104 protein-coding genes, 1 pseudogene and 1 riboswitch (2 of these 106 only partly in view) are annotated in these 115,343 nt (G+C 43.4%); of the genes and pseudogenes, 80 read left to right on the top strand and 25 right to left on the bottom strand.

Annotated features, from left to right (window positions below; genetic code table 11):
* Positions 1-324, top strand: partial view of a hypothetical protein gene (locus tag FIU87_RS19975; protein WP_152446206.1) — the 3' portion only. Its footprint begins 258 nt before the window's first position; the window shows 324 of its 582 coding nt (coding positions 259-582); its start codon lies beyond the left edge, outside the window; the stop codon is at positions 322-324.
* A gap of 457 nt (positions 325-781) precedes the next feature.
* Positions 782-3,520, top strand: coding sequence for a GTP-binding protein (locus FIU87_RS19970; RefSeq protein WP_152446205.1), 2,739 nt, complete (start codon positions 782-784; stop codon positions 3,518-3,520).
* Positions 3,521-3,811: 291 nt separating this feature from the next.
* Here the strand turns inward: FIU87_RS19970 and FIU87_RS19965 are convergent, their stop codons facing one another.
* The gene (locus FIU87_RS19965; RefSeq protein WP_152446204.1) at positions 3,812-5,206 is read right to left on the bottom strand and encodes a tetratricopeptide repeat protein; all 1,395 of its coding nucleotides are present in this window, start codon (positions 5,204-5,206) and stop codon (positions 3,812-3,814) included.
* 140 nt (positions 5,207-5,346) lie between these two features.
* Entirely contained in the window at positions 5,347-5,691 is a 345-nt protein-coding gene (locus FIU87_RS19960) for a YflT domain-containing protein (protein ID WP_152446203.1), read from the bottom strand.
* Positions 5,692-5,755: 64 nt separating this feature from the next.
* On the opposite strand from FIU87_RS19960, the gene FIU87_RS19955 reads away from it, so the two are divergent.
* A complete protein-coding gene (locus FIU87_RS19955; RefSeq protein WP_367643899.1) occupies positions 5,756-6,727 on the top strand; it encodes an NAD(P)/FAD-dependent oxidoreductase in 972 nt (323 codons plus the stop codon).
* Positions 6,728-6,893: 166 nt separating this feature from the next.
* On the top strand, positions 6,894-7,586 hold the full coding sequence (locus FIU87_RS19950; RefSeq protein WP_152446202.1) for a tryptophan 2,3-dioxygenase family protein: 693 nt from the start codon (positions 6,894-6,896) through the stop codon (positions 7,584-7,586).
* A gap of 351 nt (positions 7,587-7,937) precedes the next feature.
* Here the strand turns inward: FIU87_RS19950 and FIU87_RS19945 are convergent, their stop codons facing one another.
* A complete protein-coding gene (locus FIU87_RS19945; protein WP_152446201.1) occupies positions 7,938-9,491 on the bottom strand; it encodes an ABC-F family ATP-binding cassette domain-containing protein in 1,554 nt (517 codons plus the stop codon).
* 157 nt (positions 9,492-9,648) lie between these two features.
* Here FIU87_RS19945 and FIU87_RS19940 point away from each other — a divergent pair, with 157 nt between their 5' ends.
* Together FIU87_RS19940 and FIU87_RS19935 are read left to right on the top strand one after the other, a co-directional pair.
* Positions 9,649-11,844, top strand: a complete 2,196-nt coding sequence (locus tag FIU87_RS19940; protein WP_152446200.1) for a DNA topoisomerase III — start codon at positions 9,649-9,651, stop codon at positions 11,842-11,844.
* 487 nt (positions 11,845-12,331) lie between these two features.
* Entirely contained in the window at positions 12,332-13,447 is a 1,116-nt protein-coding gene (locus FIU87_RS19935) for a PRK06851 family protein (RefSeq protein ID WP_152446199.1), read from the top strand.
* A gap of 83 nt (positions 13,448-13,530) precedes the next feature.
* On the opposite strand, the gene FIU87_RS19930 is transcribed toward FIU87_RS19935, so the two are convergent.
* The gene (locus FIU87_RS19930) at positions 13,531-14,325 is read right to left on the bottom strand and encodes an endonuclease/exonuclease/phosphatase family protein (RefSeq protein WP_152446198.1); all 795 of its coding nucleotides are present in this window, start codon (positions 14,323-14,325) and stop codon (positions 13,531-13,533) included.
* Between the two features lie 3 nt (positions 14,326-14,328).
* On the bottom strand, positions 14,329-15,966 hold the full coding sequence (locus tag FIU87_RS19925) for a PTS transporter subunit IIBC (RefSeq protein WP_152446197.1): 1,638 nt from the start codon (positions 15,964-15,966) through the stop codon (positions 14,329-14,331).
* Between the two features lie 854 nt (positions 15,967-16,820).
* Here FIU87_RS19925 and FIU87_RS19920 point away from each other — a divergent pair.
* The 3 genes from FIU87_RS19920 (at position 16,821) to FIU87_RS19910 (ending at position 20,088) form a co-directional block, all read left to right on the top strand.
* Entirely contained in the window at positions 16,821-17,318 is a 498-nt protein-coding gene (locus FIU87_RS19920) for a hypothetical protein (RefSeq protein ID WP_152446196.1), read from the top strand.
* A 546-nt stretch (positions 17,319-17,864) separates the two neighbouring features.
* Positions 17,865-17,967: riboswitch (SAM riboswitch) on the top strand.
* An 85-nt stretch (positions 17,968-18,052) separates the two neighbouring features.
* A complete protein-coding gene (locus FIU87_RS19915) occupies positions 18,053-19,084 on the top strand; it encodes an LLM class flavin-dependent oxidoreductase (RefSeq protein ID WP_152446195.1) in 1,032 nt (343 codons plus the stop codon).
* A 41-nt stretch (positions 19,085-19,125) separates the two neighbouring features.
* Positions 19,126-20,088 carry an ATP-grasp domain-containing protein gene (locus tag FIU87_RS19910; RefSeq protein WP_152446194.1) on the top strand — a complete coding sequence of 321 codons (963 nt, stop codon included), beginning with the start codon at positions 19,126-19,128 and terminating at the stop codon, positions 20,086-20,088.
* A 47-nt stretch (positions 20,089-20,135) separates the two neighbouring features.
* Here FIU87_RS19910 and FIU87_RS19905 read toward each other — a convergent pair whose 3' ends face one another.
* Together FIU87_RS19905 and FIU87_RS19900 are read right to left on the bottom strand one after the other, a co-directional pair.
* Complete coding sequence (locus FIU87_RS19905) at positions 20,136-21,413, bottom strand: YjiH family protein (RefSeq protein WP_152446677.1); 1,278 nt, start codon at positions 21,411-21,413, stop codon at positions 20,136-20,138.
* 222 nt (positions 21,414-21,635) lie between these two features.
* Complete coding sequence (locus FIU87_RS19900) at positions 21,636-22,667, bottom strand: HD-GYP domain-containing protein (RefSeq protein WP_152446193.1); 1,032 nt, start codon at positions 22,665-22,667, stop codon at positions 21,636-21,638.
* 189 nt (positions 22,668-22,856) lie between these two features.
* Between FIU87_RS19900 and FIU87_RS19895 the strand changes: the two genes are divergently transcribed.
* From FIU87_RS19895 to FIU87_RS19855, 9 genes are all read left to right on the top strand, one after another.
* Complete coding sequence (locus tag FIU87_RS19895) at positions 22,857-23,735, top strand: HAD family hydrolase (protein WP_152446192.1); 879 nt, start codon at positions 22,857-22,859, stop codon at positions 23,733-23,735.
* A 324-nt stretch (positions 23,736-24,059) separates the two neighbouring features.
* A complete protein-coding gene (locus FIU87_RS19890; protein WP_152446191.1) occupies positions 24,060-24,941 on the top strand; it encodes a carbon-nitrogen hydrolase family protein in 882 nt (293 codons plus the stop codon).
* Between the two features lie 164 nt (positions 24,942-25,105).
* The gene (locus FIU87_RS19885) at positions 25,106-25,612 is read left to right on the top strand and encodes a PTS sugar transporter subunit IIA (RefSeq protein ID WP_152446190.1); all 507 of its coding nucleotides are present in this window, start codon (positions 25,106-25,108) and stop codon (positions 25,610-25,612) included.
* A gap of 115 nt (positions 25,613-25,727) precedes the next feature.
* Positions 25,728-26,552, top strand: a complete 825-nt coding sequence (locus FIU87_RS19880; protein WP_152446189.1) for a PRD domain-containing protein — start codon at positions 25,728-25,730, stop codon at positions 26,550-26,552.
* 466 nt (positions 26,553-27,018) lie between these two features.
* Entirely contained in the window at positions 27,019-28,431 is a 1,413-nt protein-coding gene (locus FIU87_RS19875; RefSeq protein ID WP_152446188.1) for a sucrose-specific PTS transporter subunit IIBC, read from the top strand.
* A gap of 21 nt (positions 28,432-28,452) precedes the next feature.
* The gene (locus FIU87_RS19870) at positions 28,453-29,397 is read left to right on the top strand and encodes a carbohydrate kinase family protein (protein ID WP_152446187.1); all 945 of its coding nucleotides are present in this window, start codon (positions 28,453-28,455) and stop codon (positions 29,395-29,397) included.
* A gap of 14 nt (positions 29,398-29,411) precedes the next feature.
* Entirely contained in the window at positions 29,412-30,872 is a 1,461-nt protein-coding gene (locus FIU87_RS19865; protein WP_152446186.1) for a sucrose-6-phosphate hydrolase, read from the top strand.
* Between the two features lie 75 nt (positions 30,873-30,947).
* Positions 30,948-31,421 carry a hypothetical protein gene (locus FIU87_RS19860; RefSeq protein ID WP_152446185.1) on the top strand — a complete coding sequence of 158 codons (474 nt, stop codon included), beginning with the start codon at positions 30,948-30,950 and terminating at the stop codon, positions 31,419-31,421.
* A gap of 118 nt (positions 31,422-31,539) precedes the next feature.
* A complete protein-coding gene (locus tag FIU87_RS19855; protein WP_253905472.1) occupies positions 31,540-31,953 on the top strand; it encodes a hypothetical protein in 414 nt (137 codons plus the stop codon).
* A gap of 189 nt (positions 31,954-32,142) precedes the next feature.
* On the opposite strand, the gene FIU87_RS19850 is transcribed toward FIU87_RS19855, so the two are convergent.
* On the bottom strand, positions 32,143-33,477 hold the full coding sequence (locus FIU87_RS19850) for a short-chain fatty acid transporter (protein ID WP_152446183.1): 1,335 nt from the start codon (positions 33,475-33,477) through the stop codon (positions 32,143-32,145).
* A gap of 365 nt (positions 33,478-33,842) precedes the next feature.
* Positions 33,843-35,345 carry a glycine betaine uptake BCCT transporter gene (locus FIU87_RS19845; protein ID WP_301538644.1) on the bottom strand — a complete coding sequence of 501 codons (1,503 nt, stop codon included), beginning with the start codon at positions 35,343-35,345 and terminating at the stop codon, positions 33,843-33,845.
* Between the two features lie 164 nt (positions 35,346-35,509).
* Here FIU87_RS19845 and ccmA point away from each other — a divergent pair, with 164 nt between their 5' ends.
* From ccmA to FIU87_RS19820, 5 genes are all read left to right on the top strand, one after another.
* Positions 35,510-36,235 (top strand): heme ABC exporter ATP-binding protein CcmA, encoded by a 726-nt coding sequence (gene ccmA / locus FIU87_RS19840; protein ID WP_152446182.1) that lies wholly within the window; start codon positions 35,510-35,512, stop codon positions 36,233-36,235.
* Positions 36,232-37,251, top strand: a complete 1,020-nt coding sequence (locus FIU87_RS19835) for an ABC transporter permease (protein ID WP_152446181.1) — start codon at positions 36,232-36,234, stop codon at positions 37,249-37,251. Before ccmA ends, FIU87_RS19835 begins: the two co-directional genes overlap by 4 nt.
* Positions 37,252-37,276: 25 nt before the next feature.
* The gene (locus FIU87_RS19830) at positions 37,277-37,894 is read left to right on the top strand and encodes a TetR/AcrR family transcriptional regulator (RefSeq protein WP_152446180.1); all 618 of its coding nucleotides are present in this window, start codon (positions 37,277-37,279) and stop codon (positions 37,892-37,894) included.
* A 66-nt stretch (positions 37,895-37,960) separates the two neighbouring features.
* Positions 37,961-38,710: an oxygen-insensitive NADPH nitroreductase gene (gene nfsA, locus FIU87_RS19825; RefSeq protein WP_152446179.1), complete on the top strand. Its 750-nt coding sequence runs from the start codon at positions 37,961-37,963 to the stop codon at positions 38,708-38,710.
* Positions 38,711-39,075: 365 nt separating this feature from the next.
* Complete coding sequence (locus FIU87_RS19820; protein WP_152446178.1) at positions 39,076-41,832, top strand: M14 family metallopeptidase; 2,757 nt, start codon at positions 39,076-39,078, stop codon at positions 41,830-41,832.
* 199 nt (positions 41,833-42,031) lie between these two features.
* Here FIU87_RS19820 and FIU87_RS19815 read toward each other — a convergent pair whose 3' ends face one another.
* Both FIU87_RS19815 and FIU87_RS19810 read right to left on the bottom strand, forming a co-directional pair.
* Positions 42,032-42,610, bottom strand: coding sequence for a VanZ family protein (locus tag FIU87_RS19815; RefSeq protein WP_172971131.1), 579 nt, complete (start codon positions 42,608-42,610; stop codon positions 42,032-42,034).
* Positions 42,611-42,660: 50 nt separating this feature from the next.
* Positions 42,661-43,122, bottom strand: coding sequence for an SRPBCC family protein (locus FIU87_RS19810; protein WP_152446176.1), 462 nt, complete (start codon positions 43,120-43,122; stop codon positions 42,661-42,663).
* A gap of 392 nt (positions 43,123-43,514) precedes the next feature.
* Between FIU87_RS19810 and FIU87_RS19805 the strand changes: the two genes are divergently transcribed.
* Positions 43,515-43,772 (top strand): GlsB/YeaQ/YmgE family stress response membrane protein, encoded by a 258-nt coding sequence (locus tag FIU87_RS19805; protein ID WP_152446175.1) that lies wholly within the window; start codon positions 43,515-43,517, stop codon positions 43,770-43,772.
* Positions 43,773-43,877: 105 nt separating this feature from the next.
* Here FIU87_RS19805 and htpX read toward each other — a convergent pair whose 3' ends face one another.
* Positions 43,878-44,756 carry a protease HtpX gene (gene htpX, locus FIU87_RS19800; RefSeq protein ID WP_152446174.1) on the bottom strand — a complete coding sequence of 293 codons (879 nt, stop codon included), beginning with the start codon at positions 44,754-44,756 and terminating at the stop codon, positions 43,878-43,880.
* A 171-nt stretch (positions 44,757-44,927) separates the two neighbouring features.
* On the opposite strand from htpX, the gene FIU87_RS19795 reads away from it, so the two are divergent.
* Positions 44,928-45,569 (top strand): DUF1836 domain-containing protein, encoded by a 642-nt coding sequence (locus FIU87_RS19795; RefSeq protein WP_152446173.1) that lies wholly within the window; start codon positions 44,928-44,930, stop codon positions 45,567-45,569.
* 128 nt (positions 45,570-45,697) lie between these two features.
* Positions 45,698-47,107 (top strand): NADP-dependent phosphogluconate dehydrogenase, encoded by a 1,410-nt coding sequence (gndA, locus tag FIU87_RS19790; protein WP_152446172.1) that lies wholly within the window; start codon positions 45,698-45,700, stop codon positions 47,105-47,107.
* A gap of 329 nt (positions 47,108-47,436) precedes the next feature.
* On the opposite strand, the gene FIU87_RS19785 is transcribed toward gndA, so the two are convergent.
* Both FIU87_RS19785 and zwf read right to left on the bottom strand, forming a co-directional pair.
* Positions 47,437-48,051, bottom strand: coding sequence for a cyclase family protein (locus FIU87_RS19785; RefSeq protein WP_152446171.1), 615 nt, complete (start codon positions 48,049-48,051; stop codon positions 47,437-47,439).
* Between the two features lie 42 nt (positions 48,052-48,093).
* Positions 48,094-49,572 (bottom strand): glucose-6-phosphate dehydrogenase, encoded by a 1,479-nt coding sequence (gene zwf, locus FIU87_RS19780; protein WP_152446170.1) that lies wholly within the window; start codon positions 49,570-49,572, stop codon positions 48,094-48,096.
* Positions 49,573-49,826: 254 nt separating this feature from the next.
* On the opposite strand from zwf, the gene FIU87_RS19775 reads away from it, so the two are divergent.
* From FIU87_RS19775 to FIU87_RS19740, 7 genes are all read left to right on the top strand, one after another.
* Positions 49,827-50,561, top strand: a complete 735-nt coding sequence (locus FIU87_RS19775) for a uracil-DNA glycosylase (protein WP_152446169.1) — start codon at positions 49,827-49,829, stop codon at positions 50,559-50,561.
* A gap of 27 nt (positions 50,562-50,588) precedes the next feature.
* A complete protein-coding gene (locus FIU87_RS19770; RefSeq protein WP_152446168.1) occupies positions 50,589-51,401 on the top strand; it encodes an ion transporter in 813 nt (270 codons plus the stop codon).
* 159 nt (positions 51,402-51,560) lie between these two features.
* Positions 51,561-53,261, top strand: coding sequence for a methyl-accepting chemotaxis protein (locus FIU87_RS19765; protein ID WP_152446167.1), 1,701 nt, complete (start codon positions 51,561-51,563; stop codon positions 53,259-53,261).
* A 320-nt stretch (positions 53,262-53,581) separates the two neighbouring features.
* On the top strand, positions 53,582-54,103 hold the full coding sequence (locus FIU87_RS19755; protein ID WP_152446165.1) for a DUF420 domain-containing protein: 522 nt from the start codon (positions 53,582-53,584) through the stop codon (positions 54,101-54,103).
* 13 nt (positions 54,104-54,116) lie between these two features.
* Positions 54,117-54,422, top strand: coding sequence for a YwdI family protein (locus tag FIU87_RS19750; protein ID WP_152446164.1), 306 nt, complete (start codon positions 54,117-54,119; stop codon positions 54,420-54,422).
* 75 nt (positions 54,423-54,497) lie between these two features.
* The gene (locus FIU87_RS19745; protein WP_152446163.1) at positions 54,498-54,794 is read left to right on the top strand and encodes a hypothetical protein; all 297 of its coding nucleotides are present in this window, start codon (positions 54,498-54,500) and stop codon (positions 54,792-54,794) included.
* Positions 54,795-54,909: 115 nt separating this feature from the next.
* On the top strand, positions 54,910-55,278 hold the full coding sequence (locus tag FIU87_RS19740) for a DUF423 domain-containing protein (RefSeq protein WP_152446162.1): 369 nt from the start codon (positions 54,910-54,912) through the stop codon (positions 55,276-55,278).
* A gap of 197 nt (positions 55,279-55,475) precedes the next feature.
* On the opposite strand, the gene gerQ is transcribed toward FIU87_RS19740, so the two are convergent.
* A complete protein-coding gene (gene gerQ / locus FIU87_RS19735; RefSeq protein WP_152446161.1) occupies positions 55,476-56,009 on the bottom strand; it encodes a spore coat protein GerQ in 534 nt (177 codons plus the stop codon).
* A 263-nt stretch (positions 56,010-56,272) separates the two neighbouring features.
* A complete protein-coding gene (gene hemQ / locus FIU87_RS19730) occupies positions 56,273-57,016 on the bottom strand; it encodes a hydrogen peroxide-dependent heme synthase (RefSeq protein WP_152446160.1) in 744 nt (247 codons plus the stop codon).
* Positions 57,017-57,260: 244 nt separating this feature from the next.
* Here hemQ and pta point away from each other — a divergent pair, with 244 nt between their 5' ends.
* From pta to FIU87_RS19715, 3 genes are all read left to right on the top strand, one after another.
* Positions 57,261-58,235: a phosphate acetyltransferase gene (gene pta, locus FIU87_RS19725; RefSeq protein WP_152446159.1), complete on the top strand. Its 975-nt coding sequence runs from the start codon at positions 57,261-57,263 to the stop codon at positions 58,233-58,235.
* 127 nt (positions 58,236-58,362) lie between these two features.
* Positions 58,363-59,226, top strand: coding sequence for an octanoyl-[GcvH]:protein N-octanoyltransferase (locus FIU87_RS19720; protein WP_152446158.1), 864 nt, complete (start codon positions 58,363-58,365; stop codon positions 59,224-59,226).
* Positions 59,227-59,693: 467 nt separating this feature from the next.
* Positions 59,694-59,933, top strand: a complete 240-nt coding sequence (locus FIU87_RS19715) for a hypothetical protein (RefSeq protein WP_216647516.1) — start codon at positions 59,694-59,696, stop codon at positions 59,931-59,933.
* 423 nt (positions 59,934-60,356) lie between these two features.
* Here FIU87_RS19715 and FIU87_RS19710 read toward each other — a convergent pair whose 3' ends face one another.
* A complete protein-coding gene (locus FIU87_RS19710; protein ID WP_152446156.1) occupies positions 60,357-61,079 on the bottom strand; it encodes an RsfA family transcriptional regulator in 723 nt (240 codons plus the stop codon).
* Positions 61,080-61,312: 233 nt separating this feature from the next.
* Here FIU87_RS19710 and FIU87_RS19705 point away from each other — a divergent pair, with 233 nt between their 5' ends.
* The 4 genes and pseudogenes from FIU87_RS19705 to FIU87_RS19690 all read left to right on the top strand — a co-directional run.
* Positions 61,313-61,537 carry a YuzB family protein gene (locus tag FIU87_RS19705; protein WP_152446155.1) on the top strand — a complete coding sequence of 75 codons (225 nt, stop codon included), beginning with the start codon at positions 61,313-61,315 and terminating at the stop codon, positions 61,535-61,537.
* 330 nt (positions 61,538-61,867) lie between these two features.
* Positions 61,868-63,178 (top strand): HD domain-containing protein, encoded by a 1,311-nt coding sequence (locus tag FIU87_RS19700; protein ID WP_152446154.1) that lies wholly within the window; start codon positions 61,868-61,870, stop codon positions 63,176-63,178.
* Positions 63,179-63,196: 18 nt separating this feature from the next.
* Entirely contained in the window at positions 63,197-63,703 is a 507-nt protein-coding gene (locus FIU87_RS19695) for a YwgA family protein (protein ID WP_152446153.1), read from the top strand.
* A gap of 120 nt (positions 63,704-63,823) precedes the next feature.
* Positions 63,824-63,982 (top strand): annotated as a pseudogene (locus tag FIU87_RS19690) (IS1595 family transposase); the annotation flags it as partial.
* On the opposite strand, the gene FIU87_RS19685 reads toward FIU87_RS19690, so the two are convergent.
* On the bottom strand, positions 63,962-64,945 hold the full coding sequence (locus FIU87_RS19685; protein ID WP_253905471.1) for an alpha/beta fold hydrolase: 984 nt from the start codon (positions 64,943-64,945) through the stop codon (positions 63,962-63,964). The pseudogene FIU87_RS19690 and the gene FIU87_RS19685 sit on opposite strands and share 21 nt — an antisense overlap.
* Before the next feature lie 367 nt (positions 64,946-65,312).
* Here FIU87_RS19685 and FIU87_RS19680 point away from each other — a divergent pair, with 367 nt between their 5' ends.
* Positions 65,313-66,593 carry a DUF2254 domain-containing protein gene (locus FIU87_RS19680; protein ID WP_152446152.1) on the top strand — a complete coding sequence of 427 codons (1,281 nt, stop codon included), beginning with the start codon at positions 65,313-65,315 and terminating at the stop codon, positions 66,591-66,593.
* A gap of 202 nt (positions 66,594-66,795) precedes the next feature.
* Here FIU87_RS19680 and FIU87_RS19675 read toward each other — a convergent pair whose 3' ends face one another.
* Positions 66,796-66,981, bottom strand: coding sequence for a 2-hydroxymuconate tautomerase (locus FIU87_RS19675; protein WP_152446151.1), 186 nt, complete (start codon positions 66,979-66,981; stop codon positions 66,796-66,798).
* Positions 66,982-67,111: 130 nt separating this feature from the next.
* Here FIU87_RS19675 and FIU87_RS19670 point away from each other — a divergent pair, with 130 nt between their 5' ends.
* Positions 67,112-67,627: a YwhD family protein gene (locus FIU87_RS19670; protein ID WP_152446150.1), complete on the top strand. Its 516-nt coding sequence runs from the start codon at positions 67,112-67,114 to the stop codon at positions 67,625-67,627.
* Between the two features lie 170 nt (positions 67,628-67,797).
* On the opposite strand, the gene FIU87_RS19665 is transcribed toward FIU87_RS19670, so the two are convergent.
* Positions 67,798-69,873, bottom strand: a complete 2,076-nt coding sequence (locus FIU87_RS19665) for a transglycosylase domain-containing protein (RefSeq protein WP_152446674.1) — start codon at positions 69,871-69,873, stop codon at positions 67,798-67,800.
* Positions 69,874-70,301: 428 nt separating this feature from the next.
* Here FIU87_RS19665 and speE point away from each other — a divergent pair, with 428 nt between their 5' ends.
* The 4 genes from speE to argS all read left to right on the top strand — a co-directional run bounded on the left by speE (position 70,302) and on the right by argS (position 75,494).
* Positions 70,302-71,129 carry a spermidine synthase gene (gene speE / locus FIU87_RS19660; protein WP_152446149.1) on the top strand — a complete coding sequence of 276 codons (828 nt, stop codon included), beginning with the start codon at positions 70,302-70,304 and terminating at the stop codon, positions 71,127-71,129.
* 60 nt (positions 71,130-71,189) lie between these two features.
* Positions 71,190-72,062: an agmatinase gene (speB, locus tag FIU87_RS19655; RefSeq protein WP_152446148.1), complete on the top strand. Its 873-nt coding sequence runs from the start codon at positions 71,190-71,192 to the stop codon at positions 72,060-72,062.
* A 1,309-nt stretch (positions 72,063-73,371) separates the two neighbouring features.
* A complete protein-coding gene (locus tag FIU87_RS19650) occupies positions 73,372-73,827 on the top strand; it encodes a YwiB family protein (protein ID WP_152446147.1) in 456 nt (151 codons plus the stop codon).
* Positions 73,824-75,494, top strand: a complete 1,671-nt coding sequence (gene argS, locus FIU87_RS19645) for an arginine--tRNA ligase (protein ID WP_152446146.1) — start codon at positions 73,824-73,826, stop codon at positions 75,492-75,494. Before FIU87_RS19650 ends, argS begins: the two co-directional genes overlap by 4 nt.
* Positions 75,495-75,539: 45 nt before the next feature.
* Here the strand turns inward: argS and FIU87_RS19640 are convergent, their stop codons facing one another.
* Positions 75,540-76,331: a collagen-like protein gene (locus tag FIU87_RS19640; RefSeq protein WP_216647514.1), complete on the bottom strand. Its 792-nt coding sequence runs from the start codon at positions 76,329-76,331 to the stop codon at positions 75,540-75,542.
* A 172-nt stretch (positions 76,332-76,503) separates the two neighbouring features.
* On the opposite strand from FIU87_RS19640, the gene FIU87_RS19635 reads away from it, so the two are divergent.
* Positions 76,504-76,683, top strand: a complete 180-nt coding sequence (locus FIU87_RS19635) for a XapX domain-containing protein (protein ID WP_152446145.1) — start codon at positions 76,504-76,506, stop codon at positions 76,681-76,683.
* 189 nt (positions 76,684-76,872) lie between these two features.
* On the opposite strand, the gene uvsE is transcribed toward FIU87_RS19635, so the two are convergent.
* Together uvsE and cls are read right to left on the bottom strand one after the other, a co-directional pair.
* On the bottom strand, positions 76,873-77,826 hold the full coding sequence (uvsE, locus tag FIU87_RS19630; protein ID WP_152446144.1) for a UV DNA damage repair endonuclease UvsE: 954 nt from the start codon (positions 77,824-77,826) through the stop codon (positions 76,873-76,875).
* 17 nt (positions 77,827-77,843) lie between these two features.
* A complete protein-coding gene (cls, locus tag FIU87_RS19625) occupies positions 77,844-79,049 on the bottom strand; it encodes a cardiolipin synthase (protein WP_172971130.1) in 1,206 nt (401 codons plus the stop codon).
* 430 nt (positions 79,050-79,479) lie between these two features.
* On the opposite strand from cls, the gene FIU87_RS19620 reads away from it, so the two are divergent.
* From FIU87_RS19620 to FIU87_RS19580, 9 genes are all read left to right on the top strand, one after another.
* A complete protein-coding gene (locus tag FIU87_RS19620) occupies positions 79,480-81,594 on the top strand; it encodes a (Fe-S)-binding protein (RefSeq protein ID WP_152446143.1) in 2,115 nt (704 codons plus the stop codon).
* Between the two features lie 325 nt (positions 81,595-81,919).
* The gene (locus FIU87_RS19615) at positions 81,920-83,098 is read left to right on the top strand and encodes an acetyl-CoA C-acetyltransferase (protein WP_152446142.1); all 1,179 of its coding nucleotides are present in this window, start codon (positions 81,920-81,922) and stop codon (positions 83,096-83,098) included.
* Positions 83,099-83,116: 18 nt separating this feature from the next.
* On the top strand, positions 83,117-83,971 hold the full coding sequence (locus tag FIU87_RS19610; RefSeq protein WP_152446141.1) for a 3-hydroxybutyryl-CoA dehydrogenase: 855 nt from the start codon (positions 83,117-83,119) through the stop codon (positions 83,969-83,971).
* Positions 83,972-84,165: 194 nt separating this feature from the next.
* A complete protein-coding gene (locus tag FIU87_RS19605; RefSeq protein ID WP_152446140.1) occupies positions 84,166-85,302 on the top strand; it encodes an acyl-CoA dehydrogenase in 1,137 nt (378 codons plus the stop codon).
* A gap of 55 nt (positions 85,303-85,357) precedes the next feature.
* Entirely contained in the window at positions 85,358-86,497 is a 1,140-nt protein-coding gene (locus tag FIU87_RS19600) for an acyl-CoA dehydrogenase (protein ID WP_152446139.1), read from the top strand.
* A gap of 16 nt (positions 86,498-86,513) precedes the next feature.
* Positions 86,514-87,170 (top strand): TetR/AcrR family transcriptional regulator, encoded by a 657-nt coding sequence (locus tag FIU87_RS19595; protein ID WP_152446138.1) that lies wholly within the window; start codon positions 86,514-86,516, stop codon positions 87,168-87,170.
* On the top strand, positions 87,148-90,399 hold the full coding sequence (icmF, locus tag FIU87_RS19590) for a fused isobutyryl-CoA mutase/GTPase IcmF (RefSeq protein WP_152446137.1): 3,252 nt from the start codon (positions 87,148-87,150) through the stop codon (positions 90,397-90,399). Before FIU87_RS19595 ends, icmF begins: the two co-directional genes overlap by 23 nt.
* A gap of 356 nt (positions 90,400-90,755) precedes the next feature.
* On the top strand, positions 90,756-91,310 hold the full coding sequence (rpoE, locus tag FIU87_RS19585; protein WP_301538643.1) for a DNA-directed RNA polymerase subunit delta: 555 nt from the start codon (positions 90,756-90,758) through the stop codon (positions 91,308-91,310).
* A gap of 361 nt (positions 91,311-91,671) precedes the next feature.
* Positions 91,672-93,285, top strand: a complete 1,614-nt coding sequence (locus FIU87_RS19580; RefSeq protein WP_152446136.1) for a CTP synthase — start codon at positions 91,672-91,674, stop codon at positions 93,283-93,285.
* A 392-nt stretch (positions 93,286-93,677) separates the two neighbouring features.
* On the opposite strand, the gene FIU87_RS19575 is transcribed toward FIU87_RS19580, so the two are convergent.
* Positions 93,678-94,208 (bottom strand): DUF2529 domain-containing protein, encoded by a 531-nt coding sequence (locus FIU87_RS19575; protein ID WP_152446135.1) that lies wholly within the window; start codon positions 94,206-94,208, stop codon positions 93,678-93,680.
* Between the two features lie 194 nt (positions 94,209-94,402).
* Between FIU87_RS19575 and FIU87_RS19570 the strand changes: the two genes are divergently transcribed.
* From FIU87_RS19570 to prmC, 14 genes are all read left to right on the top strand, one after another.
* A complete protein-coding gene (locus FIU87_RS19570) occupies positions 94,403-94,792 on the top strand; it encodes a response regulator (protein WP_152446134.1) in 390 nt (129 codons plus the stop codon).
* A 234-nt stretch (positions 94,793-95,026) separates the two neighbouring features.
* Entirely contained in the window at positions 95,027-95,884 is an 858-nt protein-coding gene (locus FIU87_RS19565) for a class II fructose-bisphosphate aldolase (RefSeq protein WP_152446133.1), read from the top strand.
* A 121-nt stretch (positions 95,885-96,005) separates the two neighbouring features.
* Positions 96,006-96,650 (top strand): fructose-6-phosphate aldolase, encoded by a 645-nt coding sequence (gene fsa, locus FIU87_RS19560; protein ID WP_152446132.1) that lies wholly within the window; start codon positions 96,006-96,008, stop codon positions 96,648-96,650.
* A 391-nt stretch (positions 96,651-97,041) separates the two neighbouring features.
* Positions 97,042-98,334 carry a UDP-N-acetylglucosamine 1-carboxyvinyltransferase gene (locus tag FIU87_RS19555; protein ID WP_152446131.1) on the top strand — a complete coding sequence of 431 codons (1,293 nt, stop codon included), beginning with the start codon at positions 97,042-97,044 and terminating at the stop codon, positions 98,332-98,334.
* 83 nt (positions 98,335-98,417) lie between these two features.
* Entirely contained in the window at positions 98,418-98,954 is a 537-nt protein-coding gene (locus FIU87_RS19550; RefSeq protein ID WP_152446130.1) for a hypothetical protein, read from the top strand.
* Positions 98,955-99,029: 75 nt separating this feature from the next.
* A complete protein-coding gene (locus FIU87_RS19545; protein WP_152446129.1) occupies positions 99,030-99,302 on the top strand; it encodes a hypothetical protein in 273 nt (90 codons plus the stop codon).
* 181 nt (positions 99,303-99,483) lie between these two features.
* Positions 99,484-100,452 (top strand): class II fructose-bisphosphatase, encoded by a 969-nt coding sequence (glpX, locus tag FIU87_RS19540; protein WP_152446128.1) that lies wholly within the window; start codon positions 99,484-99,486, stop codon positions 100,450-100,452.
* 455 nt (positions 100,453-100,907) lie between these two features.
* Complete coding sequence (rho, locus tag FIU87_RS19535) at positions 100,908-102,179, top strand: transcription termination factor Rho (RefSeq protein WP_152446127.1); 1,272 nt, start codon at positions 100,908-100,910, stop codon at positions 102,177-102,179.
* 321 nt (positions 102,180-102,500) lie between these two features.
* Positions 102,501-102,746, top strand: a complete 246-nt coding sequence (locus FIU87_RS19530) for a type B 50S ribosomal protein L31 (RefSeq protein WP_152446670.1) — start codon at positions 102,501-102,503, stop codon at positions 102,744-102,746.
* A 107-nt stretch (positions 102,747-102,853) separates the two neighbouring features.
* Positions 102,854-103,459, top strand: coding sequence for a thymidine kinase (locus FIU87_RS19525; protein ID WP_152446126.1), 606 nt, complete (start codon positions 102,854-102,856; stop codon positions 103,457-103,459).
* Positions 103,460-103,530: 71 nt separating this feature from the next.
* Positions 103,531-103,974: a hypothetical protein gene (locus tag FIU87_RS19520; RefSeq protein WP_152446125.1), complete on the top strand. Its 444-nt coding sequence runs from the start codon at positions 103,531-103,533 to the stop codon at positions 103,972-103,974.
* A gap of 181 nt (positions 103,975-104,155) precedes the next feature.
* Complete coding sequence (locus tag FIU87_RS19515; protein WP_216647513.1) at positions 104,156-104,563, top strand: hypothetical protein; 408 nt, start codon at positions 104,156-104,158, stop codon at positions 104,561-104,563.
* Between the two features lie 117 nt (positions 104,564-104,680).
* Entirely contained in the window at positions 104,681-105,751 is a 1,071-nt protein-coding gene (prfA, locus tag FIU87_RS19510) for a peptide chain release factor 1 (protein WP_172971128.1), read from the top strand.
* A gap of 8 nt (positions 105,752-105,759) precedes the next feature.
* On the top strand, positions 105,760-106,614 hold the full coding sequence (gene prmC / locus FIU87_RS19505; RefSeq protein ID WP_152446669.1) for a peptide chain release factor N(5)-glutamine methyltransferase: 855 nt from the start codon (positions 105,760-105,762) through the stop codon (positions 106,612-106,614).
* Positions 106,615-106,635: 21 nt separating this feature from the next.
* On the opposite strand, the gene FIU87_RS19500 is transcribed toward prmC, so the two are convergent.
* A complete protein-coding gene (locus tag FIU87_RS19500; RefSeq protein WP_152446122.1) occupies positions 106,636-106,947 on the bottom strand; it encodes a hypothetical protein in 312 nt (103 codons plus the stop codon).
* A gap of 161 nt (positions 106,948-107,108) precedes the next feature.
* On the opposite strand from FIU87_RS19500, the gene spoIIR reads away from it, so the two are divergent.
* From spoIIR to upp, 10 genes are all read left to right on the top strand, one after another.
* On the top strand, positions 107,109-107,771 hold the full coding sequence (spoIIR, locus tag FIU87_RS19495; RefSeq protein WP_152446121.1) for a stage II sporulation protein R: 663 nt from the start codon (positions 107,109-107,111) through the stop codon (positions 107,769-107,771).
* Positions 107,772-107,834: 63 nt separating this feature from the next.
* Positions 107,835-108,296, top strand: coding sequence for a GNAT family N-acetyltransferase (locus FIU87_RS19490; protein WP_152446120.1), 462 nt, complete (start codon positions 107,835-107,837; stop codon positions 108,294-108,296).
* 280 nt (positions 108,297-108,576) lie between these two features.
* Positions 108,577-109,677, top strand: coding sequence for an L-threonylcarbamoyladenylate synthase (locus FIU87_RS19485; RefSeq protein ID WP_152446119.1), 1,101 nt, complete (start codon positions 108,577-108,579; stop codon positions 109,675-109,677).
* Positions 109,678-109,818: 141 nt separating this feature from the next.
* Entirely contained in the window at positions 109,819-110,373 is a 555-nt protein-coding gene (locus FIU87_RS19480; protein ID WP_152446668.1) for a manganese efflux pump MntP, read from the top strand.
* A 141-nt stretch (positions 110,374-110,514) separates the two neighbouring features.
* Complete coding sequence (locus FIU87_RS19475) at positions 110,515-110,949, top strand: low molecular weight protein arginine phosphatase (RefSeq protein ID WP_152446118.1); 435 nt, start codon at positions 110,515-110,517, stop codon at positions 110,947-110,949.
* A gap of 41 nt (positions 110,950-110,990) precedes the next feature.
* Positions 110,991-112,277, top strand: a complete 1,287-nt coding sequence (locus FIU87_RS19470; RefSeq protein WP_152446117.1) for a methyl-accepting chemotaxis protein — start codon at positions 110,991-110,993, stop codon at positions 112,275-112,277.
* Positions 112,278-112,416: 139 nt separating this feature from the next.
* On the top strand, positions 112,417-112,854 hold the full coding sequence (gene rpiB, locus FIU87_RS19465) for a ribose 5-phosphate isomerase B (RefSeq protein ID WP_152446116.1): 438 nt from the start codon (positions 112,417-112,419) through the stop codon (positions 112,852-112,854).
* A 105-nt stretch (positions 112,855-112,959) separates the two neighbouring features.
* The gene (locus tag FIU87_RS19460) at positions 112,960-113,499 is read left to right on the top strand and encodes a TIGR01440 family protein (protein ID WP_152446115.1); all 540 of its coding nucleotides are present in this window, start codon (positions 112,960-112,962) and stop codon (positions 113,497-113,499) included.
* Between the two features lie 217 nt (positions 113,500-113,716).
* Complete coding sequence (gene glyA / locus FIU87_RS19455) at positions 113,717-114,958, top strand: serine hydroxymethyltransferase (protein WP_152446114.1); 1,242 nt, start codon at positions 113,717-113,719, stop codon at positions 114,956-114,958.
* A 202-nt stretch (positions 114,959-115,160) separates the two neighbouring features.
* A protein-coding gene (gene upp, locus FIU87_RS19450; RefSeq protein ID WP_152446113.1) for a uracil phosphoribosyltransferase crosses the window boundary here: on the top strand, positions 115,161-115,343 show its 5' end (the start). Its footprint extends 447 nt past the window's final position; 183 of the gene's 630 nt are visible here — the first part of the coding sequence; the start codon lies at positions 115,161-115,163; its stop codon lies off the right edge, out of view.

Here is a 115,343-nt window from a genome sequence, read left to right as displayed (position 1 = left end):
TCAGAGGCCTTGTTAGGCAATATTGTCTACCAGCTTCTTTCAGATCCAGTGCGTGCAACCAGCATCCTAGCAGCAATGAACAGTAACTCAACTGACATCGATCAGGCGCTATATTTGCAAGGCGAATCCATGTATACAGATGATTCATCACCATCAGAGAAACTGGAGGCTAGTTCCCCTATCTCTGAAGTAGAGGATGATTTAGAAGCCATCGATTGGGACGCAGCACTTCAGGAACAAGCTTCCACAGAAGAAAAAGAAGAGCTAGAGGTCGAGGATGTCGACAAACTGCTCGGAGATTTTTTATCACATATGAATAAATAGTACTAAAATGAAGAAACGCGAGAGAAATTATTATCTCGCGTTTTTGTATTCTATTTTTCTTATTTAAAGTAGTTTCTAGCTGGTGATTGGAGCAAATGGCGGAGACTCCGGAGAAAAGAAGCGATTGACTGGAGACCCCACAGGCGCAGCCGAGGACGCTCGCAACTCGCCCCGCTGACGCGGAGCCATTTTGCGGAAATCACCAGCGGACTTACATTTAGTTTTTAAATGAAAAACCATTCGAATTTCCATCTTTTCCCGGGAAATAATTTTTTCAAACGAAAATAGTAAAATGATGAGTATTTGTTTGGGAAAAAGGGTATAAGATAATGGTCCAAAAAACGCAAAGACTTACGAACTATATACAAGATGATAGAAAAAAAATACACATCACTTTGCATTTGAAAGTGCTCATTATTAGCCAGTAAAAAATGGTGAATGATTGGTGGGGGATAATATGACACAGGAAAACAAATTAATCAGTAAAACGTATTTTGAAACGTTACTCTTGGATGTAGAGACAAAGCATCCCGTGCAAGCTCTCGGGGAAGCGTTTTTGGCCGAACAAGAAAATGAAGTGGCCGACCTATCCTTTATCCGCTTTGCTCAAGGTGAGGTTTATTTTCACAGCAAAGATTACGAAAGTGCTATCTTTAAATGGGAAAATGTTCACAATGAGCTAGGGCCATGGGCGAAAAAGAACATCGCCGATTCCTATTTTGAGCTTGGAATGCTCGTGGATGCGGAAGACATATACTCCAAAATTACGACAGACAACTCTACGCTTAAAATTGAAGTTGCTCTCCAACTATTCACTCTCTATATCCAACGAGGGAAGCTTGAACATGCCTATAAAAATATTAAAAAGGCTATAGCCATCAACCCTGACTATCCACATGTTACACAAACAGCCCGTACGTTTTATGAAGAGCAGGATGACCGTCAGCATGCGATCGAGCTTGCGGTGCATGAGTCCATAAGAACGCGTTCAGAGGCTTGGTACGACTGCTTGCTGAGCTATATTGATGCAGGCTATGCAACAGAATTTAGTCCAAGCTATTTCCAAGAAGTTCTTCATGTGCTACTAGAAGAGAATAAGCAAAAGTTTGAAAGCCTAGTAGCAGCCCTATGGCAAAATTACGATAATCACCCTCAATATTTAGAATGGGTGAAAACCGCAAATGGCATTTTTACCTCGCTTGAGAGGGATTCAGAAGTATCATGGACAAAGGTAGAAGGACTGCACCAACGCACGTATTTATCCTTAATTGAAGGCAAATATTTGATTAAGGAATTACAAGGAATTGTACCGGACTTACTAGGCAACTGGCTGAAGGTATCAAACAGATCAAAATCTCTATTTGCATCTGCAGCAGTAATGTCCTGGAACGAGGTTTTTCCAACAGCATTATCGGCTCACGTCTTGGAGGATGCTGAAAACCGCATTTTCCATTACGAGCACGACAGCATCCAGGTTAATTACACGGTGGAGTTATTCAAAACATTGATAGAATGGGCCAAAAATAATCATTTGGTTGTTGCTCATCAGAAAAAATGGTTGTTTTCTCAGCTCAGTAACCTAAACCGAAAACATCTTGTTGTAACAGGGACTGTCCAGAACGGAAAATCATCCTTTATTAATTCCCTCATCGGCGAGAAATTGTTAGGGGAGGAGACTGCCCCAGTGTTTGTTAGCTCGGATGGGGACATTGCAGAAATGAACGAAATTACGCTCGATGAAACCACTGCTCTAGGAGAGATTACCGACCATCGACTAGGGTCCATTATTGACCTGAAATGGCCATCAGCATTCCTAGAAGATCAAGAGTACTCCTTGATCAGCACACCTGAGTTTGAAGGCCAGAATGTGGAAGGAAATGAAACAATGAAATACATTCCACTTTCGGATGGATTGCTGTACATTTTAGATGCTCAAACACCATTTACCGAAGAAGAGCTAAAAGTGCTTGTGAAAATTAAAGAGCGTGCACCGGAAATTCCTGTACACTTTGTGCTAAACAAAATGGACACAGCTTTCCATGAAGCCGAAGCAACGCAAATCGTCGAGGAAGCGAAGCACCGCATCAACGAGTTTTTCCCTGATGCGAGAGTGTTCCCTTATTCTTCCCTACGTTCTGCGAGCAAGCAGCATCAGAATCTTGCTCATTTTATGGAAACAAACTTCAAGCTTCGCAGTAAAGCAGTGGAAGAGCGTCGTACCTCTAAGCTATTGCAGTTGATTCGCTCTACTTTAACAGAGCTTCTCAACAGCAGAATTGCGATGGAGGACAATTTAAAAGGGACAGTAGATTTTCATGAGGACATCTTAAGCCGCCTGAGTGGATTTATCCATCACATGCATGATACAGAAGCGGAAAAAATTCAAAGCATCACAGAAGGGTACCGCGCTGTTACGATTGAAATGAAACGAGAGGCCATGAAGACGATTCCTAAGCTGCTTCGTGAATGCTCAAGCTATGTGAAGGAAGACAGTAATTTCAAAACGCTTCATCTCGAATTAAACGAGCGAATGAACGAAACCATCGCTACGTATATGCATTCAGACCTCTTACCAAGGCTGCGTCAGGAGCTGCAACTATGGTTAGATACCTCTAACCGCGAGCTCAAGGACAGCCAGGAATACTTGCAAGGCATGAGCGACACCTTCAATGCCTTGTACAAAGAGGAAAAAATGAAGCTTGTTTGCGATTTTAAAGTAATGGAAGACTGGCGTAGGGACATCAACCGAATTCTAAGCAGGGTGGAAGTGGAGAAACAAAACATCCTGAATCGTCCAAATACGACTCAATACCTGCTAAAAGGTGCCGGTCGTTTGTTCGGCTCGCTGCAACAAAGCAACCAGCTTCTCTTTACTCAGTATAAAAAATACATTGAAAACGAACGCTTCACTGACGTTGCAGAGGATGTAGTCAATAAATTCTTCCTTGAATTCGATCTGTTTGAAAAAGCGCTTAAAGCAGACATCAACCTGTTCTACGAGGGAGCATTCCTCGATTTAAACCATACAGTCGAGGAAACAGAAGCAACCATTGCCCATGCCAACAAAAAGCTAGAACAAATGCAAGCAAGCCCTGAGCGCTATTACGACCCGCTAAAACTGTTTGAAGTGCGCTTGCTTCAATACGAGTTTATGGTGAAGGCGTGCGAAGATAACGCGTATATTCCAACGCATTAATAGAAAAGGAAAACCCCTAATCCATTTTGGATTTGGGGTTTTTTGTTCATGTGTCATATCAATACATAGTGGCAACAAAATTTACGAAAACAGCTTTTTATTAAGCTCTTTTCTAAAAGATTGTTGCTAAAACTTAAGAAAAAGTTGGCTTTAAGCCTTTTTCCAATCTTCGAGCTAAGAAAAATTGCCACGTGTTTAAAACTCCTCCACGAAAAGAGCACGACAGCAACGTTGATTACGTGTTGCTTAACTACACTCAGTAGCAACAAAGTTTACGAAAACAGCCTTATATTAAGATCCTTCCCTCAACATATACTGATAGGACTTAGATTCCTCCACCATCCCCATTTCAAGATAGAGCTTAGACAGCCACTTGATAGAGCTAGCATTTGATGGATCAAGCTCTAACTCCCAGTTAAAGCATTCTACAGCCTCTGATAGCTGTTTAAATTCATAGTACATTTCTCCAAGTGCATACATTTGGTCTGGATCGTTTTTTAAGGAGGCCATTTTTTTTATTTTCTTTAGGATTGGAATTCCTGGATACTTTGCACAGTAAGGTGAAATCCATTGCTCTGTATAATCCAATCCTTTGATGGTAAGCAGGTTTGGCACGACGATTTGAAAAAGCGCCTGAACTTGAGTAGGTGTGATGTCAGCATCAAAATGGAAGGAAAGCTCTGAAAGCCAGTTGGGGTGTTCCGCCCATTTTACATGTTGCATCGCCTCTTGAATGTATGGCAAATCTTTATCGGAAATAGGAGCTTTATTTTTTGTAAGCAGGATTAAAAGGTCTTCGTAGCGCTCGGATTGTTTCAGTAAACCTAATAAATCGCGGTACAACCCTTCATGATACTCCTCTCTATGTCGCAGTATATAGCTGAGAAACTTCACTTTTTCTTCCGTACTTGTGCTTTTAGAGAAACACGAAATCATTTGCTTATAGGTATCAAAGTCATCAGGTGTACTTTTAGTAAGGGAGTAGGAATATAGGGACAATCGTTCCATTTGCCTGCCTTCTTTTTGCAATTTTTCTTGAAGAAGGGCAAGGTATTCCGCTTGTTCGATATGATTGTAGCAGTATTGCTCCACATACAGTGGATCTTTGGGTAGTAAGGAAGAGGGATTGGAAGTATAAAGGGATTGATAGGACTGATATTGAAGGCTTTTTGACATTTCTTGTGCCCATTTATTGGTCGGATACGTTTCTGTAAGTAGTCGGAGAAGTTGATACGTGAGGAGCAGTTTGCCTTCTCTACGGTATTGTTGGGCAAACTCTTTTATCACGTTGATGATTTTTTCTTTTTTCATAAAGGCGTCGAAAATAGAAAGGATAACGGAAGCTTCAAGTGGTGAGTATTTCTTTTGTATTTTTTCCCAAAGTGGAGTAAATGCAGGGAATGTGTGAAGTCGATTGTTCGTGAGTAAATAGGCTAAAAGTGGATGATCTGGAGAAAAATGAATGCCTTTTTGCAAAATAGAGCTGAGTTTTGATTTTCTCTTCATTTTTGCTGTGCATTTTCCAGTAAGGTAGGATGTTTTATAGAAAAATAAATAGTAGCATTCTGTGTAATTTTCATTAAAGGCTTCGACAACTTGAAATCCCTGATACATATACACGTTACTAGGCTTGAGGAGCAATTGCTTTTTCTCATGCTGAATGGTAATGGTCATATTATTTGTCATATAATTCCCTCCTAATTGGTCGTACACCTATTTAAGAGATTGCTTACTAAGAGTGTACCATGAAAAAGGAAAAAAGAAAAAAGAGGACGACCAAAGGCCATCCTCTCAATCATATATTTTAAGGGGGAGTCGAAATAAATTTATAGGGTGGTACTAGGGGTCATATCTTTGACAACAAGAATAATTTTTCCTTGATCTAGCTTTTCCTCTAGCTGTTCCGCCTCTGGTGCGGAAAAACCTAGCTCTTTAAACTGGGCACGGAGCTCGTCCCCTTTGCTGCGGAAAATATTTTTCACATACGTATCCATACCAACTTCACCGGCGCCGACAGTATTAGCATCAGCATTATCAGCTATCCGATTCGTACGGTCATCATCATGTGTAATGATATAAATGTTATCATCATGGACACCTTGTGCTTTTAGCTCTTGTACTGCTCCTACTACTTGTTCGTCATTTTGAAACTCTTTATAGGTTGGTTTCATTTTTTATCGCCTCCTTGGTTATGTAATTTTGATACCCGGCTGACAGAAAGTGAAACATGTCTTTATGCCTTTTTTTAAAATAATTCTTTCCGAACGTCAAATACTAGCTACAAAGCTTAAAGATTTGGAGGCGGATGGATTGATTTATGATTGCGTGATAATAGGAGGCGGAATCGCAGGGCTTCAAGCAGCCATTCAGCTAGGTAGATATAATTATCAAGTGCTTGTGGTAGATAGCAACAATGGGAGGTCAACCTTATGCAAGTGCTACCATAACCTGCTCGGGTGGCCGAAGGGAGTTAGTGGCGATACGTTAAGAAAGCTTGGTAGGGAGCAAGCAGAAGAACTAAATGTTCACTTTCAGCAAGAGAAGGTGAAGGAAATCATAAAAATGGATGATATTTTTCAAGTCAAATCCACCAATAACAACGAATATCAAACAAAAACGCTTCTCCTTGCCACAGGAGTTAAAGACAATCTTCCTCCTTTTCCAAAGCTACAACCTTGCCTAGGCAAGTCTGTATTTGTTTGCCCGGATTGTGATGGGTATGCCACATCCGATAAGCCAACCATTGTTTTAGGGAAGGGGAAAGCAGGCGTAACTATGGCGCTAGCGCTCACACACTGGACGACAAGGATTACCTACATAAATCTTCAAGAGTCCTTAGAAGTAGCGCTCCAAAATGAACTTTTACAGAAAGACATTAAGCTCATTTCAAGTGAAGTTTCCGAGGCTGTTGTTAAAAACGATGCGTTTCAAGGAGTAATCTTAGCTAGCGGGCAAGTCATCGAAGCTCCAACCGCTTTCCTTGCTATGGGAGGAAATAAGGTGAATTCAGACCTTGCCATGCAGCTTGGAGTGGAGCTTGAAAAAAATAAACACATAAAAGTAGATCCAAGAACAAAAGAGACAAGTGTAAAAAACGTTTGGGCAGCAGGGGATGTGGTGGCACACTCTGAGCAGGTGGCGATTGCGATGGGAGATGGGGTTCAGGCCGCCATCTGGATTCATAAAAGCTTGAAGAAGAAAAAGTAAGGGCCACTAATCTTACAAAGCAGGCTTAGAGGAAATATTAGGTTGACAGGGATTTGTCCAAGTGCGTAACATGAGATGTAAAGGGTTACATAAACTTATGCGAGTGAGTGGAAATAGTAGCTAATAGACGTTAGACCTTCCATTTATCCGGCTAGGAGGAGAAATAATGGAACAGAAGAAACTGACAGATTATGAGAAATACATTCGCACGGACGAGTTACTTGGGCTTCAAAAAAGTGATGCAGAGCTGTGCTGTGACGATGAATTAACCTTCCAAATGATCCATCAAATTGCGGAACTGCATTTCAAGCTAATCATCCAGTACATCCACCTGGCAGACAAAAACATGCAAAAGAATGAGGTTTTGCCAGCCGTACATCAGCTGCAAAGAGTCAACATGCACCTTAAGCAGCTACCACCAGTCTTTGATATGGTGAAAGTAATCAGCCCGCGTGACTACCACACGATTCGTTTAGCATTAGGCCGTGGCAGTGGGCAGGATTCCCCAGGCTTTAACGAAATTCTGCGTCTAGGACCAACCCTGTGGGATCCATTTGAGCACCTGTTACAAGTTAAGCAGCTCACGCCATTTATGCTTCATCAGGCTGCTAAAGACAATTACGAGTTATTCCTGTTAATGCAGGAGCTTATTGCGTTTGATGAAAACTTCCAAACCTTCCGTAAGCAGCATATTCAGCTTGTGCGCCGCATGATCGGACTGAATACAAAGAGTCTCAAGGGTATCCCAGCACAAGCGTTGGAAAAGGGCGCGAAATTTGAATTTTATCCAAAGCTTTGGGAGGCCGTGTGCGAGCTGACGGACTGGACCGGGTCAAGTTATGATCCAAAGCCACTTTAATAGGGAATGATGATAGAGGGAAGTCTGCTGGAGGTTGGCAGGCTTCTTTTTTTTGGAGTTTAGGTAGTAAATTGGAGGGGAACGGCGTTGCGAGCGAATATCCATGTTTGGTAGCGAAAATTAAGATTTGTGAGCGAAAATCTTAATTTAGTAGCGATATTCAGAATTTGCGAGCGAAAATTCCAATTTACGAGCGAAAAACAGGATTTGCGAGCGAATTCAAAATTTCGGAAAAAACCACGTTCAAACTTTTCAGCTCCACTCCAGACCCCCAACCCCAACTTCCAAATAACCCACTCCTCTCCCAAAAAAAAGCGGCCGCCCCTTATGGTGACGACCACTCTCAAATTTCTATTCCGCTTTCTCCGCCCATTCCTCAACATTCCAAACCTTCGTTACCCAATCCTCATAGAAGCTAGGTTCGTGACATACGAGCAGAACGGTACCTTTATATTCCTTGATCGCGCGCTTCAATTCTTCCTTCGCCACCACATCCAAGTGGTTGGTCGGCTCGTCAAACAGCAGCCAGTTGCTTTCGTGCATCATCAGCTTGCACAAACGAACCTTTGCTTGTTCGCCTCCTGATAGCTGACTCAACGGACGAGTAATGTGTTCATTTTTCAATCCGCAACGCGCCAGTACTGCACGCACTTGATGCTGGTCTAGTGCCGGAAACTCATTCCACACATCATCGATCGGCGTAACATCCTTCGCTTTTACCTCTTGTTCAAAATAAGAAGGGAAGAGGAAGTCGCCACGTACGACTGAACCACCAAGTGGATCTATTTTTCCTAAAATCGTTTTTAGCAACGTCGATTTTCCAACCCCGTTACAACCGACAATGGCAATTTTGTCGCCACGCTCGATTTCCATCGAAAGCTTTGGCAGCAATGGGTGAGCATAACCGATTTCAAGGTCCTTCGCTTCCACCACATAACGGCTGCTTGCGCGGGACTCCTTAAAACCAAATGTAGGCTTCGCCGCAGTTTCCGGACGGTCAATTCGCTCCATGCGATCGAGCTGCTTTTGACGACTTTTCGCACGACCAGTCGTGGAGTAACGCGCTTTATTTTTCGCAATAAAATCCTCTTGCTTTTTAATGAATTCCTTTTGCTTTTCATAGGCGTTGATATGTTGATTTTTGTTGATTTCCGCAAGCTCCAAGAACTTTTCATAGGACGCTGTGTAGCGGTTCATTTTCGAAAATTCCAAGTGGAAAATTACGTCCACGACCCCATTCATGAACTCTGTGTCATGGGAAATCAGCAAAAATGCGTGTGGGTATTCCTTCAGGTAACCGCTGAGCCACTTAATGTGCTCCACATCCAAGTAGTTGGTTGGCTCATCTAACAGCAATACTTTCGGTTGCTCTAACAACAGCTTCGCTAGTAGTACTTTCGTTCGCTGTCCACCACTTAGCGCTGCAACATCGCGGTCGAGTCCAATCGCATCAAGCCCAAGTCCGCGAGCAGCCTCTTCTACTTTTATATCAAGATTATAGAATCCACCTGCGTCTAAATGATCTTGGATTTCGCCCATTTGCTCCAGCAGCTCTTCCAATTCTTCTGGTGTGGCAGTTCCCATTTTATCGGTAATGGCATTTAGCTCTTTTTCTTTTTCATAGAGTGGCAAAAATGCATCGCGCAGCACATCGCGCATTGTTTTTCCTGGTGTCAACACCGTATGCTGATCCAAATAGCCGTATTCTACGCCCGGTGTCCACTCCACGCGGCCTGTATCATAAACGATTTCTCCTGTAACGATGTTCATTAGGGTGGATTTCCCAACCCCGTTCGCTCCTACAAGGCCAACATGCTCCCCAGCCAAAAGGCGGAAGGTTACATCCTTAAATAACGTACGATCTCCAAAGCTGTGACTTAACCCATCTACTGTTAGTAAACTCATTTTTCTCTTCCATCCTATCCTAAAAAATATCTATCTCTCATCATACTAAAATTTACAAGGAATGGCTATGAGCGAAACGAAGAAGTTTCTTCCTTTTTGACTACCGACCCTCATTATGTAAAGATTAGAGCAGAGAAAGCTGGAAGGGATTGTTACGATGTCAAAAACCGTTGTACTTGCAGAGAAACCCTCTGTAGGGAGAGATATAGCAAGAGTATTAAAATGCCATAAAAAAGGTAATGGATTTTTAGAAGGCGACAACTATATTGTCACTTGGGCGCTTGGACACCTAGTCACCCTAGCTGACCCAGAGGCTTATGATGTGAAATTTAAAAGCTGGAAACTAGAAGACCTGCCAATGCTGCCAAATGAATCAAAGCTTGTGGTCATCAAGCAAACAGGCAAGCAGTATAGCGCGGTGAAAGCACAGCTTACCCGAAAAGACGTCAAGGACATCGTTATCGCAACCGATGCTGGACGTGAAGGAGAGCTAGTTGCTCGTTGGATTCTCGAAAAAGCGCGTGTCCAAAAGCCTGTTAAACGACTTTGGATTTCCTCTGTCACAGACAAAGCGATTAAGGAAGGCTTTGCCCGCCTGCGTGACGGGAAAGAATACGTCAACCTTTATTACTCGGCAGTAGCCCGTGCGGAAGCGGACTGGGTGGTAGGGATGAACGCCACTCGTGCGCTCACTACCAAGCACAACGCTCAGTTATCCTGTGGTCGCGTGCAAACGCCAACACTTGCGATGATTTTGAAAAGAGAAGAAGAGATGAAGAGCTTCGTTCCAAAAGAATACTTTGGATTAAAAGCCTATACGGAAAACGGCTTCCAGCTTGTTTGGCAGGATGCGAAAACGAAGGAACGAAGAACATTTCATCAAGCAAAAGTGGACGAACTTTTTCAAAAACTGAAAAATAGTGATGCCTCTGTCAACGATATCCAAAAAACGGAGAAAAAGTCGTACGCTCCGGCATTGTATGACCTTACAGAGCTTCAGCGCGATGCCAACCGAATTTTCGGCTATTCTGCAAAAGAAACACTCTCTATTTTGCAGCGCCTGTATGAGCAGTATAAAATTGTCACCTATCCTCGTACCGACTCCAGATTCCTATCCACCGATATGGTCGATACGCTAAAGGAAAGGGTCGAGGCGATACGTGCGCATTCCTATAAAACGATTGCATCAAAGCTACTCACTCAACCAATCAAAGCCAACAAATCGTTTGTGAATAACGAAAAGGTTACCGACCACCATGCGATTATTCCAACGGAGGAAACGGTATTGTTAAGCAAGCTTTCTGACAAGGAATACAAAATTTTCGACTTGATTGTGAAGCGATTCCTTGCTGTATTGCTACCGCCATTCCGCTATGAGCAAACGACCGTTACGGCAATGATGGGCCAAGAGCAGTTTGTGGCAAAAGGTAAAACGGTCATTGCCCAAGGATGGAAAGAGGTTTTCGGTTCCATCGAAGAGCAGGAGGAAGGTGCGGACGGTTATGCAGATCAGCTGTTACCTAGCTTGTCTGTTGGCGATCGTTTATCTATAAAAAAGGTGGAAATCACGACCGGAAAAACAAAGCCACCCGAACCATTTAACGAAGGAACACTCCTGTCAGCAATGGAAAACCCTGCGAAGTATATGGAAAATACCGACCAGAGTCTTGCGAAAACACTCGGAGAAACAGGTGGAATCGGAACGGTGGCTACCAGAGCCGACATCATTGAAAAATTGTTCAATAGCTTCCTGATGGAAAAGCGCGGCAAAGGGCTTCACACAACTTCCAAAGGTCGACAGCTGTTGAATCTCGCTCCAGAGGATTTACGCTCGCCAGCACTAACCGCAGAGTGGGAGCAAAAGCTCGGACTAATTGCAAAGGGCAAGCTGAAAAAGGAAGCGTTCATCAGTGAAATGAAAGCTTACGCCAAGCAAATTGTTCATGAAATTAAAAATTCTGATGAAAAATTCAAGCATGATAATCTGACTGGCAAACGCTGTCCAGATTGCGACAAGCCTATGCTAGAGGTGAACGGCAAAAAAGGCAAAATGCTTGTTTGTCAGGACCGCGAGTGTGGCCATCGCAAAAATGTTTCAAAAGTAACCAATGCTCGTTGTCCTCAATGTCGTAAAAAGTTAGAACTGCGCGGTGAGGGAGAAGGGCAAATGTTTGCATGTGTCTGCGGTCACCGCGAAAAGCTCAGCACCTTCCAAGAGCGTCGCAAGAAAAATGCCAACCAAAAGGCGTCTAAGCGTGACGTGAATCAGTATATGAAAAAGCAACACAAGGATGAGCCAGTGAATACCGCGCTAGCGGATGCGTTGGCGAAGCTGAAGTTGAATAAAGATTAATATTTGTTGCCTCTAGCGCGATGAGAGCCGCACCTGATAAGATTGGGTGCGGTTTTTTTTATGTTGAGTTGGTGGTAGACTTAAGGGACAATCCACCCCCAATTTAACTATCGCCAGATTATGTTGATTTTCGCCAGAATAGTAGAATAATCGCTGAATTATCTCGGTTTTCGCCAGAATAAAAATATAAACGCCAGATTATCTTCATTTTCGCTTAATTCCACAAATTTTCGCTGAATCGCCTTTTTTCAGCCCCTCAAGGTTATCCCGTCCCCTCCATTTCCCCTACATACACAGATTGTTTTGCTCAAAAGAAGAAAAAGTTACCTAAAATCATTTCAAAAACAGCCATTACTGCAGCAGAAGACTTATCATAGCACCCATTTTTCCTCCAACAAGCTAGGCTTTCACCCATCTCCATCCTCCTGCATATCGTAAGAGGGAAGTGTTATGGTGATATAACCTACCAGCAAAGGAGTGTTGGAACTTGGCAGGGAAAATTCTCAATTATTACGCCGGTGGCAATACGGCACGTGGATTTTATAGCTTATATGAGTCGAACATAGAGGGATTGGATCGGGTATTTATTTTAAAAGGTGGCCCTGGAACCGGGAAGTCTTCCTTAATCAAAAAAATAGCAAAAAGTTGGAATGAAAAAGGGTACGATATTGAACTCTTGCATTGTTCTTCGGATACATCATCGGTGGACGGCGTGATCATACGAAAGCTCGGAATAGGGATTGTGGATGGCACGGCGCCGCATGTTATTGAACCAAAGGCGCCAGGAGCGGTCGAGGAGTATGTGAATCTTGGGGAGGCCTGGGACTCTAATTTTCTGAAGAAGCACAAAGAGGAAATCATCCACTTAGCTTCAAAGAAAAAGAATGCTTTCCAAACGGCATATCAAACCTTCGCGAGAGCGTTAAAAATACATGATGATTGGGAAAGATACTATATTCATAACATGAATTTTGCGGAGGCAAATAAGCTGACAGAGGAACTGAAGGAAAAGCTTTTTCAAAATAAGATTCTCCACAAAAAAGCCGATGTCAGACATCGATTTCTCGGTGCGGCAACACCAGCAGGAGCAAAGGATTTTGTTCCAAATTTAACGGAAGGTCTTACACACCGTTATTTTATCAAGGGTCGTCCTGGCTCTGGGAAATCCACTATGCTGAAAAAGCTAGCAAAGACGGCAGAAGAAAAGGGCTTTAATTGTGAGATTTATCATTGTGGCTTTGACCCGTATAGCCTTGATATGATAATTTGCCGTGAGCTTGGGTTCGCGATTTTTGACAGCACAGCGCCACATGAATATTTTCCTGGTCAAGAAGGGGACGCCATTGTGGATATGTATGAGAGAACCATTAGAAGTGGTACGGATGAGCGATATGAGCACGAGCTTGCACTTGTGAAGGGTCGTTATACAGAAACGATGCAAGCGGCGATTGGCAAGCTTACAGAGGCAAAGAGCTGGCATGCAAGCTTAGAAGAAATTTATGTGCAGGCAATGGACTATAGCGTGGTGGATGCGTGGACAGAAAGAATCATGTCCGAAATTCGCGCGATAGAAGGTAGTATACAAACAACGAAAAACGTATAAGTAAACAATCAAAAAAGCGTGGACAGCTGCTATGAGCCTGTCCACGCTTTTACAATTTCCCTGGAAATGCGTCAATATTCGACTTATCCCTCTATTATAACCTCTACACCAAAATGATCCGAGACTACCGGTCTGTTTTTCCCGTTAAATACGACACGAGAAGAGGCAACTGGAACGGGATTACTTGCCAATATTAAATCAATACGCAGGTCCTGTTCATTCTCATCCCAGCCAGCAATCTTCCCTCGAACCGTTACGCCGCTGTCTTTTTCAGCAGCTAAAAGATAGGTATCATGAAGTCCGAATGTCTCGGTCAAATACGTATACCCTTCCCCCTTAATCTCAGCGGTATTATTGAAATCGCCCATTAAGAAAAAGGGTTCAGAGCTCCGAACGTAATCAAGGAGCTGATCCATTTGATGCTTTGCCGGCTCCTCTTCATCCTGCCACCAGCCGAGATGACAGCTGAAAAAGGAGAGATCCTGACCGCTAAACTCTATCGTTGTACCAACAATTTTACGCGTCTTCCAAAAGTCCGTATCGTTACTTTTTGTAATAAAGAAGGAATGGACCGCTTTAATAGGATGTCTCGTCAGAATAGCCAAGCCTTCCTCAAATGTATCGTACCCCATATGGGCAAAGTCCCACACGAGCTCGTAATCGGTAACGCCGATTTTCTCAAGCTCCTGCTGCAGGACTAGTCCATAGTTATCAGCCTTAATATTGTCTGTAACAATGTTCGCATCGATGCTTTGACTAACCTCTTGAAGAGCGATGACATCGTATGCTTCATCCTTTATGGCGTGGGCAAGCTGCTGTATTTTCTCCATCTGGTTCTCTTCCTGCCAAGAATGACAGTTTAAGGTTAGTAGTTTCATGTTTTACGCTCCTAACAAGTCTTGGATGTCAGACTTAATAACGTCCGCTTTTGGTCCGTAAATCGCTTGAACGCCTCGATCCTTTACAATGAGACCAAGTGCGCCTTTGTCCTTCCAAGCAGTCTCGCTAGCAACAAGCTCTCTATCCTTTACCGTTACGCGAAGGCGAGTCATACACGCATCAACATCTTCAATATTTGCTGCTCCACCAAGTAACTCAATGATAGCAGGAGCTAGGGAGTCAGCGGACACATTTGCTGCAGCAGATGTTCCTTCTTCCTGCTCGATATAGTTTCCGTTACGCCCTGGAGTAGGGAAGTTGAATTTCTTGATCATAAAGTTTGCAACCGCAAAGTTTAAGCCGAAGAAAACAAGACACGCAAGCACAAAATTTAAAAGGTCAAGCCACAAACCAGCTTTTACAATCATGGGTGTCCGAGTTAATAACTCAATAAAGCCGAAAGCATGGACACGAATATCAATTATATCAACAATGGCAAACGCAAGTCCTGTCATAATCGCATAGATGACATATAGCACAGGCGCAGCAAACATAAACATAAATTCAATAGGTTCTGTTACCCCTGTTAAAAATACAGCAAGTCCTGCAGAGAAGAACATAGATTTGTATTTTTTGCGCTTATCCTTATCTACATTGCGATACATCGCATAAGCAATTCCGATAAGTGCCGCACAAGAAAGAATCATTTGCCCAACCTTAAATCGAGCAGGAACTACCTCACGTAGCAACGCTTCATATGATTCTGTATCACCAGCTGCAAGGAAATTATTCAAATCAGCAATCCATGCTAACCAAAGTGGGTCTTGTCCAGATACAACGGAGCCAGCGCTTCCGCCAGTTAAAATCGTGTACGTACCGCCAAGGGATGTATAGTTCATAGGCACCGTAAGCATATGGTGCAAGCCGAATGGCAACAAGAGTCGCTCTAAAGCACCAAATATAAAAGGTGCAATGATTGGCGCACTATTTCTTGAAGATGCAATCCACACTCCAAAATCGTTCAATAATCCTTGAATAAATGGCCACACAACTGCCAATACAACTGCCGCGATAACCGATCCCCCAATTACCACAAATGGAACAAATCTTTTTCCGTTAAAGAAGGAAAGGGAATCTGGTAATTTATTATAGTTATAAAACTTATTAAATAGATTCGCACCTAAGAAACCGGCGATAATCCCAACAAACACTCCCATGTTAAGGGCAGGAGCACCAAGGACAGATGTAAAATAATCACCAACCACCAACTCTTGTCCGAAAAGGGAAGTGAAGGTCGCTTCCGGGTCCTGAAGCATGTCATTATTTACTCCAAAAATAGCCCCAGTAATACGGTTAATAAGAATGAATGCAATAAGAGCAGCAAAGGCTCCGCCAGCGCGCTCCTTCGCCCATGATCCACCGATGGCCACAGCGAACAAAATATGCAGGTTGGTGATAATACCCCAACCGATATCCTCCATCACTCTTGCAATCGTTTGCACAATTGTGATGTCGCCACCCGTCATGGCAACAAGCTTACCAAACGAAATCATAATTCCGGCAGCAGGCATTACAGCTACCACTACTAGCAATGCTTTCCCGAATTTCTGCCAAAAATCAAAAGACAAAAGATTCTTCATGTTAACAGCCTTCTTTCATTGTGAAGTTATATTTTCTTAAGCAGCGTCCAGCTCCATGCGCCTGAGACTAGCAAATTTCCCACGTCACCTTAAGATAAGGAAACACGAAAAAGCTATCACTCTTCGTGTTTTCTTTATCTCATACGACTCAGTGCAACGAGCCGCAGCAACTAGACAAAGTTTGTACGTCTCAAAGCGGGCGCATTCCGCTTTTGATGTGAAAACGAATTCATTTTTGTGCAAAGGACGTTACTTGTGGTGCAACCGTTTGCATTCTCCTATTCTATGAAATATCCACTCCAATTGCAAGAGGAAAATAATATTATCTATGAAATTAACATATCGGACCCCAATAGGTAAAATGTTATATTTGGAAAACAAAAGTGAGGAAGGAATTTTTAAAACGCAAACTTTGTTGCTATTGCGTATAGTTAAGCGACACGAGATGAACGCTGCTGTCATGCTCTTTTTGTAGAGGCAGTTTTAAATAAGTGTCCATTTTTTCTTCGCTTACCGATTGGAAAAAGTCTTAAAGCTGCCTTTTACCTTATATTTAGCACCAACCTTTTAGAAAAGAGCTTAATAAAAAAACCTATACATGGCAGCAAATTCCTAGTACACTATTGTCGTACTTTTAACTGAAGGTTGGTTACGTAAACTACTTGCTACTGCTTATAGGTAATGCACGCGAGATCAAAGTCGCTTTCGTTTTCTTATCGTTGACGAAAATTTAAACACGTGGCAATTTTTCTTCTCATAAAGATTGGAAAAGTCTTAAAGCGAACTTTTTCCAGGTTTATAGCACCAACCTTTTAGGAAAGAGACTACCTGAAAAAAAGGAGAATTTAATATATATGAAATGGATTATTAGTGTTATTTTAGGAAGCTTGCTTGTTTTAGTTGCTTGTTCTGATGATACGTTAAAAACAGAATCAGAACCCGCTACCTCCACAAGTGAAAAGGAAAATGGGGAAGATCATATCAATTACTTAATGAACCTGCAGATGGAAATGATCTCAGTCGTGAGAAAGCATGTAAAAACGGTTTCCGCTTATGAGGTATCTCAAGGGGAGACTGGTGACCGAGATGAAGCAGTACAAGCAAGTAATCGCATTGCAAACGAATTAAGGGGAATTGAAGTTCCTGCCGAAATTAATTCTGCACTTCAAACGGATATGAAGGATTCGATTGAGCTTTTGGCGCTTTATTTTGAGGAACGTGCTGCGGCGATTAGCTCAGGTGAAGACAAAGCAGATATGGAAGCTGCATTAGGTGAATTTCATGAAAAAATTGGTGCCACGTTTGAAAGCGTCGGCCTCCTCGCTCCTAATTTTGGAAAAGATCTTTATTAAAAAGACACTTTTCGATAAAAATTATTGGAGGCTGGGACAAAAGTGTTTTAGCCTAAGTAAAAACCGAACTGATTTGAGTATTTGATCAAATCAGTTCGGTTTTTTTTAGTATTAAAATATGCTTTTACTCTTTAGACGACACCAGCGGTTGATTGGAGAGCAAGACGTAGACTCCTGCTTAAAGAAGTGGCCAATGTGAGACCCCGCAGGCGATGCCGAGGAGGCTCACGGGTCACCCGCGGAAAGCGAAGTCTTGCACGGAAATCAATAGCGGTATTTAATGTCGGCATTACTATTGTTCGTCTTTTTGTTTGTGTTTTTAAGTTTTGTCCCAGCCTTTTTTTATGTTAAGGAAATTGTGGATAGGGGGAATATCCGCAGAAATGGGAGTTTATCCTTCAAAACGAAGGACTTATCCGCAAAAAAACAAATTTCAGCAAAGTTGCCCTACCATGAATAGTCCAATGTGTTATTTAGGCACACGAAAGACTTGTCGAAACCCTAGTTTCGTGATAGGATTAATTTAAATTAATTTAATAGTAAGACTTCTTATCGAGAGAGGTGGAGGGACTGGCCCTGTGAAACCCGGCAACCACACGTATGTGTAGGTGCTAAATCCAGCAAGACAAACGTTCTTGAGAGATAAGCAGATGTGACGGTTTTATACTCAAACTTCTTCTTATCGGAGAAGTTTTTTGTTTGTCAAAAAGACAATGCAGAAGGGGCGAAGAGCGATGAGGTTTGGGTTTTGGCTGCCGATATTTGGTGGGTGGCTACGGAATGTGGAGGATGAGCAAATGCCTCCCACGTTTGAGTATGCAAAGAAAGTGATACAGCAAGCGGAAAAGCTTGGCTATGATACGACGCTGATTGCTGAATTGTTTTTAAATGATATTAAAGGACCTGAGGAAGATATGCTGGAGGCTTGGTCGACGGCAGCTGCGCTTGCTGCAGTGACGGAAAAAATGGAAATTATGACTGCGATTCGTCCCGGCTTTCATAACCCTGCCATAGCTGCAAAGGCAGCGGCAAATATCGACCACATTAGTAATGGACGTTTCACCCTCAATGTTGTGTCAGCGTGGTGGGAAGAGGAAGCTCGTCAATATGGGGCGATTTTTACCGAGCATGATGAACGCTATGATCGCACAAAAGAATTTATTGATGTGTTAAAGGGCCTGTGGACGGAGGATTCCTTTAGCTACGAAGGACAATTTTATCAGCTCAAGGACACCAAGCTATTTCCAAAGCCTGTGCAACGGCCAAATCCGATTCTTTATGCTGGTGGAGAAAGTCCAAAGGGCAAGGAGGTTATCACGTCGCATTGTGATGCCTATGTGATGCATGGCGGCACAGCGGAAGAGGTCTCTGTAAAAATCACTGAGATGAAATCTAGAAGAGAACAAGCGAATATGCTCCCTTTTCAATCCTTTGGTATGGCGGCTTATGTGATTTGCCGTGACACGGAGGAAGAAGCGCAAGAGGAGCTAGCCAGAATTACGCATGTAAAAGAATCAGCTGCCTACGCGGGCTTCAAAGATTTCACAAGTAAATCCCAGCTGGAGCAACAAATACAGCTTCAGGATTATTCGGTATCAAACCGTGGACTGCGACCAAATTTAGTCGGTACACCAGAACAAATTGCTGCAAGAATAAAAGAATACGAGACTGTAGGCGTTGATTTGCTCTTGCTTCAATTTTCCCCACAGCTGGAGGAAATGGAGCGCTTTGCGAACCAAGTGATGCCCCTTGTTAACAAAAAATAGAATGATTGAAACAACTTATGCAGAAATTGGAGGCGGACACCGTGAAGAAGATTTATATTATTCATGAAAATAGAGAATGGACCACTCACCTTACCAATCGCTTGGAGGAGCTTGGACTACCCTATGAAGAGTGGCATTTGAATGAGGGGATCGTGCCTTTGACAGAGGCACCACCAGAAGGGATTTTTTATAACCGGATGAGTGCTTCCTCGCACACGAGAAACCATCGTTTTGCTCCGGAACTGACTGGTGCGGTATTAAGCTGGTTGGAATTCCATGATAGAAAAGTTTGGAATGGCAGCAGGGCACTACAATTAGAATTAAGTAAAGTGAATCAATATACTGCACTTGAAAAAGCTGGGGTGAAAACACCGAAAACGATTGCGGCAGTTGGAAAGGAAAACATTCTAGATGCGGCAAAGAGAATTGGCACAACCTCCTTTATCACGAAGCATAATCGCGCAGGAAAAGGGCTTGGGGTGCAATTATTCCATTCCACAGCTGCCTTAGAAGAATACCTTCAAGGTCCGAATTTTGAAGAGCCTGTGGACGGGATTACCCTCATTCAGGAATACATCGAGGCCCCAGAGCCGTATATCACGCGCTGTGAGTTTATTGGTGGGAAATTTGTCTATGCAGTACAGGTGGATACGTCTGAAGGCTTTGAGCTGTGCCCAGCAGATGCTTGCCAAATCGGAGATCTCTTTTGCCCAGTTGGAGAAGAGGTCGAGGAAAAACCAAAGTTCCAAATTATTGATCGCTTTAACGATCCAATCCTTGAAAAATATGAACAGTTTTTGCAAGACAATGACATCCAAGTGGCGGGCATTGAATTTATCCGTAACAAAAACGGTGAGATTTTCACCTATGACGTGAACACCAACACAAACTACAATGCAGATGCAGAAAAAGCTGCCGGAAGATTCGGTATGCTCGAGCTTGCGACACTGTTAGGTCACGAGCTAGTAAAGGTTAGCGAAAAAACGCTACACCCTCAAAAGTAAACAAAAAAGCCTGCGACGTCTTGTGGAACGTCCAGGCTTTTTTATGTTTAAAAGAAGAATAAATGTGCCATTAATGCGATAACTGGCAGCGTGATGAGGGTACGTAAAATAAAGATAACAAAAAGCTCCCATAGTGATACAGGTACTTTCGATCCTAAAATAACCCCACCTACCTCAGAAAGATAAATAAGCTGAGTGACGGACACTGCTGCAATTACAAAGCGTGTCAGTTCACTTGGAATGTCTGTTGCCAGTACAGATGGCAGGAACATATCCGCAAAACCAACAATCATCGATTCAGATGCTAATTGGGCATCTGGTATTTGTAGAAGCTGTAATAGAGGAATAAACGGCATCCCAAGCCATGTGAATAGCGGAGTGAATTCCGCTAAAATTAATGCGATAGTTCCAAATGCCATCACGATTGGCGCTACACCCATCCACATATCAAGGACGTTGCGGAAGCCATCACGGAAGAACGCTCCAACACTTTTATTTTGAGAAGCGCGTTCTACCGCTTGTTTATACCCCCATTTTAGTGGAGAGTAGCCAGATGGAATTAGTTCTTTATCACTCTGTTCTTCCCCGTTGTAGTAAGTATCAGGCTTTCTGGATAAAGGCGGAATTCTAGGCATGATAATGGCTGCGACTAATCCTGCCACTGCGACAGTAATATAGAACGGTACAAACATGTTTCCTAATTTCACTTGAGAAATAACAACAAGACTAAAGGTGATGGAAACAACAGAAAAGGTTGTCCCGATTACGGCAGCTTCCCGTTTCGTATAAAAGCCTTCCTCATATTGCTTACTTGTTAACAAAACTCCAATTGTTCCGTCTCCCAACCAAGATGCAAGTGCATCGATGGAGGAGCGTCCAGGTAGCTTGAAAACTGGTCGCATAAGCTTTGTAAGCAGTGCTCCGAAAAGCTCTAATAGACCAAAGTTTAAGAGCAATGGTAAAAATAATCCTGCAAAAAAGAAAACGGTAAGAAGGATTGGAAGTAGATCAAATAATAAAAGTCCACCAGTATATTCGTTCCATACTGCCTCAGGACCTAATTTAAACAAGGTCATAATCGCAAGTACCATCGCAAGCACTCTTACAACAGTCCAGAAAATAGAAACATTTAGTAGTGAGTTGAAAAAGCTCTCTCGTTTTGCAAAGGATGGCTGTGCCAACTTTGTAATAAGGGTGGCAACTGCAGTGATGGTAATAATGGCGGTCATAATATAGGGAATGCTGTCACCGAGCAAGTTTCCGAGAAATTCAGAAAGAATAGCAATCGGGATAGTAATGTCGCCATTATACTTCACCGGAAACATAAATAATAAAATTCCAATTAAGGAAGGAAAGAAAAATTTAGCTTTGTCTGCTGTTTGATAAGAACCGTTGTTTTTCAATGTCAAAATCTCCTTATGCGTAAATATGCAACGTTTGTTATTTTAATACATTTTGTGATTTTTTCAAAGGTAGTTCTTGGAATTATGTATAAATCCTCACAACTTTACCCTTTTTCATGTTGGTGTAAACCTTTTCAAAAAAATTTAATTAGCAAAATCAAGAATCTCGAGTTCCTTATGCTTTCGTAGATCAATAAAATGGTCGTCCACTTTAATAATTGGAAGGTGTGGTTCATCTGCATGAATAAAAATAATTTCAGCAAGCTGTCCGTTGTTCAAAATGACCACTTCACGCAGGTGATTAGATAGGATATAGCGAACAAACGGGTAGACGATCGCTGGGTTCAAACGATTAAAACTGGCCTCTTGAATCAGGATTTTCGTGGTGACAAATAAATTCTGCTTCGGTCTATAGCTTCTTTCAGAGGATAGAGCATCATACATATCCGCTACAGAAAGGATTTGTACTAAATACGGAATCTTCGTATGCTTAATGCCAGTAGGATACCCGCTTCCGTCTAGCCGCTCATGGTGAAGGAGCGCCCCTTGTAGAATATGTGGATCAATGGACTTATTTTTTCTAAGTAATTCATACCCATAGGTAGTATGCTTTTGAATTTCTTTCCACTCTTTTTCCGTTAAGCGCCCAGGCTTTTGAATAATTTCTTTATCAATAAGCAGCTTTCCAACGTCATGAAACAAGCCCATTTGACTAAGAAGACGAATGTTATTTTTATCTAGTCCTTGCAACTTACCGATTAGGGAAGAATAAATGCCAACATTTAAGCTGTGCGTATACGTGTAATTGTCATAACACTTCACCTGCTCAATGTACCGTATAAACATGGGATCATCCATTAGCTTATCAATGATGGGGGAGAGCATCTCATGAACATCCTCTAAAGGAGGCAAGCTGTTGTTTTCTAGAGTGGTGAAAATAGACTGAAAGGACTCCACACTTGTTTCATACATCGCTTTAACATGGTGAAAATACTCTTTTGATAAGTGATGAGGCTCGTCCAATAAAAAGTCATGGTCAAAATAATAGTCATGATTTTGTAGATTTGCCACATGATTTTTGTTAAGGACGGTCCCCTTTTTTAATAACAAATTCCCTGAAATCGAATAGATATCGTTTTTCAAGATCTTCCCTATATGATTGGAGGAAATTTTCATAGATTTCTACCTCATCCATTTAATAAATACCTGATTCCTTAGCTTTATTATAAAGGAATATGCCAAGTAGCAACAGGATTAATTTTACTGTTAAGAATTTTTAGATAAATATTCTCTTAGTATAATGTTTGAAATAGGAAGAAAAGTTATTTAGGATAGGAATTATTCTAGAGAGGTAGGTGAATCGAATTGGTAAAATGTATTGCAATCGATATGGACGGAACATTATTAAACCATAATCATGTGGTGAGTGAAGAAAATGCAGATGCCATAAAGCTAGCGCAAAAAAATGGTGTAGAGGTAGTTATTGCCACGGGACGCTCCTATTTGGAGGCGAAGGATGTGCTGCATGAAGCAGGCATTCAAACACCAATCATTTGTGTAAATGGTGCAGAAGCAAGGAATGTACAGGGAGATGTAGTTTCTACAAACACTTTAGAAAATCAACAGGTGAAGCAAATTGCGGAGATTTTGGAAAAGCATGATGTTTATTATGAGCTTTACACGGGATCTGGTACGTATTCCAAGGACTATGATAAAGCCATCGCCACGATTGTAGATATTTTCATGTCGGTAAACCAAAACAACAACTATGAGGAAGTCTTAAAAGCAGCAAAGGAACGAATGGACGAAGGAAATTTGAAGCTTGTGGACAGCTTTGATCAAGTTTTAGAGGACAAAAACACAACGGTATATAAGCTGCTTGCCTTCTCCCTTGATAAAGACAATCGTGAAGCAGCCCGAGCAGAGCTAGAAAATCTTAGCTTCGTTGCAGTGAGTTCTTCTGGTAAAGACAACTTGGAAATTACAAGTATCGATGCTCAAAAAGGAATCGCATTAACACACTTCACAGGTGAAAGAGGAATTTCGATGTCCGATACGATGGCCATTGGGGACAACTACAACGATGTTTCCATGTTTGAACGAGTGGGCCGTGCTGTCGCAATGGGCAATGCCCCAGACGGTGTAAAAGCCACAGCCCATCTAGAAACGGAGACCAACATTAATAGCGGCGTTGCCAAAGCGATTATGGAAGTTCTAGCATCAACAGAGTACCAGGCTACCTGAGTGGAGCTGGTGCTTTTTTTGTTTGCATGGAACCGATTTAGGTGAGGTCTCTACATGAGAGAAGAGGTTTTTGAAGTCTAGAGGGATTCTCTACATCAAAAACGGCGAAAAACATGAGAAATTTGATGTCTAAAGATGCCCTCAACATCAACAACAACAAGAGACATAAATTTTTTCAACATCAAGCAATGCTGTTTTTCCATCATATCCCATAAAAATTACCATTGAGCCCCTCTCTTTCTATCCTTTATAATGGACTAGTTGCACCGAAAAGAATTGATGCATACACCATACATATGACGATAGAAAAGGGGGTCCCGCCGTATGAAGTTTCGTGCTTCGGCTGTGCAATATCCATTGCACACTATTTCCAGCTTTGAGGAGTTTGCTAATTCAGTGATTCATTATGTAAAGACGGCTGCTGAATTTGATGCGAATTTTGTGTTGTTTCCTGAATTTTTTACCACTCAACTTATCTCGTTTCCTGTTGAGGGGAGGACGCAGACCATTCATGATTTGCCAAACTACACCGAATCCTATCGCCAGCTTTTTAGTGGCATAGCTATACAAACGGGAATGCACATTATTGGCGGGACCCATATCATTGAAAAAGAAGGAAAGCTGTACAACGCGGCGCACCTGTTTTATCCAGATGGACGAATAGCGACTCAGGTGAAGCTGCACCTGACACCTACGGAGGTTTATGAGTGGGGACTGACTCCTGGTGAGGACCTGCAAATTTTCCACACGGATTACGGGACCATTTCGCTCTTAACTTGCTATGACATCGAGTTTCCGGAGGTTGTTCGAATGGTAAAGGCGATGGGAGCTGATGTGGTATTCTGTCCATCTTGTACCGATGACCGCCACGGGTTCCATCGCGTGCGCTATTCCTGTCATGCGCGCACCATTGAAAACCAAATTTATGTGGTCACAACCGGAACGATTGGCTCCTTGCCAACGGTTGATTTCATGCGTGGAAACTTCGGGCAGGCTGCGATTATTTCTCCAAATGATGTGCCATTTCCACCAGGAGGACTTGTTGCAGAAGGGGAACTCAACACCGACATGATCATCACTGGTGACCTGGACCTAGCGCTACTTCACAAGGTGCGTGAAAGTGGTTCGGTAACCACATGGAGAGATCGACGCTCTGATTTGTATCCCGATTGGGAGAAGCTTGTGAACGGAATCTCCACATATTAATTGACAAATCGGACTATGTGCCGTACCTTATAAACATAAATTAATACCAACAGGATTGTGACTGGTAATGCAGGCAAGACCTAATACGTGCTTTTTTAGTGAGCATTCGTATTGGGTCTTTTTTCGTTTTTGCACAATTCAGAACCCTTATAGGAGGAGAAACGATGTCATTTTTTAAAAAGCTTTTTGGTAAAGAAGAAGTGAAAACAGAGGAAACCTTGGTCGCACCGATTACCGGTAAAATTGTTCCACTAGAAGAGGTGCCAGACCCGGTTTTTGCTCAAAAAATGATGGGCGACGGCATTGCCATTGAGCCAACAGAAGGAACGGTAGTATCGCCTGTAAAGGGTGAAATCATTCAGTTCTTCCCAACAAAACATGCCATTGGTATTAAATCAGAAACAGGTGTTGAGGTGCTTATTCATGTTGGACTAGAAACAGTCAGCATGAAGGGAGAAGGCTTTGAAGGACTTGTGGAAGTAGGCGACAAGGTGGAGGTTGGCACACCGCTATTAACCTTCGACATTGCCCTTATAAAAGAAAAAGCAAAAAGCATTGTGACGCCAGTAATCCTTACGAACGGAGATGTAATGGAAAGCGTGACAAAGCATGCTGGAGAGTCTGCGGTCAAAGGCGAAACCACACTTATCGACTGGAAGGTTAAGGCGTAAGCACTCCTCATTTCCGCTCTATTTTGCATATGGAGACATGCACAGACTTTGTAACACCGCAAAGTCTCCGTTATAATGTAGGAAAATAGAGCGGTAGAGTTGGGGAGCGACAAAAGTGAAGATAAGTAAAATACTGAACAATAACGCGGTAGTGGTAAAAGACGACGCGCAAGAAAAAATTGTGATGGGACTTGGAGTAGGCTTCCAAAAGCGCAAGAATGACCTTGTGGACCGAGGCAAAATTGAAAAAATCTTTGTCATGAAAGAGGAAAGCGACAAATTTCAAGAGCTCTTGTCGACCCTTCCTGTTGAGCATATTGATGTGGCAGAGGACATTATCAGCTACGCTGAGGGAAAGCTGATGGTACCACTTAGCAACCATATTCATATATCGCTAACAGACCATCTTTCTTTTGCCATCGAACGGTTAGAAAAGGGCTACACCATCCAAAATAAGCTGCTAAACGAAATTAAGGTGCTATATAAGCCGGAGTTCGAAATTGGCTTGTGGGCACAGCAACATATTAAAGACAAGCTAGGCGTTATGATTCCTGATGATGAAGTCGGGCATATTGCGTTGCATCTTCATACCGCTAAAATGGGCAGCAAAAGCATGGAAAATACGATGCAGCTCGCGACCATCATTCGTGAGGCCATTGAGATTATGGAAAAAGACTTTGACATGGAAATAGGCGAGAACTCTGTCAATTATCAGCGACTCCTTACGCATCTCCGTTTTGCCATCAACAGAGTCGAAGAGGGAGAGCCCTTTCATTCCATGGACCCCGACATGCTTCAGCTGTTGCGGGAAAAGTTTGCCGTTTCGTTTCAAACAGCCCAGAAAATTGCGGACTATCTTGAAGAGGAATACAAGATCCATTTTCCGCTATCTGAGGTGGGATATATCAGCCTCCACATCCAGCGCTTAACGGAAAAATAGAGCATATAAAGCTTGTATGAGAGAAAATGTAAACGGATACGGAGCATGTAAACTAAATAACGAGTGCGATAGTTGAGGATTGTGACTGGTCATGCAGGCAAGACCTGAAGTCAGCCGGAAAGAAGGGAGATTCTCCCTTTGCTTTCTGGTGGCTTTAGGTCTTTTTTATTGGGCGGTGCTGGAGTGAAGAAAAGGTGTGCGGATTGCAATGGGAGTGGTGGGGGTATACCGCCTTTGAAAGGAGCAACAAATTGGGGTTTCGCTCTTAAAATAAAAGTTTCGCTCGCAAAATCCACTTTTCGCTCGTAAATCTAAATTTTCGCTCGTAAAATCGATTTTTCGCTCTTAAATCTCAAAAATCGCTCTTAAGACGACAGAAATACCTGTAGGGGGTATGATGTGCACCATCCGCCATCCCCCACTTTCCACACCTAATCAAAAATACTGTCTAGAGAGGTGCCTTAACATGAACTATAAACAAATTGCAGAAGACTTACTCCCGCTTTTAGGCGGAAAAGAAAATGTTATAAGTGCCACACACTGTGCAACTCGGCTGCGTCTTGTGCTTAAAGACGATGAAGTAGCATCCGCAAACAGAGAACAGCTGGAAGAGTTAGACGGAGTGAAAGGAGCGTTTGCAAGCTCGGGTCAGTTTCAGGTTATTTTCGGAACTGGGATTGTCAATAAAGTGTATGCAGAATTTGCTCAAGCTTCCGGGCTGAACGACCAAACTTCCGAACAGGTAGATCACCAAGCGGCAGCAAAAAAGAAATTAAATCCGTTTGCCCGCTTTGCCAGAACGTTATCTAATATTTTCGTGCCTATCATTCCTGCCATTGTCGCAAGTGGACTTTTGATGGGACTCCTTGGCATGGTAACGACCTTTGGCTGGGTAGAAAATGATAGTGCACTTGTTGTGATGCTGAATATGTTTAGTAGTGCTGCATTTATCATCCTTCCGATTTTACTCGGGTTTAGTGCAGCGAAGGAATTCGGCGGCAATTCCTATCTTGGTGCAGTAATTGGGGGCATCATGACCCACCCAGAACTTTTAAATCCGTGGGGTCTGGCGGATGCCAAGCCCGAAACGATGGACTTTTATGGGTTAGACGTGGCGCTATTAGGCTATCAGGGGACGGTTGTTCCTGTTTTGCTCGCTGTTTATGTTATGAGCTTGATAGAAAAAACCATACGTAAAATGGTGCCCGCTGCAATTGATTTGCTTGTCACTCCTTTTGTGACGGTGATTTTGACTGGTTTCATTACGTTGCTTGCGATTGGTCCTTTAGGAAATGGGATAGGATCTGGCATTACCGTTGTGCTAAATTTTATTTATGAAAATGGAAGTGTGCTTGCTGGGTTGATTTTTGGAGGCTTGTATTCACTCATTGTGATTACTGGGGTCCATCATAGCTTTCATGCCATTGAAGCAGGGCTGCTTGCCGATTTAGGGATTAATTATTTGCTTCCAATCTGGTCGATGGCTAATGTGGCTCAAGGCGGAGCTGGTCTTGCGGTTTATTTTTTAGCGAAACGTGCGAAGACAAAGGAAATTGCACTTCCGGCTGCCTTGTCAGCCTTCCTTGGAATAACAGAGCCAGTGATTTTCGGTGTAAACTTAAGATATCGTAAGCCATTTATCGGAGCGGCCATCGGCGGAGCGCTTGGCGGGGCATACGTTGTTTTAACAAATGTCGTAGCCAATGCTTACGGGTTAACAGGTATTCCGATGATTGCGATCCTCGTTGAATTTGGAACCATGAATATTGTGAATTATTTAATCGGATTTGCCATTGCGGTTATCTCAGCATTTGTGGCGACGTGGCTGCTAGGTATTAGCGAAGAAAAACCGGCAGAACGCTCGGATGCTAGCAAATAAAAAGCAAGGGGGAGTTTTCACATGAAAAGAGGCATTATTTCATTAGGAGAAGCACTAATCGATTTTATTCCGTTAGATCAAGAGAATGTAACCTATCAAAAAAGTCCTGGAGGCGCACCGGCAAATGTAGCAGTTGGCGTGGCCAGGCTTGACCTACCATCGACCTTTATTGGAAAAGTGGGAGACGATGTGCTTGGTAGGTTTCTTGCTACAACCCTAGAGAGTTATGGTGTGAATACAGATTCTCTCATTCTAACAAAGGATACCCGCACCGGTGTGGTATTTGTCACACTAGAGGATGGAGAGCGTAGCTTTGATTTTTATATAGATCCTAGTGCAGACAGATTCCTAGAGGAAAAAGACATTAGGCCAGAACTTATTGAGCAGCACCGAATTCTTCATTTTGGCTCCATTTCCCTTATAAGCGAGCCAGCTAGAAGTGCAACGAAAAAGGCCGTAGCACTTGCGAAAGAAAAAGGAGTCCTCGTCTCCTATGACCCGAACCTTCGCCTTGGGCTTTGGGAAACGGAAGAGGCTGCCCGTACGCAAATCATCTCCATGCTACCTTACGCAGATGTGCTAAAGCTATCAGAGGAAGAGCTTGCTTTTATTACTGGAGAAGAAGAGATTTCTAGTGGTGTAGAGGCGCTCGCTAAATATGATATTTCTTTAATTTTTGTGACCTTAGGAGCAGAAGGAAGCTATGTGTTTACTAAAGAGGGTAACGAGCATGTTCCTGCCCGCAAAGTAAAGGCTGTGGACACTACAGGTGCAGGGGATGCCTTTGTGTCTGCGATGTTGTATATGGTACATGAATATGAAAAAAACCTTTCGGACATCACGGTGACAGATGCTGTTCAGATGGCTAGATTTGCTAGTGTTTCCGGCTCCCTTGCTGCTTCAGAAAAAGGAGCCATGACGGCATTGCCAACGCTAGAGCAAGTTCAATCCATTCTGGAAAGATAAAGGAGTTTTCCAACATGACAGAAAAAGAACAGGAACTTATACGGCAAGCAGAGGAGCAAGTGAAAAGCCATCAAACAATAGTGGAAAGTGATCCTTACCGATTGCACTTTCACTTAATGCCACCTGTTGGCTTGTTAAATGATCCAAATGGTTTCATTCAGTGGAATGGAAGCTATCATCTGTTTTATCAATGGATGCCGTTTAAGACAGGGCATGGCGCAAAGTTTTGGGGACATTATTCCTCAGAGGATTTGGCAACCTGGAAGCATGAACCGATTGCGCTTGCACCAAGTGAAGCGTATGAGAAAAATGGCTGCTATTCCGGGAGCGCTGTGGAACATAACGGGCAAATGGTTCTTTTTTATACAGGAAATGTGAAGGATGCCAAAGGGAACCGCGAAACGTATCAGTGTATGGCGGTGTCAAACGACGGAAACACCTTTCAGAAGCTTGGACCAGTTGTGGAGCTTCCTCGTGATTATACCGCTCATTTTCGTGATCCAAAGGTGTGGAAGCGTGATGATTATTGGTACATGGTTGTGGGAGCACAAAGCAAGGAGCGAAAAGGACAGGTAGCCTTGCTTGTATCCACTGATTTAACAAAGTGGGAGCATGTAGGGCCAATCGCTGGTTCGAACCTGAATGGTCTTGGTGACTTTGGCTATATGTGGGAGTGTCCGGATATGTTTTCTCTAGGTGGGGTGGATGTTTTGGTGGTATCGCCGCAAGGTCTTTCTAAAGAGGGCTGGAAGTACCAAAATGTCTACCAGGCTGGTTATTTTATCGGAAGCTTAGATTATGAGGATGTTCGTTTTACCCATGGCGAGTTTGTAGAGCTTGATCGGGGCTTTGAATTTTATGCCCCACAAACAACAGTGGATACGAATGGACGCAGATTGATGGTTGGCTGGATGGGGGTGCCGGAGCAACATGAGGACAAGCATCCGACCATAAGGCACCATTGGATTCATGCCTTAACGCTTCCTCGTGAGCTAACCTTTCAAAACGGACGCCTTCTACAAAATCCAGTTGCAGAGTTAGAGCATCTCCGAAAAGGGGAAGCGACGGTGCATAGAAACATTGCTCTATCACCTAACCAACTGGAGCTAAGCGGGGTACATGGCGAAGTGCTAGAGATGGAGCTGGAATTTGCTCCGAGCTTAGACTGGTTTTTGCTAAGCATCTCTGATACGGCAAAAGTTACGTATAGTAAAGAGGAAGAAATGATACATCTTCACAGGCTAAGTTTTGTTGATGGAAGCTGGGAAAAACGAAGCTGTGCCCTTTCGTCCTTATCCTCCATGAGAATTTTTAAGGACACATCCTCTCTCGAACTGTTTATCAATCAAGGGGAAGAAGTATTTACCGCCAGAATCTTTCCTCCTTTAACGTCCAAACAGAGCATTGTTTTTTCAGGCGGTGGAGAAATCGTAAATCTCAAAAAATGGGAGCTTGCATACGCAATAAAAGAATGAATATCGGGCATTGGGGGACGCTAAAAAGAAGCTATCATTGGCTTCTTTTTTTGGTTTTATAAGGAGGATTTTGCTGTGGCGCTGGTCATCTATCTCATTCTTACTTGGTTATTTGGAGCAATTTTTTTGTTTCAACGAAAAAAACTAATTTTCATTGAAAACTTGTTATTATTCCTATTTTTCTTGTTTGTAAATAAGACCGTGTTAACGCTAATCAGCTTGAACCTAGGTCTAATCTTCTATAATAAGGAGCCTGCCTTGTTTCTATGCTTTTGGCTACATAGAAATATTCTAGCTCCAATTCTTCTGATGATCTTTGCAAATGCTGCCTTTCAAAATAAAATAGGGCGCGTGATGGTGTATGGATTGATAACCATGCTTGTAAGACTTTCCTTAGAAGCATTGGGAATACAGCTAAATATCATTCAGTTTCACATGTGGTCATACACCATGACATCAATTGTTTCTATTGTTTATATTTCAGGGACCCTTTTTTTAGTAAGGGCATACCGGCATTTATTAATAAAAGACGAAATGGTGAGGGGATAGTATGGCACCTAACCCAACAATTAATTATGATTTTTACTTTAATTCCAATGAGTTGTTTATTCTGCTATCTCTTATAGGAGGATACGCCCTTATCTATTTTTTACCGAAAAGATTTCCCTTGTCACTAACGTTGTTATTTTTAGTAATTGGCATTAATAGTGGCATCATTTTTGACCATACCATTAGTATTCCACCGTTTGATTTTTATGATGTGAATGATAGCACCTACTTTGAATTGTTTGATTTTATTTCCTATCTTCAATATGGCCCCTATGGCTATCTATTCTTTTATTTTCACAGCCTTCTTAAGGTAAAAGGCTACTATAATTTACTGTATATTATCGTGTGGTCGCTCATTGCGATGCTAACAGAGGGGCTTGCTGCGTATTTTGGGGTATTTCACTATAAAAAGGGCTACATTTTCATGTATTCGTTTCCGTTCTATTTTTATGTGCAAAGCATCACGCTGGCACTTTATATGTTTATTATGAAAAAATCGTTTATTCCAGCAAAATACCCTCCACACCAGTAGGAGGGAGGGGAGTAGACCGCTGTAGATTTCCGCAAAATGGCTCCGCGTTCGCGGAGCGATTTGTAAGCCTCCTCGGCTCAAAAAGCCTGCGGGGTCTCCAGTCAATCGCTTCTTTCCCGCTGGAATCTACATCTACGGCTGGATGTTACTTTATCATCAACAAGCCTATTTAAATCCAAATACAAAAAATTATAAAAGCAAGAATGCGAGCGAAATGATGGCACCGCTCACAAAGAGAACAATAACACAAAAGCCCATGATGTCTTTGGCTTTTAGGCCGGCAATCGCCAACGCTGGTAATGCCCAGAATGGCTGAATCATGTTCGTCCACGCATCACCCCAAGATACAGCGAGGGCTGTTTTGGCAAAAGAAACATCCATCGTCTGAGCGGCATCTAGCATAACTGGTGCCTGTACTGCCCATTGCCCGCCACCAGAAGGCACGAAGAAGTTTACCACTCCAGCACTTAAAAAGGCAAAGAAATGGAAGGTATGCTCATTGGAAATGCTAACGAACGCTTTAGACATCACCGCTGCCAGCCCAGCATCTCCAGACCCCGTCATCATTCCCATAATTCCAGCATAAAACGGAAATTGAATAATAATTCCACTTGATCCCTTCACAGCGTTCACCACAGCGTCAAGGAAGTTTTTCGGACGCCAGTGGAACAAGATACCTAGGAACAAGAATAAAAAATTGACGATATTTAAGTTCAGCTTAAAACCGTTACTTGTAAAGTAATAGAATAAGAAAATTAGACCCATACCAGACACAATAACAGAAAGCACCCAGCTATTCTCTAATCGTTCTGCCGGTGTCATCTCGGCACGATCCAAGGCTGCTGCCTGCATGGTGGAAGAATCCTCAAGTAGTGCAGGATCGACCGTAAAAGTCTCGTCCTTTGCAGGCATTAAAAAACGATTTAGGACAGGTAAGGTAATAAAAAGCGCACCGAGAATAATTAGGTTAAAAGAGGAAAAAATGGTTTGATCCGTCGAGATTACACCAATAACCCCTTCAGAAAAGTGACCCTCTGTTGCAATGGTTAGCGGGATGGATCCTGAGAAACCACCATGCCATACGAGGAAGCCACTGTATGCGCTTGCAATTAATAGCCGATAATCTACATTATCTACACGTTTTGCTAATTCTTTTGCAAAAAGCGCGCCGATAACAAGGCCAAAGCCCCAGTTAATCCAGCTTGCAATAATGGACACTACGGTAACAATGATGATCGCAGAGCCAGGTGATTTAGCGGTAGACGCTAACGAGCCTAGAAACCTTTTAAAAATCGGGCTGCTTGCTAGTACATGCCCTGTGACTAGAACGAGCACCATTTGCATCGAGAATTCCAGCAATCCCCAAAAGCCACCACCCCAAAACTGAACCATCTCTTTTGGTCCGCTTTCGGTAAAAATAAGGCCAAGCCCAAACACCACAAGCGTTAAAATGATGACAAAAAGAAACGGATCAGGCAAATAACGCTGCATGATGCGATTAAAAAATGAAATAATAGCTTTCACATAAACGCCCCCCTAAGTCAGAATTTTGTCGAAATAACCCCATCCCCTTATAGACTTCGATACTACCATGTTTTTTCCTGCTATTCAGAGAAGCGTTCATCGGTGGCAAAAATGGAATTATATGTTCATAGAAGGCTGTTTTCGCATACTTTGTTGCTACTGCGGATTGTTAAGACACCCGTAATCAACGTTGCTGTCGTGCTCTTTTCGTGGAGGTAGTTTTAAACATGTCGCAATTTATCTTCGCAGAAAGATTGGAAAAAGTCTTAAAAGCCAACTTTTTCTTAGGTTTTAGCAACAATCTTTAAGAAAAGAGCGTCATAAAAAAACCGACCGGATTCCTAACTCCCGGTCGGTTTAAGCTGTTACATTTTCTTTTTTCGTTGTAGCCCTGGCTCTCGCCGCACAGAGCGAATCATGGAATAGCAAATAAGGAGTAAGATCAACGTAAATGGCAGGGCGGACACAAGGGAAGCGGTTTGTAACCCCTCCAACCCACTAGCCATTAGAAGGACCGCGGCAATCGCAGCCATTAATGTACCCCAGATAATACGTAAGCCAAGTGGTGGAGTAAGTCTGCCGCCAGATGTCATCGTTCCTAGAATGTAGGTGGCCGAATCGGCTGAAGTAATCAAAAAGGTGAAAATTAATAGGATCGACACAATCGATAATAAAAAGCTAAATGGAAGCTCGGCAAAGGTAGCAAATAGGGCAGAGGTGATATCATCATTTACTGCCTGTGCAATCTCCGTTCCGCCAAACAAATCAAAATGAATGGCTGTGCCACCAAACACAGCAATCCAGAGCAGAGCAATCACGGGAGGAACAATGAGTACGCCAAACACAAACTCCCGAATTGTCCGGCCTCTTGAAACTCTCGCAATGAACGCACCAACAAACGGCGACCAGGCAATGGCCCATGCCCAATAGAAAATTGTCCAATCTCGCACCCACGTCCCTCCTTGATAGGGAGTGAGGCGCAAGCTAGTATTAATAAAATTGGAAATATAGTCTCCAATTCCAAGTGTAAAAGTATTTAAAATAAAGACCGTTGGACCAGCAAAAAACACAAATACCATCAGCAACAGTGCCAGTGCTAAATTCAAATTACTTAAATACTTGATTCCACGCTCGATTCCTGTTGTGGTTGATGCCAAATACAAAACAAGTAAAACAGCAATGATAATCAGCTGAACGACCGCGTTATTCGGTATATCAAAAACCACATGGAGCCCACCATTTATCTGGAGAATTCCAAGCCCAAGGGAGGTTGCTACCCCCATCACCGTGGCGATAACAGCAAGAATATCAATAGGCTTACGTATGTACGCGTGCTTTTTTTCTCCAAGTATTGGCTTTAGCGTAGTGGAAATTAAGCCATCCTCATTTTTTCGGAACTGAAAATAGCCAATTGCCAGTCCAACGATCGTAAAGACCGACCACTGACTAACTCCCCAATGAAAAAAGGAATATTGCATCGATAATCTTGCAGCGCTCTCTCCCAAAGCGTCTACAGTTTCACTTGGCGGAGTATAAAAATGACTCATTGGCTCTGCAATTCCCCAAAACACAAGCCCCACACCAAACCCGGCGCTAAAGAGCATCCCTATCCATGTGAAGAAAGGAAATTCCGGACGATCGTCATCCCTTCCTAAACGAATCTTTCCGTACTTCGTCAAAGCGATCCCAATACAAAAAATCACAAAAAGCAGGACGGATAATAAATAAAACCAACCAAAAGCGTATGTAGTAAAATCAAATAACTTTGTTGCCGTTGCACCGAAAGCTTTAGGAGCAACCGCCCCAATGACCACTAACATTGCCACAACAATGGCTGAAAACCAAAATACAATATCAAGTTTCCTCAACGTCTTTTCTCCCCTATCTCTCTATGAATTCAGCTGTTGTTATATCATTCCCTATCTCTAAACATTTACACTTTTACAAAAATGCCATTGACAAAGAGCCTGCTCTACCATTACGATAAGAAAAAAGTGAGTAATCACTCACTAAATGAAAAAGGAGGCTTCACATGACAGATTCCATCATTTCGGTTCAAAACCTCAGCATCTCTTTTGGTAAAACCAACGTGCTCCAAGATATTGATTTAACGGTTAAGAAAGGGGAGGTTTTTGGTCTATTAGGACCATCAGGGGCCGGTAAAACAACACTAGTAAAAGCAATAGCAGGACTTCAATCCATAAACAGTGGGGATGTGAAGGTAAATGACGTGAAGATGCCCAGCCTAAAGCTTACCGAAAATATTGGCTACATGGCTCAATCAGATGCACTTTACCTGGACTTGACCGCACATGAAAATCTAGCATTTTTTGCAACCTTGTACAACGTAACCGGAAAACGGCAAAAAGAGAGAATCGAGGAAGTAATGAACCTTGTAAATCTCTCAGAGCATCTCGAGAAACCAGTCCAAAAATACTCCGGTGGCATGAAGAGAAGACTGTCGCTCGCCATTGCTCTCTTGCATCAGCCGGAAATCCTCATTTTAGATGAGCCAACTGTCGGCATAGATCCTCTCCTCAGGCAGTCGATTTGGAAAGAGTTGAAGAGTTTGAGTGAACGAGGAACGACCGTAATAATTACCACACATGTCATGGATGAAGCCCAAAAATGTGACCGACTTGCTATGCTGCGAGACGGCAGGATTCTTGCAGTTGGCAGAGAGCAGGAGCTTATGAATAAAACGGGGGCATCCTCTATGGAAGAAGCCTTCTTAGTTTATGGAGGTGCTACCATATGAGAATACTAGCAGTAATGAAACGAATCCTACGGCAATTTTTTAGAGATAAACGAACATTAGGACTAATGATTGTCGCACCAATGTTAATACTAACTCTGTTACATGTCGTGTTGGGGGAAAGTGAACTAGAGCTGCATATAGGACTTACGGAGGAAAGTAAATTTTTGCAGGATAAGCTGGAGGCACAAGAGATTCAAACGACTATCCTTAAAGACGAGAAAGAAGGAAAGGAATTGGTGGAGGAAGGAACACTTGATGCTTACTATCAACCTGACAAGCTAGTGTTAGAAGGAAGCGACCCTGCCATTAACCGAGCAGTACTGCAGTTGCTAGAGCGAATCCAATCGATGCCTGCTCAAGAAAAAGAAGTGATGGCCAATATGGAAGTGGAATACGCATATGGATCGGATTCTATGGAAATGTTTGATAATACAGGTCCGTTTTTGATCGCCTTCTTTGTGTTCTTTTTTGTCTTTTTAATTGCAGGCGTTTCCTTTCTTCGAGAGCGAACAACAGGTACATTGGAGCGATTAATGGCCACCCCAATCAAGCGCTGGGAGCTAGTCCTAGGTTATATTGGAGGCTTTGGGATCTTCACCCTATTACAGTCAAGCATCATTGTCCTTTATGCGATTTACATCTTGGATATTCAAATGGCTGGCACCTTTGGGGCGGTCCTTGTTGTGACATTTACGGTCGCCATTACAGCTTTGTCCCTTGGGACGTTACTTTCTGCTTTTGCGCGGAATGAGCTGCAAATGATTCAATTTATCCCGCTTATTGTTGTTCCACAAGTGTTCTTTTCGGGATTGTTTTCCATGGATGGCATGCCACAATGGCTTCAAAAGCTTAGCCTCGGAATGCCTTTGACCTATGCAGGTGCAGCAATGAAGGATATTATGATAAGAGGAAAAGGAATACAGGATGTCTATGGCAGCTTACTATTGCTTGCAGCCTTTTCCCTATTATTTATCCTATTAAATATTAGAGCGTTAAAAAAATATCGCCCAACTTAAGTCATGAAACAGGAAAGGAGTTTGTATGACAGAGAAAGTGGAAAAGAAATTAAGCGAAAAACACCAAAAAATTCTAGAAGCAGCCATTGAAATGTTTGCTGAGAAAGGCTACGCTAACACCTCGACAAATGAAATCGCCAAAAGAGCAGGGGTGGCAGAAGGAACCATTTTTCGCCATTACAAAACGAAAAAAGATCTCCTTCTATCGATCGTGACGCCAACCATCGTGAAGTTTATTGCTCCTCATTTTGCAAAAGCTTTTTCAAAAGAGGTATTCGAGAGAGAGTATCAGAGCTATGAGGACTTTCTACGGAAATTTGCCTATAACCGCTATGAATTTTTAAAGCAACATTACTCGATTTTAAAAATTTTCATTCAGGAAGTGGCTTTTCATGAAGAGTTTCAGAAGCCCTTTATGGAGTTATTCCAAAAAGAAATACTTCCTCATTTTATCAGGGTCATCACGCATTTCCAGAAAAAAGGGGAACTAAAAGAATTACCGCCAGAAACGATCATCCGTTTTACTGTCACCACGATCGCTGGAACGATTCTCACCAAGCGCTTTCTTTCAAAGGACCTCGACTTTGATAGGGAACTAAACGAGGCGATCACCTTCCTAATGGCTGGATTGAAACCAGCCTAAGCTTTAAAGTGGCATAGTAGCCTCCTTGATGTGTAAAATGAAGAAAAACTAAAGGGAGGGCAACAAATGAACACAACGATTGAGACGCTTCTATCCCACCGTTCTATCCGAAAATTTCAGGATAAGGCGCTAACAGAAGAACAAATCAAAACAATCGTGGAATGTGCCCAAGCGGCTTCGACCTCCAGCTTTATTCAGGCATACTCCATCATTGGTATAAAAAATATCGAAACAAAAAAGAAGCTGGCAGAGCTTGCCGGTAACCAGCCCTATGTTGCTGAAAATGGTCATTTCTTCGTGTTTTGTGCTGACCTGCACCGTCACACCCTAATTGGTGATCTGGAAAACAAAGATGTGACAGAATCGGTGGAAAGTACAGAAAAGTTTATGGTGGCCGTCATTGATGCAGCCCTTGCGGCTCAAAATGCGACAGTTGCCGCAGAGTCCCTTGGGTTAGGCATCTGCTATATAGGCGGCCTGCGTACGAATATTAAAGAGGTCACAGAATTGCTGCATCTTCCTGCAAACACCATTCCGCTTTTTGGTCTTGCAGTAGGTTATCCCGCCCAGGATACTGCGATAAAACCACGACTTCCTTATCAGCACATTTATCATGAAGAGAGCTATCAAGCTGACGAAACCACCTATAAAAAGCAACTAGAGGAATACAACCAAACAATCTCTGCCTATTACCATGAACGCACACAAGGAAAACGAGCAGACACATGGTCAAGCCAAATGGCCCACATGCTAAGTCAGCCGAAAAGAATGAACATGAAAGATTTCATCCACCGCCAAGGGTTTGCAAAGAAGTAGACCCCTGGAAGAAATCTAGGCAAAAAGAAGGACAGTCCATCACGGGCTGTCCTTTTTCATGCTTTTGTAGGAGAGTCAATTGTTTCCTTTGTCCCTTTAAAGCACTACGAATGACTAGTATTGTTCAAGGTATGGAGTTTTTTTAATATTTTTATTATTTGGCTATCTTCTATAAGGTTGTTGCTGTTATCCAGGAAAAAGGCTGGTTTTAGACTTTTTCCTAGGAACATGTTTAAATCTCCCTTCACGAATAGAGCACGACAACAACGTTGCTTACGGGTTTTTTAAATATACGCTACAGCAACAAGGTTTGTAATAATAGCCAGAAATTAAAAACTCTGAACAAAAGATGAGGAGTTGGAGAGATGAACTGGAGAAAGCCTTTTATCGCCTTCTTAGCGATCTGGATGATGTTTGCTCTGGCATTACCAGCACAAGCGGTTAGTCCGCAAGCAATCGTACAGACGAAAGAAGCCGAACTATCAACAAGTATCTCAACTGTTTCCATGACAGAAACAAGACAAATGGAGGTCAGGTTCGACCTTAGCGAGCGAGTCCCCCTCGAAAACCTTGAGTGGACCTTTGGAGACAAACCGTTTGAGGATTGGAAAACATACAGCACAAAGGATAAAGACTATACAGGAGATCCCTTTATCACCTTTGCAGAAGCTCCGACCTATGAAGGAGATTCCACAACGGTGCGTGCTGTCCTCGAATTTGGCCTTTTATTCGGAACAGATAATCTTGCCCCAAGAAACATTAGGGTACTATACCCAGAATTTATCGGAACCTATGATTTAGCAGTGGAGAACACGGAATCTGACGAGGTTCTCAAGAAAGAAATTACATACAATGTTTATGATGAATATTTAACCTATGAACAGCTAAAACCTGAGCTGGATGAAATCACAGAGGCTGCGAATGCTGAAAATGATAGATTCATAGAATACAAGTCACTAGGACAATCGTATGAGGGGAGGGACATCCATTTTGTCACGCTTGCAAAGAATAGGGAAGCCGTCGACAAATACTTAAACGAAATCCTCCCTACCGCCCTTGAAAACCCTGCAGAGCTCCTGAAAAAAATCGAAGACGGAACAATGGGGGATTACCAGGTTCCAATTTGGTTTAACAATATTCATCCAGATGAAGTCGAAGGGGTGGACGCGCAGGTGGAGCTTTTCCGAAAGCTTGCTCATGAGAAAGAAATCACCTTTAAAACAGTAAATGCAGAAGGAGAAGAAGAGGAAATTACGTTGAACGTGGAAGAGGCATTGGATCACGTCATTTTCCTATTTAACTTCACCCACAATCCAGATGGACGTGCTCACAACACGCGTGCAAATTTAAACGGCTTTGACTTGAACAGGGATAACGCCTTTCAAACCCAACAAGAGTCTGTCTATGTCACCGAAGAAATTGCTAAATGGTCACCTTTATCCTTTTTAGACATGCATGGCTATGTGAGTGACTTTTTAATCGAGCCATGCACGCCGCCACATAACCCGAATTTTGAATATGACCTGCTTATAGATAATATGCTTGAACAGGCTCATGCGATGGGAGACGCTGGTGTCGCAAACTCTGATTATGAAACGTATGCCATCCCTTATGAGGACTATGAAAACGGCTGGGATGATATGACACCAGCGTACACAGCCATCTACTCCATGCTACATGGCTCTTTAGGACACACAATTGAAGTTCCTGGACTTAATCAGCAATCCCTGTATGCGATGGTTCATACTGGCCTTGGTGCCACCAACTTTGTTCTGGAGAATAAAGATGATTTGTTTAAGCAACAGCTTGAGCTATTCAAACGTGGCGTAGAAGGGGAAGACAACCGTGCAGTCGATGAACACCTTGTAAACCAAAACGGAGAATCCATCGGCCGTGACCGTGGCGACAACGAAAACTTCTTCCCAGACTATTACGTGCTACCGATGAATGATGAGCAAAAAAACAAATGGGAAGCTGCGGAAATGGTAGACTACCTTCTTCGCAATGGGGTAAAGGTGGAAAAAACTACTGCATCCGTTGAAGTAAATGGAGTGACCTACCCAGAGGGAACCTATATCGTCCCAATGAAGCAAGCAAAACGTGGATTTGCCAATGCTGTCCTCTATGAAGGTGATGACATATCTGACTGGAATGCGATGTATGATACCATTGCGATTAACTTCCCAGACCTTCGCGGTTTTACAGTAGAAGAAATTCGTTCCGCTGAAGATGCCTTTGCGAATGCTACCTCTGAAGTAGAGGATGCAGAATACCCAACCACTAGCATGGATGGCAAACGCGGACATTACGTGTTAAAAAATAGTAACAATGAAACAATCAAAGCGGTCAACGAGCTTCTTCGTGCAGGAAAGAAAGTGGGAGTAACAACCTCTGACGGGAAAGGCTACAGCAAAGGAGATTACGTGGTTCACCGCAAAGACTTACAACGAATAAAAGATACCTATTATCTTGAAGTTGGTCCATTAAAAAAGAAAGCAAAAATAGACAAGCTATCAGGAATGTCGAAAGTCGCCGTTGTTGGTAGCGGAGCAAGCCGTTTTGTCATCGAGCAGCTAGGCTTTGAGATTACGAGCGTGGAAGAGGCTGACGTCATTGTCGATGATTCCGGCCGAGTGGACAAAGAAAAGATTACTGAGGGGACCTCCTATATCGGAATAGGCGGCCGCGCACTTCAGGCCGTAAAACAAAGCGAGCTATTAGAAGGCTTTGATTTTGAGCGGACAAACTTCAGCCATGAAGGTCTGTTAAAAACAACCGTTAAAAATGATTCATTCGTGACCGCGGGTTATGGTGCAGAGGAAATCTTTTATGGAACAACCGGCTCCTGGATCACCGGTGTACCAGAGGGAGCGGATACATTAATTGAGGTTTCAGATGCGGAAGATTACTTCGTTGCCGGCTGGTGGCCAGGAAAAGAAAAGGTGAAAGGACAGGTCTGGGCCATCACATCACCCCTAGATCACGACGCAAACATCACTCTTTTTGCCAATGACCTTCTGTTCCGTGCCCACACCGAGCACAGCTACCGCCTATTAGCGAATGCTATATTGCTTGAGGATGTGAAAGAGAAGAAAAGGAAGAAAGACAAGTCCGATAGATAAAAAAAGAGGAAGAAGCTTCCAGAACGACTGGGAGCTTCTTTTTTTGCCGATAAGGGAGGGGGGTTTTACCGATAAAATGCATGCTTTTTGCTGATAAGCAGGTGATTTCTGCCGATGAACAGCCACATTCGCCGATATTGGTTGCATGCTCGCCGATAAGCACCCCGATCTCGCCGAAACCTGAGTGGCATCCTCCCATCTATCTCACGAGAAAAACCCTCCGAAACAACGGATACAGAAGATAACCAATATAAAAACCAATCACATTCAATAAAAGGTCATCCACATCCAGGCTCCCTCTATTTGTTACATATTGGCCTACCTCAACCAACGAGATCACTAAAAAAGGCAGCAGGATCAAATTCATGAGGGTAAAGCCTTTAAACCGTAGCAACACACCAAATGGAATAAACAATACAATATTGGCAGCAAGATTGTAAAAGGCAACAAACCAATGAACCCGACCAGAAAAATAGAAAAAAATCGTATCCAAAGGCATGATATTATAAGACCCATAAAATTGCTCGTTCGGACGCAAAAATAAAAGGACGATTAAACCAAGAGTATACAAGACAAAGAATCCGTAATAGCTCCAGCTCGGAATAGAAATTGTTTGCCCTCTAACAACTAAATAGATGGTAAGCGTGACAACAAAAATATAGAGAAACAACACCGGAAGTACAATCGGATGGAGATTCGATATGAGAGTAGGAAAGGCGGGAATCATAATTGCAAAAATAATACAGGAAAGTAAAAAAGCGATTGTTATCTTTTTCATAGACATTCTCCTTGATAATATAGGCAAAACCGGGCCAACATTGCGCCCGGTTACTTTATTTCAGAAGGTTCAGCGGTTCCCTCAAGCAGTCGTTTCAACTGTGGAAGGTGATCAGCGTCTTCTTTCTTTAAAATTCTGCGGATAATTGGCTTTGTCAGCTTCATCATAAAGCCGCTCGTGTGGATATCACCATGAAAGTTGATTTTCGTTCCGCCTTCTACTGTTGGCTTAAAATCATAGTGATACACAACCGTTAAGCCATTTGATTCACTTTTTACGGAATATCGTTTGTTAGACTCAAACTCAGTAAATTCCATCACATAAGACGCTTTTCTTCCTCTTATTTCACGGGTTTCCTTGAATTGAGATCCAACTTGGATTGGCCCTTCCGTTAATTTTTCAATAGCCACCACATTTTCCATCACTTTCGTGGCATTTTCGAGATTCGATGCAAAGGAGAAAACCTCTTCGACCGGCCTTGCAATGACGATAGAATCCTGTAAATCTGCCATATTCTAGCCCCTTTCCATGCTTTGTGTACTTGCTTTCTTTTAATATAACAAAAACCGAATGGGGGCAGATAGAAATATTTTGAAAGTGGGGGGCTTTTTGTGAGGGGGGAGGTGGTGAGCGGTGATAATTTGTCCAACTTTTGTTTTTTCTGTCTAACTTTTCAATTATTGATCCACTTTCCAAATAATTAAGCCACTTTGGCATTTATTTGTCCATCTGGGCACAGATAAATGCCATTCGACATTCATAGACAAATTTCGCCCGCCCGTCCGCCCCCCTGAGTTGGAGCCCGAGCAGCCCCCAAAAATCCCCAAAAGTTTAAAAACCCATCAGAGCGGAAATATACTCTGTAAGCAATCGTACAATTACAAAAAATTGAGGAGGAATCACCATGTTAGGACTGTTAATTACTATTATAATAGCAATTGTAATCGGAATGATTGGAAGTGCCATTGCTCCTGGAGGCATGCCTGGTGGAATCCTTGGCGCAATGATTGCGGGACTTGTCGGAGCCTGGATTGGACACGGATTATTTGGTTCATGGGGACCAGTTATTGCTGATTTCGCCATTGTACCAGCCATCATTGGAGCAGCAATCTTTGTATTCCTATTAACATTGATTTCAAAAGGATTAAGAAGTGCGACATAAGCTCAAACGCCCCCTGCACCCGTTTTGCTAGTCTCAGGCGCATGGAGCTGGAGCTGGACAAAAAGAAAAAGGTAGCCATCCGTTGAAGCGGAGGCTACCTCTTTTTTACTTTGCTTCCAGTCGTGCAATACGGTCCCCTAAGTCAGGGTGCGTAGAGAACAGGGAGCTTTTGCGTTTTCCGTTAATTTTTAATGAAGCAATGGCCGTGTCTTGCTCGTCTGTCACACGATTTGTGTATGCTTGAAGAGAACGTAAGGCATGAACCATCTTATCTTTTCCAGCCAGGTCTGCACCGCCGCGGTCAGCGTGGAATTCACGATAACGGGAGAAGGCGAAGACAACAAGGCTTCCAAGGATAGAGAAGGCAATTTGGAACACGATAATTGCGATAAAGTGAACAATCGGTGCCATATCTTCTCTTACAAAACGAGAAACAACAAATGCTGCAATACGTGCAAGGAACACAACGAATGTATTGACCACACCTTGAAGCAACGTCATTGTTACCATGTCGCCATTCGCGATATGGGCTACCTCATGGGCGATAACACCTTCAACAGCTGCCTCGTCCATTTCATCTAATAAACCAGAAGATACTGCAACTAAGGAACGATTTTTAGAAGGTCCTGTTGCAAATGCGTTTACCTCTGGGGAATAGTAAATACCAACCTCAGGCATTTTTGTAATGCCAGCAGCACGGGACATACGGTGAACCATTTCTACGATTTGGCGTTCTTGAGTGTTCATTGGACCATCTGGATCGATGACTTTTACATTCATCATTTTTTTCGCCATCCAGCGGGACATTAATAAGGAAATAAATGACCCTGTGAAACCGATGATCGCACTGAAAATAAGCAGCTGGACAAAGTTAATGCCGCCATCTTCAATGTAGTTTCCGGCACCTGTTACCATAAAAATGATGGATATTGTAGTTAAAACAAGGACGTTCGTTAAAATAAAAAAGAATATACGCTTTGCCATGTTTCTCCTCCTGATTGTTTTGAGGTCTTGTGAACCTCTATCTTGCTATCTTTTATTATAGATGCAATGTCCTAAATTTTCAATAAAAGTGTCTGACATAATTTGACGAAATGATATTCCCACATTACTATTAATGCATGAAATGATGGATGAAGAAGGTGTTTAGGAGCCATGATAAAAGATTGCAGCAGAATGGAAATGGCATCGTTATTACGCAATATGATACTTGGAAAAGTTCCAGTGGAAGTAAGGGAAACGATGCCGAAAAGCTTCCAGGGTCTTTTTTCAAAAGGGAAAAAGGAAGAAATCGGATTAACCATGTCCAATATTGTTTGGCTTGGAAATCAAATGGATAGTGCCAATTACACAGAACCGGCCTTGAAAAATTGGGTGAAACGAGAAATTAAAGAGTATATTGGTCCACCCCAGGTTGGAAGAAAATATTCCATTCAACAGGTTGCCATTCTTTTTATCGTGAAGGATTTAAAGGTACTACTTGATTTTGATGCTATACGCAATGTGCTCGGATCTGTATTTAACAATCCAGTCAATCGTGAGGATGACATTATCAGCCCTGTACAATTCTATGCTGCCTATGCCACTGCGTATGACAAGCTAATTTCCAAAGGGCTTTTGTCAGAGGAACCTATCAAAGAGGAAATTACGAAGTTCTTAGCAACGAAAACGGAATTTATGGAGGAAGAGAAAATCAAAATTTCTCGTGCGATGATGGTTTCCATTCTTGCTGTTCGGACAAATTACCTAAAAGCATGGGCCAATCGGTATGTGATGGGCGAAAGAGGAAAAGAATAAGATAGATGTTTGGAAACGCTTACCCTTGAAAAAAGGGTGAAAAGCTTGATTCTACTAGGGTTTGTATGGTATTTTCAATGCGGACTATTCTCTAACAAATATCCTTTTAGAAAGGAAGTTATTATAATATGGCAAAGCAGCAAATCGGAGTAATCGGCCTTGCGGTTATGGGGAAAAACCTAGCAATGAACATTGAAAGCAGAGGCTATTCTGTTTCCGTTTTTAACCGCTCTCCAGAAAAAACAGAAGAATTCCTGCAAGAAACAGAAGGACGCAATTTTAAAGGTACATATAGCATAGAGGAGTTTGTTTCCTCATTAGAATCTCCTCGCAAAATTTTACTTATGGTAAAAGCGGGAGCCGCAACAGATGCAACGATCGATTCTTTAAAGCCGTATCTCGATAAAGGAGATATTCTGATTGACGGTGGTAACACGCTTTATACAGATACGATTCGTCGCAATAAAGAGCTTGGTGAGCTTGGATTGAACTTTATTGGGACAGGAGTTTCCGGTGGGGAAGAAGGAGCGTTGAAGGGTCCTTCCATCATGCCTGGCGGACAAAAAGAAGCCTATGAACTAGTGGAAGACATTTTAACAAGCATCTCTGCAAAAGTGGAAGGCGATGCATGCTGCACGTACATCGGTCCAGACGGTGCTGGCCATTATGTAAAAATGGTGCACAACGGTATCGAATATGGCGACATGCAGCTGATCAGTGAAGCCTATTACCTGTTGAAAAACGTACTTGGTTTATCTGCAGCTGAGCTACACGAAGTATTTGCAGAGTGGAACAAAGGCGAGCTCGACAGCTACCTAATTGAAATCACAGCAGACATCTTCACGAAGGTGGACGAGGAAACTGGCAAGCCACTTGTGGATGTTATCTTAGATACAGCAGGACAAAAAGGAACGGGTAAATGGACAAGTAAAAGCGCGTTAGATCTAGGTGTACCACTTCCTATCATCACAGAATCCGTGTTTGCCCGCTTCATTTCAGCAATGAAGGAAGAGCGTGTGAAGGCAAGTGGCATCCTCCGTGGCCCTGAGGCTGTTGGATTCACTGGTGATCGCGACGCATTTATTGAAAGCGTCCGAAAAGCCCTTTATATGAGTAAAATTTGTTCTTATGCACAAGGCTTTGCACAGCTTCGTGCAGCATCAGAAGAGTACGGATGGGACCTTAAGTACGGCGAGATCGCAATGATTTTCCGTGGCGGCTGCATCATTCGTGCCCAATTCTTGCAAAAAATTAAGGAAGCGTACGACCGTGAAGCTGGCCTTGCGAACCTATTGTTGGATCCGTACTTCAAGGAAATCGTCGAGAGCTACCAAGGTGGTTTGCGCGAGATTCTTGGTGTGGCTATTCAGCATGGAGTACCAGTGCCATCCTTCTCAAGCGCGTTAGCTTACTATGACAGCTACCGTTCTGAGACGTTGCCAGCAAACTTAATCCAAGCGCAACGTGACTACTTCGGTGCCCACACGTATCAGCGCGTGGACAAGGAAGGTATTTTCCATACAGAGTGGATGAAATAAAAAATGGATTATGATGGACCAACCTTTGGCTGCTTTGCGGCTGGGGTTGGTTTTTTTGTTTGTTTTTTTGGTTGGGATGGGTGGTGGAATGTTTGGGAAAAGGGAGCAAGCAGGGTGGGTTGGAGCTTGAGAGGTGACGAACTTTGTCGGAATTTGTATTGTGGCTGAATGAAGGTGCAAAGTGGCTGAATTAATTACGTTTTTGGCTGAAAAAACCAAATTCCGGCTGAATAATCACGATTCCGGCTGAAATACCAACCGCCGCACACCCAGCACACCCCCAACCCATCAAAAAAAGCCCCTCCGGGTAGGAGAGGCCAACATCCATTTTATTTCATATCCATTAACACAATTCGTGCAGGTGATGCGTCCACGCCGCTCAATTTCAACGGGGCAGCACACATAATGTACTCACCTTCAGCAATATCCTTCAAACGCAAGCCTTCGATGATGATGACATTGTTATTAAAAAGGGTTTTATGTGTTGGATGCCCTTCTTGGCTGCGTTCAATTCCAAGCGCATCAACGCCAACACCGCTTACGCCGATCTCCGCTAAGTATTTCGCGGCATCCTCTGCAACAAAGACAAAATCAAAGTTGAATTCCTCGTCAAAGGAATTTTTCGTTTTGAATAATAGGAAATCGTCTTTTTGAATGTCTAAGTGCTTGATGTCCTCGACTGTGATACGGTCCTCGACAGCGGTTAGATCGAACACCTTGCAAGGTCCCACTAATTTTTCAAGCGGAAGTGTTTCAATCGTTTCGCCGTCCACAATCATGTGTAGAGGTGCATCCACATGTGTGCCAGTATGAACATCAATGTTCAACCGGGTTTCAGTTACATAGCCGTTTGTGACTGTTTCTTGAGACGGTTGCTTTTCTGGTTTGTTTTTATACACAGGCATTCCTGTGTAGATGGGGGATGATACATCATAAACTTTCATTAGAAAAAGCTCCTTTCGGCATTCTAGTCAAAATAGCTTGTCTTACAACGGCCACCAGTGGAAGCCATCTTTGTAAAGTAGCTCATCGGCTTGTTTTGGTCCCATGGAGCCTGCTTCGTAATTAGGGAAGTCAAAGGCGCGTGTGTTCTCCCATGCTTTTGAAATTTCGTCAATGAAGCTCCAGGATAGCGCCACTTCATCCCAATGCGTGAAGTTGGTCATATCGCCGCGCATCGCATCATAAAGAAGGCGCTCGTATGCTTCTGGTGTGTTAATGCCGTCGATGCAATTGTTCGTATAGTCTAAGCGGATAGGGGTCGTTGTGATATCCTTACCCGATTTTTTCGCATTTAAATGCAAGGTGATGCCTTCCTCTGGTTGAATGTTGATAACCAGAAGGTTTGGATCGACTTTTTCCCCGCGGTTGTAATAAAGGTTCATCGGAATGTCCTTAAATTGGACCACGACTTTTGTGGATTTTTCGCTCATGCGTTTTCCGGTACGGATGTAAATCGGTACACCAGCCCAGCGGAAATTATCGATTAATAATTTTCCAGCGACAAATGTTTCTGTGTTGGAGTTAGAATCGACCGAATTTTCATCGCGGTATGCTTGTACCTGTTCACCCTCGGCAATTCCTGCTCCGTATTGACCACGGATAAAATAATCCTCGACATCCTCAGGTCCGATTTTACGCATGGCGCGCAGAACCTTCACCTTTTCGCTGCGGATTTCTTCTGGATTCAGTTTGATTGGCGGCTCCATTGCAAGGAGGGCAACCATTTGCAGCATGTGGTTTTGGACCATATCACGCAGGGCACCGGATGTTTCGTAATAGCGGCCACGATCCTCCACACCAAGGACTTCACTAGAAGTAATCTGGATATTTGAGATATAACGATTGTTCCATAACGGCTCGAACAGGGCGTTTGCAAAGCGAATAACCTCGATATTTTGCACCATTTCTTTTCCTAAATAGTGGTCAATACGATAGATTTCGGATTCCTGAAATGCCTCTCTAATTTCTGCATTCAATTCCTTTGCAGAAGGGAGGTTATGGCCGAATGGTTTCTCAATGACCAGACGTTTCCAGCCATCTGTGTCGGTTAGTCCTTCTGCCTTTAAGTTAGACGCAATCGTTCCAAAGAATTCTGGCGCCATAGCAAGATAGAAAATGCGATTGCCGTTTGTAGTGTACTCGGAATCAAGGGAATTCAATAAGTCCTTCAATTGCTGATAGGAATCGCTGCTTGTCACGTCAAAAGGATGATAGTAGAAGTGAGAGCTGAACTCCTCTGCATGGTCAGCTCCATTTGCTACACCCTGAACCGATTTTTGAACGTTGCTGCGAAACTCGTCATTGCTAAGAGGGCGTCTTGCCACCCCAACGACAGCAAAGTTTTCAGAAATGCTACCGCTCTTGTAAAGACGATAGATGGAAGGATATAGCTTGCGCTTTGCCAAATCTCCTGTTGCCCCGAAAATGACGATTAAAGAAGTCGGATTTTCTTTTTTACTCACAGTAAGAACCTCGCTTTATGTCTATTCTTCTAAATGTGTTTGCCTATTAAAAGGAATAAGTTGCATAATTATGTAAAAATTTTATATAAAGTATAGAACATTTAAGAAATAGTCTACCCAAGTACTTAATTTTAGCGGTAACTGGTACAGAATTCAATCGAAAAAATAGTTACGTACCACTATATCATATCTATTCGATAAACTCTGAATGATAGGCTCGACGTTAGTATGAAAAAATACAGCAAAAACCATGCATGCTCAAAACCTATCTCTATGATAAAGTGAAAGGAGAGCAAGGAAAGAACGGAGGATTTAAAGTGAGAAACAGGTGTGAAACGTGGAACGCCTTATGGAAGCAAGAAGCGGATAAGGATTACATGAAAAGATTGATGACTTTTTTAGATCACGAGTATGCTACAGAGCAAATTTATCCGGAAAAAGAAAATATTTTTTCAGCATTTAACGTGGTCCCATACCAGGCAGTAAAGGTGGTTATCCTTGGACAGGACCCTTATCACGGAAAAAATCAGGCGCATGGAATGAGTTTTTCCGTTCAAAAAGGAAACAAAATCCCTCCCTCGCTAAGAAACATCTATACGGAGCTCCAAAATGATGTTGGAATTGCTCCCGTTTCTCATGGATTTTTAATGGAGTGGGCAGAGCAAGGTGTGCTATTATTAAATACGGTTTTAACTGTCCGCGAAAGCCGGCCGAACTCACATAAAGGGCAAGGGTGGGAGACTTTCACCGATGAAGTCATCCGTACCTTAAACCAAAGAGCGAAGCCGATCATTTTTGTGCTATGGGGCAAGCATGCCGAGCAAAAAGAAAATCTAATTACAAACGCTCAGCACGTGGTGTTGAAAAGCCCACATCCAAGCCCATTTTCAGCACGAAAAGGCTTTTTTGGAAGCAAGCCTTTTTCAACAATTAATGAAACGTTGAAGTCATTAGAGGAAAAACCGATAGATTGGAAATTAACGCCTTAAGTGAAGCGTTTTAAGAGGAGAGCACAAATGGAATCATGGAAATCACCGATTCGGGCGATTGTTGCCCATAAATATTTTATGAACGCCGTAATGTTTGTTATTTTACTCAATGCCATTTTAATTGGGGTGGAAACCTACCCAGCCCTTAAAGAAGAACATGCTGCCATCATTCATGTTTTTGAAGTATTTTTCTTATGGTTTTTCACGATTGAAATTATCCTACGAATGCTCGCTGAACGGAAAATACATCATTTTTTCCGCAGCAGATGGAACATTTTTGACTTTGTGATTGTTGCTGGTGTGCTATTTTTCAGTGGAACCTATTTTATCTCGGCTATCCGAATTTTAAGGGTATTGAGGGTATTACGTGCGGTCACGGTTGTTCCATCCTTACAAAGGCTCGTATCGGCCTTTTTAAAAACAATCCCGTCCCTTGGCACCATCATGCTGCTATTATCGTTAGTTTTTTATGTTTATGCCGTGTTAGGCGTGCTCCTGTATGGGGAGATTTCACCAGAATATTTTGGTTCACTCCACCTAGCATTAGTTTCATTGTTTCAAGTAATCACGTTAGAATCTTGGGCAAGCGGAATTTTCCGTCCAATTTTTGCAGAAAGTCCGCTATCATGGATTTACTTTGTTTCCTTCATTTTAGTAGGAACATTTATCGTCTTGAACTTAATTGTTGGGGAGATCCTAAACAATATTCAAGAGGCAAAAGAGGAAGAAACGAAAGAAGAAAAAATCGAGATTAGTAAACAAGAATTGGCAAAAATAACGGATGAAATTGCAGAGCTAAAGCAACTGTTGCTAAATAAAGAGAACAAACAGAACTTGTAAAAAGAGAGAGGGCATTCCTCTCTTTTTTTATTTTGATGCCTAAAGTCGTGCTAAATTATGCCGAAATAAAAAGAAGAGAGAGAAAGAGTGTGCCATTTTGTGCAAACGGTTTCACGAACTTGCGTTTAGCTTGGCTTCAAATTGGAGGGGGAAAGAAACATGGGGAGTATGAGAAAAAAGCTATTACTATTAATTGGCTTAATCGGGGTAATTGGGCTTTGCGCATCGATCATTATTTTGTTTTCAGGAATGCAAATCCAACGTGGAATAAAGGAAATGGAGGAAACAACGAAGCTAAACGAGGACTATTTCCAGCTTGTTCATTCCTATCAAACAACCTTGGCAGACATTTACTTCGTTGTTTCCAATGGTTATTCCAAAACACATATCGCAAAAATAGAAGAAAATTTGCTGTCAATGGAAAAGCAGCTAGAGGGTTTCGAGCCGTATTTTCAGGAATTTGACGAATTAGCACCTTGGAAGCAGTATTTTGTCGTTTCACATGAAACATTGTCAAAGCAGTTCGACATCATTAGTGACCTCTCTAATGCAGCCAATATGGATAAACTGCGGATAAGCACATCAGAAGACCTCGCAAAGGCACGCAACCAAATTGAACGCGCAAATGAAGGTGGAATGACCTTTTTGCAAGAATATAACGAAAAACATCGACAGGGAATTCAAAGCAAGCTTGCAACGATTCAATTAGGGACGATTGTAACCTTAACATTCCTAGTAGTCGTTCCGATTTTTGTCCTATTATTTTTCAGGCGTTCCTTTAATAGAGGAGTTAACCAAGTACTCCAACGAGTCACAGCTTATCAGCAAGGAGAGTTTTCCTTTGAAGCAGGCAAAAAGCCGAGAGACGATGAGTTTGGCAAAATGGAAGTAGCCCTTTCTGGAATGGCAGGGAATATTGAAGAACTGTTAAGAGGAAGCTTGAATGCAAATCATCGTCTTCAAATTGTGATGAAGGAGCTTTTAGTGGCAGCAGAGGAAAACTTAACGGAATCAGCCATTATTAAGCAACGTTCCATGCAAGTAACAGAAAAAGTTGCCCTTCAATATGAAGGAACAGCGGCGATTTCCGCAGTGACTGAACAGGCTTCTGCTTCTACTCAGGAGATCTACAGCATTGTTGATGAAATGAAGCGAAACCTTGAAGGCATGGAGCAGTTGTCTCAAAAAGGAGCTGCCTCCATCGAACAAATGGTGGCTACTATGCAGCACTCCTCCATCGAAACAGAAACGATGGTAAAACGATTTGCAAAAATTAAAGAAAAAATCGATGAAGCAGAGAACTTCTTAAAAGGAATTAACGAAATCACCACCCAAACCAATCTTCTTGCTTTAAATGCGTCCATAGAAGCCGCAAGAGCAGGAGTTGCAGGGAAGGGCTTTGCGGTGGTAGCAGACGAAATAAGAAAACTATCTGGACAAACCGAGCTTTTTTCAAAGGAAATAAACAGCATTACGAGTAAAATCCAAGACGACACCAATGATGTCTTGCAGAAGTTCCTACTTTTTAAAGAAATGATGAAAGAAACAAACACGAAAAACCAAGCGTCCGCTGACTTGTTTCAAGAGCTTGCTGTTCAGAGTGGTGGTTTGTTAGAGCAAGGAAAGCACATTACCGCAACGATGGAAGAAATTAGCGTTGGTGTGAACGAAATTGTCCATTCCGTTCATTCATTGGTATCCTCCTCCTCTGTCCTAACAGAAGAGATGGGTGGAGTAGTGAATGCGGCTGATCGCCAAGTCCAGCTGTCAAATAGCATGAAATCTACCGTAGATATGGTGAAGGATACAGCAGAAGACCTTACTTCTACTATTGATTCCATAAACGTGAATAAGTCGTGAACAAAAACCTGTGGAGCCCATACTTCACAGGTTTTTCTGTTTGAAGGAGAGTGCGATGGTGGTAAAATAGGGAGTGAACAAGCGAGAGAAGGGGTGTGAGCTGCATTGAACAGGCGTATTAATTGCTTAACCTGCAAGTATTATTACGTAACCTGGGATGCGAAATTTCCCAAAGGATGTAAGGCGTTTGGCTTTAAAACTAACCAATTGCCTTCTTTGGCAGTTTTCCGTTCCTCCGGGGCCCCTTGTCTAAAATACGAACCAAAGGATTCACAGATAAAATCTACCCAAAACGGGTACTATGTGTAAAGGAGTTCACGATGAATAAGATTAATTTTTTGCCTTGGATCATAGGCATTTCTATCGCCATTAACGCTATCGTTGTTATCCTATTCTTTCTTCCGCAATACGAAGGATTAGCAGATAAAGATTTAACCTTCCTACCGATGATGAACGCAATCTTCAATAGCTTTACCTTTGTCTTTCTAGTTTGTGCACTCATTGCGATAAAAAAGAAGAACATTACCGTGCACAAGCGCTTTATTTTGGCTGCTTTTTCAAGCACCACGCTATTCCTCGTTACCTATGTAACGTATCATTCCTTAACAGAATCCACACCATTTGGTGGTGAGGGAATCATTCGGTCGATTTACTTTTTTATCCTACTCACTCATATTGTGTTAGCTGTGGTGATTGTTCCGCTCGCCTTGTATTCGTTGGCAACTGGCTTAAGCATGCAAAAAGAACGCCATAGGAAAATTGCGCGCTGGACGATGCCGCTATGGTTGTACGTAAGTTTGACTGGTGTTATCGTGTACCTCATGATTTCACCATACTACTAAAGGAGGGATGACGATGAGTATCACCCTTAACAAGGTGCTTGAGCGACTAGAAGCCGAGCTGGAAAGAGCCATCGATACAAACAACGTTGGCAAAAAACGCGAGCATTTAGCTGCCATTAAATCGTTGTGTGAGCTTGCGCTTGATTCAGAGGCAGAGGCAGGTGAGGGGAGAGCGCAAGCCCGTCCATTAAAGCCTTCAAGCTATACAGCACCTTCCCCTCAATATGCTGTACCAAATCAATCTCCTCAGGTCGCCAACCCTCCGACAAAAAAGGTGGATGTGGAGGATGCAAATGGGGATTCGTTATTTGATTTTTGACCACAACTTACCATACTAAAAAACAGAAGGTTACCGAAACTATAAACACCCCAGTAAGTAATGGAGGTGTTTGAAATGCCTGGTGGTAATGAGGAAGCGCTAATCGGAATGGCAGCTTTTATGAATGGCTATTTTGATCCTGGCACAAAGCTTTCCCATGATCGTTATGAAGTGTATGTGAACGGTGATTTTGTTGGGCAAAAAAATTTGCTCTCTCACAAAGAAGACGTCACAAGTGTGAATGAATTCTTGGAAGCGCAAGGATACCATAATTATCTATCTAACATAAATGGCGATCATTATTATATACAAACGGAAAAACGAGAACACGAGCTAAAACAAGCGTTGCAGATTTATTTGAATTCCAGATAACGAGTGCCCGACCGCGAAATACATTTTCAGTGGTGGGGCTTTCTGTTTGGTCCAAGCCTATCAATAAGATATAATCCATTATGATGAGCAAAAAATGAAGGGTGGCAACACTTTTATGAACTTATTTATTATACTTGCAGCTGTAAATGCCTTTCTTGCGGTAGCACTGGGGGCTTTTGGTGCACACGGCCTGGAAGGAAAAGTGTCCGAGCGAATGATTGAAATTTGGAAAACAGGTGTGACCTACCAGATGTTTCATGCAGGCGGGCTGTTTGTCGTGGCACTACTTATGGACCGCTTTAGCAGTACCGGCCTATTAACAACAGCGGGCTGGACATTCTTAATCGGAATTGTTTTATTTTCAGGAAGTCTTTACGTCCTAACCCTTTCCGGGGTAAAAATACTTGGAGCCATCACTCCGCTAGGCGGCGTCGCTTTTCTTATTGGCTGGATTTTAATTATTGTGGCAGCGGTAAAAGGATAAACAAAAAAAGGCTGACTAACTGTTTTTTGAACAGCAAAGTCAGCCTTTTTTTATATGGCTCTTTTTTTAAAAGTTTGTTGCTAAAAACCTGGAAAAAGTCTGCGTTAAGACTTTTCCTATCTTTAAAAGTTAAAATCTTCGTCAACCAACGTTGATTACGCGTGTTTTATCTAAAGTTTACGAAACAGCCTTTTCCTTTAACGAGGTTGGTACTGCGTTAATGCGCTATTAAAAGGGTATTCGTATTCAAGCTCTTCATCAAACGTAATATAATCAAGGTAAACCATTAATAGGAGATAGCGTTTGCCCGTTTGTGGGTCACTGAGAATCAGGTGATCACGTCCTGCGGCTTCAATGATTCCTTTGAAAATTTTTGCATTCCATTCGCGGTTATTTTCAAATGTCATATACACCGTTGCCAGCTTGCCGCGGTTTAGACGGAGAATATTTTCGACATAGGACTGCTCTAACGGTAGCATGCCTGGAATATCCTGACCAGTTCCTCCCGAAATGGTAGGAGGAGGCATCTGTTGGCTGTTTTGCTGGCCATTCATCCCACTCATTCCGTTCATTCCCATCATTTGCCCTTGGTTTTGCATTTGATAGCCATTGCCATTTCCGTTGCCGCCCATCCATTGCTGCGGCATGTTTCGGTAATACGAAGAGTAAGGATCGGATCCGTACCCCATGGAAAAAGGAATACCTGGTGCCTGTGAATAAGGTTGATTCATTCTGTCATTCCCTCCTCAAAAACGTGTAAGTAATGGTGAACAACGCTGTTGATTTCCGCAAATGGCTCCAACCAACAGCTAGATACTACTCCAAATTAAAGGTTAAACGAAGCCTAGCCGTATATGAATAACCCTTTCTTTGCCGTTCTTCCTAGGTGTATTTTGGTCACGCTACTTGATTCTATGATGGGAAAAGAGGGAATATGACAAGATGAACTTGACATAAAAAAGCCGCCTAGCCTAATCAGCCAAGCGACTTTATCTTACACATGTAAGAAAGAATATACTCTATCTTCCTCTAAAAGGTTTCCAACGTAGAAGGCACCGAATTCACCAAAGCGGGCACTTACTTCGTCAAAGCGCATTTCATACACAAGCTTTTTGAACTGAAGGGCATCATCTGCGAATAAGGTTACTCCCCACTCGTAATCGTCAAAGCCAACAGAGCCTGTGATAACCTGCTTCACTTTTCCAGCGTACTGACGGCCAATCATGCCGTGACTGCGCATCATGCGACGGCGGTCCTCCATCGGCAGCATGTACCAGTTGTCCTCCCCATTACGGCGCTTATCCATTGGGTAAAAACAAACATGCTTTGCTTTTGGCAATTCTGGATAAAGACGAGCAAGGATTTGAGGATTTTGATATGGATCCTCACCCTCTGGTAAATAGTTACTCAATTCCACAATCGATACATAAGAATGTACCGGAATTAAATATTGTGCAAAGGTCGTTTTATTAAATTCGTTCTCGATTTCGTTAAGTTCTTCTAAGGTTGGACGAAGAAGCATCATCATAAAGTCTGCTTTTTGACCAACAACCGTATATAACGCGTGGCTACCGTTTTTCTCTAATTGCACCTTGTTCCATTTTTCTACAAGGCCTAAAAACTCATTAATAGCCGATTGGCGCTCTTCGCTAGAAAGCGTCTTCCATAGGGCCCAATCTACTGTGCGAAAATCATGCAGGCTATACCAGCCATCTAATGTTTGAGCTGCTTCACTCATTACAATCACTCCTTGAAAAGATTGTCTATGTATCCCTTACTTACTATAACACAGTTTTTCCATCACTTCTTGTTATTAAAACGTCTATTTGTGAAAGCTTGTTGAAAGAAATTTTACAGACCCTTTTGAAAATAAAGACTTTTAGCTGTAAGCGATAACAATGACCGCTTATGGTTGCTTTTCCATATGGAAGGGGTATCCTAAACTGTAGAAGCAAAATAATGCGATTGAAGGAGTGACCTTTGTGAGCGATTTATTTCAAACACTAAAAGATAACGTAGCGGGTAAAGATATAAAAATTGTATTTCCAGAAGGCAATGATGAGCGCGTATTAACAGCAGTTGCCCGCCTGGCAGCGGAAAATATGGTTCAGCCAATTGTGGTTGGAGATTTAGATGAAATCCACACACTTGCCGCTGAGCTGAAATTGACTTTAGACGGAGTGGAAATTTACGATCCGAAATCCTATGAGCACCTTGATGAGCTTGTAGCTTCCTTTGTAGAACGCCGTAAAGGGAAAGCAACAGAAGAGGATGCCCGAAAGATTCTAATGAACCCGAACTATTTTGGTACGATGCTTGTTCATGTAAATCGTGCACAAGGCCTTGTAAGTGGAGCGGCACATTCTACAGCAGATACGGTCCGCCCGGCACTTCAAATTATCAAAACAAAAGAGGGCGTTCGCAAAACTTCCGGTGTATTCATCATGGTTCGAAACGATGAAAAATATGTGTTTGCCGATTGCGCAATCAATATCTCACCAGATAGCAACGACTTGGCAGAAATCGCGGTGGAAAGTGCGGCAACTGCGAAAATGTTCGGTATTGATCCAAAAGTAGCCATGCTCAGCTTCTCTACGAAAGGCTCTGCGAAATCTCCAGAAACAGAGCGTGTAGTAGAAGCAGCACGCATCGCGTCCGAACGCGCACCAGAGCTTGTAGTAGATGGAGAATTCCAATTTGATGCAGCATTCGTTCCATCTGTTGCCGAAAAGAAAGCTCCTGGTTCTGTGATTCAAGGGGACGCAAATGTATTTGTTTTCCCAAGCTTAGAGGCAGGAAACATTGGCTACAAAATTGCACAGCGTCTAGGAAACTTTGAAGCGGTCGGTCCAATTTTACAAGGTCTAAATAAACCAGTAAATGACTTATCCCGCGGGTGTAGTGTGGAGGATGTTTACAAGCTTGCGTTAATTACGGCTGGGCAGGCGTTGAACTAAATAGTGAAGAGGGAAGCATGAGTTGCCGAGGGTGGTGGCTCATGCTTTTTTTAAGGTTGGTTTTCCTTTATCTAGGCATTGTATTATAATCATAGGAGCGTATAGAGGAAATAGAGGAGTTACAAATATGACAGAGCATACTGAAGAAAAAGCTTCTTTGCCATTATTACACCAGCCAAGTTGGCGTCTAATAGATCAATCTTCCTTTGGCAATCAATTTGATGCCCTACAATCCTTCGCAACAGATGATACGTTGTGTACCTCTGTTGGAAAAGGGGATAGTCCAGCAGTGTGTAGAACATGGGTGCATCAACAAACGATAGTTCTTGGGATTCAAGATACAAGACTGCCCTTTTTACAGGATGGGATAGACTATCTGAAAAGCCAGGGATATAAGGTAATTGTCCGAAATTCTGGCGGACTTGCTGTTGTCCTTGATCAAGGAGTATTGAATATTTCGTTGGTGTTTCCAGAGAAGGAAAAATCCATTGATATCAATCGTGGATATGATGCAATGTGGGAGCTAACAAAGCATATGTTTCGAGACTTTCCTTATGCAATCGAGGCCAAAGAAATCATCGGCTCATATTGTCCTGGAAGCTACGATCTCAGTATTGAAGGCAAAAAGTTTGCAGGCATTTCTCAACGCCGTATTCGTGGCGGCGTTGCAGTCCAAATCTACCTTTGTATTAATGAAAGTGGATCAGAAAGAGCAAGCGTGATCGGGGAATTTTACAAAGTAGGCTTGAAAGAAGAACAAACAAAGTTCGCATTTCCAAGCATCAACCCCACCGTAATGGCATCCTTAAGTGAGTTGTTTGAACAGGAGTTAACGGTTCAAGATGTGATGATACGTCTTTTACACTCACTCAAAGAATTCGGCGGAAGGTTATATGCAAGTGGGTTGCAGGGAGAAGAATTAGATCTCCTAACCCATCATTACCAAAGAGTTCTAGAAAGAAATGAAAAAATGTTAAACCTATCCTCCTGAATATATTCGGGAAGATAGGTTTTTTTAGTTTCGTGCCAAAATGGGGAGAGTTGATGCCGATTTACTCCGATTCCATTACGATTTCTTCAGTTGGACGACTCAAAAAAAGGGACTGCAGCAAGAAAAAAGGTCGAGGTGCTAGACAACCCAAAAAAGGGACTGCGGCAAGAAAAAAGGTCGAGCAGAGGTGCTGGACAACGCAAAAAAGGGGCTGCAGCAAGAAAATAGGTCAAGCAGAGGTGCTGGACGACCCCAAAAAGGGACTGCGTCAAGAAAAAAGGTCAAGCAGAGGTGCCGGACGACCCCAAAAAGGGACTGCCGCAAGAAAATAGGTCAAGCAGAGGTGCCGGACGACCCAAAAAAGGGACTGCGTCAAGAAAATAGGTCGAGCAAAGGTGCTGGACAAACCAAAAAAGAGACTGCTGCAAGAAAATAGGTCGAGCAGAGGTGCTGGACGACCCAAAAAAATGATTGCCGCAAGAAAAAAGGTCGAGCAGAGGTGCCGGACACCCCAAAAAAGGGACTGCCGCAAGAAAAAAGGTCGAGCAGACGTGCTGGACAACCCAAAAAAGGAACTGCCGCAAGAAAAAGGTCGAGCAGAGGTGCTGGACAACGCAAAAAAGGGACTGCCGCAAGAAAAAAGGTCAAGCAGAGGTGCTAGACAACCCAAAAAAGGGACTGCCGCAAGAAAAAAGGTCGAGCATTAGGTGTGGCCCATACATAAAGAAGTCGCGCTGGCACCGCAGTGATCGAACATTAAACATGCTGATGTTGCTAGGCAAATGAGAAGAATGTGAGTAGACGCTGGTTTTTTGGTTTATTTAAAAAAATTTGTTTTTTTTATAAAAAAATGGGGTTTGTGGGGGTAATTTGGGTTGGATGGTCATGAATGCTTGTCCAAATGACATAGAGTCCCTTGAAATCTCGTTTTTTTACAAAAAAAGGTAACAAAAAATCCTTTTTATAAAGTTCGTGCCAAAGTGGATGGAGTTCGTGCGGAAATGCCCTGAGTTCGTGCCAAAACGTGCCAAGTTCGTGCCAAAAACCCCCGAGTTCGTGCCAAACCGTTTCCACCGCAAAAAAGAACCCAAACTCAATGAATGTGAGATTCTTGAGTTTGGGTTCTATCTTTATTCCGCCAGCTTCTCCAAATTACCGTTGCGGTCCATCATGAATTTTGATGGGACATGCTCCTCTTCATCAAACAACACAAGCTTGCGTGCGCGATTCATAATCTTCATCAATGTTTCGTAATCCTCTTGGACGGTAACTTGCTCTTCCTGAAGCTTATGCACCCGCTGCTCCAACTCTTTGTTTTGAAGAGCAAGGTCCTCGTTCTCTTTTACTAATCTCGCATTTTCATGTTGTAGAGCAGTAGTATGGACGTTTGAGTGTTTCATGGTTTGTAAGAAACCAATGACCTGTTCTAGGGATAAATCTTCGCGCTTACCCATTCCAAAGCTGTCAAAGGACTTTTGTGCGGCTGCTCGGCGCTCCACTCTTGTTTGAGGGCTGTTAGTCTGCGGCATTTCTGTTGCTGTATTTTCCAAAACAAGCGGCAGTTCCTCATCTACCATGGTTTCAGGTGGCGTGTACAACAGCTTTTTCGTAGGTTGACCAAGTGCACGTTGACGTTGCTTGCGTTGTTTTTTAGCTAGCTGCAAGGCCTTTTCATAATCGTGGCGAACCACTGCGTTCCAACGGAAACCACATGCAGCAGACGTGCGATTCAGTTTATCACCAACTTCATCAAAAGCATTCAGCTGTGTACTGCCTTCTCTTACATGACGGAGCACGGTTTCTGCTAACAATAAATCATTCTCTTCAGACCAAGCGTCTTGACGATCCTTCATCTATTCCAACTCCCTTTATATAACGTTGTATCTGTCTATATTTTGGACAGCAAAAAAGATATTTATACATATTCATAGAAAAAATTACTAGATTGTTATCTGTCGCAAGCTGCACGCTATCCGTCACAAAAACGACCTTGCATTGTCAACTGATTCCCTGTAAAATACCTTTTAGTTAAGAAGGAAAAAGTGGTAGCTTCCACTTTTTAAGATAGAAAGGGCTGTGTAGAACCATGGCAAATGAGTTTCGCATTTGTGATGACTGCGACGCAACCAACGTCAAAACCTTGATTCCGAAGCTGAAAAAAGTGGACGAAGGGGCTTGCGTGGAAGTCGGCTGTCAATCCTACTGTGGACCGGGAAGAAAAAAGGCATTTGCATTCCTAAACAACCGCCCCATCTCCGCTCCAACAGAAGACGAACTAATTGATAAAATTATGAAAAAGTTAAAGAAATAGATGCTGTGTTTTCGTTTTTAGCTGTTGATTATAGCAAGAGCTTAAACTCCCGCGGGAAAGAAACGATTGACTGGAGACACCACAGCGCAAGCGCAGAGCCAGCATCGCCCCGCAGGACGCTGAGACGTTTGCGGAAATCAACAGCGAAGTTTAAAAAGTAATCATAATAGTCGCCTCTGTATTCGTACAAAGGTGATTTTTTATTCCCTAATAGGGTACAAACACAGTAGACCCGACCATAAAAAGCTCAAAATCCATCCTTTTCTTGTCAATTTTTTAAGACTATAATAGAAAGTAAAGAATTTAAGCCGAAAAAAAGAGGTCAATGGAATGAGTTATGCTACGGAAAAACTGAGTGAAGAAAAGGTATTTAAGGATCCAGTGCACCGCTACGTGCACGTTCGAGACAGAGTGGTTTGGGACTTAATTGGCACCATGGAATTTCAACGACTGCGTCGAATTCGCCAGCTTGGAACGACTTACTTAACCTTTCACGGGGCAGAACATAGTCGTCTGAATCATTCATTAGGTGTGTACGAAATCGTCCGCCGAATTATTGATGATGTGTTTGAAGGAAGACCAGATTGGAATCCAAATGACCGTTTGCTATGCCTTTGTGCAGCCTTACTGCATGATTTAGGCCATGGTCCATTTTCCCATTCCTTTGAAAAGGTGTTTCACCTCGATCATGAGGATTTTACACAGGCAATTATTCTAGGCGATACAGAAGTAAATGCCGTGCTAAAGCGAGTTCATAGGAATTTTCCTAAAGACGTCGCGGAAGTGATTGCAAAAACCTATAAAAATAAATTAGTAGTCAGTATGATATCAAGCCAGATTGATGCCGACAGAATGGACTACCTGCAGCGTGACGCATATTTTACCGGCGTAAGCTACGGCCATTTTGATATGGAGCGGATTCTGCGTGTCATGCGCCCTCGTGAGGATCAAGTGGTAATTAAATCGAGCGGAATGCATGCAGTGGAAGATTACATCATGAGTCGCTATCAAATGTATTGGCAGGTGTATTTTCACCCGGTGACAAGAAGTGCCGAGGTGATACTGACAAAAATATTGCACCGTGCCAAACAATTGCATGAAGAAAATTACCCATTTAAATATCAGCCAGTACATTTTTACTCCCTTTTTAAAGAAGAAATTTCGCTAGTGGATTACATAAAGCTAGATGAGGCCGTTGTGATGTATTACTTCCAATCGTGGCAGGAAGAAGAAGATTCGATATTAAGCGACTTATGTCGACGATTTATGAACAGGAATTTGTTTAAATACGTCGAATTTAATCCTAATAAGCAAATGATGGATTTAATGGAGCTCACGAGTCTATTTAAAAAGGCAGGAATCGACCCAGCCTATTATTTAGTGGTGGATTCCTCCTCTGACCTGCCATACGACTTTTACCGTCCGGGAGAAGAAGAGGAGCGACTACCCATTCATCTGCTCATGCCAAACGGAGAAGTACGAGAGCTATCAAGAGAGTCGGAGATTGTGGATGCCATTTCTGGGAAAAGAAGAACCGACCACAAGCTATACTTTCCAATGGACCTGCTAGAGGATGGTACGACGAAGAAATCAGCAAAAAAGAAAATTAGAGAGATATTAGGAATACAGGCAAAGGATTAGGTTAGGAGATGAAGGGGTTTGTTGACAGATCACGCAAAATTAATGAAGGTGTTTGCATCGGCAGGAGAAGTCATCGGAAGAAAAAAACTACAGAAAATGGTCTATATCGCAAAAAAGCTAAACTATCCATTCTATGAAAAGTACAATTTTCATTTCTATGGACCGTACTCTGAAGAAGTAACGTTGCGAGTGGAAGAGCTTTGCAATCTTGGCTTTTTAAGCGAGTTGAAGGAAAATAAGGGTGGCTACTCGCAGTATCGCTACAGCCTCACGGAAAATGGACAGGAGTTCCTAACGCACTACGACCTGGAAATGCCAAACCTGAACGAATGCATGACCAACATGAACGAGCAGAGCTCCCGCTTCCTGGAGCTTGTCTCCACCGTATTGTTTTTCGAAGGTCTTTCAAAGGACGAAGTGAAGGACAAGGTGTTCACCCTAAAAAGCAAGCAGCGTTACACCGAGGAAGAAGTAGACGAAGCTTACAGCTATATCGAGCAGCTGCGCGGATGTATTAAACATTAATATCGTTATAGGAGCCTGCGGGAATGGGTAGATTCTCGTGGGCTCTTTTTATTTGTAATAGGTAATAATAAAACGCACTTTTCGCATAGATTCTTGCTATTTTGACCACCATATCGAGAGAACTATCATAAACGTTTAAAAGGCTGGATGGATAGGTTCCAAGGAGTGGCTACAAAGTATTTGGATAATTATCTTTATTGGTTCAGCTTCCGTCAGCAGGGTAAGAATTCCGTTAAAGCCCCCTATAACGGAAGATTGTTATTGCTCACCAGAGATTGAATTGGTGAATTTATTAATTTCTATAGTCATTTCTTTATAACCTGTCCAATGAAGATAGTGATGTCCTTCTAAGACTACAACTTTACTTGCTGGACTATCAGTTAATTGTGTCTTGTAAAAAGACACATTGTTCTTTCCATCTTCCGTTACCTTTTCTTCTTTCGTTGTAAAGAAAAAGGTTGGAATATTAGATGGAAACTTCATACCAACGGTTTTCTCAATATTTTCTTTTAGTTCATTGGCTTCAGCAACAACGTTCTTGTTATAACCTTTAGAAGCAGAGAGTGCCTTGGTCATTTTTAAATTTTTTTCTGAATAGGTTCCATCATCAGCAATGGGTAAAAAACCATCGGGAGTAATATATAAGGCTAATCTTGCAATTCCAGTAGGTGCCAGATAACTTAAATACTTGGGCATTGTAGGAGCATCTTCACCAAAATATTCTAATGCTTGAGGTAACGTTGGGTCTATTCCTACGATGCCTTTAACTTCTTCGGGGTATCTATTAGCAAAATACATACTGTAAATTCCAGAAATTGAATGAGGCATCAAAATATACGGTCCTTTTATATCTGACTTTTTTAGAGCTACCCTTATTTCTTCTACAATGTTTTCAACTGTCCGTTCTTTTTTAGTTATATCGCTCCATCCGTATCCAAACGGTTCTACCACTACAACCTTATTATTTTTTGCCATTTCATTAATTAATGGTTCAAAATCCAGTGCTGGTGCTGCTGTTCCAAGTCCACTTAATAAAACAATCGTCTCTTCACCATCGCCGTTTGTATAAATGTGCATATCTTGTCCATCAACTTCAACTACTTCTCCTATTGGTTGGTATTTTTTTTGATCATAAGCTGTCATAATATTACTGAAAATAACCCAAATAACAAATGCAGCTAGTATTGAGAATAATATGTTTCTTAAAACTCTCCAGATTCGATTTTTTTTAGTTTTCTTCATTACTTCCCTATGACCTTCTTTCTTTTTTTCTAGCATACCTTGCGTATAAACAAAGAGAAATGAACCATAGCAGTATATTTAGGTAAGCCTCGAGCCTTATAATTTGAAATATTCAATTAAACTGACCGTTAGCTGAATAAGCCTTTCTTTATAAAATACCATAAAAAGTAAATTAATCCTTAAACGCAACAATCTTTACGAAATGCCTAATAAAAAGTACGTATGTGGATAATTGGAACAAAAGGTAGCAGCGTCCATCTCCATGCGCTTACGACTAGCAAAACGGGCGCATTGCGATTTTGTTCTTACGCTTAACTTTTGCCAAAAAAGGGAAACCTACCTATAAAAAAGAGGGGATTACAAGCCAATGGAAAAGTGGACCTTACGCGCTAGAAAGGAAATCTGGTTTGTGCCGAGCCTTTATGCGCTTGCAAGCATCATACTAACCGCAATTATCATCTTGATAGATACCGTATTCGCGGAATCGGTGCAAGAGTTGCTCCCGAAAATGCTTTTCACCAATGTGGACTTAAGTACAACCATTCTCAGCTCGATAGCAACCGCAATCCTGACGATGACTACCATATCGTTCTCCACCATCATGGTTGTTCTTACTACCTATTCGAGTCAGTTTTCTCCACGCACTCTACAGGATTTTATGACAGAGAAAATAACGCTCCGTGTTCTCGGAGTGTTTGTTGGCTCCTTCATCTATTCTGTCCTGTCGCTACTCCTTATGAAGGATTGGCTTGATGATCAGCGCGTCCTTGCTTCTGGGGTAGGTGTCATTCTTGCGGTCGTGTGTGTAGGATACTTTGTCTTCTTCATCCACCATGTGGCGCGCTCCATTCAGGTCAGCAAGCTAATCGAACGATTGATGAAGGAAGGACTCACCTCTGTAAAAAAGAAAAAGATTCTCTATCAAAAAGGGAAATTAAAGCTAAAAGAGATGGCGCCTCCTTCGACCTTCGTAGAGAAAAAAGATATTTACCCAAAGGCAACGGGCTATATTCAGGTTGTGGATGTAGAAGGATTAATAAAACAGGCGAAGGAACAAGACTACATCATTATTTTTCATCAGCGAATTGGGGATTTTGTTACGGAGCACAGTAAGCTAGGAGAGGTGTATTTTGCAGGAGAACAGCCGGATTTAGATTTGTCGGCATATATTGAAGTGGGAGAAGAACGAACACCCCTTCAAGACGGGGAGTTTTCGCTGCAAAAAATGGCGGAGGTTGCCTTGCGCGCCATCTCTCCAGGGATTAACGACCCAAACACCGCCAACAACTGTATTCGCTATATGAGCCGTCTCTTAATGGAATTTGGGATGGTGGATTCTAAGGCGCTTACGTTTTGTGACGAGGATGAGGAGTCTCGAGTTTCCATTCCGCAACGGACCTTTGAAGAAATTTTGTACACAGCCTTTTATCAGTTGAGGATTTATGGAGAGAGGGATATTTCCGTTATTCTGACCATTCTGGAATGCTTGATTCTCACAGCAGAGGGAAGTAAGTCAGAAGCTCGTAGGAAGATTGCGAATATGTGGGAGTTTTTTGTTGGGAGTATAAAAGAAGAAAATTTTGAGCCGCTGGATCTTCAGGTGTTAGAGGAGAAGAAGGAGCGGTTACGAGGGCTGTTGGAGAGTTAGGAAAGCAGCAAGGTCGCGAAATTTGTCCCTTTTTGTCGGGTGGCTGATAAAGTGTTCGAAGCGACTGATAAAAGTGGAAAGTGGCTGATAAATCAAAAAAGTGGCTGATAAAGTGTTCGAAGTGGCTGATAAAACCCAAAAGTGGCTGATAAAACAAGCAGCAGATGGCTAGCAACCTTCGCGAGCCATCTGCCACCCACCATTATTGATCACTCAACCGCTTGCCGCCAACTGCATAGTGTCCTTTTGTCATTTCTTCAATAAAAACCACAATTTTTCCCTCCGGTGCACCGGTGGTTTCACTCACGGCCGCTGTTACTTTTTCCACTAACGCTTTTTTCTGTTCCTCGCTGCGTCCCTCTAGCATTTTCACTGTTACATATGGCATTTCCTCATCCGCTCCTTTATGCTTCTATTGTTTTTCATCTCCCATAAATTATTGTATAATTACAGGAAAAGCGCAAGAGAGTCCGAAATATCGTGGCTCTGTATCGGAAAAGTAAGGGGGCAACCGTAAAATGGATCAGGAAAAGAAAAAGAAACCAATTGGCTTTAATATAATTAAAAATGACCCGACTGATGGGCACGGTGGTTTTGGAATAGGTGCATTAAGTCTCGATAACGTCTCGCCTGTTTTTGTTGACGTAGAGGGTGGAGAGGCATTCGTTGATATCGGAGCGATGCATGCTCGCAGCACGGTGGAAAAAGGAATCAAGTTCCTTCCCAACAAAGAGGATGTACCAAATGGAAAACCATTTTGGCTTGTGTGGGTGACCATCGACCGCAAACAGGAGGGGCCATACTATGCAGGCGTGACAGCGTGCGAGATGACAGTGGACCGAGAGATTAGAAGAGGCTACAAATCTCTTCCAGAGCATGTGAACAAAATGGATAAGTCGATGAAGCGCCATATTATGGTCAGTCACATGGACAATCGCTCAAAGCAAATTTTACAAGACTATTTAGTGGGGCATGACCAAGGAATGTGGGATCGCGCAACGGACGAATTGAAGGATCAATTAAAAACGTCCTGATATGTCAAGGGATTTTAGAAAATAAAGATGTGACATTTTTTTGAATGTTCGTCACAACCTACTTGAGTTATCTCGACAAAAAAAGTAAACTTAACCTACATGTGTAGAACACATGGAAAACTAGGACATTAAAACCCCCAGGAGAATTTCTTCTGGGGGTTTTAACATGTTTACAGCCAAGGCACGATTTTCCGCCACCATTTCTTAGGCTTTGCCTCTGGTGGTGCAGGCTCCTCAGGGAGGGCTTCTTCTTCCTCCACATCTGGTATATGTGCCATACAATATTCCGTTGGTTCCGTTCCTTTTACATAATAGCTCATTCTAGACACAGGACAATCACTTGTGGCAAGCAACCCTGTTTGCGGGTTAACTGGAACGCCAACCACCCCGTCTGTAGGGGCAAAAGTGACAACCGATTTGTTTGCCAGTGCTTGCTCCATAAAACCAGCCCAAATTTCTTTAGCATAGTGTTTTTCAGTAGACAAGGTAATGGATTTATCGCGATCATAGCCTGTCCAAACGGCACTCACCAGCTGCGGGGTGTAGCCAATCATCCAGCTGTCCGTTTCTGTGGAGCCAGATTTCCCTGCATAAGGCCGTGTAAGTTGGTCTCGAATGGAATAGCCTGTCACCGCCATGTAACCATTTAGAGCTGGATCAAACAAGCCTGTTAGCATATGATTCAGCACAAAGGTGACGTCAGGATTTAACACCTGCTTCGGTTTCCCCTCGCGTTCAAATAAAACCTCACCCTTATAATTAACAATTTTCTCAATGAATACCGGCTTTACTTTTTTTCCGCCATTGGCAAACATGCTATAGGCATTGGCCATATCTAGCACGCGAACAGGAGAGGTGCCAAGCGCTAAAGAGGGGACTGCCTTAATGTCCGACCGGATTCCTAGTGTTTTCGCTTGTTCAGTGAGCTCTTTTTCTCCTAGTAAAAGATGCGTTTTTACGGCATATACATTGTCAGACAGTGGCAGCGCCTGCATCATGGTCATCATATCGTTTGAATAATAGTGATTAAAGTTATGCGGTGTATACGTGGAGCGCCCTTCATCCACCTGAAAGGTCGTTACCTCACTCCGAAAGCTAGTGGATGGAGTTAACCCAAGCTCGAGCGCACGATAGTACAAAATTGGCTTAAAGGTCGATCCTGGCTGGCGCTCTGCCTGGGTGACACGGTTGTACGGGCTCTCTTCATAATCCCGACCACCAACCAAAGCAAGAACGCGGCCCGAATTTGGCTCCATTGCTACAAACCCAATCTGGATATCAGATTCTGGACTTATCGTATTTTTTACTTCTTCTTCTGCCATCGCCTGCAGCTGTGGGTCTAGTGTGGTGTAAATGTGCAGGCCACCCATCTCGAGCTCTTTTTGCAGCCCAAGCGAACTTCTTACAACCTCTCTGACCGCATCCTGGAAATATGGCGCCATATACTCCGTTGGCAGATGCTCACGATTTCCGTACACGAGCGGCTGAGACAAGGCCTCATTTGCTTCCTCCTTTTTCAAGGAGCCGTTACTTACCATAGATTGCAGCACGATTTCCTGGCGAGCAAGGGCACGCTCCTTATCCGAGTAAGGAGAAAACAGGCTTGGTCCTTTCGGAATACCTGCTAGCATACTCGCCTCAGCAAGCGATAGCTCTTTTGCTGGTTTATTAAAATAGTAATAGGATGCCGCTTCCACACCATATGCGCCATGCCCATAATAAATCGTATTTAAATAACCTTCTAATATTTCTTCCTTCGAATAATTCGCTTCAATCCGAATCGTATAGAGTGCTTCCTCGAGCTTTCTTTTCCAAGTTTTATCATGAACAAGAAACAAATTACGAGCATATTGCTGGGTAATGGTACTAGCACCCTGCACCTTTGAACGTGCTTTTATATCTGCCAGGATTGCTCCTGCGATTCTCTTTGGATCAAACCCATGATGGCTAAAAAAACGTCGGTCCTCCACCGCAATGGTGGCATCCACTAGATATGGAGAAACCTCATCCAACCCAACCCAATACCGTTTCTCTCCACTATGGGCTTCGCCGATAATCGAACCATCCTTGCTATAAATGATGGAAGACTGTGTCACAGATATGGGAGGAGCGCCTTTGGATTTCGCGTACATCCACACACCGCCAACGAGCAAAAAGAAAGAGATTGATAGGATAACTCCAATAAAAATAACTGCCCGAACAAGCTTCAATAGCTGCTGCGCCCGATTATTTGTAATTAATTCCACGGTCATTCCACCCCCTAAAATCCGAGTCTTTTCTGTATTCTTAGTATGAAAATCTTTCCCCATTTTTAAACATTTATAAAAAAAATAATTTTCCTCTTGAATTTTTGCTAGATTCATCTATACTTTTTTCTTGATGTTTCATTTCTTTTCGTTAGGGAACGATAAAAAACGAGCATTTTTTTGGAGATTAGACATTTACGCTTTTGGCCGCAAATAGATAGAAACTGTTTTCGTAAATTTGTTGCTCTTCGTCTATTGAAAATCTCTTTACTCCACTTTTCGTAGTGGGAGATTTAAATTTGTGATGAATTTTTATTGATTAATGACTAGAAAACGTCCTAATACCAACTTTTTCTAGGTTAATCGCAACAATTTTAGAGATAGTAGCCTTGATAAAAAACTTTTACAAGAGAAGGGAATGTTCAACAATGGAATTATGGTACACAGAATATCAAACAAAAAACTTCGGAATCACAGCGAAAATCAAACGCACTTTACATACAGAGCAGACAGAATTTCAAAAGCTTGATATGGTAGAAACAGAGGAATTTGGTAACATGCTAATTTTAGATGGCATGGTCATGACGACTCAAAAAGACGAGTTCGTATACCACGAAATGGTTGCGCACGTTCCACTTTTCACACACCCAAATCCAGAAAACGTGCTGGTAGTTGGTGGGGGAGACGGCGGAGTAATCCGTGAAGTGTTAAAGCACCCTAGCGTGAAAAAAGCAACACTTGTAGAAATCGATGGAAAAGTAATTGAGTACTCTAAAAAATACCTTCCAGAGATTGCAGGAGAGCTTGAAAACGAGCGTGTAGAAGTGAAGGTTGGCGACGGCTTCATGCATATCGCAGAGAGCCAAAACGAATACGACGTAATCATGGTTGATTCCACAGAGCCTGTTGGACCAGCTGTTAACCTATTCACAAAAGGCTTCTATGCAGGAATCTCTAAAGCTTTAAAAGAAGACGGCGTATTTGTTGCGCAAACGGACAACCCTTGGTTCACACCAGAACTTATCACAAATGTCCAACGTGATGTTCGTGAAATCTTCCCGATCACACGTCTTTACATTGCAAACATCCCAACTTACCCAAGTGGTATGTGGACATTTACAATCGGCTCTAAAAAGCACGATCCATTAGAAGTAAGCGAAGACCGCTTCCACGAAATCGATACAAAATACTACACAAAAGAATTGCACAAAGCAGCATTCGCGCTGCCTAAATTTGTTGCAGACTTAGTAAAATAATTTTTTAAAAAGAGGGGGCTTGCAGCATAGCGGCCCCCTTTCTAAAGGAGGAAACCACCTATGCGCTTTGATGAAGCATACTCAGGTAACGTATTTATCAAAAGTCACCCAAGCTTTGAGGACAGTCAGGCCGTTATTTACGGCATGCCAATGGACTGGACTGTCAGCTACCGTCCAGGCTCCCGCTTTGGCCCGTCCCGCATTCGCGAGGTATCAATTGGCCTAGAGGAATACAGCCCATACTTAGACCGTGAACTAGAAGAAGTAAAATATTTTGATGCTGGTGACATTCCATTGCCTTTTGGAAATCCCCAAAAGAGCATTGAAATGATTGAAGAGTATATTGATGGACTGCTAGAAAAAGGGAAATTCCCACTCGGAATGGGTGGCGAGCATCTTGTATCCTGGCCTGTTATTAAGGCGATGTACAAAAAATACCCAGACCTAGCGATCATCCATATGGACGCGCACACCGACCTTCGTGACGACTACGAAGGGGAGCCACTTTCTCACTCGACACCAATTAAGAAAGCAGCAAACTTAATTGGACCAACCAATGTATATTCATTTGGTATCCGTTCTGGTATGAGAGAGGAATTCCAGTGGGCGAAGGAAGTCGGTATGCACATTTCTAAGTTCGAAGTGCTCGAGCCGTTAAAAGAAGTGCTTCCGTCACTTGCGGGCCGCCCGGTATACGTAACAATCGACATCGACGTGCTGGACCCGGCACATGCCCCTGGTACTGGAACAGTAGACTGCGGAGGCATCACATCCCGTGAGCTGCTTGCATCCATCCACGCCATTGCAGGATCAGATGTGAACGTCGTAGGAGCGGACCTAGTGGAGGTTGCTCCAATTTATGATGCATCTGAACAAACTGCCAATACCGCAAGCAAGCTCATCCGCGAGATGATCCTTGGTTGGGTGAAATAATAATAGATGCCTTGCCCCACCTTCACAGATAGGTGGGGATTTTTTAGTTTGAGGTTGTATGAGGACAACAAGCGTGGGAACGGAAGAGAGGATGTCCCCATAGAGGGTGAATGAGGACAACAAAGGAGGAAACGGAAGAGAGGCTGTCCCCATAGAGGGTGAATGAGGACAACAAGCGAGGAAACGGAAGAGAGGCTGTCCCCATAGAGGTTGTATGAGGACAACAAGAGTGGAAACGGAAGAGAGGTAGTCCCCATAGAGGGTGTATGAGGACAACAAGCGAGGAAACGGAAGAGAGGTAGTCCTCATAGAGGGTGAATGAGGACAACAAACGAGGAAACGTAAGAGGGGTTGTCCTCATAGAGGTTGTATGAGGACAACAAGCGAGGAAACAGAAGAGAGGATGTCCTCATAGAGGTTGTATGAGGACAACAAGCGAGGAAACGGAAGAGAGGTTGTCCTCATAGAGGGTGAATGAGGACAACAAACGAGGAAACGGAAGAGAAGATGTCCTCATAGAGGGTGAATGAGGACAACAAGAGTGGAAACGGAAGAGAGGTTGTCCTCATAGAGGTTGTATGAGGACAACAAACGAGGAAACAGAAGAGAGGATGTCCTCATAGAGGTTGTATGAGGACAACAAGAGTGGAAACGGAAGAGAGGTTGTCCTCATAGAAGGTGAATGAGGACAACAAGTGAGGAAACGGAAGAGAGGATGTCCTCATAGAGGCTGTATGAGGACAACAAACGAGGAAACAGAAGAGAGGATGTCCTCATAGAGGTTGTATGAGGACAACAAGAGTGGAAACGGAAGAGAGGTTGTCCTCATAGAAGGTGAATGAGGACAACAAGTGAGGAAACGGAAGAGAGGATGTCCTCATAGAGGGTGAATGAGGACAACAAAGGAGGAAACGGAAGAGAGGTTGTCCTCATAGAGGGTGAATGAGGACAACAAGCGAGGAAACGGAAGGGAGGTTGTCCCCATAGAGGGTGAATGAGGACAACAAACGCGGAAACGGAAGAGAGGATGTCCTCATAGAGGGTGAATGAGGACAACAAACGAGGAAACGGAAGAGAGGATGTCTCCATAGAGGGTGAATGAGGACAACAAGCGTGGAAATCGCAGCAATGCAAGCTAGTCCCTGTAGAGTGTAAATGCAGACAACAAGAGGAGCAATCCCCGATCGCTAGTCCCCCAGATGGTGAAATTTCACAATCTCAAGGAAAATATCCTCTATTGAACTCAACCCTCATTTTGTTTTATACTAATAAGGTTATAGAAAAAACACCTTAAGGATGTGACCCTTCGATGGCAGACAACCAAAAAGATACGAAAATGCCGATAAAGGTGGACTTCCAATCGGAAATCATTGATGCCAACAACGAAAAACAGCACGTTTCATTTGATACAACAGGTCAATTTTACATAAAAGGTGATTCAGAATACATTGTGTTTGCTGAAGAGCTCGAAGGTCAGGAAAAGGTTGACTGTTTTTATAAAATCAGTAGCCAGGAAGTACGATTGAGGCGCTCAGGGGACATTAAAATGGCGCAATCATTTAAAACTGGTGAAACAACAGAAGGGACCTTCCAAGGTGCGGGGGCAACCTTTCCATTTTTAACAGAGACCAATAAAGTGGTTTTGATGAAAGATCCGAATAAAAATAGAGGCTCCTTGCAGCTAGATTATAAATTAAAGATTCAAGGTGAAATTACTGGTCAATACTTGATAACAATTAATTATGAGGAGGAACAGGCAAAATGAACATAGTCGAACAGGTACAAGAGCGTCTAAAGGCAGAGATAAAGGCAGCTGTTATCAAAGCAGGTTTGGCAACAGAGGAACAAATTCCAGATGTGCTGCTTGAGACGCCAAAAGATAAATCAAATGGGGATTATTCCACCAACATGGCGATGCAACTTGCTCGTGTGGCAAAAAAAGCACCGCGTATGATTGCAGACGATCTCGTGAAAAACTTCGACCAATCCAAGGCTTCTATCGAGAAAATTGATATCGCCGGACCTGGCTTCATTAATTTTTATATGAACAATTCTTACTTAACGCAACTGATTCCAACTATTCTAGAAGCGGGGTCCGATTATGGCCGCTCTAACGTTGGAAACGGGGAAACAATCAATGTCGAGTTCGTATCGGCTAATCCTACAGGAGACCTCCACCTAGGGCATGCGCGTGGGGCAGCAGTAGGAGATTCCCTTTGTAATGTTTTAGACAAAGCCGGTTATAAAGTTACGCGTGAATATTATATTAACGATGCCGGAAACCAAATTAACAACCTTGCGCTTTCCGTCGAGGCTCGTTACCTACAGGCTTTAGGACAGGATGCAGAAATGCCTGAGGATGGCTACCATGGGAAGGATATCATCGGAATCGGGCAAGCGCTGGCAGAGGAGTTCGGTGATAAATTTGTGCATGAAACCGAAGAAAATCGCCGCAGCTATTTCCGTGAGTACGGCTTAAAATACGAAATGAAAAAGCTTCAGCAGGATTTAGAAGAGTTCCGTGTTCGTTTTGATGTATGGTACTCCGAAACGTCCCTATACAACAACGGGAAAATTGAGGATGCGATGGCAACCTTGAAGGAACAAGGACATATCTACGAGGAAGAGGGAGCAACGTGGTTTCGGTCCACTACCTTCGGAGACGACAAAGACCGTGTGCTTATCAAAAATGACGGCTCGTTCACGTACCTAACACCAGATATCGCCTATCATCAGGACAAAATCAAGCGAAGTCATGACAAGCTTATTAATATCTGGGGAGCAGATCACCACGGCTATATTCCACGGATGAAAGCGGCAATTGAAGCGTTAGGGTATGGAAAAGATGCTTTAGAAGTAGAAATCATCCAGCTTGTTCACCTATTCCAAAATGGTGAAAAGGTGAAAATGAGTAAGCGTACCGGGAAGGCTGTTACGATGCGTGATTTGATGGAGGAAGTAGGGCTTGATGCTGTACGATACTTCTTCGCAATGCGTTCAGCGGATACGCATCTTGATTTTGACATGGACCTTGCTGTGTCGCAATCAAACGAAAACCCAGTATTCTACGCACAATATGCGCATGCTCGTATTTGCAGCATGCTGCGTCAAGGAGAAGAACAGGGGATTAGCCTAGAGGGTGACTTTTCGCTAGAGCATATCTCTGCTGAAAAAGAAATTGAGCTCTTGAAAAAGCTAGGAGACTACCCATCAGCGGTAGCAGAAGCTGCGCAAAAGCGCATTCCGCATCGCGTGACGAATTATATCTTTGATTTGGCATCTGCCCTGCACAGCTTCTACAACGCAGAAAAGGTGTTAGATCCAGAAAACATCGAAAAATCAAAAGCGCGTCTTGGCTTAATGAAAGCCGTTCAGATTACCCTGCAGGATGCACTAAGCCTAATTGGAGTTTCAGCTCCGGAAAAAATGTAATAGAGAAAAGCTCCCTCATTGAGTAGGGAGCTTTTATAAGTGAATCTAGGAGAAAGTGATAGCTGCAGTGGCTCCACTCTCAAGGGGTTCGGTATTGTCTACAGTTACTCTTACGGATATTAAGGTACAAGGCTCTACAGGAATGTCGCTTAATTCTATCGCGCAACAATTTGGTTCATCTGGGTCTGATGGTCCTACTATTCTTGCAATAATGCCTGTTTCTCTTATTTCAAAACCACAATTATCACTTATGATAATTTCAGCAAATACAGTAGATCCTGGAGTTAAAACCGAATCCCGTATACTAAAAGTTAATTGAGAAATTATAGCAGCTTGAGGGAAAACAACGGAATTGCTAGAAAAAGAACTGGAGGAAGTCCCTAAACCTAAAAATTCACCACTGATAATAGGTTGATTTGTTGCCAAAAATAGAGTAGTGCCACTTAATCCAGCTAGCCCTTGCTCGCCTGGCTCCCCTTGTTCGCCTGGAGGCCCTTGCTCTCCTGGAGGTCCTTGCTCTCCTGGTTCCCCTTGCTCGCCTGGCTCCCCTTGTTCACCTGGCTCGCCTGGCTCGCCTGGCTCCCCTTGTTCACCTGGAAGACCTTGCTCCCCTGGAGGCCCTTCGACCCCTTGAGGTCCTCGATCACCTTGGGCACCTTGCGCTCCAGCAGGCCTAGGTTGTCCAGCGGGTCCAGCAGGTCCAGATGTTCCAGGCATTCCTTGTGGTCCAGGAGGCCCCGGTTGTCCTGCAGGTCCTGGTGGACAAACATATTCACGTCTCTTAAAATTGCAGTCCGAGTAACGACTGTTTTCACTATATTCTCTAAACAAACCCAACTATATCATCTCCAAAAAATTGATATACTGATACAGTATGGGAAAACTTAAGAATTGGGTATTAGTAATACAAAAATAGGCCTTCTCTAGATATAGTTTATGAGTGACGAGTAGAGAGTTTCCTTTTGGTCAAAATAAACAACATAAGAACAACAGCAAAGGAGTTTTAATAATGAAAGAAAGCTTAATCGCTTTAGTAACAGGACTAGTAGTAGGTTTTATTTTTGCTTTATTCCGCCTGCCAATTCCAGCACCACCAGTATTCTCAGGAATTGTCGGGATTGTAGGCATCTACCTTGGCTACAAGCTATTCATGTGGATTGCACCAGTTTTTCAATCTGCAAGCAACTAAAAGAAAAAGGCTCTTTTCTAAAAGATTGTTGCTATTAACTAGAACTTACGCCTTTTTCCAATTTTTAAGCGAAGAAACTTCTTCTATGAAAAGAGCATAATTGTTTCAAACTATTTCGCAGTAGCAACAAAGTTTGCGAAAACAACCAATAAAAATGGCGGTCTCTCAAGATAAGAGGCCGCCTTTTGTTTACCACTCGATGGATCCACCACTCATACGCTTCACTCCGCGGATATTAGCCATTTCTTCTACGAGCTGAAGGGCTGCTTCATCCTTACGTTTTGCTTCGACCATAAAATCAACATCTTCTCCAAGAGCTACTACCACCTTTAGAAACTCCATCACAAAGGATAAGTCGACAAAGTCGGAGTGATGCCGTAGTTTTTTTTCCGAAAGAGGGGAAGAGATGTGGATCTTTGGGATGATTCCGATATCCTTCCACGTTGCATACACGCGTGGTAGAAGCTCTTCCCAGGATACAGCGCTTGGATTGGCGTATTCATGATGATAATCAAAGGCAAGTGGAATACCAAGTTCTTCGCAAATTCCTAGCGTTTCTTCGGTCGTATACGTTTTATCATCATTCTCTAAGGTCATTCTTTTTCTAACCTCATCTGGAAGCTGCTTGATATTTTCCTTAAATCGTTCCAGCGCAAGCTCTTTATTGCCGTAAGCTCCACCAACATGAATATTGATGGTTCCTTCCTTTTCAAGTCCCATCGCTTTTAGCATTTCATAGTGATAGACCATATCAATAACAGCGTTTTCGGTAATATGCGGCTTGTCACTCGTAAACAGGGTAAACTGATTCGGATGAAAACTAGATCGCATGCCATAACGCTTGATTAAGTCGCCGATTTCCTGGAACTCTTTTTTGAACGGCGTGACGAAGTCCCATTTTACCTCAGGATGAGTAGCAAGCGGGACGATAGAAGAGGATAGTCGGAAAACCTTTATGTCGTGTGCGATACAATAATAGATGGTTCGCAACGTGTTTTGTAAATTCTCTTTTGTAACAGCGAGTAGCTTTTCCCTGCCTTCCTTTTTCTCCATCTGTTGATAGCGGGTGAAGGTAAGGGCCCTCGCAGGGGATGCCTCCCAAAGGCTCATCGATTGGGAGACAAAGCCAACACGAATTCTCATGAAAAAAAATCCTCCCTTTACAGTAACGGTGCAATGATTTTCGAAAACAGCTCTTTGCTTTTATCCACCCATGATCGGTTGTGGATAAATTCGAGTGTGAGCTTCTCAGAATTGTGAATATCCTTATAGATTTCCTCTACAGTCTTGTGAACAAATTCCTTATCAAAAATAAGGCAATTTATTTCATTGTTGAGAAACAGGCTGCGTTTATCAAAATTTGCTGTCCCAACATCGCACGTATGGTCGTCAATGACCAACACTTTTGCATGATAAAACCCTAAGTAAAAACGATAAACCTCTGCGCCGGCTTCCATAATAGTAGAGAAGTAAGGAAAGGCGGCATCCATCACAATCGGGTGATCTGCCTTTGCAGGAACGAGAACGGTCACCTTTACCCCCCTGGCCAACGCAGCAAGCAGCTCGTCTAACAATGGGTCACTCGGGATAAAATACGGTGTGCAAATGATAATCGATTTTTCTGCACGCTTCAGCAAGGTTAAAAATGTATCACTTAAATGCCCGCCGTTTGTTGGTACGAGCTTATGAGTAATCGAACCGGCAGGAAGCTCCGGATAATATTCCTTTCCCCAATCCCCAGGAGGGAAGTCGCCGCCTTGTTCCCAGTTTTGAATAAATTGTGATTGCAAATCCTGCACACCTTCTCCCTCTAAACGCAGGTGATAATCACGCCATACTCCGAATTTAGGATCCTTCCCTAAATACTCTTCTCCAATATTAAATCCACCAACATAGCCGATTTTCCCGTCCACAACCGTGATTTTTCGGTGATTTCGCTGATTAATGCTGAAAAAAAAGAAAGGAAACGCAGGCTTATGGTAGTATTCTACCTGAACGTTATGCTTTTTTAAATTTTCGATGGTCTCCTTTTTTACATCAAAGGAACCGAAGTAATCCATCAGCAAACGAACCTCTACACCTTGCCTGGCTTTATCCTTTAAAATATGGAGAAATTCCTGGCTGTCATCATCGTTTCGTACCATATAAAAGAGGGAATGGATATGGTGATTTGCCTCGCGCATATCTTGAAATAGATCCTTGTATAGTAGGTTTCCATCTGCATAGAGAGAGATTTCGCCCTGCCGTTTCGGAAACTTTAGGCGCTGGACTTCCTTCAAATGCTTTTTTCTTCCTAAATACAAATCAAGTGCCAGCCAACCAATAACAAGTCCGATTACTAGCAAAGCGATGATAACAACTTCCATTTCTTTCCCTCCCAATTTACGTTTTACTAGCTTTTGCGAAACAGGGCCAATTTATCCTCTGGCTAATTACCTATACCCAATTGGAGAACAAAAATGCCCACTTTTTTTGATGAAATGTGTTGACTGAATGCTCATTCAGTAATAAGATAAAGGTAAATTACTAAAGTTCTGAAAATTAATTTCTTTCCAAACATTACGGCGTTTCACGGACCCATTTTGGGTAATGAATAACCAGCTGGTGGTTGGAGTAAATGGCGGAGACTCCTGCGGGAATGTAGCGACAATCTTGAGAAGCCACAAGTGAAGCCGAAGAGGCTAATGGTCGCCCCGAAGGACGCAGAGCCATTTTGCGGAAATCACCTGCCTATTCATTAAGTCATTAAAACGCCAACAACAAAAAGGGACACGATCAAGAGGGGAGTGGAGAGATGTGAGTAACGGCCTGTTAATAGCCAATTGGATTTTAACTATAATTGTAACCGCTTACGCACTATCATTATTTGTTTACTTAATCAGAACAAGAATTCAATACATCCGACTTGGAAAAAAAGTTGAATTCGACAACAAAGTAAAAGAGCGACTTGATAAAGTATGGGTCAACGTTTTTGGCCAGAAAAAGCTTTTAAAGGACAAGAAAAGTGGGATCATCCATGTGATGTTCTTTTACGGCTTTCTTATGGTCCAGCTCGGAGCACTTGACCTTATTATCAAAGGGCTTGCACCAAATGCGCATCTGCCGCTTGGACCTTTATACCCGGCATTTACGTTTTTTCAAGAGCTAGTAACCTTGATGATTCTTATAGCCGTAGTTTGGGCGTTCCACCGCCGTTATGTGGAAAAGCTAGTCCGTTTAAAACGAGGCTTCAAATCAGGACTGGTCCTATTATTTATTGGAGGCTTAATGCTTTCTGTATTATTTTCAAACGGTATGGGGCTTATCTGGCATGATCATGGTCTTACTTGGAGTGAGCCAGTGGCATCCTTGTTTGCGCTCCTGTTCAGCTGGATTAACGAAACCGCAGCCATTACCTTATTTTATGTAGGCTGGTGGATTCACCTGTTATTCCTATTAACGTTCCTTGTTTATGTACCGCAGTCCAAGCATGCTCACTTGATTGCTGGACCAGCGAATGTCTTTTTCCATCGCACAACCAACCCAGGGAAGCTGGAAAAAATTGATTTTGAAGACGAAACGCAAGAAAGTTTTGGTGTTGGAAAAGTGGAGGATTTTACCCAATACCAGCTTATCGATATGTATGCCTGTGTGGAGTGTGGTCGCTGTACAAACATGTGTCCAGCAACCGGAACAGGAAAAATGCTTTCTCCAATGGATTTGATTATTAAAATTCGTGATCACTTAACAGACAAAGGGGCAGCAATCACCTCTAAATCACCTTGGGTACCAACCTATGCGTTCAACCACACCAAGGGCAATCAGCTTGCAATGGCAGCAGCTGGTCAAGGAGCGCAGGAAAGTGCTGCAGCTGTAGAATACAGCCCAAGCCTGATTGGCGATGTTATCACAGAGGAAGAAATTTGGGCATGTACGACCTGTCGTAACTGTGAGGACCAATGTCCGGTAATGAATGAACATGTCGACAAAATCATCGACCTTCGCCGTTACCTTGTTCTCACAGAAGGAAAAATGGATCCAGACGCGCAGCGTGCCATGACCAACATTGAACGCCAAGGAAACCCTTGGGGACTAAACCGTAAAGAACGTGAAAACTGGCGCGATGCTGCACCAGAAGTAAGCATTCCGACGGTAAAAGAAATGAAAAAAGCAGGCGAAGAGTTCGAGTACCTGTTCTGGGTAGGCTCCATGGGATCGTTTGATAACCGCTCGCAGAAGATCGCGATTTCTTTTGCAAAATTAATGAATGAAGCTGGCGTCAAATTTGCGATTCTTGGGAACAAGGAGAAGAACTCTGGAGATACACCGCGTCGCCTTGGAAACGAATTTTTATTCCAGGAGCTAGCAACCGCGAACATTGCGGAGTTCGAGAAGAACGAAGTCAAGAAAATCGTTACTATTGACCCGCATGCTTATAATATTTTCAAAAACGAATACCCAGACTTTGGATTGGAGGCAGAAGTCTTCCACCATACTGAAGTATTAGCGGAGCTTGTGAATACTGGCAAGTTAACTCCAGTTCACGAAGTAAAAGAAACCATCACGTATCACGATTCCTGCTACCTCGGTAGATACAATGAGGTTTACGAGCCACCGCGTGAAATTTTAAAAGCAATTCCAGGCGTGAAAGTGGTCGAAATGAACCGTAGCCGCGAAACAGGAATGTGCTGTGGAGCAGGTGGAGGACTCATGTGGATGGAAGAGGATACAGGAACACGTGTAAACGTCGCTCGTACCGAACAAGCACTCGAAGTTGCACCAAGCGTCATCAGCTCCGGCTGTCCTTACTGCTTAACGATGCTTTCAGATGGCACAAAAGCGAAGGAAGTTGAAGAAGAGGTTGGCACGTACGACGTAGCAGAGCTTCTAGAGCGTTCTGTAATTGGGGAAAAGCAGGAATTAGTATCCTAATTGAAAATTGTAGTTAATTGAGCAGTATCTAGCTTTTGATGGGAGAAAAATGGCGGAGACTCCCGCGGGAACGTAGCGACAGTCTTGAGATCCCTCAGGCGAAGCCTTTTGCAGAGGAGGCTCAAGGTTGACCCGCAGGACGCGCAGCCATTTTGCGGAAATCAACAGCGGTTTTTATCCGTGTTTATCGATTCAATAGTTTAATAGATTCAGCATAAAGGTGTACGTAGATTTCTACGTGCACCATATGCTTTTCACCAAAACTGAGCGACCGTTCAGTTTGTAATTTGTAAGCGTTTACGACAATAAAAGGAGGAAGTTAACTATGGGAAAAACCGTCATCGTTAGTGGAGTTCGAACACCAATTGGCCGCTTTGCAGGAGGTTTAAGCACACTCACCGCCTCAGACCTTGGAGCAGTCGCGATCAAGGAAGCATTAGCAAGAGCAAATGTCGCAGGAGACCAAGTGGGGGAAGTGTTAATGGGTACGGTGCTTCAAGGAGGCCAAGGACAACTTCCATCCCGTCAAGCTGCACAAAAAGCAGGTCTGCCTTGGGAGGTTCGCACAGAAACCATCAATAAGGTGTGTGCATCTGGCATGCGCAGCGTCACACTCGGCGACATTTTGATCCGCTCTGGCGAGGAAGAAGTCATTGTCGCTGGTGGCATGGAATCGATGAGCAACGCACCTTACATGATGCCAAAAGCAAGATGGGGCCTTCGCATGGGGGATAGTACCATTCAAGATCTTATGGTACATGACGGATTGACGTGTACGTTTACCGGTGTGCACATGGGTACGTACGGAAATGGTGTGGCAAAAGAAATGGAAATCTCCCGTGAAGACCAGGATGCATGGGCATTCAGAAGTCACCAGCGTGCAATTGAAGCAGCTGAGAAGGGGTATTTTACAGACGAAATCGTACCGGTTTCAGTACCGCAACGAAAAGGGGAGCCAGAAGTGGTGACAACCGATGAGTCTCCTAGAAAAGATACCTCCGTAGAAAAGCTCGCTTCCTTACGCCCTGCTTTTGATCATGATGGAACGATTACAGCAGGAAACGCACCAGGGGTAAATGATGGTGCAAGTGCACTTGTGTTAATGAGTGAGGAGCGTGCGGCGAAGGAAGGGAAAGAAGTGATGGCCACGATTCTTGGTCACGCCTCCATTGCTGTGGAAGCAAAGGATTTTCCGAAAACGCCTGGTTTAGTCATTACAGAACTGTTGAAAAAAACCGGTAAAACACTTGAAGAAATTGATCTTTTTGAAATAAACGAAGCATTTGCAGCAGTAGCTTTAGCATCTGCTAGCCTTGCTGGTCTTGATTTAGAAAAAGTGAACGTTAACGGTGGGGCTGTAGCACTTGGTCACCCAATTGGTGCGAGTGGAGCCCGCATTATCGTATCTCTTATTCATGAGTTAAAACGCCGCGGTGGCGGACTTGGTATTGCCTCCATCTGCTCAGGTGGCGGGCAAGGCGATGCAATCTTAGTTCAGGTTTAAACACAGGAGGGATAGAAGATGACAATTCAAAAAGTAATGGTAATTGGTGCAGGACAAATGGGCGCCGGTATTGCGCAGGTTTGTGCGATGGCCGGTTATGACGTATACATGAACGATTTAAAAGAGGAGTTTCTAGAGCGTGGTCTTGGTGGCATCACAAAAAATTTGACGCGTTCTGTTGATAAAGGCCGTATGACCGAAGAGGAAAAAGTAGGTGTTCTTTCTCGCTTGCAAACAACGACTTCGTTGGAAGACGCAAAGCATGTGGACATTGTGATTGAAGCAGCAGTAGAGAACATGGATATCAAGAAAACCATTTTCGCAGAGCTGGATAAGCATGCACCTGCCCACGCGATTCTTGCGACTAACACTTCTTCGCTACCAATCACAGAAATCGCGGCAGCAACAAATCGACCTGAAAAAGTTATCGGCATGCACTTTATGAATCCAGTACCGGTGATGAAGCTTGTGGAGATCATCCGCGGCTTGCAAACGGCGGACGAGGTATACGGTGCGATTGAGGACATGACAAAAAAGCTTTCCAAAGTTCCTGTAGAGGTCAATGACTTCCCAGGCTTTGTATCCAATCGCGTGTTAATGCCGATGATCAATGAAGCGATCTACACCGTGTATGAAGGGGTTGCTACGCCGGAAGCGGTTGATGAGGTAATGAAGCTCGGCATGAATCATCCGATGGGGCCGTTAACACTCGCTGATTTTATTGGACTTGATACTTGTTTGTACATCATGGAAACGTTACATGAAGGCTTTGGCGACGACAAATATCGCCCATGCCCATTACTGAGAAAATACGTAAAAGCAGGCTGGCTCGGAAAGAAAACCGGCCGTGGATTTTATAACTACGAAGGATAATCCAACTAGGTTCTTTTCTAGAAGATTGTTGCTAAAACCTAAGAAAAAGTCTGCTGTAGGACTTTTTCTTAGGAAAAAAATTTCTCCTTCAACGAAAAGAGCACGACGGCAAATGTGATTACGTTAGCGCAGAGCAACAAAGTTTGAGAGAACAGCCTTCAACATTAAAGACAGCAGGAGAGGGGTCAAAAGCAATGAACTTACGTTTTACGGAAGAGCAGGAAATGGTGCGCAAAATGGTGCGCGACTTCGCCGAAACAGAAATAGCACCATTTGTGGAAAAAATGGAGGAGGGGGAATTTCCTCGTGAAATCCTCCGCAAAATGGCCGACCTAGGCCTAATGGGAATGACAATACCGGAAGAGTACGGCGGCTCTGGCATGGACTTTACTTCCTACATTATCGCGATTAACGAACTGTCCCGTGTGAGTGCGACAGTGGGGGTAATCTTATCTGTGCATACATCCGTTGGTACGAACCCCATTCTTTATTTTGGTACCGAAGATCAGAAACAAAAATATGTTACAAAGCTCGCTACAGGGGAATATCTCGGAGCGTTTTGCTTAACCGAGCCTAGTGCTGGTTCGGATGCGGGTAGCTTGAAAACGCGCGCGATTCGTCAAGGTGACCACTATGTTGTGAATGGCTCAAAGGTATTTATCACCAATGGCGGAGAGGCAGACACGTATATTGTGTTCGCATCCACCAATCCAGAGCTTGGCTCAAAAGGGGTATCTGCTTTTATCGTGGAAAAGGATACGCCAGGCTTTGTAATCGGAAAAGATGAACACAAAATGGGACTGCACGGCTCGAAAACCCTGCAGCTTACCTTTGAGGATATGAAGGTACCAGTAGAAAACTTACTTGGCCAAGAAGGGGAAGGCTTTAAAATAGCAATGGCGAACTTGGATGTCGGGCGAATTGGCATTGCTGCTCAATCTCTAGGTATAGCCGAGGCGGCAACACAAGCGGCAACCGCTTATGCAAAAGAACGCGTCCAGTTCGGCAAACCAATCGCCGCACAGCAGGGTGTTTCTTTTAAACTGGCAGACATGGCGACCTCTGTGGAGGGTGCGAGACTCCTAACGTATCGCGCCGCCCATTTGCGCTCGCTTGGCAAGCCGTGTGGGAAAGAAGCATCAATGGCAAAGCTTTTTGCCTCCCAAACAGCAATGAACGTGGCCATTGAAGCGGTACAGGTGTTTGGCGGCTACGGCTACACGAAGGATTATCCGGTGGAACGCTACTTCCGAGATGCAAAAGTGTGCGAGATTTACGAGGGTACAAGTGAGATTCAACGCATTGTTATTGGCAAGCATTTAATGAACTAAAAAATAAACGACGAGGGCACTTTGACAAAGCCCTCCACCAAGGGGAGAACGAAAAATGAACTTTCAACTTTCAGAAGAGCATGAAATGATTCGCAAAATGGTGCGCGATTTCGCAAAAAACGAAGTCGAGCCAACAGCAGCTGAGCGTGACGAGGAAGAGCGCTTTGATATGGATATTTTCAAAAAGATGGCGGACCTAGGTTTAACGGGAATTCCGTTTCCAGAAGAGTACGGCGGAATCGGCAGTGACTACCTTGCCTATTGTATCGCGGTAGAAGAATTATCCCGTGTGTGTGCATCAACAGGAGTAACTCTATCCGCTCACACTTCACTAGCGAGCTGGCCGATTTATAAATACGGAACAGAAGAGCAAAAGCAGAAATATTTGGTGCCACTAGCACAAGGAACAAGCATTGGCGGCTATGGCTTAACGGAGCCAGGTTCAGGATCAGATGCGGGCGGCATGCGGACAACAGCTAAATTAGATGGCGATCACTATATTTTAAACGGTTCGAAAATTTTCATCACCAACGGCGGCATTGCCGACATCTATGTAGTGTTTGCAGTAACGGATCCGTCCAGCAAGCACAAAGGCACGAGCGCATTCATCATCGAAGCGGACTTCCCAGGCTTTAGCGTCGGGAAAAAAGAACAAAAGCTCGGCATTCGTTCCTCACCAACAACGGAAATCATCTTTGAAGACTGCCGTGTGCCAAAAGAAAACATGCTAGGAGCAGAAGGGGAAGGCTTTAAGGTAGCGATGACGACCCTTGATGGTGGACGTAACGGGATTGCCGCACAAGCTGTAGGGATCGCCCAAGGTGCACTCGATGCGGCTGTTGCTTATGCAAAAGAGCGCGTTCAGTTCGGAAAGCCAATCGCAGCGCAACAGGGTGTTTCTTTTAAACTGGCTGACATGGCGACAACCGTTGAAGCTTCTAGATTATTAACCTATCAAGCTGCTTGGAGAGAGTCCGAAGGCTTAAGCTACGGCTTAGAGTCTGCGATGTCTAAGTTGTTAGCAGGAGACACGGCGATGAAGGTAACAACAGAAGCGGTTCAAGTATTCGGTGGCTATGGCTATACGAAGGATTATCCAGTAGAGCGCTACATGAGGGATGCGAAAATCACCCAAATCTATGAAGGTACCCAAGAAATCCAACGTCTCGTTATCTCTAGAATGCTTACTAAGTAAGTAGGTGAATAACAGGATGAAAAAACGCCAAGTACATGCATCCGTTAAAGACGAGCGGCTGATTGAAAAGCGCCGCGATCAAATGATTAAAGGGGCGGTGAGTCTTTTTAAAGAAAAAGGCTTTCACCGCACGACTACACGAGAAATTGCCAAAGAAGCGGGCTTTAGTATTGGCACGCTTTATGAATACATTCGCACAAAAGAAGACGTTCTCTACCTTGTTTGTGACCGAATTTATGATCAGGTAGGGGAGCGGCTGCAGCAGGAGCTTGATATGAAGCGCGGCAACCTTGAGAGCCTGAAGTCCGCCATGCGCTACTATTTCCGTGTGATGGATGAAATGCAGGATGAGGTGCTTGTGATGTACCAGGAGGCAAAGTCCTTATCAAAGGATGCGCTTCCGTACGTGTTGAACAAGGAGCTTGCGATGGTGGCGATGTTCGAGCAGGTGATCCGCAATTGCATCACCGCAGAAGGCATCAACATGGAGGAACAGGAAATTCAGCTTACGGCTCATAATATTTTCGTTCAAGGCCAAATGTGGGGCTTCCGACGCTGGGTGCTCCACAAGCAATTCGGGTTAGAAACGTATATTGAAGGCCAAATTGACTTATTATTGCACGGAATTACAAAGGGGGAGAGTGTGAAACATGGAAGTTTATCGTCCAACTAACCATATTCGTTTTGTGACAGCTTCAAGTCTTTTTGACGGGCATGACGCCTCCATTAACATCATGCGTCGCATCATACAGGCAAGTGGAGCAGAGGTCATTCACCTCGGCCATAACCGTTCTGTAGAAGAGATTGTGAACGCAGCAATTCAAGAGGATGTCCAGGGGATTGCGATTTCCTCCTATCAGGGCGGACACGTCGAATACTTTAAATACATGTACGATTTGCTAAAGGAAAAAGGTGCTTCCCATATCCGCATTTACGGCGGCGGTGGAGGAGTGATCATTCCTAGTGAAATAAAAGAACTACATGCTTACGGAATTGCACGCATCTTTTCGCCAGAGGATGGCAGAGAGCACGGACTGCAAGGCATGATTAACTCGATGCTGAAGGAATGTGATTTTGTTACGGTCAAATCGCTTGGAGATGAAGTAGAACGCTTAGAGGCCGACAATCATCAGGCAATTGCTAAGCTGATTTCCCTTGCCGAGCTTCAGGCGACACCGAATGAGGAAGTCGCAGCGGCGGCTCAAACTGCCCTTGCGAAGGTAAAAGAAAAACAAAAAACGGTACCCGTGCTAGGGATTACCGGTACAGGTGGAGCGGGGAAAAGCTCGCTAACAGACGAATTGATTCGCCGTTTCATCAACGAAGTACCGGATAAAAAAGTAGCGATTCTCTCTATTGACCCAACGAAGCAAAAAACTGGCGGGGCCTTGCTTGGTGACCGAATTCGCATGAACGCCATCTTTAATCCACGCGTATACATGCGTTCCTTGGCAACCCGTGGCTCTAGATCAGAGCTTTCCTTAGCCATTACCGATGCCATCGCTGTGACAAAAGCGGCTGGCTTTGACTTAATCATTGTTGAGACGAGCGGAATCGGGCAGGGGGATGCAGGCATTACCGAGATTTGTGACATCTCCATGTATGTGATGACGAGCGAATTTGGGGCACCATCACAGCTCGAAAAAATTGACATGATTGATTATGCAGACCTTATTGTCATCAACAAGTTTGAGCGCAAGGGCTCTGAGGATGCGAAGCGTCAAGTGCAAAAGCAATACCAGCGCAGCCGCTTGCTTTGGGACCAAGAGCTTGATGAGATGCCGGTGTATGGTACGATTGCCAGCCAATTTAACGACCTTGGCACGAACACCCTATTTGCCGCACTTTTAAATCTAATGAACGAAAAAACAGGCTCTAACTACAGCTCCAGCCTGCCAGTATCAAAAGACGTGGAAAAACAAAACGTCATCATTCCAAACGACCGCCGTTATTATTTACGTGAAATCAGCGATACCGTCCGTAGCTATCACCGTATGGCAGGGGAGCAGGTCGAGCTTGCCCGCAAATTGTTCCAGCTCGATGGTGCGATGGAAGCTGCTGGTAGTGTCGGAAACGAAGAGCTTGTGGCGTCCCTTGCAGAGCTGCGCCGTGAGTACGAAGAAAAATTAACAAGCGAATCTCGCAAAATTTTAGCAGGCTGGGAAGAGAAAAAAGAGAAGTATTCTGGCGATCAGTTTGTGACTAAAATTCGAGACAAGGAAATCATCACCAAGCTAACGACAAAAAGCTTATCTGGCCTTGCGATTCCAAAGGTTGTGCTTCCAAAGTATGTGGATTACGGGGAAATCCTGAAATGGGTGTATCGCGAAAATGTACCAGGCGAATTTCCTTATACAGCAGGTGTGTTCCCGTTCAAGCGGGAAGGAGAGGATCCAAAGCGCCAATTTGCCGGCGAAGGAACACCAGAACGTACGAACCGCCGCTTCCATTATTTAAGTAAGGATGACGATGCGAAGCGCTTAAGTACGGCCTTTGACTCTGTTACCCTATACGGGGAAGATCCAGCAGAACGTCCAGACATCTATGGAAAAGTGGGTAACAGCGGCGTGAGCATTTGTACGTTAGATGACATGAAAAAGCTGTACGCAGGCTTTGACCTGTGCGCTCCAAGCACCTCTGTTTCCATGACGATCAACGGACCAGCACCAGTTATCCTGGCCATGTTCATGAACACTGCTATCGACCAACAGGTACAAAAGCGCGAGGAAGAGCTTGGTCGCATCCTGACAGTAGAAGAATATGCAGAAGTGAAAGCAGTAACGTTGCAAACCGTTCGCGGTACGGTGCAGGCAGATATTCTAAAAGAAGACCAAGGCCAGAACACCTGCATCTTCTCCACAGAATTTGCACTGCGTGTGATGGGGGATATTCAGCAGTATTTTATCGATAAAAAGGTACGAAATTACTACTCTGTGTCCATTTCTGGATACCATATCGCAGAAGCAGGCGCAAATCCAATCACGCAATTGGCCTTTACGTTAGCAAATGGCTTCACGTATGTGGAGTACTACTTGAGCCGCGGCATGAACATCGATGATTTTGCACCAAATCTATCGTTCTTCTTCAGTAACGGACTGGACCCAGAATACACGGTAATCGGCCGTGTCGCACGCCGCATCTGGTCTACTGTCATGAAAAATAAATACAAGGCGAACGAGCGCAGCCAAAAGCTAAAGTACCATATCCAAACTTCCGGTCGCTCCTTGCATGCACAGGAAATCGACTTTAACGATATCCGCACAACACTACAAGCATTAATGGCGCTGCAGGATAATTGTAACTCGTTGCACACCAATGCATATGACGAGGCTATTACCACGCCAACAGAAGAATCCGTGCGTCGCGCAATGGCCATTCAAATGATTATTACAAAAGAACACGGCTTAGCGAAAAACGAGAACCCACTTCAAGGCTCCTTTATTGTGGAAGAGCTAACCGACCTAGTGGAAGAAATGGTGCTACAGGAGTTTGAACGCCTGAACGACCGCGGCGGTGTCCTTGGCGCGATGGAAACGCAGTACCAACGCGGAAAAATTCAAGACGAATCGATGTACTACGAAATGAAAAAGCATACAGGTGAGCTGCCAATTATCGGCGTGAACACCTACAAAAACCCAAATCCGCCAAGTGAGGACGAATTGAACGACATTGAGCTAGCACGTTCAACAGAAGAGGAAAAACAAACGCAAATTCACAATCTGACTGCCTTCAAAGAGCGCAATTCAGATAATGTTGAGGAAGCCTTAGAACGCCTTCAACAAGTGGCAATTAGCGGTGGCAACATCTTCGAAGAACTCATGGAAACCGTCAAAGTCGCCAGCCTAGGTCAAATCACCACCGCCCTCTACCAAGTCGGCGGGCAGTTTAGACGGAATATGTAAACTTAGATAAATTCATTAAGAAATAAATTCTGCAATTCATGTTTTGCAGTAACCAGCTGATGATTGGAGCAAATGGCGAAGACTCCAGCGGGAAATAGCGCGTCTCGTGAGACCCTGCAGGGCGAAAGCCCGAGGAGGCTCACGGACCGCCCCGCGGACGCGCAGCCATTTGCGGAAATCATCAGCGTCATTTTACCCTAGGGAGATGCCATATCTCCCTTTTTTCATATTTTCATGGAAAAGAACAAATTATGCTGGATTAAACAATAAGAATTTGTTTATAATGAATGGTATGGATTTTTCTAGGAATACATTATTAATTGACTTTATATATACATAGAAAGGATGTGCAGACATTGGCATTAAAGAATCTAACATCAGAAGAGTTGAAAGAAATGTCATTGATCGAGATTGCTACAGCAATTTTTTATGAAAAAAAGCAATCAGTCACTTTTTCAGAATTAGTAGCGGAGATCAAAGATCTGACAGGTTTTACAGATGAAGACCTTAAAGGCAAGCTCTCTCAATTCTACACTGACCTGAATATTGACGGCCGTTTCATTTGTGTTGGAGAAAACCAATGGGGACTTCGTGCATGGTATCCTTATGATCAAATTGAAGAGGAAACAACTCCTCAAGTAAAAAGCAAGAAGAAGAAGGCGAAGAAGGCGGACGAGGATGACTTGGACGAGGACTTCGAAGACCTTGATGAAGAAGAGTTGGAATTCGACGACCTTGACGATTACGAAGAGGATGACGAAGTGGAAGAAGAAGAAGCCGATGTGGACGAAGATGACAGCGATGATGACGAAGACTTCGAGGACGATTTAATCGAAGACGAAGAAGAGTACGACGACATCGATGACGAAGACGAAGAGTCCAGCGATGAAGATGAGGAAGAAAAACTCTAATCATAGAGAACAAAGCAAAGCACTCTATTTTTCAGGTTCGTACCTGATGAGTAGAGTGTTTTTTTGTCCTTGACTTTTTGCCTGCAACTCGGTAGAATCTTTTTTGGGCTCCTTAAAATAGGACACGTATAATGAACGGATTATATACACGCTCCCCTTACTGCTAAAACAGTGGTAAGTGGGGCGTTTTTTATTTTTTAGTGAATAACCGAATGGATGCTGTGCCTTCAAAAAAAGGCCAGCTTCATTATTTTCCTTCATGAATTTCTGGTTTTTGACTAATGATAAAAAAAGGTGAATGCCTCTCATACCATATCAACTACTTTTTTTAAAATACATTATTTTTCGAGGGGGAGACAGCATGACAAAGTATATTTTTGTAACAGGTGGCGTTGTGTCATCTTTAGGTAAAGGAATCACGGCAGCATCTTTAGGAAGATTATTAAAGAATCGCGGATTAAATGTAACGATTCAAAAATTCGATCCATACATCAACGTGGACCCAGGTACGATGAGTCCATACCAGCATGGGGAAGTTTTCGTTACAGATGATGGCGCAGAAACGGACTTAGACCTTGGCCATTACGAGCGTTTCATTGATATCAATCTAAACAAATATTCCAACGTTACAACAGGGAAAATTTACTCCACAGTCTTGAAAAAAGAACGCCGTGGTGACTACCTTGGTGGAACGGTTCAGGTTATCCCACACATCACGAACGAAATCAAAGAGCGTGTTTTCCGTGCAGGCCGCGAAACAAATGCCGATGTAGTTATCACAGAAATTGGCGGAACAGTAGGGGACATCGAATCACTTCCGTACTTAGAAGCAATCCGTCAAATTAAGAGCGATATCGGCCGTGATAACGTCATGTACATTCACTGTACCCTTGTACCATACATCCGTGTAGCAGGGGAGCTTAAAACAAAGCCAACACAGCATAGCGTAAAAGAGCTTCGCGGACTAGGTATTCAGCCAAACATTATCGTTTTACGTTCGGAAATGCCAATCTCCCAAGATATGAAGGACAAAATTGCGCTTTTCTGTGATATTGATGAAAAAGCAGTAATTGAATCCATTGATGCTGACACACTTTATGAGGTTCCACTTGCTTACCAAGCACAAGACATGGATAACATCGTTGTGGATCACTTAAAGCTTAATACAAAAGCAGCTGCAGACATGACCGAATGGACAAAGCTTGTGGACAAGGTGAAAAACCTTTCCAAGAAAACAACGATTGCCCTTGTTGGTAAATATGTGGAGCTTCAGGATGCGTATCTTTCTGTAGCAGAAGCACTTCGCCATGCTGGTTATGAGTTTGATGCAGATGTGAAAATTAACTGGATCAACTCGGAGGAAGTAACAGCGGATAACGTGGACGAGCTTCTTTCCGATGCAGACGGAATCCTCGTTCCTGGTGGCTTTGGTGATCGCGGAGTAGAAGGGAAAATCGAAGCGATTCGTTATGCGCGTGTCAACAAAGTACCATTCTTCGGTATCTGCCTAGGCATGCAGCTAGCTTCTGTTGAGTTTGCCCGTAACGTACTAGGCTTTGAGGGAGCGCACTCTGCAGAATTAAATCCAGGCACGCCATATCCAGTAATTGATCTACTTCCTGAGCAAAAAGACATCGAAGACCTCGGCGGAACGTTGCGTTTAGGACTCTACCCTTGCAAGCTGATCGACGATTCTCTTGCCCAAAAAGCGTACGCGGACGAAGTGGTATACGAGCGTCACCGTCATCGCTATGAGTTCAACAACCAATATCGTCAGCAAATGGAAGAACACGGCTTCATCTTCTCTGGTACAAGCCCGGATGGCCGCTTAGTGGAAGTAATTGAAATCAAGGATCACCCATGGTTCCTAGCATCTCAGTTCCACCCAGAATTCACATCAAGACCAAACCGCCCACAACCGCTATTCCGCGACTTTGTGGCAGCATCGTTAAAAAATGCTGAGGTTATGGCGTAACTTTTAGATTCTAGGTAAGCTCGGGTGCAATGCGTCTCTGTTTTTGAAAGAGACTATTGTGCTCAGCAGCAAAACCCGCTGCATTTTGGAAAAAAAGCGAGTTCGGCAGCAAAGTTCGCTGCTTTTGAATAAAAAAAGGCGTGCTGGCCAATAAAGGTCAGCACGCTTTTCTTATTTTTGTTGATGTTAGGTAAAATGATGGTGGAATTTAGGTATTTTATGGGGAAAAATATCGTTTCCGCTCTCCGTTTTAAAAAGTTCGTGCCAAAATGAGGGGAGTTCGTGCGGAAATGACCCGAGTTCGTGCCAAAACACCTCGAGTTCGTGCCAAAAACCCCCGAGTTGATGCCAAACCTCATATTTGACATCAAACCAGGTTCCAACCAGCAACCTCAATCCTCCACTTCCTCCAACATCTCCCGCAATGTAAACGCCAAGCCAAAATAGGCATACAAAGCGACCATACTGCTAGGGAAGCCAAACCGCTCACCATCATCGCCGGGGATTAACGGTTTTTTCAGCTTTAAATCGATATGTACATCAACTAGCTTATCGAGTGTTTCCGCACCCTCCATCACAGTTGACATTCCAACTATCTCCACTCCAAGCTCACGTAAGGCTTTTGCCGTATTCACCGCTTCCTCATCCGTCGAAAAGCGGCTAATAATCAAGGCGCGGTCGGTATCAAGCAGGTCGTGATAACTGTTTAACTCGGAAAGTAGGCGAACTTTCCCTAGTGGTTCCGCTCCCTCGACCGCTTCCGCCTCGACCGCTTTCATTTCTCCAGCTCCGAAAACATAAATATGCCCTTCTCCCACAGCCGCTTGGGCTAATAAGCGAGCACCATCCTCTAAAGCAAATTCCGCATCACCGGCAATTTTTTGAAAAATACCTTGTAGCTGGGTTGTAAATATTTTTAACATGCCTCTGTCACACTCCTCTTGCGAATTATGTCCTTTTTCCTCCAAATCATCCTCTAGAATTTTCCACCTTTAGGAACAAATTTACCATTTTTAAAAATATTTCAGTCGAAAAAGCAGGAAATAAGACTATTATAGTAGAATTAGGTGGGTGGATGGAAACGGATTGATTATTTTTTAGAGAATGGGGTGTAAAGGTGGGGCAAAAATTACTGATTGTAGATGACCAGTATGGAATACGGATACTGCTTAATGAGGTATTCCAGAAAGAGGGCTATCAAACGTTTCAGGCAGCAAACGGATACCAGGCACTCGATATCGTTGAAAAGCATTCACCGGACTTAGTATTGTTGGACATGAAGATCCCCGGTATGGATGGAATTGAAATTTTAAAAAGACTAAAAGCAATCAATTCTGATATCCAGGTTATCATTATGACAGCTTACGGAGAATTGGATATGATCCAAGAATCAAAGGACCTAGGTGCCATTACGCATTTTGCTAAGCCATTTGATATCGATGAAATTAGAGAGGCTGTCCGAAAAAATATGCCTAAACAGTCTGTTGAACAAGGGCCATCTAACTGAATATTAAAACTTTTTAAGTGTTATCGCTTACATCGAAAAACGGCATACTTCCATAGTTGCCGTTTTTCTTTATAGTTGATATGCTAGGAAATGGATAAAAATTTTCCGACAAGTTTTGTTTATTTTGCTAGCCAATACATAACTAGTTTTGCCTTTGGTCAAGCTAGTTTTGATATGCGCAAAAACGCACAAACAAACTTTTCGGAGTGAGGATAAAATAAGGAGGATGTAATCATGCCTTTAGTTTCTATGACAGAAATGCTAAAAAAAGCAAATGCAGAAGGCTATGCAGTAGGGCAGTTCAACCTGAACAACCTAGAATTCACGCAAGCAATTCTTCAAGCAGCACAAGAGGAAAACTCACCAGTAATTCTTGGTGTTTCTGAAGGTGCGGGCCGATATATGGGTGGCTTTAAAACCGTTGTAGCGTTGGTTAAAGCGCTAATGGAAGAATACGGGGTAACTGTACCTGTTGCCATTCACTTAGACCACGGTTCTAGCTTCGAATCTTGTGCAAAAGCGATTCACGCTGGTTTTACATCTGTAATGATTGACGCTTCTCACCATCCATTTGAGGAGAACATCGAAACAACTTCCAAAGTTGTTGAGCTTGCACACTTCCACGGAGTTTCTGTTGAGGCAGAGCTTGGAGTGGTTGGTGGCCAAGAGGACGACGTTATTGCTGACGGCGTTATCTATGCAGACCCTAACGAATGTGAAGAGCTAGTAAAACGCACTGGTATTGATTGCCTTGCTCCAGCTCTTGGCTCCGTACACGGTCCTTACAAAGGTGAACCAAACCTTGGCTTCAAAGAGATGGAAGAAATCAACAACCGTGCTGGTGTACCACTAGTGCTACACGGCGGAACTGGAATTCCTACGCATGACATCCAAAAAGCAATCTCTTTTGGAACAGCAAAAATTAACGTAAACACAGAAAACCAAATCTCCTCTGCAAAAGCAGTTCGCGAAACACTTGCTGCTAAACCAGAAGAGTACGATCCACGCAAATACTTGGGCCCAGCTCGAGATGCGATCAAAGAAACAGTAAAAGGAAAAATGCGCGAATTCGGATCTTCCAATAAAGCGTAAGTTTCCATTTCTATAAAACAAGATTCACCCCAACAAGACAACATTACTTAACCGCCACATCAGGCGGTTTTGTTTTCATTTATAATGAAAACGCAAACAATGGACAAAGGAGCGATACGACATGAAATTTTTTATCGACACAGCTAACCTAGAAGAAATAAAAGAAGCTCACGCCTTAGGAATTCTTGACGGCGTTACAACCAATCCAAGTTTAGTGGCAAAAGAAAACATCTCATTTGAAGATCGCCTGCGCGAAATCACAGCACTTGTGGAAGGCTCTGTCAGCGCTGAAGTCATCGCACTTGATGCTGAGGGAATGATTGAAGAAGGAAAAGCACTCGCTGCCATTGCACCAAACATCACTGTAAAAGTGCCAATGACACCAGAAGGTCTAAAAGCAGTAAAAGTTTTCTCTGAACTCAACATCAAAACAAATGTCACCCTTATCTTCAATGCAAATCAAGCATTGCTTGCAGCAAGAGCAGGGGCAACCTATGTTTCTCCATTCCTTGGCCGTCTAGATGATATCGGACAAAACGGGTTAGACCTCATTACAACGATTGCGGACATCTTTGCCATTCATGATATCCCAACAGAAATCATTGCAGCGTCCATCCGTCACCCAATGCACATTACAGAAGCAGCATTAAAAGGCGCGCACATTGCGACAGTACCTTACAAAGTAATTCTGCAACTGTTCAACCACCCGCTAACTGACCAAGGAATTGAAAAATTCCTAGCAGACTGGAACAACCGCAAGCAATAATTTACATCGATAAATTTGCTAACATCAATGTTCTAAGATGGTCCAAGCTGTTGATTGAAGCAAATGGCGTAAACTCCATCGGGAAAAAGCGCGTAACGGGAGCCTCCAAGCTATAAAGTAGAGGAGGCTCCCGGTACCGCCCCGAGGAATGCGTAGCCATTTGCGGAAATCAACCGCTTTTTTTTATCAAATTTTCGACAAAACACCCATGTCGAATCTAGGCGTAAAGTATCAAATATTACGATTTGATAAAGAATGATGCTTTTTCATATCTGTCATAACCATTTTCATGTAAACTAAAAGATATTGAAAATTTTTATGAATGGTAAAAATTGTGTATAATAAGGAATAGCACATTTGGAAACCAACCTCGCCTTGAAGGGAGAAGTATATGGAAAAGTTAAAGATTCTTGGTGGAAACAAGCTAAATGGAACAGTTCGAGTCAGCGGAGCAAAAAATAGTGCAGTGGCATTAATCCCTGCAACAATATTAGCCGACACGCCTGTAACGATTGAAGGGTTACCGAAAATTTCGGATGTACAAATATTGAGTAGTCTTTTAGAGGAAATTGGTGGAACAGTTAATCTAGACGGAGAGGACCTCACAGTCGATCCTTCCGCAATGATTGCGATGCCACTACCTAGTGGAAAAGTCAAAAAGCTACGCGCTTCCTATTATTTAATGGGCGCAATGCTTGGCCGCTTCAAAAAAGCGGTAGTAGGCTTACCTGGTGGGTGTCACCTTGGTCCAAGACCGATCGACCAACACATCAAAGGTTTTGAAGCGCTTGGTGCAGAAGTTACCAATGAACAAGGTGCCATCTACCTTCGCGCAGATGAGCTGAGAGGCGCACGAATCTACCTTGATGTCGTAAGTGTCGGGGCAACCATCAACATCATGCTTGCTGCTGTAAAGGCAAAAGGCAGAACCATCATTGAAAACGCAGCAAAAGAGCCGGAAATCATTGATGTGGCAACCCTCCTAAGCAGCATGGGTGCAAAAATTAAAGGAGCAGGGACCGATGTCATCCGTATCGATGGTGTCGAACATCTTCATGGCTGTAAGCACACCATAATCCCTGACCGCATTGAAGCAGGTACATACATGGTCATGGCAGCTGCAACCGGTGGCGAAATGATTATTGATAATGTAATCCCAACTCACTTGGAGCCGCTAATTGCCAAGCTTCGTGAAATGGGCGTCCGTGTGGATATCAACAACGATCAAGATCAGGTGCTTGTTGTTCCAGGAGAAAAACTACGAGCAGTGGATGTGAAAACCCTTGTTCACCCTGGATTCCCAACCGACTTACAACAGCCGATGACCACACTGCTTACAAAAGCAGAAGGAACAAGTATCGTCACAGATACCATTTATTCTGCCCGCTTTAAGCACGTGGATGAGCTGCGCCGCATGAACGCTAACATTAAGGTGGAAGGACGTTCCGCCATCATAAACGGACCAATTCAACTGCAAGGTGCGAAAGTAAAAGCAAGCGACCTTCGTGCAGGTGCTGCGCTAGTCATCGCAGGACTGTTAGCAGATGGCCTAACAGAAGTCACAGGCTTAGAGCATATTGACCGAGGATACAGCCATCTCGAGGAAAAACTCAAAGGGCTTGGTGCAAACATCTGGCGCGAAAGCATGACAAAAGAAGAAATCGATCAAATGCAAAATTCATAAGTGTTAACATATAAAAACAGAACTCTCCGCTTTGAGGGTTCTGTTTTTTTTGGTTTGGAACGTAACGGAGAAGAGCTCGGATAGTGGGAGAATTCAAAAGAGGTCTTGAGCAGGGAGATATCGGACAAAAATCGGTGGAAGAGGTCAAATGTGGTCTTGAGCAGGGAGATATCGGACAAAAATCGATGAAAGAACTCAAAAGAGGTCTTGAGCAGGGAGATATCGGACAAAAATCGGTGGAAGAGGTAAAAAGAGGTCTTGAGCAGGGAGATATCGGACAAAAATCGGTGGAAGAGGGCAAAAGAGGTCTTGAGCAGGGAGATATCGGACAAAAATCGATGAAAGAAGTTAAAAGAGGTCTTGAGCAGGGAGATATCGGACAAAAATCGGTGGAAGAGGTCAAAAGAGGTCTTGAGCAGGGAGATATCGGACAAAAATCGGTGGAAGAGGGCAAAAGAGGTCTTGAGCAGGGAGATATCGGACAAAAATCGATGGAAGAAGTCAAAAGAGGTCTTGAGAAGAGAGATATCGGACAAAAATCGATGGAAGAGGTTAAAAGAGGTCTTGAGCAGGGAGATATCGGACAAAAATCGGTGGAAGAGGTAAAAAGAGGTCTTTAGCAGGGGGATATCGGACAAAAATCGGCGGTAGAAGTCAAAAGAGGTCTTGAGCAGAGAGATATCGGACAAAAATGAATGGAAGAAGTCAAAAGAGGTCTTGAGCAGGGGGATATCGGACAAAAATCGATGGAAGAGATTAAAAGAGGTCTTGAGCAGGGAGATATCGGACATAAATCGATGGAAGAGGTCAAAAGAGGTCTTGAAAAGAGAGATATCGGACAAAAATCGGTGGAAGAATTCAAAAGAGGTCTTGAGAGAAAAGGAGCTCGGACAAAACCCGGTGTTAGTGCTTATAAGAGGTCTTCCCTGAGTCGTAAAAACATAGTAAGCAAAAAGGAACGCAAATGAAAGCAGTCCCCAAAAACAAGCTTGATAGGAATCTGTTTTTTATCGTTCCCCCTTTTTTATTTTGGCAAATGTGATATACTAATAACGAAAAGTATAGCACAATGCCTGTTTTTGCACAGGATTACAGGCTTTACCATAATAGTTAACCAGTTTGTTAGACTGCAGAAGGAGTGGAACAAAAATGGAAAGAAGTTTATCAATGGAATTAATTCGAGTAACAGAAGCGGCTGCGCTATCCTCGGCAAGATGGATGGGACGTGGCGATAAAGATAGCGCTGATGGAGCAGCAACCTCTGCAATGCGTGATGTATTTGACACAGTGCCGATGAAAGGAACCGTTGTCATTGGAGAAGGGGAAATGGACGAAGCTCCTATGCTTTATATTGGCGAAAAGCTTGGGACAGGCTATGGCCCACGTGTGGATGTAGCGGTTGATCCACTAGAAGGGACAAACATCGTTGCGTCTGGTGGCTGGAACGCCCTTGCAGTTTTAGCCATTGCTGACCACGGCAACCTGCTTCATGCACCGGATATGTACATGGACAAGATTGCGGTTGGCCCAGCTGCTGTTGGTAAAATTGATATTAATGCTTCTGTAACAGACAACCTTAAAGCAGTGGCAGAAGCAAAAAATAAAGACATAGAAGATCTGGTGGCCGTTATTTTAAACAGACCACGCCACGAAAAAATCATTGCAGAGTTAAGAGAAGCAGGAGCTCGTATCAAATTAATTGACGATGGCGATGTGGCAGCAGCTATTAACACAGCATTCGATCATACAGGTGTGGATATTCTGTTCGGCTCAGGTGGAGCACCTGAAGGCGTGATTGCAGCGGTAGCCCTAAAATGCCTTGGGGGAGAAATCCAAGGAAAGCTTCTTCCACAAAACGAAAAAGAGCTACAACGTTGTAAAAAAATGGGGATTGAGGACGTCAACGCAGTGTTAAGAATGGAAGATCTTGTGCGCGGCGATGATGCGATTTTTGCTGCTACAGGTGTAACGGATGGTGAACTTCTTCGTGGAGTTCAATTTAAAGGCACCAACGCTACGACGCACTCTGTCGTTATGCGTGCGAAATCCGGAACGGTCCGCTTTATCGACGGTCAGCATAACATCAAAAAGAAACCTAACTTAGTAATCAAACCTTAAAATCATCATAACCGTAAACGGGGGAACATCCCTGTTTACGGTTTTTCTCTTGCTAAAAAGGTCATAAAAACATCTAGCTCCTCGAATGGTATAATGGCAGTAACAGTGCAAAAGCATCAATCGACAAAAAGCCTATTTATTCCCCAGGAAACAACGAGAACACTCAAAGCTTGTCTACAAAAAATGGTTGCTTAAAAGAACAATTTGTGGGTAAAATAAACAATACTACCAGTAGTATGCATATCTACCTTATTTCTTCCTTGCGATTCTTCTACAATTTCTTCATAAGGAGAGTTAATCCCACATATACGGGGGGACAAGTCTTCGACAAATGAACATGAAGACACGATAATCCCATCCTTCAAACGAACAAAATTTCAGCTTGAATCAGGTAATGGAAGATTCTCCAGCAACAGACCTTACAAAATAAACGAATAGCGTGGTGTTTTTTTTCTATGGATTTAACAATTTCACATTTAGAAAATCTAAAACTTAAAGAACTATATGAATTTGCACGTCAACATAAAGTTTCCTATTACAGTAAACTAACAAAAAAAGAGCTTATTTTTGCCATCCTTAAAGCGCAAGCTGAAAAAGACGGTCTCCTTTTCATGGAAGGGGTACTAGAGGTTATCCAATCAGAAGGCTTCGGTTTCTTACGCCCTATTAACTATTCTCCAAGCTCAGAGGATATCTACATTTCTGCATCCCAAATTCGTCGTTTTGACCTAAGAAACGGAGATAAAGTATCCGGAAAAGTCCGTCCGCCAAAGGAAAATGAGCGCTATTACGGACTATTACACGTGGAAGCGGTAAACGGTGATGATCCGGAATCTGCAAAGGAACGTGTCCACTTTCCGGCATTGACCCCACTATACCCAGATCGCCAAATCGTGCTCGAAACAAAACCAAAAGGCCTTTCCACACGCATCATGGACATTATGGCACCTGTCGGCTTTGGTCAGCGTGGACTTATTGTTGCACCGCCAAAAGCAGGGAAAACGATGCTGATTAAGGAAATCGCCAACAGTATTACAACGAATCACCCAGAAGCAGAACTAATTGTTTTGTTAATCGATGAGCGACCTGAGGAAGTAACCGACATCGAACGCTCGGTAGCGGGCGATGTGGTAAGCTCAACTTTTGATGAGGTCCCAGAAAACCACATCAAAGTAGCGGAGCTTGTGTTAGAACGTGCGCTTCGCCTTGTAGAGCATAAGCGTGACGTTATTATCCTTATGGACAGCATCACTCGTTTGGCACGTGCCTACAACCTAGTTATCCCACCAAGTGGACGTACGCTATCCGGTGGTATCGACCCAGCTGCTTTCCACCGTCCAAAACGTTTCTTTGGGGCAGCCCGTAATATCGAAGAGGGTGGAAGCTTAACCATTCTTGCAACAGCGCTTGTAGATACAGGCTCACGTATGGACGATGTCATCTATGAAGAATTCAAAGGAACAGGAAACATGGAGCTCCACCTAGATCGTCAGCTTGCTGAGCGTCGTATTTTCCCAGCGATCGACATTCGTCGCTCCGGAACGCGAAAAGAAGAGCTGCTTATTCCAAAGGATCACCTGGACAAGCTCTGGGCTATCCGCAAAACGATGTCCGACTCTCCGGACTTTGCCGAAAAGCTACTGCGTAGACTACGTCAATCCAAAAACAACCAAGAATTCTTCGAAATGCTCGAAGAAGAACAAAAGGCTGGCGTGGCAAAGCGATAAAAATATTTTATAAGTGCGTTCCTTGCTAGAAATAGTGGGGAACGCTTTTGCTTGGCTCTAGTATTTTTATACAAGAAAAATTTACCACGGCATAAAAGATCCTCTACGAAAAGAGCACGACAGTAACGTTGGTGACGGGAATTTCAGGATGAACATAGCTTGCGAAAACAGTCAAAAGTAATGTTGCAAAACGCCCCATAAGTTGATATAATTTCATCAGTGTGTTTTTAAGATAAATGATGTCGACCATCCTTTTGGTTTGGTATCATTTGAATGATAACTCTGTTTCGAAAGACTCAGGGCGAAAAGGAGATGACAAGAATGAAAGCTGGAATTCATCCGGATTACCGTAAAGTTGTATTCATGGACATCAACACTAGTTTCAAATTCATCACAGGTTCTACGATGAAAACAAACGAAACTATCGAGTGGGAAGATGGTACTACTTACCCTCTAGTGAAGGTTGAGATCTCTTCTGATTCTCACCCATTCTACACTGGACGTCAGAAGCACGCTGCTGCTGATGGACGTGTTGAGCGCTTCAACAAAAAATACGGCCTTAAGTAATAAAGTAAAACAGGCAGGTTATCCTATATCTTGCCTGTTTTTTTACTTCTATTTACATAATTTCTGCGTTTTTGCGCTTAACATATTAAGAAAAGGGGGGGCCGTCAATGTATGTAATGAAGCAATCAGGTTGGGTAGAAGTGATTTGTGGCAGCATGTTTTCTGGAAAGTCGGAAGAGCTGATTCGCCGCATGAGACGTTCCCAATTTGCCAAACAAGAAATTCAAGTATTCAAACCACTTATAGATAACAGATATAGTGACGAAGCAGTTGTCTCCCACAATGGTACGTCCATTATTGCGACGCCTGTTCCATCCTCACAAGCTATTTTAAATCAGGTCAATGAACATACCGATGTGGTAGGAATTGACGAAGTGCAGTTTTTTGATGATGAGATTGTCCAAGTTGTGCAGGAGCTAGCAAACAGAGGCTACTGTGTCATCACAGCCGGATTAGACCAGGATTTCCGAGGCGAGCCTTTTGGTAAAATGCCAGAGCTACTTGCCATTGCAGAATCCGTTACAAAGCTGCAGGCTGTTTGTGCCGTATGCGGTTCACCTGCAAGTCGTACACAACGCTTGATAAATGGCGAGCCCGCTTGTTACGATGACCCGATTATATTGGTAGGCGCTTCAGAATCCTACGAACCTCGCTGTCGTCATCACCATGAAGTTCCTCACAAAGTGTCTGTCTTACAAGAGATGAAAAAATAAAGAAATTTTCCTATATTTAGCCTGAAACATTTTGGCAGAAGAGGATACGCTAAGAAACAGGAGGTGTTCGCATGAAACATGCAATCCTGATCTTGGTCGTATGCTCTTTTTTTATTAGTGGCTGCAGCGGCGAACAGCGTTTTGGAGCAGATGAGGACTTTGATGGAGAAAAATTTATCGGAGTAAATGATAACAAAAGAGGCATCTTAGAACCAAACACCGAAGACACGGAAGACTTTTACACAAGCCAAAATCCGAATTTCCTAGACCTTGGTGCCGATAACAACAATGTCGATTATGAGGATGACGAGAACAAATTCCGCGAAGTCATCGAGCTAAACAGCAACCTTGAGCCCGGCCCTGTTTACATTACCGGCCATACAGCTAGGGTAACCGCCTACGCCCCAAACGGAATGAGTCAAAAAGAAAAGAAGCGCGTGAAAAAAGACCTCAACAAACATTTTATTGAAGTAACGCCTCGATACCACGTGCATTTGAAAATTGAAGATAGGTAAAGGAGACAGCCCAGCTTTTTGCATGGGTTGTTTTTTGTTTGGGGTGAGAGTCTAATCATCAAAAGGTCAAGCAGGTGGTGTGGACGACACAAAAAGGAGCAGTGTCGGAGAAAAAAGGTCGAGCAGGAGGTGTGGACGACGCAAAAAGAAGCAATGTCGGAGAAAAAAGGTCGAGCAGGTGGTGTGGACGACGCAAAAAGAAGCGGTGTCGGAGAAAAAAGGTCGAGCAGGTGGTGTGGACGACACAAAAAGAAGCAGTGTAGGAAAAAAAAGGTCGAGCAGGAGGTGTGGACGACGCAAAAAAGAGGAAGGAGAGAGAAAAGCGGTCGAGCAGGTAGTGTGGACGACGCAAAAAGAAGCAGTGTCGGAGAAAAAAGGGTCGAGCAGGTGGTGTGGACGACGCAAAAAGGAGCAGTGTCGGAGAAAAAAGGTCGAGCAGGTGGTGTGTACGACGCAAAAAGGAGCGGTGTCGGAGAAAAAAGGTCAAGCAGGTGGTGCGGACTACCCAAAAAAGAGGAAGGAGAGAGAAAAGCGGTCGAGCAGGCTTCACCCGCCACCAAATGCATATTTCCAGCTTTCCCCACCCTAGCTGTTTCCAATAGCTTTTGACCTCCCATCCAACCTATACTATAATTAGAATGTTGTAAAAAAATTAGGAACTAACACACATACAATAGATAAGACTCCATTATAGAGGTGAATGCACGTGTTTGATCGTTTGCAGGCAGTAGAAATGCGTTATGATAAATTGACCGAGCTTTTGAGTGATCCGGAAGTCATCAATGACACGAAAAAGCTGAGAGAGTATTCTAAGGAACAATCTGATATCCAGGAGACGGTGGAGGTTTATCGCGAGTACAAGACCGTGAAGGAGCAGCTTACAGACGCGAAGGCGATGCTCGAGGACAAGCTCGATGCGGATATGCGCGAGATGGTGAAAGAGGAGATCTCTGAGCTTGAGGAGCAAGAGGAAGGCTTGGCGGAGCGCTTACATATTCTTCTCCTTCCAAAAGATCCGAATGATGACAAAAACGTTATCATGGAGATTCGTGGTGCAGCTGGTGGAGATGAGGCGGCATTATTTGCTGGCGATCTTTATCGTATGTACAGCCGCTATGCAGAAGCGCAGGGCTGGAAAACGGAAGTGATGGAAGCGGCATCGACTGGTGTTGGTGGCTACAAAGAGATTATTTTCATGATTACCGGTAAAGGGGCATACTCCAAGCTGAAGTTTGAAAATGGTGCACACCGCGTGCAGCGTGTGCCGGAAACAGAATCTGGTGGGCGTATCCATACTTCTACTTCGACAGTGGCAGTGCTGCCAGAAGCCGAAGAAGTGGAAATTGAAATTCATGAAAAAGATATCCGTGTGGACACATTTGCTTCAAGTGGACCAGGAGGACAGTCGGTTAATACGACGATGTCAGCTGTTCGTTTGACGCATCTTCCGACGAACACGGTAGTTTCCTGTCAGGACGAAAAATCACAAATTAAAAATAAAGAAAAAGCCATGAAGGTACTTCGTGCGCGTGTGTATGATAAATTTCAACGTGAAGTACAAGCTGAATATGATGCAAACCGTAAGCAAGCGGTAGGAACAGGTGACCGCTCGGAACGTATTCGTACGTACAACTTCCCACAAAATCGTGTGACTGACCACCGCATCGGCCTAACGATCCAAAAGCTTGATCAAATCCTGCAAGGCAAGCTCCAGGAAGTGATTGATGCGCTAATTATGGAAGACCAAGCGCGCAGAATGGAAGACATGGAGAAATGATGAAGGCCATGAAGGTGTACGAAGCCCTAAATTGGGCTTCTTCTTTTTTAAAAACAAACATGCGAGACGAAAATGCGGGAGAGCTGTTGCTTAGGCATCATCTTAAATTAGATCGTTCGCAGCTTTTTAGTAGAATGCAAGAAATGATGCCAATGGATATGCAAAGCTCGTTTATCTTCAGTGTGCATAAGCATGTTGCGGGCATACCGGTGCAATACTTGATGGGCAAGGAAGATTTTTACGGACGCAGTTTTTTTGTGAGTGAAGAGGTGCTGATTCCAAGGCCCGAAACAGAGGAATTAGTGGTGGGATTACTCGAACGCATTAAGCGACATTTTCCTGCGGAGCAACCATTGGATGTTGTGGATGTAGGAACAGGTAGCGGCGCTATTGCCGTAACACTCGCTCTAGAAAGTAGCCAGCTCCAGGTAAAAGCCACTGACATTGCCGGAGAATCGCTTGAAGTAGCCAAGGACAATGCAGAGACGCTCAAAGCTGACGTGGAATTTCTTCAAGGAGACCTTTTGCTGCCTTTTATCGAAAAAGAAAGGAAGGTCGATGTGGTAGTATCTAATCCTCCGTATATTCCAGTAAAAGAATACGAAGGACTGTCCACGGTCGTCAAAGATTTTGAACCGTATCGTGCCTTAGTTGGCGGAGTATCCGGGCTAGAATTTTATGAGCGATTTATGGAAGAACTGCCAAAAGTCTTGAAGGACAGGGCCATTGTTGCGTTTGAAGTAGGAATGGGTCAGGGTGAACCTGTTAAAGAATTGCTAGAAAAAACATTTCCGCAATCGATGGTAGAGGTTGTGTTGGATATAAACGGGAAGGACCGAATGGTTTTTGCTGAGATTGGTTAAAGTGGGAAAGGATAGAGGGAGTTATGCTTCTATCCTCGTCTCAGGTGTGATGGGAGGTCTGGAAAGTGCCAGGCCTCTATTTGTTTTTTCTTCTACAAATTGAACGATGGCAAGCCGGAGTTCTTCTCTTTTGTCCGCCGTACAATGTTGAATAATTTGAGCTAAGTTGGAATCATACGAAACGGAACGGTGATAGTGGTGATAAAATATCTTGCCCTTCATCCATTTTCCGCCTACTAAAATTTCAAAATTAATAGGAATACTGATGTGATTAAACACGCTCTCCATGTCGCCAATTCGAAACGACTCGATGTCACAAATGAATGATTTCATCTTTTCATTTTCCTTTCTCCTATAGTAGTGCGTCCCAATTTTATACCCTCAAAATCAAGCTACTAAACTAGCAAAAAAATTTTCCCCATCTTTTTTCTTTTTGCTAGTTTAGGATTTTTCTTTTCTGACCAAACTAGGTGCTAGAGGGGAGAGTGCTTGATATGATTAAAAAAAATAAAATCACTTTATATATAGTATTACTTTTTATTGGGGCGTACTTGTCATTGCTTGGAGAACAAATGACTGCTGGTGCAGAGGTGAAAAACGGTGCGATGGTCATTCCGGATGAGGCAATCAGGCTGCGAATCCTTGCAAACAGCGATAGTGAAGAGGATCAAGAGCTTAAACGAAAAATTAGAGACCGAGTAAACGAAGAAATTACCATTTGGGTTTCAGACATTACGTCAAGAGAAGAAGCAAGAGAAGTTATCACTGGAAACCTAGCGGAGATTGAAAAGATTGTAGAAGAAGTCATGGCTGCAGAAGGGGTTTATCAAGACTACAACGTTGATTTTGGCAAAGTAAACTTTCCAACGAAAATGTACGGCAAATTCATTTACCCAGCAGGAGATTACGAAGCGATTCTGATTACACTTGGGGAAGGAACAGGGGCCAACTGGTGGTGTGTCCTTTTCCCGCCACTTTGCTTCTTGGATTTCTCCAATGGGGAAGCAGCATCTGCCACTCCTTTTGAAGAAGAGGCTTCTGTGACAGAAACAACGGCACAGGCGGATTTTGTGGTAGATGAAGAGCCAGAAGAGGTTGAGGTGGAATTCTTCCTTGTCGAGTTTCTATCATCTCTATGGCAAAAAATTGCTGCATAATGTTCTACTTTTTTCTTCCTCTCCATAGAGTAGTAGTAGATTCTACTAGGAGAGGTGAAGAACATGAAAACCATGCGCACGGCAACAAATGAGGACTACTGGACACTGCGATCCTTTTTGGAACAAGCAAATATTAGCACAGCTCGATTAGAAGAGAAGATAGAGAACTTTATTCTCCTTGAAAAAGAGGATGGGGCAATCTGCGGAACAATTGGGATAGAAGCCTACGGGGATGCTGGCTTGCTACGCTCTTTGGTCATCGGGCCATCCATTAAGCAATTTCAACTTCTGCAACTATTTGAGCACACACAGCAACATGCCAAAAAGCAAAATCTAAAGAAGCTCTACTTAATTACGAACAAGACCAACTACATACAATTTTTCGAACTTCTGAATTTTTATCCACAATCTCTGGAAGCAGCCCCACAAGAAATGCGACACTCTGACTTTTTTAAAGAGATTGTTGGAAAGCAAAAGGAATGCACGCTAATGAAATGTGAGCTTGTAAAAAACTTGGTTTATTGAAAGCTTGTGGATAAAGAGAAAACTGGAACAAGCGCGTCTGAGCCGCAGGGCTAAAGCCAGGTGGCTCACGGACCGCCCCGCGGACGCGGAGTAATTTGCGGAAATCTACAGCGTTTTTAGTGGCATAACCCAAAATACCCACAAAGTTATCCACCGAATCCAGAGGCCTTATCCACAGTTTGTGGATAAGGCTTGTATCTTTTGTGGAAACTCTTTATACTTGCTAGAGAAAAACCTTACATATTCACATGTGAATACAAGATAAAATGAGGGATAGAACATGAACACAAAATTTTGGTCTGTGGATAACAACAATCCGTTAAAGCATAGTTATCCCCAGATACAAGAGGCTGCCAATCTATTAAAACAAGATGAGGTAATCGCCTTTCCAACAGAAACGGTGTACGGCCTAGGAGCAAATGCCTTGTCAGATCAGGCTGTACGTAAGATTTTTCAAGCAAAGGGACGTCCCGCTGACAACCCATTAATTGTACACATTTATAAAAAAGAACAACTCGAAAGCCTTGTGGATAACCTCCCGCAAATTGCGGAAAAAATGATCGATGCCTTTTGGCCAGGACCACTCACGTTGGTTCTTCCAAAAAGAGAGGGTGTCTCCTCTTATGTCACAGCGGGCCTTGATACAGTAGCCATTCGCATGCCTGATCATCCAGTCGCACATGCATTACTAGAGGTTTCTGGACTTCCACTTGCTGCCCCGAGCGCGAATCTTTCAGGAAAACCAAGCCCAACAACCGCCCACCATGTTCAAGAGGATTTAATCCACAAAATTGCAGGAATTGTGGATGGCGGAGCAACAGGAGTAGGACTCGAATCGACCGTTGTGGATTGTACAACTGAAATTCCGGTCATCCTCCGTCCGGGTGGGGTTACAAAAGAACAGCTCGAACAGTTTGTAGGACAAGTGGACATCGATCCAGCCTTAATATCATCTTCACAAGAGCACAAACCAAAATCCCCAGGCATGAAATACACCCACTACGCACCGGTTGCGCCAGTATTTCTAGTGGAAGGCAATGTGTCATTTTTAGAAAAAACGATGACGGCTGCCCGTCGCGAAGGCAAAGTAGTTGGCCTACTAGCAACAGAGGAAACCATCGCCGAGTGGAAACTAGCAGATACAGTAAATCAGGAGACTGGCACAATCGCAAATGCGGACCTTGGTGCTGTTATCCCGGTTGCCTGTGGTACACGCACAGATCTTGCAAGTGTCGCAACAAGTCTGTATGACGCGCTTCGAGCCTTTAATTCCACCAAGGTGGATATCATTTTTAGCGAAACCTTCCCGAATGTAGGGGTTGGTGCCGCCATTATGAACCGCCTTGAAAAAGCAGCAGGGCATCGCTGGATCAGAGAATAAATAGAGAAGGACCCTTCTAATCGGAGGGTTTTTTTGATGCTTAAAACCTCTACCTCCACCGAATCCATCAAACCTAAAATCTTTCTTCTATTCCCGAGGGCTTGTGCATATCTTGAAGTAGACAAGTCCGGGGGTGCGGAAATGGCGATAATGGTTGGGGAATTTATGGCACTTTTTTTGATGGCGATTGCACTGGGGATGGACGCATTTTCGGTAGGGCTTGGGATGGGAATGATCAAGCTTCGTTTGCGCCAGATTTTTTACATAGGACTGACGATTGGGGCGTTTCACGTCTTCATGCCCCTCTGTGGAATGATAATTGGGGTCTTTTTGTCAGAGAAATTTGGAGAGATTGCCACCATTGTCGGTGGATGCCTACTCGTACTCCTTGGATTGCAAATGATGGCTTCGTCCATGAAAAATGAGGACGGGCCCATGATTTCACCAGTTGGTGCAGGGCTATTTTTGTTTGCGCTAAGTGTCAGTCTTGATAGCTTTTCAGTAGGATTGAGCCTCGGAATATACGGTGCGAGAACAATGCTCGCCATTCTTTTATTCGGTGCCGTAAGCATGATCCTCACCTGGTTTGGCCTTATTTTTGGCCGAAAGCTCCAAGGCTGGCTTGGGGCATACAGTGAGGCACTTGGAGGCAGTATCCTTCTCGGATTTGGAATCAAGCTGTTATTTTTTCACTAGGAGACCTATTTTGGTCTTCTTTTTTTTATTCTCCTCTTTAAATTCTCTATCAGGTTGCCGACATATAAAAAGAGAGAGTCCTTCTTACTATTTCATATGCCTTCTTTTTGTCTATAATAAGGAAAAAGGAGGAGTGATCTTATGAATATTTTATTTGTATGTACCGGAAATACGTGCCGAAGTCCAATGGCAGCTGCAATATTGGCTGGCCGTGAACTTAGTGGGGTAGAGGTGAAGTCTGCAGGTGTGTTTGCGATGCCAGGCAGCCAAGCTTCTCACCATGCAAGGGAAGTATTAAAGGAAAATGGGTTGAAATCCGAGCATTCCTCAGCGCAAGTATCCGATGAGTTGATTAAATGGGCTGACTACATATTTACCATGACCGTTCAGCATAAGATGTTGCTTGAAAACAGCTATCCGACAAGCGTGGGGAAAACTTACACGCTAAAGAGCTTTGCAGAACAGCATGGGGAGGTAATCGATCCGTATGGTGGCTCTGTTGAAATCTACCGGGATACCTTTAACGAGCTGCAGGAGGTAATCGGGCTAGTAATAGAAAAAATTAAAGACAAGTAAGGTGCGGAAGGCTTTCGCAGCAGCTTTGGAGGAGGAGCAAGATGGGGGAAAAGAAGAAATATAAATATGGATTGCGCTTCAAGCTTGTGTTGTTTACGACAATCTTGGCGCTCATCACCTATACCATGAGTGGGATTTTTATCTACTATGTGGTGAACTATGTAACTTTCATTGAGCCAAAATTATTTACGGTTTTCACACTAATGCTTGGAATTGCGTGGTCTGGAATATTAGCATTTTTTGCTGCAAGATACATTACCAAACCGCTACAAAACTTAGAGGCAATTGCGCAAAAAGCTGCTAATGGAGACCTGACGGAGGATGTGCCAATCGCTCATTCACGGGATGAAATTAGTGAACTCGGTTCTGCCTTTAATTTAATGCTGCATAACCTGAAAGACATGGTGAAAACAATCGACCAAACCTTCGCCAAAACGAGTCAAAAAGTGGAGGAAATCAACGATGTGTCCATGAGAGCTTCTGAACAAGCGGATAGCATCTCACTAACAATTGAAGAGATTGCTAAAGGAGCAGAAAGTTCTGCTACCTCCATTCAGGACACAGCAGAATCGGTAGAAGAAGTAATCAAAATTGCTGACGAAGTCCACGAGAAAGCGACCTCCTCCCAACAGCTGTCGGAAGAAATGGTCAAGGACCTGGATGAAAGCAAGGAAGTCATTCATTCTCTAGTGTCAGGCATCCAAAAGCTTGCTGCTCAGAACCAAACGTCGCTGCAAGCAGTAGAACGTTTAGAAAAAAATGCAAAAGAAGTCGAAAACATCATTTCACTTGTTGGCGATATTGCAGGACAAACGAATCTTTTAGCCTTGAATGCCTCCATCGAAGCAGCACGTGCTGGTGAACATGGTCGCGGCTTTGCTGTTGTTGCAGAAGAGGTTCGCTCTCTCGCAGATGAAAGTGCCAAAGCCGTTCAGGGAATTTCCGAACTGATTAAAAATATCCAAGAAGAAGTCAAAAATGTGGTTACCCAAATTACCGAGCAGGTAAAAGCGGCAAATGTCGAAGCAGGTAAAGGGACTGCAACGAATGAAGTGATTGCGGAAATGACCACCTCTGTTCTAGAGGTAGCAGCATCTGTGAAACAAATCGCAAGTTTAGTGGACCGTCAAATGGACAGCATCCAAACGACGGCACGCCAATCTCAAGAGGTCGCGGCCATTGCCCAAGAAACCTCAGCGGGAGCAGAAGAAGTTACGGCCACTTCCCAAGAGCAAGCATCCATGATTGCCGATGTGGAACGCATCTCCCAGGAACTTGCAGGAGAAGCCACCAACATGAAACGCATGATTGCGAAGTTTAAAATTTAACCGAACATGAAGAACCCTACATTTGTGGGGTTTTTTGCTGCAAAAAAGAGATATCCTCCACTGCGGATAAATGGATTTTTTACTCCACAGAGGGTAAGATGAACATATAACATACTTCATTCGAACAGGGGATGACAAAATGAAAGTAGCAATCGCATCTGATCACGGTGGTCTGAACATCCGTGAAGAAATAAAAGGACTATTAACAGAGCTAAATATCGAATTTGAAGATTTCGGCTGTGAATGTGAAACGTCTGTCGACTACCCAGACTATGCACAACCTGTGGCAGAAAAAGTGGCAAGCGGCGAATTTGACCGTGGCATTTTAATTTGCGGCACTGGTATTGGCATGTCTATCGCGGCTAATAAAGTAAAAGGCATTCGCTGTGCGTTAGTGCATGACACCTTCAGCGCGAAAGCAACGCGAGAGCACAATGACAGCAATATTTTAGCGATGGGAGAGCGTGTCATTGGACCAGGTCTTGCCCGTGAAATCGCGAAAGTGTGGCTGACCACTGAATTTGAAGGCGGCCGTCACGAAAACCGTGTCAACAAAATTCACCAGCTTGAAAAATAAGTCGAAAAATGCGTAATTAAACGCAGGTTGCCTGTGGAATACGGCGTATAAGTGCGCTATATTCTGCGGGCATTTTTTAAAAATGAAAAGGGAGGGTACGATGTAATGAGTCAGGAACAATGGCGCACAGAGCTACAGCAGGTACTCAAAGATCTTCAGCATCAGGCGCAGCTAAAAACTGGGCAGCTTTTAGTTGTGGGCTGCAGCACAAGCGAAGTGATCGGAGAGCGAATTGGAACGGCTGGAACAGAAGGGGTTGCCGAAACAATTTTTGCGGTCCTTGAGGAATTTCGTGCACAAACTGGAGTGGAGCTCGCTTTTCAATGCTGCGAGCACTTGAATCGGGCACTCGTGGTTGAACGCGAAACAGCCCTACATCGTGGATTGGATGAGGTGACAGTCGTCCCAGTTCGGCAAGCAGGTGGCGCCATGGCCTCTCATGCCTACCACCACTTTACTGACGCCGTTATGGTCGAACACATCCGCGCCGACGCTGGTATCGACATTGGTGACACCCTTATAGGCATGCACATCAAACACGTTGCCGTACCTGTAAGGAGCACCATCAAATCCGTCGGTAACGCCCACATCACCATGGCCCGCACAAGACCAAAACTTATTGGAGGCGCAAGAGCGGTATATTAAAAGGATACAGGGGGAGGGTTCTCGTGGTTCATTCACATTTCGAATGAACCGGTAGAACCCTCCCTCTACGCCTGCTTCCGAAAGTTTTTTAAGGTAAGCGCTATCAATCTTCCTTTTCTGTTTCTATCTGACACAGTGCGTGATAGAATATAGGAGGTAATGGATGAAAATCCGAATGAAAATTTAATTCGTTTAAATTCAAAGGGGGATTCCGAAAGTGAAATTAGCACAGCAGGATCAGCAGGTGTTTCAATCAATCCAGGACGAGTTAGCGAGACAGCGCACCAAAATTGAGTTGATTGCTTCTGAAAACTTCGTGAGTGAAGCGGTAATGGAAGCGCAAGGCTCCGTTTTGACGAACAAATATGCAGAAGGATATCCAGGCCGTCGTTATTACGGTGGTTGCGAACACGTAGATGTAGCAGAAAACATTGCCCGTGATCGTGCGAAGGAAATTTTCGGAGCCGAGCATGCAAATGTTCAACCACACTCTGGTGCCCAAGCAAATATGGCTGTTTACTTTACCATTTTAGAACATGGTGATACTGTGCTTGGAATGAACCTTTCTCATGGAGGTCACTTAACACACGGAAGCCCAGTGAACTTTAGTGGAATTCAATATAATTTTGTCGAGTATGGAGTGGACAAGGACACCCATACCATTAACTATGAAGATGTTGCAGAAAAAGCGAGATTGCACAAGCCGAAGCTCATCGTTGCTGGCGCAAGTGCATACCCACGCGCCATTGATTTCGCGAAATTCCGCGAAATCGCAGACGAAGTAGGAGCATACTTAATGGTCGACATGGCGCACATCGCAGGTCTTGTTGCGGCAGGTCTTCACCAAAACCCAGTTCCTTACGCTGACTTTGTTACCACTACCACGCACAAAACATTACGCGGCCCTCGTGGCGGAATGATTCTTTGTAAGGAAGAGTGGGCGAAGAAAATTGACAAGTCCATTTTCCCTGGTCTGCAAGGTGGCCCATTAATGCACGTAATCGCTGCAAAAGCTGTGGCATTTGGAGAAGCGTTGCAACCACAATTCAAAGAATACGCGCAACAAATCATCGACAATGCGAAACGTTTGGCAGAAGCGCTGAAAAACGAAGGTCTAAACCTTGTGTCTGACGGAACAGACAACCACCTTTTACTAGTGGACGTTCGCTCTTTATCCATCACAGGTAAAATTGCCGAGCATGTGCTAGATGAAGTAGGAATTACAGTAAACAAAAATACGATTCCATTTGATCCAGAAAGCCCATTTGTGACAAGTGGCGTTCGTATCGGAACAGCTGCAGTAACAAGCCGTGGCTTCACACTAGAAGACATGGATGAAATTGCGTCCATCATCGCCTTCACGTTGAAAAACCATGAAGACGAAGGAAAGCTAGAAGAAGCAAAAGCACGAGTAGAAGCAATTTCTGGTAAATATGAATTGTACCCAACAAGAGGGTAATAGCTGGTTACTAAGGGTGCGTTAGTTTTAAAAGCATCTACTTAGCAGCGAAGGGAGGAGGTCTGATGTTAGACCTCTTCTTTTTTATATAAAATATCTTGAATCAATCCTTACTTTTCTGTAGAATCAATGGAAGTGTGAAATGAGAGCTTAAAAAGGCAGAATGCTACTATCTTGAACATGAAGAAGGAGAGACAACGAAATGGCAAAAGTGTACGTCTTTGATCATCCATTAATTCAGCATAAGCTTACATACATCCGTGACAAACATACTGGTACAAAAGAGTTTCGTGAGCTAGTAGATGAAGTCGCAAGCCTAATGGCATTCGAGATTACCCGTGACCTCCCACTAGAAGAAGTGGACGTGGAGACACCAGTTTCGATC

Origin of the sequence: Bacillus sp. THAF10, from assembly GCF_009363695.1 — a bacterium.
GTDB lineage: Bacteria > Bacillota > Bacilli > Bacillales > Bacillaceae_I > Sutcliffiella_A.
The sequence above is the reverse complement of the archived record's forward strand: the minus strand, read 5'-3'. Positions and strand labels throughout refer to the sequence as shown.

Bases quoted from the DNA above. Each gene is read 5' to 3' on its own strand.
- FIU87_RS19520 (WP_152446125.1), top strand. From the start codon at position 103,531: ATGAAACATGCAATCCTGATCTTGGTCGTATGCTCTTTTTTTATTAGT.
- argS (WP_152446146.1), top strand. From the start codon at position 73,824: ATGAACATAGTCGAACAGGTACAAGAGCGTCTAAAGGCAGAGATAAAG.
- FIU87_RS19960 (WP_152446203.1), bottom strand. From the start codon at position 5,691: ATGAAACCAACCTATAAAGAGTTTCAAAATGACGAACAAGTAGTAGGA.
- FIU87_RS19920 (WP_152446196.1), top strand. From the start codon at position 16,821: ATGAAATGGATTATTAGTGTTATTTTAGGAAGCTTGCTTGTTTTAGTT.
- FIU87_RS19815 (WP_172971131.1), bottom strand. From the start codon at position 42,610: ATGAAAAAGATAACAATCGCTTTTTTACTTTCCTGTATTATTTTTGCA.
- nfsA (WP_152446179.1), top strand. From the start codon at position 37,961: ATGAACACAACGATTGAGACGCTTCTATCCCACCGTTCTATCCGAAAA.
- FIU87_RS19795 (WP_152446173.1), top strand. From the start codon at position 44,928: ATGATAAAAGATTGCAGCAGAATGGAAATGGCATCGTTATTACGCAAT.
- FIU87_RS19940 (WP_152446200.1), top strand. From the start codon at position 9,649: ATGTCAAAAACCGTTGTACTTGCAGAGAAACCCTCTGTAGGGAGAGAT.
- FIU87_RS19685 (WP_253905471.1), bottom strand. From the start codon at position 64,945: ATGAAGAAAACTAAAAAAAATCGAATCTGGAGAGTTTTAAGAAACATA.
- FIU87_RS19890 (WP_152446191.1), top strand. From the start codon at position 24,060: ATGAAGTTTCGTGCTTCGGCTGTGCAATATCCATTGCACACTATTTCC.
- FIU87_RS19805 (WP_152446175.1), top strand. From the start codon at position 43,515: ATGTTAGGACTGTTAATTACTATTATAATAGCAATTGTAATCGGAATG.
- FIU87_RS19500 (WP_152446122.1), bottom strand. From the start codon at position 106,947: ATGAAATCATTCATTTGTGACATCGAGTCGTTTCGAATTGGCGACATG.
- FIU87_RS19770 (WP_152446168.1), top strand. From the start codon at position 50,589: ATGGAATCATGGAAATCACCGATTCGGGCGATTGTTGCCCATAAATAT.
- gerQ (WP_152446161.1), bottom strand. From the start codon at position 56,009: ATGAATCAACCTTATTCACAGGCACCAGGTATTCCTTTTTCCATGGGG.
- gndA (WP_152446172.1), top strand. From the start codon at position 45,698: ATGGCAAAGCAGCAAATCGGAGTAATCGGCCTTGCGGTTATGGGGAAA.
- FIU87_RS19650 (WP_152446147.1), top strand. From the start codon at position 73,372: ATGGCAGACAACCAAAAAGATACGAAAATGCCGATAAAGGTGGACTTC.
- cls (WP_172971130.1), bottom strand. From the start codon at position 79,049: ATGGAAGTTGTTATCATCGCTTTGCTAGTAATCGGACTTGTTATTGGT.
- FIU87_RS19610 (WP_152446141.1), top strand. From the start codon at position 83,117: ATGACAATTCAAAAAGTAATGGTAATTGGTGCAGGACAAATGGGCGCC.
- FIU87_RS19600 (WP_152446139.1), top strand. From the start codon at position 85,358: ATGAACTTTCAACTTTCAGAAGAGCATGAAATGATTCGCAAAATGGTG.
- prmC (WP_152446669.1), top strand. From the start codon at position 105,760: ATGAAGGTGTACGAAGCCCTAAATTGGGCTTCTTCTTTTTTAAAAACA.
- FIU87_RS19775 (WP_152446169.1), top strand. From the start codon at position 49,827: ATGCTCAAAACCTATCTCTATGATAAAGTGAAAGGAGAGCAAGGAAAG.
- FIU87_RS19755 (WP_152446165.1), top strand. From the start codon at position 53,582: ATGAATAAGATTAATTTTTTGCCTTGGATCATAGGCATTTCTATCGCC.
- FIU87_RS19460 (WP_152446115.1), top strand. From the start codon at position 112,960: ATGAGTCAGGAACAATGGCGCACAGAGCTACAGCAGGTACTCAAAGAT.
- hemQ (WP_152446160.1), bottom strand. From the start codon at position 57,016: ATGAGTGAAGCAGCTCAAACATTAGATGGCTGGTATAGCCTGCATGAT.
- FIU87_RS19565 (WP_152446133.1), top strand. From the start codon at position 95,027: ATGCCTTTAGTTTCTATGACAGAAATGCTAAAAAAAGCAAATGCAGAA.
- FIU87_RS19865 (WP_152446186.1), top strand. From the start codon at position 29,412: ATGACAGAAAAAGAACAGGAACTTATACGGCAAGCAGAGGAGCAAGTG.
- icmF (WP_152446137.1), top strand. From the start codon at position 87,148: ATGGAAGTTTATCGTCCAACTAACCATATTCGTTTTGTGACAGCTTCA.
- spoIIR (WP_152446121.1), top strand. From the start codon at position 107,109: ATGATTAAAAAAAATAAAATCACTTTATATATAGTATTACTTTTTATT.
- FIU87_RS19830 (WP_152446180.1), top strand. From the start codon at position 37,277: ATGACAGAGAAAGTGGAAAAGAAATTAAGCGAAAAACACCAAAAAATT.
- htpX (WP_152446174.1), bottom strand. From the start codon at position 44,756: ATGGCAAAGCGTATATTCTTTTTTATTTTAACGAACGTCCTTGTTTTA.
- FIU87_RS19485 (WP_152446119.1), top strand. From the start codon at position 108,577: ATGAACACAAAATTTTGGTCTGTGGATAACAACAATCCGTTAAAGCAT.
- FIU87_RS19480 (WP_152446668.1), top strand. From the start codon at position 109,819: ATGGCGATAATGGTTGGGGAATTTATGGCACTTTTTTTGATGGCGATT.
- FIU87_RS19955 (WP_367643899.1), top strand. From the start codon at position 5,756: ATGCCTTTTTTTAAAATAATTCTTTCCGAACGTCAAATACTAGCTACA.
- FIU87_RS19530 (WP_152446670.1), top strand. From the start codon at position 102,501: ATGAAAGCTGGAATTCATCCGGATTACCGTAAAGTTGTATTCATGGAC.
- FIU87_RS19870 (WP_152446187.1), top strand. From the start codon at position 28,453: ATGAAAAGAGGCATTATTTCATTAGGAGAAGCACTAATCGATTTTATT.
- FIU87_RS19915 (WP_152446195.1), top strand. From the start codon at position 18,053: ATGAGGTTTGGGTTTTGGCTGCCGATATTTGGTGGGTGGCTACGGAAT.
- fsa (WP_152446132.1), top strand. From the start codon at position 96,006: ATGAAATTTTTTATCGACACAGCTAACCTAGAAGAAATAAAAGAAGCT.
- FIU87_RS19875 (WP_152446188.1), top strand. From the start codon at position 27,019: ATGAACTATAAACAAATTGCAGAAGACTTACTCCCGCTTTTAGGCGGA.
- FIU87_RS19925 (WP_152446197.1), bottom strand. From the start codon at position 15,966: ATGAAGAATCTTTTGTCTTTTGATTTTTGGCAGAAATTCGGGAAAGCA.
- speE (WP_152446149.1), top strand. From the start codon at position 70,302: ATGGAATTATGGTACACAGAATATCAAACAAAAAACTTCGGAATCACA.
- FIU87_RS19720 (WP_152446158.1), top strand. From the start codon at position 58,363: ATGACAGAGCATACTGAAGAAAAAGCTTCTTTGCCATTATTACACCAG.
- FIU87_RS19575 (WP_152446135.1), bottom strand. From the start codon at position 94,208: ATGTTAAAAATATTTACAACCCAGCTACAAGGTATTTTTCAAAAAATT.
- FIU87_RS19705 (WP_152446155.1), top strand. From the start codon at position 61,313: ATGGCAAATGAGTTTCGCATTTGTGATGACTGCGACGCAACCAACGTC.
- FIU87_RS19475 (WP_152446118.1), top strand. From the start codon at position 110,515: ATGAATATTTTATTTGTATGTACCGGAAATACGTGCCGAAGTCCAATG.
- FIU87_RS19470 (WP_152446117.1), top strand. From the start codon at position 110,991: ATGGGGGAAAAGAAGAAATATAAATATGGATTGCGCTTCAAGCTTGTG.
- rho (WP_152446127.1), top strand. From the start codon at position 100,908: ATGGATTTAACAATTTCACATTTAGAAAATCTAAAACTTAAAGAACTA.
- FIU87_RS19680 (WP_152446152.1), top strand. From the start codon at position 65,313: ATGGAAAAGTGGACCTTACGCGCTAGAAAGGAAATCTGGTTTGTGCCG.
- FIU87_RS19525 (WP_152446126.1), top strand. From the start codon at position 102,854: ATGTATGTAATGAAGCAATCAGGTTGGGTAGAAGTGATTTGTGGCAGC.
- FIU87_RS19945 (WP_152446201.1), bottom strand. From the start codon at position 9,491: ATGAGTTTACTAACAGTAGATGGGTTAAGTCACAGCTTTGGAGATCGT.
- FIU87_RS19615 (WP_152446142.1), top strand. From the start codon at position 81,920: ATGGGAAAAACCGTCATCGTTAGTGGAGTTCGAACACCAATTGGCCGC.
- FIU87_RS19555 (WP_152446131.1), top strand. From the start codon at position 97,042: ATGGAAAAGTTAAAGATTCTTGGTGGAAACAAGCTAAATGGAACAGTT.
- FIU87_RS19490 (WP_152446120.1), top strand. From the start codon at position 107,835: ATGAAAACCATGCGCACGGCAACAAATGAGGACTACTGGACACTGCGA.
- FIU87_RS19580 (WP_152446136.1), top strand. From the start codon at position 91,672: ATGACAAAGTATATTTTTGTAACAGGTGGCGTTGTGTCATCTTTAGGT.
- FIU87_RS19900 (WP_152446193.1), bottom strand. From the start codon at position 22,667: ATGAAAATTTCCTCCAATCATATAGGGAAGATCTTGAAAAACGATATC.
- FIU87_RS19930 (WP_152446198.1), bottom strand. From the start codon at position 14,325: ATGAAACTACTAACCTTAAACTGTCATTCTTGGCAGGAAGAGAACCAG.
- FIU87_RS19710 (WP_152446156.1), bottom strand. From the start codon at position 61,079: ATGAAGGATCGTCAAGACGCTTGGTCTGAAGAGAATGATTTATTGTTA.
- FIU87_RS19785 (WP_152446171.1), bottom strand. From the start codon at position 48,051: ATGAAAGTTTATGATGTATCATCCCCCATCTACACAGGAATGCCTGTG.
- FIU87_RS19605 (WP_152446140.1), top strand. From the start codon at position 84,166: ATGAACTTACGTTTTACGGAAGAGCAGGAAATGGTGCGCAAAATGGTG.
- rpiB (WP_152446116.1), top strand. From the start codon at position 112,417: ATGAAAGTAGCAATCGCATCTGATCACGGTGGTCTGAACATCCGTGAA.
- FIU87_RS19595 (WP_152446138.1), top strand. From the start codon at position 86,514: ATGAAAAAACGCCAAGTACATGCATCCGTTAAAGACGAGCGGCTGATT.
- FIU87_RS19635 (WP_152446145.1), top strand. From the start codon at position 76,504: ATGAAAGAAAGCTTAATCGCTTTAGTAACAGGACTAGTAGTAGGTTTT.
- uvsE (WP_152446144.1), bottom strand. From the start codon at position 77,826: ATGAGAATTCGTGTTGGCTTTGTCTCCCAATCGATGAGCCTTTGGGAG.
- FIU87_RS19950 (WP_152446202.1), top strand. From the start codon at position 6,894: ATGGAACAGAAGAAACTGACAGATTATGAGAAATACATTCGCACGGAC.
- FIU87_RS19545 (WP_152446129.1), top strand. From the start codon at position 99,030: ATGGAAGAAGTCAAAAGAGGTCTTGAGCAGGGGGATATCGGACAAAAA.
- FIU87_RS19670 (WP_152446150.1), top strand. From the start codon at position 67,112: ATGGATCAGGAAAAGAAAAAGAAACCAATTGGCTTTAATATAATTAAA.
- FIU87_RS19835 (WP_152446181.1), top strand. From the start codon at position 36,232: ATGAGAATACTAGCAGTAATGAAACGAATCCTACGGCAATTTTTTAGA.
- FIU87_RS19700 (WP_152446154.1), top strand. From the start codon at position 61,868: ATGAGTTATGCTACGGAAAAACTGAGTGAAGAAAAGGTATTTAAGGAT.
- FIU87_RS19750 (WP_152446164.1), top strand. From the start codon at position 54,117: ATGAGTATCACCCTTAACAAGGTGCTTGAGCGACTAGAAGCCGAGCTG.
- FIU87_RS19745 (WP_152446163.1), top strand. From the start codon at position 54,498: ATGCCTGGTGGTAATGAGGAAGCGCTAATCGGAATGGCAGCTTTTATG.
- ccmA (WP_152446182.1), top strand. From the start codon at position 35,510: ATGACAGATTCCATCATTTCGGTTCAAAACCTCAGCATCTCTTTTGGT.
- glpX (WP_152446128.1), top strand. From the start codon at position 99,484: ATGGAAAGAAGTTTATCAATGGAATTAATTCGAGTAACAGAAGCGGCT.
- speB (WP_152446148.1), top strand. From the start codon at position 71,190: ATGCGCTTTGATGAAGCATACTCAGGTAACGTATTTATCAAAAGTCAC.
- FIU87_RS19965 (WP_152446204.1), bottom strand. From the start codon at position 5,206: ATGACAAATAATATGACCATTACCATTCAGCATGAGAAAAAGCAATTG.
- FIU87_RS19715 (WP_216647516.1), top strand. From the start codon at position 59,694: ATGATTGCCGCAAGAAAAAAGGTCGAGCAGAGGTGCCGGACACCCCAA.
- FIU87_RS19765 (WP_152446167.1), top strand. From the start codon at position 51,561: ATGGGGAGTATGAGAAAAAAGCTATTACTATTAATTGGCTTAATCGGG.
- FIU87_RS19970 (WP_152446205.1), top strand. From the start codon at position 782: ATGACACAGGAAAACAAATTAATCAGTAAAACGTATTTTGAAACGTTA.
- FIU87_RS19740 (WP_152446162.1), top strand. From the start codon at position 54,910: ATGAACTTATTTATTATACTTGCAGCTGTAAATGCCTTTCTTGCGGTA.
- FIU87_RS19675 (WP_152446151.1), bottom strand. From the start codon at position 66,981: ATGCCATATGTAACAGTGAAAATGCTAGAGGGACGCAGCGAGGAACAG.
- FIU87_RS19820 (WP_152446178.1), top strand. From the start codon at position 39,076: ATGAACTGGAGAAAGCCTTTTATCGCCTTCTTAGCGATCTGGATGATG.
- FIU87_RS19905 (WP_152446677.1), bottom strand. From the start codon at position 21,413: ATGTTTCCGGTGAAGTATAATGGCGACATTACTATCCCGATTGCTATT.
- FIU87_RS19885 (WP_152446190.1), top strand. From the start codon at position 25,106: ATGTCATTTTTTAAAAAGCTTTTTGGTAAAGAAGAAGTGAAAACAGAG.
- FIU87_RS19810 (WP_152446176.1), bottom strand. From the start codon at position 43,122: ATGGCAGATTTACAGGATTCTATCGTCATTGCAAGGCCGGTCGAAGAG.